The organism is Streptomyces sp. NRRL WC-3618 (genome assembly GCF_001280005.1).
GTDB lineage: Bacteria > Actinomycetota > Actinomycetes > Streptomycetales > Streptomycetaceae > Streptomyces.
The window spans coordinates 1-104,915 of sequence record NZ_LGDW01000478.1 but is presented as its reverse complement, the minus strand read 5'-3'; the positions used below and the strand labels follow the sequence as shown (position 1 = coordinate 104,915).

Annotated in this window: 92 protein-coding genes and 3 pseudogenes; 49 read left to right on the top strand and 46 right to left on the bottom strand. The window is 70.2% G+C overall.

The window, feature by feature from the left end; genetic code table 11:
• The first annotated feature begins 119 nt into the window (after positions 1–119).
• Positions 120–767 carry a PH domain-containing protein gene (locus ADL01_RS37340; RefSeq protein ID WP_053746504.1) on the top strand — a complete coding sequence of 216 codons (648 nt, stop codon included), beginning with the start codon at positions 120–122 and terminating at the stop codon, positions 765–767.
• A gap of 5 nt (positions 768–772) precedes the next feature.
• Positions 773–2,434, top strand: a complete 1,662-nt coding sequence (locus ADL01_RS37335; protein WP_053746503.1) for a hypothetical protein — start codon at positions 773–775, stop codon at positions 2,432–2,434.
• Positions 2,435–2,479: 45 nt separating this feature from the next.
• Here the strand turns inward: ADL01_RS37335 and ADL01_RS37330 are convergent, their stop codons facing one another.
• The 4 genes from ADL01_RS37330 to ADL01_RS37315 form a co-directional block, all read right to left on the bottom strand.
• Positions 2,480–3,670, bottom strand: a complete 1,191-nt coding sequence (locus ADL01_RS37330; protein ID WP_053746502.1) for a hypothetical protein — start codon at positions 3,668–3,670, stop codon at positions 2,480–2,482.
• Positions 3,671–3,866: 196 nt separating this feature from the next.
• Complete coding sequence (locus tag ADL01_RS37325) at positions 3,867–5,507, bottom strand: phospho-sugar mutase (RefSeq protein ID WP_053746501.1); 1,641 nt, start codon at positions 5,505–5,507, stop codon at positions 3,867–3,869.
• 259 nt (positions 5,508–5,766) lie between these two features.
• Positions 5,767–6,591 carry a purine-nucleoside phosphorylase gene (locus ADL01_RS37320; RefSeq protein WP_053746514.1) on the bottom strand — a complete coding sequence of 275 codons (825 nt, stop codon included), beginning with the start codon at positions 6,589–6,591 and terminating at the stop codon, positions 5,767–5,769.
• Between the two features lie 113 nt (positions 6,592–6,704).
• Positions 6,705–7,142: a gamma-glutamylcyclotransferase gene (locus ADL01_RS37315; protein ID WP_053746500.1), complete on the bottom strand. Its 438-nt coding sequence runs from the start codon at positions 7,140–7,142 to the stop codon at positions 6,705–6,707.
• 140 nt (positions 7,143–7,282) lie between these two features.
• Between ADL01_RS37315 and ADL01_RS37310 the strand changes: the two genes are divergently transcribed.
• Together ADL01_RS37310 and ADL01_RS37305 are read left to right on the top strand one after the other, a co-directional pair.
• Complete coding sequence (locus ADL01_RS37310) at positions 7,283–8,731, top strand: NAD(P)H-quinone dehydrogenase (protein WP_053746499.1); 1,449 nt, start codon at positions 7,283–7,285, stop codon at positions 8,729–8,731.
• Positions 8,732–8,900: 169 nt separating this feature from the next.
• Positions 8,901–9,905: a DeoR/GlpR family DNA-binding transcription regulator gene (locus ADL01_RS37305; protein ID WP_078960993.1), complete on the top strand. Its 1,005-nt coding sequence runs from the start codon at positions 8,901–8,903 to the stop codon at positions 9,903–9,905.
• A gap of 32 nt (positions 9,906–9,937) precedes the next feature.
• On the opposite strand, the gene ADL01_RS37300 is transcribed toward ADL01_RS37305, so the two are convergent.
• Complete coding sequence (locus ADL01_RS37300; protein ID WP_053746513.1) at positions 9,938–10,513, bottom strand: TetR/AcrR family transcriptional regulator; 576 nt, start codon at positions 10,511–10,513, stop codon at positions 9,938–9,940.
• 613 nt (positions 10,514–11,126) lie between these two features.
• A complete protein-coding gene (locus tag ADL01_RS37295; protein ID WP_053746497.1) occupies positions 11,127–12,899 on the bottom strand; it encodes an acetyl/propionyl/methylcrotonyl-CoA carboxylase subunit alpha in 1,773 nt (590 codons plus the stop codon).
• 386 nt (positions 12,900–13,285) lie between these two features.
• Here ADL01_RS37295 and ADL01_RS37290 point away from each other — a divergent pair, with 386 nt between their 5' ends.
• Entirely contained in the window at positions 13,286–13,699 is a 414-nt protein-coding gene (locus ADL01_RS37290) for a hypothetical protein (protein ID WP_234354929.1), read from the top strand.
• 3 nt (positions 13,700–13,702) lie between these two features.
• Here ADL01_RS37290 and ADL01_RS37285 read toward each other — a convergent pair whose 3' ends face one another.
• The 4 genes from ADL01_RS37285 to ADL01_RS37275 form a co-directional block, all read right to left on the bottom strand.
• Complete coding sequence (locus ADL01_RS37285; RefSeq protein ID WP_053746496.1) at positions 13,703–14,341, bottom strand: Maf family protein; 639 nt, start codon at positions 14,339–14,341, stop codon at positions 13,703–13,705.
• A 41-nt stretch (positions 14,342–14,382) separates the two neighbouring features.
• Entirely contained in the window at positions 14,383–14,511 is a 129-nt protein-coding gene (gene mmpB, locus ADL01_RS47345; protein WP_267889959.1) for a morphogenic membrane protein MmpB, read from the bottom strand.
• An 83-nt stretch (positions 14,512–14,594) separates the two neighbouring features.
• On the bottom strand, positions 14,595–14,804 hold the full coding sequence (locus ADL01_RS37280; protein ID WP_053746495.1) for an acyl-CoA carboxylase epsilon subunit: 210 nt from the start codon (positions 14,802–14,804) through the stop codon (positions 14,595–14,597).
• Positions 14,805–14,816: 12 nt separating this feature from the next.
• Positions 14,817–16,421 carry an acyl-CoA carboxylase subunit beta gene (locus ADL01_RS37275; protein ID WP_053746494.1) on the bottom strand — a complete coding sequence of 535 codons (1,605 nt, stop codon included), beginning with the start codon at positions 16,419–16,421 and terminating at the stop codon, positions 14,817–14,819.
• Positions 16,422–16,541: 120 nt separating this feature from the next.
• Between ADL01_RS37275 and ADL01_RS37270 the strand changes: the two genes are divergently transcribed.
• Positions 16,542–17,426 (top strand): biotin--[acetyl-CoA-carboxylase] ligase, encoded by an 885-nt coding sequence (locus tag ADL01_RS37270; protein ID WP_053746493.1) that lies wholly within the window; start codon positions 16,542–16,544, stop codon positions 17,424–17,426.
• 245 nt (positions 17,427–17,671) lie between these two features.
• A complete protein-coding gene (locus ADL01_RS37265; RefSeq protein ID WP_053746492.1) occupies positions 17,672–18,796 on the top strand; it encodes an adenylate/guanylate cyclase domain-containing protein in 1,125 nt (374 codons plus the stop codon).
• A 17-nt stretch (positions 18,797–18,813) separates the two neighbouring features.
• Here the strand turns inward: ADL01_RS37265 and ADL01_RS37260 are convergent, their stop codons facing one another.
• Positions 18,814–19,617 carry a hypothetical protein gene (locus ADL01_RS37260; RefSeq protein ID WP_234354928.1) on the bottom strand — a complete coding sequence of 268 codons (804 nt, stop codon included), beginning with the start codon at positions 19,615–19,617 and terminating at the stop codon, positions 18,814–18,816.
• A gap of 197 nt (positions 19,618–19,814) precedes the next feature.
• On the opposite strand from ADL01_RS37260, the gene ADL01_RS37255 reads away from it, so the two are divergent.
• The 3 genes from ADL01_RS37255 to hutH all read left to right on the top strand — a co-directional run bounded on the left by ADL01_RS37255 (position 19,815) and on the right by hutH (position 23,616).
• Positions 19,815–20,621: an enoyl-CoA hydratase/isomerase family protein gene (locus ADL01_RS37255; protein ID WP_053746490.1), complete on the top strand. Its 807-nt coding sequence runs from the start codon at positions 19,815–19,817 to the stop codon at positions 20,619–20,621.
• Between the two features lie 105 nt (positions 20,622–20,726).
• Positions 20,727–21,884 carry a diguanylate cyclase domain-containing protein gene (locus tag ADL01_RS37250; RefSeq protein WP_053746489.1) on the top strand — a complete coding sequence of 386 codons (1,158 nt, stop codon included), beginning with the start codon at positions 20,727–20,729 and terminating at the stop codon, positions 21,882–21,884.
• Positions 21,885–22,077: 193 nt separating this feature from the next.
• Complete coding sequence (gene hutH / locus ADL01_RS37245) at positions 22,078–23,616, top strand: histidine ammonia-lyase (protein ID WP_053746488.1); 1,539 nt, start codon at positions 22,078–22,080, stop codon at positions 23,614–23,616.
• A 48-nt stretch (positions 23,617–23,664) separates the two neighbouring features.
• On the opposite strand, the gene ADL01_RS37240 is transcribed toward hutH, so the two are convergent.
• A complete protein-coding gene (locus ADL01_RS37240) occupies positions 23,665–24,063 on the bottom strand; it encodes a hypothetical protein (protein WP_053746487.1) in 399 nt (132 codons plus the stop codon).
• A 131-nt stretch (positions 24,064–24,194) separates the two neighbouring features.
• Here ADL01_RS37240 and ADL01_RS37235 point away from each other — a divergent pair, with 131 nt between their 5' ends.
• From ADL01_RS37235 to ADL01_RS37225, 4 genes and pseudogenes are all read left to right on the top strand, one after another.
• On the top strand, positions 24,195–24,548 hold the full coding sequence (locus tag ADL01_RS37235; protein WP_053746486.1) for a hypothetical protein: 354 nt from the start codon (positions 24,195–24,197) through the stop codon (positions 24,546–24,548).
• Between the two features lie 252 nt (positions 24,549–24,800).
• A complete protein-coding gene (locus ADL01_RS37230) occupies positions 24,801–26,072 on the top strand; it encodes a L,D-transpeptidase (RefSeq protein ID WP_053746485.1) in 1,272 nt (423 codons plus the stop codon).
• Between the two features lie 94 nt (positions 26,073–26,166).
• Positions 26,167–26,253, top strand: a pseudogene (locus ADL01_RS47970) (ABC transporter ATP-binding protein); the annotation flags it as partial.
• 235 nt (positions 26,254–26,488) lie between these two features.
• Positions 26,489–29,809 carry a S8 family peptidase gene (locus ADL01_RS37225; protein WP_053746484.1) on the top strand — a complete coding sequence of 1,107 codons (3,321 nt, stop codon included), beginning with the start codon at positions 26,489–26,491 and terminating at the stop codon, positions 29,807–29,809.
• Positions 29,810–29,966: 157 nt separating this feature from the next.
• On the opposite strand, the gene ADL01_RS37220 is transcribed toward ADL01_RS37225, so the two are convergent.
• Positions 29,967–30,899: a helix-turn-helix transcriptional regulator gene (locus tag ADL01_RS37220; RefSeq protein ID WP_053746483.1), complete on the bottom strand. Its 933-nt coding sequence runs from the start codon at positions 30,897–30,899 to the stop codon at positions 29,967–29,969.
• Between the two features lie 170 nt (positions 30,900–31,069).
• On the opposite strand from ADL01_RS37220, the gene ADL01_RS37215 reads away from it, so the two are divergent.
• The gene (locus ADL01_RS37215; protein WP_053746482.1) at positions 31,070–32,113 is read left to right on the top strand and encodes an NAD(P)-dependent alcohol dehydrogenase; all 1,044 of its coding nucleotides are present in this window, start codon (positions 31,070–31,072) and stop codon (positions 32,111–32,113) included.
• Positions 32,114–32,191: 78 nt separating this feature from the next.
• Here the strand turns inward: ADL01_RS37215 and ADL01_RS37210 are convergent, their stop codons facing one another.
• From ADL01_RS37210 to ADL01_RS37200, 3 genes are all read right to left on the bottom strand, one after another.
• Positions 32,192–33,124 carry a DUF5829 family protein gene (locus tag ADL01_RS37210; RefSeq protein ID WP_053746481.1) on the bottom strand — a complete coding sequence of 311 codons (933 nt, stop codon included), beginning with the start codon at positions 33,122–33,124 and terminating at the stop codon, positions 32,192–32,194.
• A gap of 120 nt (positions 33,125–33,244) precedes the next feature.
• A complete protein-coding gene (locus ADL01_RS37205) occupies positions 33,245–33,934 on the bottom strand; it encodes a maltokinase N-terminal cap-like domain-containing protein (protein ID WP_053746480.1) in 690 nt (229 codons plus the stop codon).
• 40 nt (positions 33,935–33,974) lie between these two features.
• A complete protein-coding gene (locus ADL01_RS37200) occupies positions 33,975–34,694 on the bottom strand; it encodes a class I SAM-dependent methyltransferase (protein ID WP_199835053.1) in 720 nt (239 codons plus the stop codon).
• A gap of 225 nt (positions 34,695–34,919) precedes the next feature.
• Here ADL01_RS37200 and ADL01_RS37195 point away from each other — a divergent pair, with 225 nt between their 5' ends.
• Complete coding sequence (locus ADL01_RS37195) at positions 34,920–36,983, top strand: restriction endonuclease (protein WP_199835051.1); 2,064 nt, start codon at positions 34,920–34,922, stop codon at positions 36,981–36,983.
• 283 nt (positions 36,984–37,266) lie between these two features.
• Positions 37,267–37,818, top strand: coding sequence for a DUF3455 domain-containing protein (locus ADL01_RS37190; protein WP_053746477.1), 552 nt, complete (start codon positions 37,267–37,269; stop codon positions 37,816–37,818).
• 140 nt (positions 37,819–37,958) lie between these two features.
• Here ADL01_RS37190 and ADL01_RS46990 read toward each other — a convergent pair whose 3' ends face one another.
• Both ADL01_RS46990 and ADL01_RS46985 read right to left on the bottom strand, forming a co-directional pair.
• Positions 37,959–38,057: a helix-turn-helix domain-containing protein gene (locus tag ADL01_RS46990; protein ID WP_234354927.1), complete on the bottom strand. Its 99-nt coding sequence runs from the start codon at positions 38,055–38,057 to the stop codon at positions 37,959–37,961.
• Positions 38,058–38,202: 145 nt separating this feature from the next.
• Positions 38,203–38,619 carry a hypothetical protein gene (locus ADL01_RS46985; protein ID WP_053746476.1) on the bottom strand — a complete coding sequence of 139 codons (417 nt, stop codon included), beginning with the start codon at positions 38,617–38,619 and terminating at the stop codon, positions 38,203–38,205.
• A gap of 247 nt (positions 38,620–38,866) precedes the next feature.
• On the opposite strand from ADL01_RS46985, the gene ADL01_RS37180 reads away from it, so the two are divergent.
• The 4 genes from ADL01_RS37180 (at position 38,867) to msrA (ending at position 41,658) form a co-directional block, all read left to right on the top strand.
• Positions 38,867–39,403: a hypothetical protein gene (locus ADL01_RS37180; RefSeq protein ID WP_053746475.1), complete on the top strand. Its 537-nt coding sequence runs from the start codon at positions 38,867–38,869 to the stop codon at positions 39,401–39,403.
• A gap of 205 nt (positions 39,404–39,608) precedes the next feature.
• A complete protein-coding gene (locus ADL01_RS46980) occupies positions 39,609–40,238 on the top strand; it encodes a hypothetical protein (protein WP_234354926.1) in 630 nt (209 codons plus the stop codon).
• Positions 40,142–40,996 carry a hypothetical protein gene (locus ADL01_RS46975; protein ID WP_234354925.1) on the top strand — a complete coding sequence of 285 codons (855 nt, stop codon included), beginning with the start codon at positions 40,142–40,144 and terminating at the stop codon, positions 40,994–40,996. The genes ADL01_RS46980 and ADL01_RS46975 overlap by 97 nt, the downstream gene beginning before the upstream one ends.
• 149 nt (positions 40,997–41,145) lie before the next feature.
• Positions 41,146–41,658 (top strand): peptide-methionine (S)-S-oxide reductase MsrA, encoded by a 513-nt coding sequence (gene msrA, locus ADL01_RS37170; RefSeq protein ID WP_053746474.1) that lies wholly within the window; start codon positions 41,146–41,148, stop codon positions 41,656–41,658.
• A 111-nt stretch (positions 41,659–41,769) separates the two neighbouring features.
• On the opposite strand, the pseudogene ADL01_RS37165 reads toward msrA, so the two are convergent.
• The 3 genes and pseudogenes from ADL01_RS37165 to ADL01_RS37155 form a co-directional block, all read right to left on the bottom strand.
• A pseudogene (locus tag ADL01_RS37165) lies at positions 41,770–42,189 on the bottom strand (hypothetical protein); the annotation flags it as partial.
• A 34-nt stretch (positions 42,190–42,223) separates the two neighbouring features.
• Positions 42,224–43,885 carry a M48 family metallopeptidase gene (locus ADL01_RS37160; protein ID WP_053746472.1) on the bottom strand — a complete coding sequence of 554 codons (1,662 nt, stop codon included), beginning with the start codon at positions 43,883–43,885 and terminating at the stop codon, positions 42,224–42,226.
• A gap of 272 nt (positions 43,886–44,157) precedes the next feature.
• Entirely contained in the window at positions 44,158–45,276 is a 1,119-nt protein-coding gene (locus ADL01_RS37155) for a hypothetical protein (protein WP_053746471.1), read from the bottom strand.
• Positions 45,277–45,430: 154 nt separating this feature from the next.
• On the opposite strand from ADL01_RS37155, the gene ADL01_RS37150 reads away from it, so the two are divergent.
• On the top strand, positions 45,431–46,585 hold the full coding sequence (locus ADL01_RS37150; RefSeq protein ID WP_053746470.1) for a cystathionine gamma-synthase: 1,155 nt from the start codon (positions 45,431–45,433) through the stop codon (positions 46,583–46,585).
• 60 nt (positions 46,586–46,645) lie between these two features.
• On the opposite strand, the gene ADL01_RS37145 is transcribed toward ADL01_RS37150, so the two are convergent.
• From ADL01_RS37145 to ADL01_RS37135, 3 genes are all read right to left on the bottom strand, one after another.
• Positions 46,646–46,894 (bottom strand): hypothetical protein, encoded by a 249-nt coding sequence (locus ADL01_RS37145; RefSeq protein WP_053746469.1) that lies wholly within the window; start codon positions 46,892–46,894, stop codon positions 46,646–46,648.
• Complete coding sequence (locus ADL01_RS37140) at positions 46,891–47,391, bottom strand: sigma factor-like helix-turn-helix DNA-binding protein (protein WP_053746468.1); 501 nt, start codon at positions 47,389–47,391, stop codon at positions 46,891–46,893. Before ADL01_RS37140 ends, ADL01_RS37145 begins: the two co-directional genes overlap by 4 nt.
• A 163-nt stretch (positions 47,392–47,554) precedes the next feature.
• Positions 47,555–48,058, bottom strand: coding sequence for a MarR family winged helix-turn-helix transcriptional regulator (locus ADL01_RS37135; RefSeq protein ID WP_053746467.1), 504 nt, complete (start codon positions 48,056–48,058; stop codon positions 47,555–47,557).
• 164 nt (positions 48,059–48,222) lie between these two features.
• Between ADL01_RS37135 and ilvA the strand changes: the two genes are divergently transcribed.
• From ilvA to ADL01_RS37120, 3 genes are all read left to right on the top strand, one after another.
• Positions 48,223–49,461, top strand: coding sequence for a threonine ammonia-lyase (gene ilvA, locus ADL01_RS37130; protein ID WP_053746466.1), 1,239 nt, complete (start codon positions 48,223–48,225; stop codon positions 49,459–49,461).
• 280 nt (positions 49,462–49,741) lie between these two features.
• Positions 49,742–50,773, top strand: coding sequence for an ATP-binding cassette domain-containing protein (locus ADL01_RS37125; RefSeq protein WP_053746465.1), 1,032 nt, complete (start codon positions 49,742–49,744; stop codon positions 50,771–50,773).
• A gap of 17 nt (positions 50,774–50,790) precedes the next feature.
• Entirely contained in the window at positions 50,791–51,570 is a 780-nt protein-coding gene (locus tag ADL01_RS37120) for an ABC transporter permease (protein WP_234354931.1), read from the top strand.
• Between the two features lie 69 nt (positions 51,571–51,639).
• Here the strand turns inward: ADL01_RS37120 and greA are convergent, their stop codons facing one another.
• Together greA and ADL01_RS37110 are read right to left on the bottom strand one after the other, a co-directional pair.
• The gene (gene greA / locus ADL01_RS37115; RefSeq protein WP_053746463.1) at positions 51,640–52,137 is read right to left on the bottom strand and encodes a transcription elongation factor GreA; all 498 of its coding nucleotides are present in this window, start codon (positions 52,135–52,137) and stop codon (positions 51,640–51,642) included.
• 210 nt (positions 52,138–52,347) lie between these two features.
• Positions 52,348–52,746, bottom strand: a complete 399-nt coding sequence (locus tag ADL01_RS37110; protein WP_053746462.1) for a DUF4307 domain-containing protein — start codon at positions 52,744–52,746, stop codon at positions 52,348–52,350.
• Positions 52,747–52,870: 124 nt separating this feature from the next.
• Here ADL01_RS37110 and mca point away from each other — a divergent pair, with 124 nt between their 5' ends.
• Together mca and ADL01_RS37100 are read left to right on the top strand one after the other, a co-directional pair.
• Positions 52,871–53,752 (top strand): mycothiol conjugate amidase Mca, encoded by an 882-nt coding sequence (gene mca / locus ADL01_RS37105; RefSeq protein ID WP_078960990.1) that lies wholly within the window; start codon positions 52,871–52,873, stop codon positions 53,750–53,752.
• The gene (locus ADL01_RS37100; RefSeq protein ID WP_078960989.1) at positions 53,745–54,002 is read left to right on the top strand and encodes a hypothetical protein; all 258 of its coding nucleotides are present in this window, start codon (positions 53,745–53,747) and stop codon (positions 54,000–54,002) included. The genes mca and ADL01_RS37100 overlap by 8 nt, the downstream gene beginning before the upstream one ends.
• Positions 54,003–54,078: 76 nt before the next feature.
• Here the strand turns inward: ADL01_RS37100 and ADL01_RS37095 are convergent, their stop codons facing one another.
• Positions 54,079–57,285 carry a tetratricopeptide repeat protein gene (locus tag ADL01_RS37095; RefSeq protein WP_053746459.1) on the bottom strand — a complete coding sequence of 1,069 codons (3,207 nt, stop codon included), beginning with the start codon at positions 57,283–57,285 and terminating at the stop codon, positions 54,079–54,081.
• A gap of 218 nt (positions 57,286–57,503) precedes the next feature.
• Between ADL01_RS37095 and ADL01_RS37090 the strand changes: the two genes are divergently transcribed.
• From ADL01_RS37090 to ADL01_RS37065, 6 genes are all read left to right on the top strand, one after another.
• The gene (locus tag ADL01_RS37090; RefSeq protein WP_159049737.1) at positions 57,504–58,184 is read left to right on the top strand and encodes a hypothetical protein; all 681 of its coding nucleotides are present in this window, start codon (positions 57,504–57,506) and stop codon (positions 58,182–58,184) included.
• A 30-nt stretch (positions 58,185–58,214) separates the two neighbouring features.
• A complete protein-coding gene (locus tag ADL01_RS37085; protein WP_053746457.1) occupies positions 58,215–60,272 on the top strand; it encodes a thioredoxin domain-containing protein in 2,058 nt (685 codons plus the stop codon).
• 234 nt (positions 60,273–60,506) lie between these two features.
• Positions 60,507–61,772 carry a glycosyltransferase gene (locus ADL01_RS37080; protein ID WP_053746512.1) on the top strand — a complete coding sequence of 422 codons (1,266 nt, stop codon included), beginning with the start codon at positions 60,507–60,509 and terminating at the stop codon, positions 61,770–61,772.
• Positions 61,769–63,430 (top strand): ArnT family glycosyltransferase, encoded by a 1,662-nt coding sequence (locus ADL01_RS37075; protein ID WP_053746456.1) that lies wholly within the window; start codon positions 61,769–61,771, stop codon positions 63,428–63,430. Before ADL01_RS37080 ends, ADL01_RS37075 begins: the two co-directional genes overlap by 4 nt.
• Complete coding sequence (locus ADL01_RS37070; RefSeq protein ID WP_053746455.1) at positions 63,427–64,635, top strand: glycosyltransferase; 1,209 nt, start codon at positions 63,427–63,429, stop codon at positions 64,633–64,635. The genes ADL01_RS37075 and ADL01_RS37070 overlap by 4 nt, the downstream gene beginning before the upstream one ends.
• 197 nt (positions 64,636–64,832) lie before the next feature.
• Positions 64,833–67,142, top strand: a complete 2,310-nt coding sequence (locus ADL01_RS37065) for a galactose oxidase early set domain-containing protein (protein ID WP_234354930.1) — start codon at positions 64,833–64,835, stop codon at positions 67,140–67,142.
• Between the two features lie 83 nt (positions 67,143–67,225).
• On the opposite strand, the gene ADL01_RS37060 is transcribed toward ADL01_RS37065, so the two are convergent.
• Positions 67,226–67,858 (bottom strand): TetR/AcrR family transcriptional regulator, encoded by a 633-nt coding sequence (locus tag ADL01_RS37060; protein WP_053746454.1) that lies wholly within the window; start codon positions 67,856–67,858, stop codon positions 67,226–67,228.
• A gap of 80 nt (positions 67,859–67,938) precedes the next feature.
• Complete coding sequence (trhA, locus tag ADL01_RS37055; protein WP_053746510.1) at positions 67,939–68,658, bottom strand: PAQR family membrane homeostasis protein TrhA; 720 nt, start codon at positions 68,656–68,658, stop codon at positions 67,939–67,941.
• Positions 68,659–68,986: 328 nt separating this feature from the next.
• Here trhA and ADL01_RS37050 point away from each other — a divergent pair, with 328 nt between their 5' ends.
• A complete protein-coding gene (locus ADL01_RS37050) occupies positions 68,987–70,834 on the top strand; it encodes a phosphoenolpyruvate carboxykinase (GTP) (protein ID WP_053746453.1) in 1,848 nt (615 codons plus the stop codon).
• Between the two features lie 120 nt (positions 70,835–70,954).
• On the opposite strand, the gene ADL01_RS37045 is transcribed toward ADL01_RS37050, so the two are convergent.
• The 6 genes from ADL01_RS37045 to ADL01_RS37020 all read right to left on the bottom strand — a co-directional run bounded on the left by ADL01_RS37045 (position 70,955) and on the right by ADL01_RS37020 (position 77,657).
• Positions 70,955–71,608, bottom strand: a complete 654-nt coding sequence (locus ADL01_RS37045) for a hypothetical protein (protein WP_234354924.1) — start codon at positions 71,606–71,608, stop codon at positions 70,955–70,957.
• The gene (locus ADL01_RS37040; protein WP_053746452.1) at positions 71,595–73,145 is read right to left on the bottom strand and encodes a substrate-binding and vWA domain-containing protein; all 1,551 of its coding nucleotides are present in this window, start codon (positions 73,143–73,145) and stop codon (positions 71,595–71,597) included. Before ADL01_RS37040 ends, ADL01_RS37045 begins: the two co-directional genes overlap by 14 nt.
• Positions 73,142–74,359 carry a toxic anion resistance protein gene (locus tag ADL01_RS37035; protein ID WP_053746451.1) on the bottom strand — a complete coding sequence of 406 codons (1,218 nt, stop codon included), beginning with the start codon at positions 74,357–74,359 and terminating at the stop codon, positions 73,142–73,144. The genes ADL01_RS37040 and ADL01_RS37035 overlap by 4 nt, the downstream gene beginning before the upstream one ends.
• Positions 74,360–74,375: 16 nt before the next feature.
• The gene (locus ADL01_RS37030; RefSeq protein WP_053746450.1) at positions 74,376–75,461 is read right to left on the bottom strand and encodes a hypothetical protein; all 1,086 of its coding nucleotides are present in this window, start codon (positions 75,459–75,461) and stop codon (positions 74,376–74,378) included.
• A 452-nt stretch (positions 75,462–75,913) separates the two neighbouring features.
• Positions 75,914–76,351, bottom strand: a complete 438-nt coding sequence (locus ADL01_RS37025; RefSeq protein ID WP_053746449.1) for a hypothetical protein — start codon at positions 76,349–76,351, stop codon at positions 75,914–75,916.
• 94 nt (positions 76,352–76,445) lie between these two features.
• On the bottom strand, positions 76,446–77,657 hold the full coding sequence (locus ADL01_RS37020; protein WP_053746448.1) for a pyridoxal phosphate-dependent aminotransferase: 1,212 nt from the start codon (positions 77,655–77,657) through the stop codon (positions 76,446–76,448).
• Positions 77,658–77,825: 168 nt separating this feature from the next.
• Here ADL01_RS37020 and ADL01_RS37015 point away from each other — a divergent pair, with 168 nt between their 5' ends.
• Together ADL01_RS37015 and ADL01_RS37010 are read left to right on the top strand one after the other, a co-directional pair.
• Positions 77,826–78,404, top strand: coding sequence for a YdeI/OmpD-associated family protein (locus ADL01_RS37015; RefSeq protein ID WP_053746447.1), 579 nt, complete (start codon positions 77,826–77,828; stop codon positions 78,402–78,404).
• Between the two features lie 215 nt (positions 78,405–78,619).
• Positions 78,620–79,390, top strand: a complete 771-nt coding sequence (locus ADL01_RS37010; protein ID WP_053746446.1) for a hypothetical protein — start codon at positions 78,620–78,622, stop codon at positions 79,388–79,390.
• Positions 79,391–79,521: 131 nt separating this feature from the next.
• Here the strand turns inward: ADL01_RS37010 and ADL01_RS37005 are convergent, their stop codons facing one another.
• On the bottom strand, positions 79,522–79,989 hold the full coding sequence (locus ADL01_RS37005) for a hypothetical protein (protein WP_053746445.1): 468 nt from the start codon (positions 79,987–79,989) through the stop codon (positions 79,522–79,524).
• Positions 79,990–80,091: 102 nt separating this feature from the next.
• Positions 80,092–80,832 (bottom strand): hypothetical protein, encoded by a 741-nt coding sequence (locus tag ADL01_RS37000; RefSeq protein ID WP_234354923.1) that lies wholly within the window; start codon positions 80,830–80,832, stop codon positions 80,092–80,094.
• Between the two features lie 502 nt (positions 80,833–81,334).
• Between ADL01_RS37000 and ADL01_RS36995 the strand changes: the two genes are divergently transcribed.
• Positions 81,335–82,108: a glycosyltransferase family 2 protein gene (locus ADL01_RS36995; protein ID WP_053746443.1), complete on the top strand. Its 774-nt coding sequence runs from the start codon at positions 81,335–81,337 to the stop codon at positions 82,106–82,108.
• A gap of 85 nt (positions 82,109–82,193) precedes the next feature.
• Here the strand turns inward: ADL01_RS36995 and ADL01_RS36990 are convergent, their stop codons facing one another.
• Together ADL01_RS36990 and ADL01_RS36985 are read right to left on the bottom strand one after the other, a co-directional pair.
• Positions 82,194–82,868 (bottom strand): helix-turn-helix transcriptional regulator, encoded by a 675-nt coding sequence (locus tag ADL01_RS36990; protein WP_053746442.1) that lies wholly within the window; start codon positions 82,866–82,868, stop codon positions 82,194–82,196.
• Positions 82,856–84,076, bottom strand: a complete 1,221-nt coding sequence (locus ADL01_RS36985) for a sensor histidine kinase (protein WP_159049736.1) — start codon at positions 84,074–84,076, stop codon at positions 82,856–82,858. Before ADL01_RS36985 ends, ADL01_RS36990 begins: the two co-directional genes overlap by 13 nt.
• 272 nt (positions 84,077–84,348) lie before the next feature.
• Here ADL01_RS36985 and ADL01_RS36980 point away from each other — a divergent pair, with 272 nt between their 5' ends.
• From ADL01_RS36980 to ADL01_RS36970, 3 genes are all read left to right on the top strand, one after another.
• On the top strand, positions 84,349–84,561 hold the full coding sequence (locus ADL01_RS36980) for a hypothetical protein (RefSeq protein ID WP_053746440.1): 213 nt from the start codon (positions 84,349–84,351) through the stop codon (positions 84,559–84,561).
• A 202-nt stretch (positions 84,562–84,763) separates the two neighbouring features.
• Positions 84,764–85,651, top strand: a complete 888-nt coding sequence (locus tag ADL01_RS36975) for a S1 family peptidase (RefSeq protein WP_053746439.1) — start codon at positions 84,764–84,766, stop codon at positions 85,649–85,651.
• Complete coding sequence (locus ADL01_RS36970; RefSeq protein WP_053746438.1) at positions 85,630–85,890, top strand: hypothetical protein; 261 nt, start codon at positions 85,630–85,632, stop codon at positions 85,888–85,890. Before ADL01_RS36975 ends, ADL01_RS36970 begins: the two co-directional genes overlap by 22 nt.
• Before the next feature lie 16 nt (positions 85,891–85,906).
• On the opposite strand, the gene ADL01_RS36965 is transcribed toward ADL01_RS36970, so the two are convergent.
• Positions 85,907–87,418, bottom strand: coding sequence for an MFS transporter (locus ADL01_RS36965; RefSeq protein WP_078960986.1), 1,512 nt, complete (start codon positions 87,416–87,418; stop codon positions 85,907–85,909).
• Between the two features lie 171 nt (positions 87,419–87,589).
• On the opposite strand from ADL01_RS36965, the gene ADL01_RS36960 reads away from it, so the two are divergent.
• Complete coding sequence (locus ADL01_RS36960) at positions 87,590–88,645, top strand: Lrp/AsnC family transcriptional regulator (RefSeq protein ID WP_053746507.1); 1,056 nt, start codon at positions 87,590–87,592, stop codon at positions 88,643–88,645.
• A gap of 28 nt (positions 88,646–88,673) precedes the next feature.
• Here the strand turns inward: ADL01_RS36960 and ADL01_RS36955 are convergent, their stop codons facing one another.
• Both ADL01_RS36955 and ADL01_RS36950 read right to left on the bottom strand, forming a co-directional pair.
• Complete coding sequence (locus ADL01_RS36955; protein ID WP_053746437.1) at positions 88,674–90,299, bottom strand: N-acyl-D-amino-acid deacylase family protein; 1,626 nt, start codon at positions 90,297–90,299, stop codon at positions 88,674–88,676.
• Positions 90,300–90,309: 10 nt separating this feature from the next.
• Entirely contained in the window at positions 90,310–91,626 is a 1,317-nt protein-coding gene (locus ADL01_RS36950; RefSeq protein ID WP_053746436.1) for an amino acid deaminase, read from the bottom strand.
• 140 nt (positions 91,627–91,766) lie between these two features.
• On the opposite strand from ADL01_RS36950, the gene ADL01_RS36945 reads away from it, so the two are divergent.
• The 5 genes from ADL01_RS36945 (at position 91,767) to ADL01_RS36925 (ending at position 96,248) form a co-directional block, all read left to right on the top strand.
• Positions 91,767–92,831, top strand: coding sequence for a sugar kinase (locus ADL01_RS36945; RefSeq protein ID WP_053746435.1), 1,065 nt, complete (start codon positions 91,767–91,769; stop codon positions 92,829–92,831).
• Complete coding sequence (locus tag ADL01_RS36940) at positions 92,828–93,598, top strand: IclR family transcriptional regulator (RefSeq protein WP_053746434.1); 771 nt, start codon at positions 92,828–92,830, stop codon at positions 93,596–93,598. The genes ADL01_RS36945 and ADL01_RS36940 overlap by 4 nt, the downstream gene beginning before the upstream one ends.
• Positions 93,595–94,008: a RidA family protein gene (locus ADL01_RS36935; RefSeq protein ID WP_053746433.1), complete on the top strand. Its 414-nt coding sequence runs from the start codon at positions 93,595–93,597 to the stop codon at positions 94,006–94,008. The genes ADL01_RS36940 and ADL01_RS36935 overlap by 4 nt, the downstream gene beginning before the upstream one ends.
• A 126-nt stretch (positions 94,009–94,134) precedes the next feature.
• A complete protein-coding gene (locus ADL01_RS36930) occupies positions 94,135–95,631 on the top strand; it encodes a GntP family permease (protein ID WP_053746432.1) in 1,497 nt (498 codons plus the stop codon).
• Between the two features lie 89 nt (positions 95,632–95,720).
• Complete coding sequence (locus tag ADL01_RS36925; RefSeq protein ID WP_053746506.1) at positions 95,721–96,248, top strand: hypothetical protein; 528 nt, start codon at positions 95,721–95,723, stop codon at positions 96,246–96,248.
• A gap of 62 nt (positions 96,249–96,310) precedes the next feature.
• On the opposite strand, the gene ADL01_RS36920 is transcribed toward ADL01_RS36925, so the two are convergent.
• A complete protein-coding gene (locus ADL01_RS36920) occupies positions 96,311–97,669 on the bottom strand; it encodes a M14 family metallopeptidase (protein WP_053746431.1) in 1,359 nt (452 codons plus the stop codon).
• A gap of 296 nt (positions 97,670–97,965) precedes the next feature.
• On the opposite strand from ADL01_RS36920, the gene ADL01_RS36915 reads away from it, so the two are divergent.
• The 3 genes from ADL01_RS36915 to ADL01_RS36905 all read left to right on the top strand — a co-directional run bounded on the left by ADL01_RS36915 (position 97,966) and on the right by ADL01_RS36905 (position 102,585).
• Positions 97,966–100,461: an ATP-binding protein gene (locus ADL01_RS36915; RefSeq protein WP_078960984.1), complete on the top strand. Its 2,496-nt coding sequence runs from the start codon at positions 97,966–97,968 to the stop codon at positions 100,459–100,461.
• A gap of 238 nt (positions 100,462–100,699) precedes the next feature.
• Entirely contained in the window at positions 100,700–101,119 is a 420-nt protein-coding gene (locus ADL01_RS36910) for an ATP-binding protein (RefSeq protein ID WP_053746430.1), read from the top strand.
• Between the two features lie 143 nt (positions 101,120–101,262).
• Complete coding sequence (locus tag ADL01_RS36905; protein ID WP_053746429.1) at positions 101,263–102,585, top strand: Nramp family divalent metal transporter; 1,323 nt, start codon at positions 101,263–101,265, stop codon at positions 102,583–102,585.
• 31 nt (positions 102,586–102,616) lie between these two features.
• Here the strand turns inward: ADL01_RS36905 and ADL01_RS36900 are convergent, their stop codons facing one another.
• The 3 genes and pseudogenes from ADL01_RS36900 to ADL01_RS36890 form a co-directional block, all read right to left on the bottom strand.
• Positions 102,617–103,912, bottom strand: coding sequence for a hypothetical protein (locus tag ADL01_RS36900; protein ID WP_053746428.1), 1,296 nt, complete (start codon positions 103,910–103,912; stop codon positions 102,617–102,619).
• Between the two features lie 109 nt (positions 103,913–104,021).
• Positions 104,022–104,534: a SigE family RNA polymerase sigma factor gene (locus ADL01_RS36895; RefSeq protein WP_053746427.1), complete on the bottom strand. Its 513-nt coding sequence runs from the start codon at positions 104,532–104,534 to the stop codon at positions 104,022–104,024.
• A 185-nt stretch (positions 104,535–104,719) separates the two neighbouring features.
• A pseudogene (locus ADL01_RS36890) lies at positions 104,720–104,915 on the bottom strand (hypothetical protein); the annotation flags it as partial.

Sequence of the window (104,915 nt, the reverse complement as noted above, 5' to 3'; positions counted from 1 at the left end):
GTATCGGGGGGGGAGGGGGGAGGTATGGCCGGAAGAGCCGAGGGGTATCGGTGGGCGGGCTCAGGGGTATGGGGGGGGGGGCCGAGAGGCATCCGTGGGCGTCGGGCAGAATCGGGGGTATGACGACCCCGGACCATCCGTCGCCCGCGCAGGGGCCTACGCCGCCCGAGTCTCCCGACCGGGTCTACCGGTCACCCTCGTCCCTGGTGGCCGGAGTGCTGCTGCTCGGGCTCGCGGGCTGGCTCGGTGGTGACGCGCTGATCGTCGGGCACGGGCGGGCGCCCTGGCTGGCACTCGCCGCGCTCCTGTTCGTCGTACCCCTGGTCATCGCCTTCACCCTGCGCCCCGCCGTGTACGCGAACGAGCACCGGCTGCGCGTGCGCAATCCGTTCCGGGTCGTCGTGGCGCCCTGGGGAGCCGTCGACGGATTCCGGTCGGGTTTCTCGAACGAGGTCGTCGTCGAGTCCGGCGCCAAGTACCAGCTGTGGGCCGTCCCCGTCTCGCTGCGCGCCCGCAAGCGCGCGAACCGCGCCCAGCTGCGCGAGGTCCGCGAGGCCGGGCGGGGCGGCGGACGAGCCCCCCTGATCCCGCCGGGCCCGACCCGCGCCCAGAACGACCAGATCATGGACGACCTGAGCCTGCTGTGGGAGTCCCGGGAGAAGGCGGACACCTCTCAGGGCGAGGTGACCGTGAAATGGTCGTACGAGATCATGGCGCCCGCCGCCGCCGGTGCGGTGCTGCTGGCCATCCTGCTCGCGGTCGGCTGACCCGCGTGACCTTCCCCGACGAGTCGCTGCGCCTGCCCTCCGCCGCCATACCCGACGGCTGCCGCGACTGGACCACCGCCCGCGCGGCGGACTGGTCGGCCGCGCTGCCGCCGCGCTGGACCTTCCTGCGGGTGCGCCGGGCGGTCGCGGCCGGCCTCGCCACCCTCGTGCTGTGCGTGGGCGCCCTGGTGGCGATGGCCGGCGGCCTGTGGCCGTTCGTCGCGGCCGGATTCGCGGTCTACGTCCTGTGGGTGCTCGCCCGGCCCGAGCTCGTGTGGGTCGGCGCGCCCCTGCTGCTGTTCGCCCTCGCCGCGGAGGCCTCCTCGAAGTCGTGGGCGCTGACCGCCCTCGGAGTCGTGGTCGTGCTGGGCTCCTGGGCTCTCGTCGCCGTACGGCTGCGGGCGCGCGGGGAACAGGTGCGGCGGGCTCTGGAGGCCGCCGGGGGCGTCGCCGCCCCGGTGCCGGGCGCCGAGGCTCCCGTACGGCGAGGGCAGCTGCTGTTCGTCCTGGGGTTCGTCGCGCTCGGACTCGGCGTGCTGACCGGGAGCACCGCGGGCCTGTGGGGCGCGGCCGAGGACCAGGAGGGCGCCTGGTCCGCCACCGTCTTCCTGGCCGGCCTGGGGGCGACCGCGCTGGCCTCGGCATGGCTCGGCCGGCAGCGCACGGTCGCGCTGCGCGGAGCTGCGGCGCCGGTACTGCGGGTGCTCGTACGGGACGACGCACAGGGCAGTACGGAGGTGTACGCCGCCGACGATCTCGCCGCCGAGCGGCCCCTGTTCACCGTCGAGCTCACCTCCTTCGACGAGGACGACGAGGAGGATGAAGGTGATGGGGACGAGGGGGAGGCGGTCGATGACGACGAGCTTCGGCGGGTGCTTCTCGGCCTCGACGACGACACCCTCGGACCCGTCCGGGAAGCCGTTCTCTACGGTGCTCCCTTTGACGGCGCCGAGGTTCTCGTCGTCAGCGCCGACGAGGATCCCGAGCAGCCGCCGCTGATGGAGTGGTCGGCGGGGCCGGTCCGGCCGCTGTTGCCGGACGCGGGGCGCCGACGGGTCGCCAAGCACCGCGAACAGGCTGCGGACAGCCTGCGACTGGAGTTGCAGGGGCGGGAGTTGGCCGAGCAGCAGGCGGCCGTCAGCCAGGTGCGGCGGTGGCGGGCGGGGTGGCTGGACTGGCTGGCCGCCGCGTTTCTCGTGTCGTGGGGCCTGTGGCTGGTCTGGGGCTGGTTCGACGAGCCCGGCTTCTCGTCGTGGACGGTGGTGTTCATCCCCCTGCTCGGCCTGTACGGGGCGGTCCGCGTCCCCATGAAGCTCGCCTGGCGCGTCACCGCCGACCGCTCCGGCGTCTGGGTCACCGGGTTGCGCGGCCCCCACCACGTGCCCTGGGACGACCTCCGTTTCGTACGGCGCCGGTCCCTGGAGCTGAAGATCGACTGGCAGGACGGCGGCTGGGCGGTCTCCGCACCCCGCTGGGCCTGGCTCCAGCGCCGCCGGGGACTCACCCACCCGTACGACGCCCTGGCCGCCGAACTGACCGCCATGCGCCTGGACGCCACGCTGCGCCCGACCGGCGAGAGCGGCGCGGCGGACCGGGGGCGGCCGGTGTGGCCGGTGGCTGCGGTGCTGGCGGTGGTGTGGGTGGTTGCGTTGGTGGCGGCGCGGTGAGTCGGTGAGGGGTGGCGGGGCGTGCGCCCTTCGAGCGGATATGTCCTAGGGTGCGCTCGGCCAGACCAGGGCCATGTACGCGCCGCAGTACGCCGACAGTGCCACCGCCGTCGTGAGCGCGATCACGCGGAAGCGGCGGGACGCGCGGGTGAGGTGGACCGCCAGGGGCAGGAGTAGTGGGAATGCCGGGACCAGGAAGCGGGCGCGTGGGTAGTAGACGCCGCCGCTGCCCAGGACGATCGTCAGCAGGACGCCCGTGAAGATCAGGAGCGGGAGGGGCTGGCGGTCCCAGGCCGACAGGACGAAGAGGACGGCCGCCCCCAGCAGGACCGCCGTCACCAGCACCAGGAACAGCTCGGGCGTCGAGTCGTGCATCAGCAGTTCCCGCATCCTGCGCAGGGTCAGCGCGCCCCCGTCCATGTCCTGCCGCCACAGGCGCTGTACGGCGAGGTAGCCGTCCCAGCGGCCCAGGCGCAGGCCCACCCACCCGACGTACCCGAGCCACCCGAGCGGGGCCACGACGACGGCCGTGAGGACGCGGGGGGAGCGGTCGGCGCGGAGGAACGTGAGGAGTGCCGTGAGTGACACCGCCGCTGCCACGGCGACACCGGTGGGGCGGGTCAGTCCGGCGAGGACCGCCAGCGAGGCCGCCCACAGCCAGCGGCCCGTGAGCACGGCGTACAGCGACCAGGCCGCCAGCGCCGTGAACAGGGACTCCGTGTACCCCATCCACTGGACCGCGCCCACCGGGAACGCGGCCCACAGCGCGGCCAGGACGACGCCCGTCCGGCGGTCGTACAGGCGCTCCCCGACCGCGAAGACCCCCCACGCGGCGACGAGCGACGCGGCGACGGCCAGACCGAGCCCCGTACTGGCCCGGGTGCCCGGGGTGAGCACGGCCAGCGCTTTGACGAGGGTCGGGTAGAGGGGGAAGAAGGCCAGGCTGCCCGAGTCGGAGACGGAGCCCAGGGCGTGCGGGTAGCCGTGGTCGGCGATGCCGAGGTACCACTCGGCGTCCCACCGGGTGGCCAGGATCGGCCACACGCCGTGGTGCTTGCGGTGCGCCCAGACGGAGAGGACGAGCAGGCCGGTGGCGCGGACCGCCGTGTAGGCGAGGAGGGCGGGGGCCGCGCGGCGGAGGGAGCGGACGGTCCGGGGGACGGGGAAGGCACGCCGGGCGGGCGCGGTGGTCGGGGCGGCCGGGGTGGGGTTCGGCCGGGTGACCGTCGTGGACACGGGGCGGCTCCAGGTACGGGGTGACGGGGCGTTACCCGGTCACCGTTCCCCGGGGCGGGGGTCGTGGTGGAGCGCACGACAGCCGGTCGGCGCAAATCACTCGATGGGGTGCCCCCGGTCGGGGGCACCCCATCGAGGGGGAGGGATTTTCGCGCCGCTCGGCTGGAGCTGGGGCTGGCTGGGGCTCTGCTGTGGGTCAGATGCCCGCTGCCGTGGACAGGTCCCGCTTGATCGTCTCCAGCAGGTCCGTCGCCTTCGCCCGAGCGGCCGTGAGATCCGCGTGCGTGGGCACCGGGACGACGACCTCCAGGTAGCACTTCAGCTTCGGCTCCGTACCGCTGGGGCGGACGATGACCCGGGCCCCGTCGAGGGTGTAGCGCAGGCCGTCCGTGGGCGGGAGCGTCTCCGTGCCCTTGGTGAGGTCCTCGGCCTTGGTGATCGCCAGGCCCGCGAGGTGCGTCGGGGGCTGCTCGCGCAGGCGGCTCATGGCGTTCGCGATGACCGAGAGGTCCTCGACCCGCACCGAGAGCTGGTCCGTGGCGTGCAGACCGTGCTCCACCGCGAGGTCGTCGAGCAGGTCGAGGAGCGTACGGCCCTCGGCCTTCAGCTCGGAGGCGAGTTCCGTGACGAGAAGGGCCGCCGTGATGCCGTCCTTGTCGCGGACGCCCTCCGGGTCCACGCAGTAGCCGAGGGCCTCCTCGTAGCCGTAGCGCAGGCCCTCGACACGGGCGATCCACTTGAAGCCGGTGAGGGTCTCCTCGTAGGGGAGGTTCGCCTTCTCTGCGATACGGCCCAGGAGGGAGGACGAGACGATCGACTCGGCGAATGTGCCGCGCGCTCCGCGTCGGACCAGGTGGGTGGCGAGGAGGGCTCCTACCTCGTCGCCTCGCAGCATGCGCCAGCCATCGGCTCCCGGCACGGGTACGGCTACCGCGCAGCGGTCCGCGTCCGGGTCGTTCGCGATGATCAGGTCCGGGTTCGTCTCGCGGGCCTTCGCGAAGGCGAGGTCCATCGCGCCGGGCTCTTCCGGGTTGGGGAAGGCGACGGTCGGGAACTCCGGGTCGGGGTCGGCCTGTTCGGCGACCAGCTCGGGGGTGGGGAAGCCGGCCCGAGCGAAGGCCGCGAGGAGGGTGTCCCGGCCTACGCCGTGCATAGGGGTGTAGACCGTGCGGGCGGTACGGGGGGAGTCGGGGGCGAGAACGGCGTCCGTACGGGCGAGATAGGCGTTCAGGACGGTGTCGTCGAGGGTTTCCCAGCCGGCGGTGGGGCGGGGGACGTCGGCGAGGGCCCGGACCGCGTCGATCTCGGCGGCGATCTCGGCGTCGGCGGGCGGGACGATCTGTGAACCGTCGCCCAGGTACACCTTGTAGCCGTTGTCGCGGGGCGGGTTGTGGCTGGCCGTGACCTCCACGCCCGCGACCGCGCCGAGGTGCCTTATGGCGAACGCCAGTACGGGGGTGGGGAGGGGGCGGGGGAGGACGGCCGCGCGCAGGCCCGCGCCGGTCATCACGGCGGCGGTGTCCTCGGCGAAGTCCGCCGACTTGTGGCGGGCGTCGTAGCCGATGACGACGAGGCCGTCCGTGTGGCCCTTGGCCTTGAGGTACGCGGCGAGGCCGGCGGCGGCGCGGATGACGACGGCGCGGTTCATGCGCATGGGGCCGGCGCCGAGTTCGCCGCGTAGACCCGCGGTGCCGAACTGGAGGGTGCCGGCGAAGCGGGTGGTGAGTTCGGGGAGGGCCCGGGTGTCGATGAGCTTGGCGAGTTCCTCACGGGTGTCGGCGTCGGGGTCCTCGGCCAGCCACGCCTTGGCCCGGGCGATGAGTTCGTCGTCGTGCACGTCGGGTGCCTCTCGGTATGTGGGGTGCGGTGGGTGGTCGGGTGCGGGGCCATTGTTCTCGCCCCCGCCGCCCCTACCCGTCCCGTCCTTCTGGGGCTCCGCCCCAGACCCCGCTCCTCAAACGCCGGAGGGGCTGAGATACCCAGCCTGTCCGGCGTTTGAGGACGAGGCCCCTTCAGGGCCGAAGCGGGGGTCTGGGGGCGGCAGCCCCCAGGGACGGGACGGGTAGGGGCGGCGGGGGCGAAACCGAGGGGGTGGGTTACAGGCGGTCCAGGACCTGGGCCAGGAGGGAGCCCATGCGGGTTGCGCTGTCCCGGCCCGCCTGGAGGACCTCCTCGTGGTTCAGGGGCTCCCCCGTCATCCCCGCCGCGAGGTTCGTCACCAGCGAGATGCCCAGGATCTCCGCGCCGGCCTCACGCGCCGCGATCGCCTCGAGGACCGTCGACATGCCGACGAGGTCCGCGCCGATGGTCCGGGCCATGCGGATCTCGGCCGGCGTCTCGTAGTGGGGGCCCGTGAACTGGGCGTACACGCCCTCCTCGAGGCTGGGGTCGATCTCCTTGCACAGGGCGCGCAGGCGCGGCGAGTACAGGTCCGTCAGGTCGACGAAGTTCGCGCCGACGATCGGGGACGTCGCCGTGAGGTTGATGTGGTCGCTGATCAGGACCGGCTGACCGGGGCGCATGTCGGCGCGCAGGCCGCCGCAGCCGTTGGTCAGGACGATGGTCTTGCAGCCGGCGGCCACGGCGGTACGGACACCGTGCGCGACGGACGCGACGCCCCGGCCCTCGTAGTAGTGCGTGCGGCCGAGGAAGACCAGCGCGCGCTTGTCCCCGATCCGGTACGAGCGGATCTTGCCGCCGTGACCTTCGACCGCCGGCGGCGGGAAGCCCGGAAGCTCGGTGACCTGGAGCTCGGCCTCGGGGTCGCCCAGGGCGTCCACGGCCGGTGCCCAGCCGGAGCCCATCACGAGGGCGACGTCGTGGGTCTCGGCGCCCGTGAGCTCCCGCAGGCGCGTGGCGGCGTCGGCGGCGGCGGAGTACGGGTCGCCCTGGATGTCGTCCGGAAGAAGAGATGCGTTCACGCGCATGAGCGTATCCGGTCGGAGCCTACGCGCGTAGATGACAGAGGCAACGGGATGGCGATCGTTGTCTTGTCGTTTCCGACCGAAGGGCGCGGCGCCCCGGCCCACCCGGACTAACAGGGGCGTTTTCTCAGTTCCATCACATAGTCGTGCGGGGCCCCCGCCGACTCCGCCGCGTCGGCGATCTCGCCCAGGTTCCGGGCGGAGGGAAAGCCGCCCTCGTACCCGTTGAGCACGTACACCCACGCCGGTTCCTCGCCCTCCAGCGTGTGGACGCGCAGCCGCATCCGGCGGTAGATGTCGAGGCCCACGCCCTCCCAGCGGTCCAGCGAGTCCTCGTCGAGCGGGGCGATGTCGTACAGGGCGACGAAGACCTGGGAGCGCGGTGCCTCGACGATCGTCGGGAGGGCGCCCTCCCACCCCATGTGCTCGCCGCCGAACGTCAGCCGCCAGCCGGTCAGCCAGCCGGTGGCGCGCAGCGGCGAGTGAGGTGCGCGACGCGTCATGAGCCGCGCGTCGAGATTGCCGGCGTACGCGGCGTAGAGCGACATGGCTCGAGAGTACGGCAGCGGGCACGGCCGCCACTCCGACAGCACACGCCCCTTTCGTACCCGCACAGACGTCCGCCCGAGCCCGCCCCCGTCCCGCGCGGTGGCCCCCGAGGCATCGGCACCTCGGCGCGTACGGGACAATGGGGTATGTGACTCGGATCGTGATCATTGGTGGCGGACCCGGCGGCTACGAAGCGGCGCTGGTGGCAGCGCAGCTCGGCGCGGAGGTGACCGTCGTCGACTGCGACGGTCTGGGCGGGGCGTCGGTGCTCACCGACTGCGTACCGTCGAAGACCCTTATCGCCACGGCCGAGGTGATGACCACCTTCGACTCGTCGTACGAGGAACTGGGCATCATCGTCGCCGACGACACCCCACCCGACAAGCAGGCCGCCCGCGTCGTCGGGGTCGACCTCGGCAAGGTCAACCGACGGGTGAAGCGGCTCGCCCTCGCCCAGTCCCACGACATCACCGCCTCCGTCACCCGGGCCGGCGCACGCGTCCTGCGTGGTCGTGGGCGCCTCGACGGACTGCAGGGCATCGACGGGTCCCGGAAGGTCGTCGTGCGGGCCGTGGACGGCAGCGAGGAGACCCTCGTCGCCGACGCCGTGCTGATCGCCACCGGCGGTCACCCGCGCGAGCTGGCCGACGCGCAGCCCGACGGTGAGCGCATCCTCAACTGGACCCAGGTCTACGACCTCACCGAGCTGCCCGAGGAGCTCATCGTGGTCGGGTCCGGTGTCACCGGCGCCGAGTTCGCGGGCGCCTACCAGGCCCTCGGCTCCAAGGTGACCCTCGTGTCGTCGCGTGACCGCGTGCTGCCGGGTGAGGACCCGGACGCCGCCGCCGTCCTCGAGGACGTCTTCCGGCGCCGTGGCATGAACGTCATGGCCCGCTCCCGCGCCGAGTCCGCCAAGCGTGTCGGCGACCGGGTCGAGGTCACCCTCTCCGACGGGCGGGTCATCACCGGCTCGCACTGTCTGATGGCCGTCGGCGCCATTCCCAACAGCGCCGGCATGGGGCTGGAGGAGGCCGGGGTCAGGCTCCGCGACTCCGGGCACATCTGGACCGACAAGGTGTCGCGCACGAGCGCCCCGGGCGTGTACGCCGCCGGTGACGTGACCGGCGTCTTCGCCCTCGCGTCCGTCGCCGCCATGCAGGGCCGTATCGCCATGTACCACTTCCTCGGCGACGCGGTGGCCCCCCTCAACCTGAAGACCGTCTCCTCCAACGTCTTCACCGACCCCGAGATCGCCACCGTCGGTTACACCCAGGCCGATGTCGACGGCGGCAAGATCGACGCCGTGGTGGTCAAACTGCCGTTGCTGCGCAATCCGCGCGCGAAGATGCAGGGCATCCGGGACGGCTTCGTGAAGCTGCTGTGCCGGCCGGGCACCGGCATTGTCGTGGGCGGCTGCGTCGTGGCGCCGCGCGCCTCCGAACTCATCCATCCCATCTCGATCGCCGTCGACAACAATCTGACGGTCGAGCAGATCGCGAACGCGTTCACGGTCTATCCGTCCCTTTCGGGATCGATCGCCGAGGTCGCCCGGCAGCTCCACACGCGCAAGGCGGCGGGCGAGGCCTGACCGCCTCAGGGGCGACTTCCCGCTGGTCACGGGGAGTTGTGGCCCATTCGTACGGCATAGGACACGGAGATAGGCGCCTATACCACTTCCTGTACCTCCATGCGAACAACTTCTGTTATTCGGCGCATACTGCTGAAAGCAGACGGTCGTTGGGGTTACTGTCAGTTTCGTGTTCGCTGCAGAACGTCGTCAATTGATCCTCGAAATGGTGCGTGCCAATGGAGCCGTGTCGCTCCGTGAGCTCGCCCGCGTCGTCCAGACCTCCGAAGTGACCGTACGGCGGGACGTGCGCGCTCTGGAGGCAGAAGGACTCCTCGACCGCCGGCATGGCGGTGCGGTATTGCCGGGCGGGTTCACGCGGGAGTCCGGCTTTCCGCAGAAATCTCATCTCGCGACCGCCGAGAAGACGGCCATCGCCGACCTCGCCGCGAGCTTCGTCGAAGAGGGCGAGGCCATCGTGGTCGGGGCGGGGACCACCACGCAGGAGCTGGCACGCCGGCTCGCGCGGGTTCCCGGGCTGACCGTCGTCACTAACTCCCTGTTGGTGGCTCAGGCGCTGGCCCACGCGAACAGAGTGGAGGTCGTGATGACCGGCGGCACTCTGCGCGGTTCCAACTACGCCCTGGTCGGAAGCGGCGCCGAGCAGTCCCTGCACGGGCTGCGGGTGTCCAAGGCCTTCCTGTCCGGAAGCGGGCTCACCGCCGAACGCGGGCTGTCCACCTCCAACATGCTGTCGGCGTCCGTCGACCGCGCGCTGGTGCAGGCCGCCGCCGAGGTCGTCGTGCTCGCCGATCACACCAAGCTCGGTTCGGACACCATGTTCCAGACCGTGCCCACGGACGTGATCACCCGCCTCGTCACCGACGAACCGCCCGTCCACGACGACCGCGCCGGTACGGAGCTCCAGGCCCTGGCCGACCAGGGCGTGCAGATCGCCGTGGCCGGATCGCCGAACTCGGGAAACAGTTCTCCGGGGAACGGGTCGCAGGGCGGTGATCAGGCGCCGGCTCGCGGGCAGCGCCGGGACATGCCGCTTCCGAACCCGCGCCGGGGACAGCTGCCCGGCGGCGCGGCGGGCCATCCGCTGCGCGGCACGATGCTGGGTGAGCAGCCCGGCGGGCCGGGGGAACGCGAGCGGGAACGGGCCCGGGTGGCGGACCTCCGCCGCCGCTGACCGCCGTACGAACCGGGCGGGTTGCCGGTTGCTTACCGGGGTACGGCCTTCAGGCCCCGCAGGGTGAGGGTCAGGAGGCGGTCGGCCAGGTCCGGGTCGTCCGGGGTCTCCTCGGCCGCCAGCGCGATGGCGTGGGTGAGCTGGAGCAGGTCGCCGATGGCGACGTCGGCGCGCAGGGTGCCGGCCTGCTGGGCGCGGGTGAGCAGGGCCGCGCCCGCCTCCCGCATCGGGTTGCTGCACCTGGCCAGGGCCGAGTCGGCGTCGTGGGACGCGGACATGAGTGCCCGTGCCAGGCCGCGGTACTCGCCGGCGTGCGTGACGATCTCGCGCAGCCAGGTGACCAGTGCGGTGCATGGCTCCGGGGCGGTCAGTAGTTCGCGGGAGCGGGCCAGCAGGTCGCTGACCGCGTCCTCGAAGACGGCGCTGAGCAGGGCGTGGCGGTTGGGGAAGTGGCGGTAGAGCGTGCCGATGCCGACGCCGGCGCGGCGTGCCACGTCCTCAAGGGAGGCGTTCGCGCCGTGCTCTGCGAAGGCGGAGCGTGCTTCGGCTAGCAGGCGTTCGTAGTTGCGGCGGGCGTCGGCGCGGAGGCCTGCCGGCGGCTGGGCCATGGTTCGCTTGCCCTTCGTGTGCTTGTTCCGTGGGTTCAGCATGCCATCGGGTGGGGTGCGTTGCGGTTGTCGGGCGGGTGCGGCTGCGGTGGGGGCTTGTCAGCAGTTCCCCGCGCCCCTAAAGGACTGCGCGGTTCCCGGTGCCTGGAAGGCGGCGTGGTTTGCCCGTGTCCTAAAGACCGCGCAGTTCCCCGCGCCCCTAAAAGACTGCGCGGTTCCCGGTGCCTGGAAGGCGGCGTGGTTTGCCCGTGTCCTAAAGACCGCGCAGTTCCCCGCGCCCCTGGAGGCTGCGTGGTTCCCGGCGTCCGGAAGGCGGCGTGGTTCCTCGTGCCCTAAAGACTGCGCAGTTCCCCGCGCCCCTGGAGGCTGCGTGGTTCCCGGCGTCCGGAAGGCGGCGTGGTTCCTCGTGCCCTGAAGACTGCGCAGTTCCCCGCGCCCCTGAAGACTGCGCGGTTCCCGGTGCCTGGAAGGTGGCGTGGTTGCCCGTGCCCTGAAGGCCGCGTAGTTCCCCGTGCCCCTGGAGGCAGGGGGTTGTACGCACCCTGCGTCAGGAAATGAAGCGCCCGGCGGTCTGATTGCTCAGGCCGCCGGGCGCTTCTTGAATGTTGTGTCGTCAGTCCTTGATTTCGCAGATGGGGGCGCCCGAGGTGAGGGAGGCGCCTACTTCTGCTGCCAGGGCCTTGATGGTGCCGGCCTTGTGGGCGTTGAGGGGCTGTTCCATTTTCATCGCTTCGAGGACGACGATCAGGTCGCCCTCCTTGACTTCCTGGCCCTCCTCGACGGCCACCTTGACGATGGTGCCCTGCATCGGGGAGGCGAGGGTGTCGCCGGAGGCCGCCGGGCCCGACTTCTTGGCCGCGCGGCGCTTGGGCTTGGCGCCCGCCGCGAGACCGGTGCGGGCGAGGGACATGCCCAGCGAGACCGGCAGGGAGACCTCGAGGCGCTTGCCGCCGACCTCGACGACCACGGTCTCGCGGCCCGCCTCCTCGTCCGCCTCGACATCGGCGGGTGCGGCGAAGGCCGGGATGTCGTTGACGAACTCGGTCTCGATCCACCGGGTGTGGACCGTGAACGGGGCGTCGGAGCCGGTGAGTTCGGGCGCGAAGGCCGGGTCGGCGACCACCTTGCGGTGGAAGGGGATGGCGGTGGCCATGCCCTCGACCTGGAACTCGGCCAGAGCCCGGGCGGCCCGCTGCAGGGCCTGTTCGCGGGTGGCGCCGGTGACGATCAGCTTGGCGAGGAGCGAGTCCCAGGCCGGGCCGATGACGCTGCCGGACTCCACGCCCGCGTCCAGGCGGACGCCCGGGCCCGACGGCGGGGCGAAGGTGGTGACGGTGCCGGGGGCGGGCAGGAAGCCGCGGCCCGGGTCCTCGCCGTTGATGCGGAACTCGAAGGAATGGCCGCGCAGTTCGGGGTCGCCGTAGCCGAGTTCCTCGCCGTCGGCGATCCGGAACATCTCGCGTACGAGGTCGAGGCCGGCGACCTCCTCGGTGACCGGGTGCTCCACCTGGAGACGGGTGTTGACCTCCAGGAAGGAGATCGTGCCGTCCGTGCCGACGAGGAACTCGACGGTCCCGGCGCCGACGTAGCCGGCTTCCTTCAGGATCGCCTTGGAGGAGGAGTACAGCTCCGCCACCTGGGCCTCGGTCAGGAACGGCGCCGGAGCCTCCTCGACCAGCTTCTGGTGGCGGCGCTGGAGCGAGCAGTCACGGGTCGACACGACGACCACGTTGCCGTGGGAGTCGGCCAGGCACTGCGTCTCCACGTGCCTGGGCTTGTCGAGGTAGCGCTCGACGAAGCACTCGCCGCGTCCGAACGCCGCCACGGCCTCACGGACCGCGGAGTCGTACAGCTCCGGGACCTCTTCGAGGGTGCGGGCGACCTTCAGACCGCGTCCGCCACCGCCGAAGGCGGCCTTGATCGCGATGGGCAGGCCGTGTTCCCTGGCGAACGCGACGACCTCGTCCGAGCCCGAGACCGGGTCGGGCGTGCCCGCCACGAGCGGGGCACCGGCGCGCTGGGCGATGTGCCGGGCGGCGACCTTGTCGCCGAGGTCACGGATGGCCTGCGGGGGCGGGCCGATCCAGGTCAGATCGGCGTCGATGACGGCCTGGGCGAAGTCGGCGTTCTCGGAGAGGAAGCCGTATCCGGGGTGGATCGCGTCCGCTCCGGAGTCCTTGGCGGCTTGCAGCACCTTGGCGATGTCGAGATAGCTGGTCGCCGGGGTGTCACCGCCCAGGGCGAACGCCTCATCCGCGGCGCGGACATGCAGAGCGTCCCGGTCCGGGTCGGCGTACACGGCCACGCTCGCGATCCCGGCATCCCGGCAGGCCCGGGCAACGCGGACAGCGATTTCGCCACGGTTGGCGATGAGCACCTTGCGCACGATTGAGGCTCCCTCCTTGAAACAAGCCGAGTTTAGGGACAGCCGACACGGCGTATCGACCCGTCCTCACTGGTGAGCTTGCCCACACGGAGCGTGATGCGAGGCTTGCTCGACCCACGAAATCCCTTGTCGCACCTATGTACGCAGGACTCCATCCGGAAACCCTAGTCCCCTGATGTGGTCAAGGTCTCTGTGAGAGCGTGCTGCGGCCCACTTGGTTTCTTTGTGGGGACCCTACGAATGGCCCAGTGATTCTTTGCCCGCCGATGAACCTGTGCCCAACCCTTGTCCGCGCGTTTACCCGTGAGTAGCGTTCAGGATGTACCGAACGTACTAGTGGCAACAGCAGGCTTGCTCGCACGGCAGTCGAAAGTGGGTGGGGGCCGGTGGTCCGCAGACCGGTGGCATGGATCGTCGCGGTCGTCCTCTTCGTGGAGGCGTTCGGCATCGCCGCGCTGAACTGGTTCCTCGGGATCGTCGTCGACCACCAGCAGATGTCCCTCGCCGGTCTCGACCCGGACATGATGTCCCTGTCCTCGAAGATCGGCGGCGTGGTCTTCGGCGCCTACCTCGCGCTGTGCGGCGTGGTGGCCCTGCTCGTCGCCCTGCGCGACCGCTCCCCGGCCGGCCTCGGCCGCGTCCTGCTGATCAGCGTCGCCGTCGTACAAGCGCTGCTGGGCGCGTTCGCGTGGGGCCTGGTGGGTGTGCCGGCGTTCCTGACCATGGTCGTGGTGCTCGCGCTGGTGGTGCTCCTGCTCATGACGTACGACAGGTACGAGGCGACCCCCAGCACCCCCTGACCGCTACTTCTCGCTAGGTGTCCACAACTCCGTGATGCTGACGCCCAGTTCGGCGAGCAGGGTACGGACGAGCGGCAGGCTGATGCCGATGACGTTGCCGTGGCTGCCGTCGATGCCGTCGATGAACGGTGCCGAGCGGCCGTCGAGGGTGAACGCGCCGGCGACGTGGAGGGGCTCGCCCGAGGCGACGTACGCGGCGATCTCGTCGTCCGTCGGCTCGCCGAAGCGGACCACGGTGGACGCGATGGCCGAGACATGCCGTCCCGTCGCCGTGTCGTGGACGCAGTGCCCGGTCTGGAGGATGCCCTCCCGGCCGCGCATCGACTTCCAGCGGGCGGTGGCCTCCTCCGCGTCGGCGGGCTTGCCGTACGCCTCGCCGTCCAGCTCGAGGACGGAGTCGCAGCCGATCACCAGGGCGCCCCGCACTTCGGCCTGTGCGGCCACCACGGCGGCCTTGGCCTCGGCGAGGACGAGGGCGAGCTCCGCCGGGGTCGGCGCGGTCACGGCGTCCTCGTCGAACCCGCTGACGATCACCTCGGGGTCGAGTCCGGCCTGCCTGAGCAGGTTGAGCCGGGCGGGTGACTGGGAGGCGAGCACGAGACGGCGGCGCGGCTGCGGTTGAGACTGAGGCTGATCGGTCATGCGGCCAGGGTATCGGCGGGTCGGCGGGCCCCGAACGGCTGCTACCGCACGCCGAGGACGATCATCGCGAGCACCATGGCCAGCGCCATGAGCAACCCCAGCCGCCGAAGCATCTGCTGCGCGTCGCGCAGTTCCTTCGGCGGCTCGTTCTCGGGATCGGACCACAGCATTCCACTAGCGTGCCGCCTGGCGGGGTGGGGCGCCTGAGTACGCGTACTCAACTTGCCCGCCCAGCTGGTTCGAACGGTTCCGGTCAGGCCGGCCAGTAGGTGCGGCTCCACGATGTCGGACCCGGCTGGGGCAGGTGGTGGGCGGCGATGCGGGACGGGTCCGCCCACGCGTCCCGCGTGCCGGGCGCGCCGGGCGGGGTGGAGGACGCCGCCGCGGCGCGGGCTCGGACCACCGCCAGGGCGGCGGCGAGCTCCTCGGGGGTCGGGTTGCCCCGTACGACCTTGATCGTCATGACGCCGGCTCCTTACAGCGGGATGTTGCCGTGCTTCTTCGGGGGCAGGGACTCGCGCTTCGTACGGAGCTGGCGCAGCCCCCGTACGACGTGGCGGCGGGTGTCGGACGGCAGGATCACCGCGTCGACGTAGCCTCGTTCGGCCGCGATGTAGGGGTTGAGGAGGTGGTCCTCGTACTCCCGGATCAGTCGGGCGCGGACCTCATCGAGGTCCTCCCCGTTCGCCTCGGCCTCGGCGAGCGTGCGGCGGTGCAGGATGTTGACCGCGCCCTGGGCGCCCATCACGGCGATCTGGGCGGTCGGCCAGGCGAGGTTGAGGTCGGCGCCCAGGTGCTTGGAGCCCATGACGTCGTAGGCGCCGCCGAAGGCCTTGCGGGTGATGACCGTGATCAGGGGGACGGTCGCCTCCGCGTAGGCGTAGATCAGCTTGGCGCCCCGGCGGATGATGCCGTCGTGCTCCTGGTCGACGCCCGGGAGGAAGCCGGGGACGTCCACGAAGGTGATCACCGGGACGTTGAAGGCGTCACACGTACGGACGAAGCGGGCCGCCTTCTCCGACGCGTCGATGTCGAGGCAGCCCGCGAACTGCATCGGCTGGTTGGCGACGATCCCGACCGGGCGCCCCTCCACCCGGCCGAACCCGGTGAGGATGTTGGGCGCGAAGAGCGCCTGCGTCTCGAAGAACTCGGCGTCGTCCAGGATGTGCTCGACGACCGTGTGCATGTCGTACGGCTGGTTCGCGCTGTCCGGGATCAGGACGTCGAGCTCGCGGTCCTCGTCCGTGACGGCGAGGTCCGCCTCCTCCGGGAACAGCGGGGGTTCGCTGAGGTTGTTGGACGGCAGGTACGACAGCAGCTGCTTGACGTACTCGATGGCGTCCTTCTCGTCGCCGGCCATGTGATGGGCCACGCCGGAGGCGGAGTTGTGGGTCCTGGCCCCGCCCAGCTCCTCGAAGCCGACGTCCTCGCCGGTGACCGTCTTGATGACGTCCGGGCCGGTGATGAACATGTGCGAGGTCTGGTCGACCATGACCGTGAAGTCGGTGATCGCCGGGGAGTAGACGGCGCCGCCGGCGCACGGCCCCACGACGAGGCTGATCTGCGGGATGACCCCGGACGCGTGGGTGTTGCGGCGGAAGATCTCGCCGTACGCGCCCAGGGACGCCACGCCCTCCTGGATCCGGGCGCCGCCCGAGTCGTTGATGCCGATGACCGGGCAGCCGGTCTTCAGCGCGAAGTCCATGACCTTGACGATCTTCTGGCCGTAGACCTCGCCCAGCGCACCGCCGAACACGGTGAAATCCTGCGAGAACACGGCGACCGGGCGGCCGTCGACGGTGCCGTAACCGGTCACCACGCCGTCTCCGTACGGGCGGTTGAGCTCCAGCCCGAAGTTGGTCGAGCGGTGCGTGGCGAACTCGTCCAGCTCGACGAACGAGCCCTCGTCCAGGAGCAGTTCGACGCGCTCACGGGCCGTCAACTTGCCCTTCGCGTGCTGCTTCTCGACAGCCCGCGCCGATCCGGCGTGCGTCGCCGCCTCCACGCGGCACTGCAGATCCGCGAGCTTGCCAGCGGTGGTGTGGATGTCGGTCTGCTGCGGCTGTACCGGCTCGGCCATCGGGATGCGGCTCCCTGCAAAGAGTGACGTGCTCAGAAGGGGGTTTGGCTACTCATGCGTAGCGTAGTGGGGCGCCTACCCATCGGCAGTGCGGCGTTTACCACATCTAGTGTGGCTTGCATGACGCCGCGAGATGACGCAGACAACACCGACGAAGCAGCGGGAAACGACGGGCGCTGGTCCGACCTCGACCGGCCGCCCCTGAACGCCGGTGCGCTGCGCCGGGCGCTCGTCCGGGAGGGTGGGCTCTGGTCGGGGGTGGAGGTCGTGCGCAGTACGGGGTCCACGAACGCCGACCTCGTCGCCCTCGCGAACGCCGGTAAGGCGGAGGAGGGGCTGATCCTGCTCGCTGAGGAGCAGACCGCGGGCCGCGGGCGGCTGGACCGGCAGTGGACGGCACCGGCTCGCTCCGGGCTGTTCTTCTCCGTGCTGCTCAAGCCGACCGAGGTGCCGGTGGCCCGCTGGGGGTGGCTGCCGCTGCTCACCGGGGTCGCGGTGGCGACGGGGCTGTCACGTGCAGCGGGCGTCGATACGTCACTCAAATGGCCCAACGACCTGCTGGTGAGCGTGGGCGGCGCGGAACGCAAGGCCGGCGGGATCCTCGCGGAGCGGGCCGGCGCGGACGGGGTGGTGATCGGCATCGGCATCAACGTCACCCTGCGCGAGGACGAGTTGCCGGTGCCGACCGCCGGGTCGCTGGTGCTGGCGGGGGCCGTGACGACGGACCGGGATCCGCTGCTGCGGGCGGTGCTGCGGTCGCTGGAGCAGTGGTTCACGCGGTGGCGGGCGGCGGAGGGGGATCCGGTGCTGTCGGGGCTGCAGGAGACGTATGCGGCGGGGTGCGCGACGTTGGGGCGGATGGTGCGGGCGGAGTTGCCGGGGGAGCGGAGTGTGGTGGGGGAGGCGGTTGCCGTGGACGGGGACGGGAGGCTCGTGCTGGCCACGGGGGAGGGGGTTCAGGAGCCCGTGGGCGCGGGGGATGTGGTGCATTTGCGGCCGGCTTGAGGTGAGGTGAGGTGAGGTGGGGTGGGTCTGCGTGCGGGTGCGGGGGCTTTGTTCTCGCCCCCGCCGCCCCTACCCGTCCCGTCCTTCTGGGGCTCCGCCCCAGACCCCGCTCCTCAAACGCCGGAGGGGTTGAAATAGCCAGCCCCCAGGGACGGGATGCTCGTCTCTGGTGGACCTGATGGAGTGAGGCCGTATCGTTGAGGGCGGTCGATATCTGACCGTGACAGATCGGAAGGGCAGCAGGCGTGACCGTCGACGACATGGACTCCGACGCGGCGGGCAGCCGGGTGGACTCGCAGGACGTCGACCCCGCTGACAACCCGCTCGCCCTGCGTCTCGAACAGCTCATCCTCGGCGCCGAGCGGCGCTACACCCCCTTTCAGGCCGCCCGCAGCGCCGGTGTCTCCATGGAACTGGCCTCCCGTTTCTGGCGGGCGATGGGCTTCGCCGACATCGGGCAGGCGAGGGCGTTGACCGAGGCGGACGTCCTCGCGCTGCGCCGGCTCGCCGGTCTGGTCGAGGCGGGGCTGCTGAGCGAGGCGATGGCCGTACAGGTGGCCCGCTCCACGGGCCAGACCACCGCCCGTCTGGCCGAGTGGCAGATCGATTCCTTCCTGGAAGGGCTGACCGAGCCGCCCGAACCGGGAATGACACGCACCGAGGTGACGTACCCGCTGATCGAGCTGCTCCTGCCCGAGCTGGAGGAGTTCATCGTGTACGTCTGGCGGCGCCAGCTCGCCGCCGCGACCGGGCGGGTCGTGCAGGCCGCCGACGACGAGGAGATGGTCGACCGGCGGCTCGCCGTCTGCTTCGCCGACCTCGTCGGGTTCACGCGGCTGACCCGTCGTATGGAGGAGGAGGAGCTCGGCGAACTCGTCGAGGCCTTCGAGACCACGGCCGCCGACCTGGTGGCGGCGAACGGCGGCCGGCTCGTCAAGACGCTCGGCGACGAGGTGCTCTACGCGGCGGACGACGCGGGTGTGGCCGCCGAGATCGCGCTGCGGCTGATCGAGACAATGGCGAACGACGAGACGATGCCGGAACTGCGGGTCGGGATGGCCTTCGGCACGGTGACCACCCGTATGGGTGATGTGTTCGGGTCGACGGTGAATCTGGCCTCGCGATTGACGTCGATAGCGCCCCGGGACGCGGTGCTCGTCGACGCGGCGTTCGCGGAGGAGCTGATCCGTACCGGGGACGCGCCCGCCTCCGAGGCGGAGGCGGCCGAGGCCGCGGCCACCGCGGAGAAGGAGGGCGAGGAGGCGCCGGTGTACCGGTTCGCGTTGCAGCCGATGTGGCAGCGGCCGGTGCGTGGGCTGGGTGTGATCGAGCCGTGGCTGCTGACCCGGCGGGCCGGTCCTGTCGGGTAGGGCTGGTTGCCGGTCGCTCAGTGGTGGTGGTTCAGCGGGTCCACGCACAGGCCGATGAGCGGTACGCACACTCCGGCGGGCGTCGAGGCCTGTGGGGCCGGTGTTGAGGGCTCCGGCGTCGGTGTGGGGGTCGCTGTCGGCTGGGGCTGCTGTGCCGCCGGGGCCGGAGGCGGAGTCGTCTGCCGTAGCCGGCCGGGGGTCGTGGCCGGCGCCGAGGTGCTGGGCTGCTGCGGGATCGTGGTGGCGTCGGCGGCGGGGGCCGGAGACGTCGGGAGCGGGAGCGCGTCGAGGGGCAGGCGCCGCAGGAGGCCGGTCGTGCTGGGGAGAGACGTGGGGAGCGCGGCCGAGGGCGTCGTCGGAGCGGGGGTCGCGCCGCCCATGGGCGCGCTCGCCGACGGAGTCGCCCGGGGGATGTCGCCGACGGAGGCCGCCGTATCGCCGGTGTGGTCGGCCGCGGTGTCGTCGGTCGTGTCCCCGTACGTCGTCCCCCTGCTCGTGTCCGCGTCCAGGTCGGACAGGGCCTGCGCCCTGCCGGCGCCGCCCACTTCGCCGTCCGGTGTCACCCGTACGAGGCTCAGGACCCCGGCGGCCAGCGCGAAGCCGCCCGCCGCGAGGAGCACCTTGCGGGGACGGGGTTTGCGGTGCCGGCCCCGGGGGCGGTTGACGAGGGGTGTGGTGGGCGTGGTCTCCGGCGTGGGGGGCGGCGTCCAGGCCCTGGCGGGGGGCGGCGACTGGTGTGGGAGCCGGGGCGGGACCCGAGGCGGCGCCTGGGTGTACCTCGGTGTGCCTGTCTCGGCCGGCCTTGTCGCTGTGTCCGTCATCACGATCCATCCCCGTTGCTCTGGCGCCCCGGGTGCGCCGTGGCCGAGCGCACGATATGCGCTCCCGGGAAGGGGTTTTCGGGAGATCGGCGCCATGTCACCCGAACGAGGAGGAAGGGTCACTCCTTCCCGTGGGCCGGGGTGGCCTGCGATGATCGGGGCGGCCGTAGTTAACCTGCGTTAACCAGGAGGGTGTCATGGGTGAGGAACGGGCCGAGGAGCGGTTCGGGGAGTTCGTCGTCGTGCGGCGGCACGGTTACGTCGCCGAGCTCGTCCTCGATCGGCCGAAGGCCATGAACGCGGTCTCCTCCGCCATGGCCCGGTCCATCGGCGGCGCGTGTGCGGCGCTGGCCGCCGACGGTGACGTACGCGCGGTGGTGCTGACCTCCACCCATGAGCGGGCGTTCTGCGTCGGGGCCGACCTCAAGGAGCGGAACTCGATGTCCGACGCCGAACTGGTCCGGCAGCGGCCGGTGGCGCGGGGGGCGTACACGGGTGTGCTGGAGCTGCCGATGCCGACGATCGCCGCTGTGCACGGGTTCGCGCTGGGGGGCGGGTTCGAGCTGGCGCTGTCCTGCGATCTGGTCGTGGCGGACTCCACGGCGGTGGTGGGGCTGCCGGAGGTCTCCGTGGGGGTGATTCCGGGGGGCGGCGGTACGCAGCTGCTGCCCCGGCGGGTGGGGGCTGCGCGGGCCGCCGAGCTGATCTTCACCGCACGGCGGGTGGAGGCGGACGAGGCGCGGGAGCTGGGGCTCGTGGACGTGCTCGTGGAGGAGGGCTGCGACCGGGAGGAGGCGCTGACGCTGGCCTCCCGGATCGCGGCGAACTCCCCGGTGGGGCTACGGGCGGCCAAGCGGGCGTTGCGGACGGGGTTCGGGCTGGACCTGCGGGCGGGCCTCGAGGTGGAGGACGCCGCGTGGCGTGCCGTCGCCTTCTCGGGCGACCGGGCGGAGGGGGTGGCGGCGTTCGCCGAGAAGCGGAAGCCGGTCTGGCCCGGGGAGTAGAGGGGTGGGAGGCCCCTGTCGAGGGGGGTCTCTCCGCGGTCCCGCGCGGCCCCCTTTCGCGCTCCCGATGTCTCAGTTCCTCCCAAACCTTCCTAATCTGGATCAATGGGTGAGGAAAGCCGACTCCGCGCCGTCGTGACACTCGCGCAGGGCATGGCCGCCGCGCAGAGCCCCCGCGAGTCCTGGCGTGCCGCCGCGCTCGGCGCCTGCCACGCGCTGGCCGGCAACTTCGCCGCGCTGTCGGTCTGGGAACGGGAGCTGGGGCGGCTGCGGGTTCTCGTGAACGTGGGGGAGCGCGCCGCCGACGAGGAGGAGTTCCCGGAAGGGGAGGCCTACCCCGTGCACCAGTTCCCGGAGATCACCGAGTTCCTGCATGAGCGATGGGCGGGCGGCGGTGAGCCCAACGCCTGGGTCGAGACCGCCGAGGGGCCCGCGTGCGGGCCGTCGGCGGGGCGCGCCGGGTACTGCCATCAACGCGTCGCCGCCCTGCGGCGCCGGGGGCGCGGCTGTTGTGTCGTCGCCCCCGTCGTGCTGCACGGCAGGGCGTGGGGTGAGCTGTACGTCGCCAGGCCCGCCGGTGCGCCCGTCTTCGGCCGTGCCGACGCCGACTTCGCCACCGTCCTGGCCTCCGTCGTGGCCGCCGGGATCGCCCAGACCGAGCGGCTGGAGGAGGCCCGGCGGCTCGCCTTCACCGACGCGCTCACGGGGCTCGCCAACCGCCGCGCGGTGGACGCCCATCTCGACGAGGCGATCGAACGGCACCGGCGGGACGGCGCGGTGGTCTGTCTGGTCGTCTGCGATCTGAACGGGCTCAAGCGGGTCAACGACACCCTGGGGCACGCGGTCGGGGACCGGCTCCTCGAACGGTTCGGGTCGGTGCTGTCGCTGTGCGGGGCCATGCTGCCCGGCGCCCTCGCCGCCCGTCTCGGCGGTGACGAGTTCTGCCTGCTCGTGGTCGGTGCGCCGGTCGACGACGTGGTGCGGGCGGCGGCCGAACTGTGCCGTCGCGCTGCCGAGTTGGAGCTGGGGGAGGGGGTCGCTTGTGGGATCGCGTCGACCGCCGACGCGGTGGGGCCCGTGCGGACGGGGCGGCGGTTGTTCCGGCTTGCCGATGCGGCGCAGTATCGGGCGAAGGCGGTGCATGCGGATCGGCCCGTTGTCGCGGGGCGCGAGGGTTTGGACGACCCGGTCGTCCGGCTTGCCGAGGCGCCGTCCCGGGAGGGGGAGGTGGAACGGCGGCGGTTCCGGGGGCGTCGGTTGTGAGGTGGGCGGTGTTGAGGGGGGCCTGGGGACTGTGCCCCCAGGCCCCCCTCCAGCCCTGAACGGGCCTTGTCCTCAATCGCCGGACGGGCTGGATGGTGCCGGCCGGTGCTGAGATGTGAACGGATGTAAGGGGTGTACCGGGTACCCGGTAGTGACATCTTGGAATTCACTGCGTACGCTCCTGAATATGGATATGCACACTGTGGTGGTGGGGACGTCCGGGACGACCGCGGTCGACGTGATCGCCGTGGCGCGTGGTGGGGCCCGGGTCGAGCTGTCCGGCGAGGCTGTCGCCGCCCTCGCGAAGGCCCGCGGGATCATCGACGCGCTGGCCGCCGAGCCCACACCCGTCTACGGCGTGAGCACCGGGTTCGGGGCCCTGGCGAGCCGGCACATCAGTCCCGAGCTGCGCGCCCAGCTCCAGCGCAACATCGTCCGCTCGCACGCGGCCGGCATGGGTCCGCGGGTCGAGCGGGAGGTCGTACGGGCGCTGATGTTCCTGCGGCTCAAGACCGTCTGCTCGGGACACACGGGCGTGCGGCCCGAGGTCGCGCAGACCATGGCCGACGTGCTCAACGCCGGGATCACCCCGGTCGTGCACGAGTACGGCTCCCTCGGCTGCTCCGGTGACCTCGCGCCCCTCTCCCACTGCGCCCTCACGCTCATGGGCGAGGGCGACGCGGAGGGGCCGGACGGGGTCGTACGGCCGGCTGGTGAACTCCTCGCCGCGCACGGCATCGCGCCCGTCGAGCTGCGCGAGAAGGAGGGCCTCGCCCTTCTCAACGGCACCGACGGCATGCTCGGCATGCTGGTCATGGCCCTCGCCGACCTCGACACCCTCTACAAGTCCGCCGACGTCACCGCGGCGCTCTCCCTGGAGGCGCTCCTCGGGACCGACAAGGTGCTCGCGCCCGAACTGCACGCCATCCGGCCGCATCCGGGACAGGGGGCCAGCGCGGCCAACATGCTCGCCGTGCTGAAGGGTTCGGAGCTGACCGGGCATCACCAGGACGGCGCGCCGCGCGTCCAGGACGCCTACTCCGTGCGCTGCGCTCCGCAGGTCGCCGGTGCCGGGCGGGACACCATGGCGCACGCGCGCCTCGTCGCCGAACGGGAGCTGGCCTCGTCCGTCGACAACCCCGTCGTCCTGCCCGACGGGCGGGTCGAGTCCAACGGGAACTTCCACGGGGCTCCCGTGGCGTACGTCCTCGACTTCCTCGCCATCGCCGTCGCCGACCTGGGGTCGATCGCCGAGCGGCGCACGGACCGGCTCCTCGACAAGAACCGCTCGCACGGGCTGCCGCCGTTCCTCGCGGACGACGCCGGTGTGGACAGCGGGCTCATGATCGCCCAGTACACGCAGGCCGCCCTGGTCAGCGAGTTGAAGCGGCTCGCGGTGCCTGCTTCCGCGGACTCGATTCCCTCCTCCGCGATGCAGGAGGACCACGTCTCGATGGGGTGGTCGGCGGCGCGCAAGCTCCGTACGGCCGTCGACAACCTCGCCCGGATCATCGCCGTCGAGCTGTACGCGGCCACGCGCGCCATCGAGCTGCGGGAGGGGCTGACGCCCGCGCCCGCGTCCCGGGCCGTCATCGACGCCGTACGGGCGGCCGGCGTCGAGGGGCCGGGCCCTGACCGGTTCCTGGCGCCCGATCTCGCCGCGGCGGACGCGTTCGTGCGGGGCGGGCACCTGGTCTCGGCGGTGGAGCCGGTGACCGGGCCCTTGCAGTGATCGTCGGGAGGTCAAGTTTCGTCAAAAACTTGGCCTCCCTCGTCCCGTTCAGAAGCCGAGGCGCTCCCGCCGCAGCGAATACACCACGAACCCGGCACCCAGGCTCAGGCAGAACGTGCCGCCGACCATGTACGGGGTGGTGTCGAAACTGCCGGTGTCGGCGAGGCGGGTGCCGTCGTCGGCGGCCGAGTCCGAGGTCGTCGTGGACGCGGACGTGAGGGCGGTCGAGGCGCTCCCGCTCGTGCTCGTACTCGCGCCCGAACTCGTGCTCGTGCTGGGGCTCTTGTGCGTGTTCGTCACGGATATCTGCCGAGTGAAGTCCGACATCGTGGACATGGACGTGTCCACTCTGTGCTGCCGCTCCACCGACTTCCCGGTCGTCGCGTCGGCGGACGGGACGAACCACAGGGCACCCAGGAGGACGCCCGCGGCGGTGGCGGTCAACAACGATCGATGTGCGGCTGACACGGAATATCGATCCCCTTGTGGCGCTGGCGAATTGGCCGTGGCCCCGATGCTAATGAAAGGCGCGGGTCGTGGGAAAGTTGCGGGAGCCGTGAGCCGTACGCTCTCCGACCATGAGCACATCAGAGACATCACGTTTTGTACGGCTTCGGGTGGAACTGGTCGTCGAGGTCGACGACGTGGACGCCCTGGCCAAGGCCGCGTTGCAGCGGATCGCCGGTGACGCCGAGATGCCGGCCGACGAGCGGGTGCACGCCGAGGACGCTGTGACGGAAGACACGGCGGAGGCTCTCGCGTACCTCGTGGACCCGTTCGACCTGATCGGAGAGGTGCCGGGCACCGAACTGGCGCAGGCCTCGTGGAGCAGCGAGGAGATCGACTACGACCCGGATTCGCCGGATTGGGATCTGGACGAGGATGATGACGTGGAAGCCGACGAGGAGGTCGGGGGACGGGTCGACGGCTGACGCGGCTGGGGAGAATTCGTGACCCCGGACGGCAACCGCCGACCGGGGTCTCGTCGTCTCAGCAGAAGCGGTGACCGGCATGGGCACCACGCGACCCGGTGGAGCGCAGGAGAGGCGGACAGCCCCCTGTGACCCGGGCGACGTGGCGTCCCCCACACATCAGGCGAATGTGGAACTGGGTGAACCGGTCGTAGCGTTGAAGTTTGTTATGGGGACTTCGCGGGTCCCCGACGGTTCGGGGGTTCGGCAACGATGGAGAAGCGTGTGATGACGGACAGTAGGCGGCGCAAGGGTCTGATGGCCGCGTCCGCCCTGCTCGGTGGCGTTCTGGTGCTCTCTGCGTGCAGCGGAGGCGACAGCAACGGCGCCTCCAAGGGCGGCGGCGGCACCGACACCTCGCAGGCCAAGGCCGACGAGGCGGCGGCCGAGAAGACCTCCGAGGCCCAGATCAAGATCACGCCGGGGGACGGTTCCAACAACGCCTCCATCAACAACGCGGCCCAGGTGGTGGTGACCAAGGGCACGCTCACGTCCGTGCAGATGACGACGGCGGACGGTGCCGCTGTCGCCGGTGAGATATCGGCCGACAAGACCAGCTGGAAGCCGAGCGCCCAGCTCGAGCGCGCCACCACCTACAAGGTGACGGCGGAGGCGACGGACGCCAAGGGCCGCGCCGCGCACGAGAACGGCTCGTTCACCACGGTCTCCGCCGCGAACAGCTTCGTCGGTTACTTCACTCCCGAGGACGGCTCGACCGTCGGTGTGGGCATGCCCGTGTCGATCAACTTCGACAAGGCGATCACCAACAAGGCGGCCGTGCAGAAGGCCGTCACGGTCTCCTCGACCAGCGGGCAGGAAGTCGTCTGCCACTGGTTCACCGACACCCGCATGGACTGCCGCCCCGACAACTACTGGCAGGAGAACTCCACCGTCACGCTGAAGCTGGCGCTCGACGGGGTGCAGGGCGCGAACGGCCTCTACGGCGTGCAGCAGAAGACGGTCACCTTCAAGATCGGCCGCGACCAGGTGTCCATCGTCGACGCCAAGACGAAGACGATGAAGGTCACCCAGGACGGCAAGGTCGTCAAGACCATCCCGATCTCCGCCGGTTCGCCCGAGAACAAGACGTACCAGGGTCGGATGGTCATCTCCGAGAAGTTCAAGGAGACCCGGATGAACGGTGCCACGGTCGGCTTCACGGACGACGACGGCAAGGGCGAGTACGACATCAAGGACGTGCCGGACGCCATGCGTCTGACCACCTCCGGCACCTTCGTGCACGGCAACTACTGGGCTGACGACTCCATCTTCGGCAACGTCAACACCAGCCACGGCTGCGTCGGGCTCAACGACAGCAAGGGTGCCAAGGACCGGACCACCGAGGGTGCCTGGTTCTTCGACAACTCGATCGTCGGTGACGTCGTCGACGTCCGGAACACCGGTGACAAGACCGTCGACCCGGCCAACGGCCTCAACGGCTGGAACCTGAGCTGGGCGGAGTGGAAGGCCGGTTCGAAGGCCTGAGCCTGACGACCGACCACCTGGTTCGCCGATGCCGCCGTCCGCCCCTCGGGGCCGGACGGCGGCATCGGCGTTTCACGGCGGCATTCTCGAGGGCGTAACCGAAATCCGCAGTGACAACATCGGCTTCGTCTTTCAGAACTTCCGTCTCATTCCGACACTCTCGGCCCAGGAAAAGCACGAGAACACGGCGCGCAAGAAGAAAACCGGCGCGCGAAGAGAAGTGCGGCGCGCGGGATTTCGTCACTGCCTCCTCACAGCCGAGTCGTCGTCGTCCTGTCTATTGAGCGCCTGATCACCCCTCGGCATAATTCGCGGTCGGGGGTGTGCGCGCACGCGTACGGGACTCCCCCGGCCGGGTGGACGGGGAACTGCCCGGCACTACAGCCAGCGCTCCAGGGGGAGACTTGCGCGAGAAAGTGCAAAGAGTGTGCGCGGCAACCGTAGCCACGGCAGCCGCAGTTGCCCTCGCGGCGGGCATGACCGGCCCGGCGTCCGCGAAGGCCGACGCGAAGGCGCAGCCGCAGCGCACGACCAGCGCCGCTCAGACGCTCAAGCCGACGCACCGCATCACACTGATCACCGGTGACCGAGTCGCCGTCGACGCCAAGGGCCGTGTCGTCGGCCTGGATCGGGCGGCGGGCCGCGACACGATACCTGTGCAGATCCGCAAGACCGACGGGCACACGCTCGTCGTCCCGGCCGACGCGGCCCGTCTGGTAGCGGGCGGCAAGCTCGACCAACGCCTCTTCGACATCACGGAGTTGAACAAGGCGACGACCCGTAGGTCCCAGCAGAAGGGACTGAAGGTCATCGTCGGCTACCAGGGGGCGGCGACCGCCACCAAGGCCGACGTCCGCGACGCGGGCACCCTGCGCCGGACGCTGAAGTCCCTGAACGCGGACGCCGTACAGGCGCCGCAGAAGGACACCGCCGAACTCTGGGACGCGGTGACCAACGGCGACAGGACCGCCGCCGGGATCGCGCACATCTGGCTCGACGGCACCCGTAGGGCGAGCCTCGACAAGTCCGTGCCGCAGATCGGCGCGCCGAAGGCGTGGGCGGCCGGCTACGACGGCAAGGGCGTCAAGATCGCCGTCCTGGACACGGGTGTCGACGCCACCCACCCGGACCTCAGGAACCAGGTGATCGCGGCCAAGAACTTCTCGACGGCCACGACAGTCGCCGACAAGGTCGGCCACGGCACGCACGTCGCGTCCATCGCGGCGGGCACCGGAGCCAAGTCCGGCGGCAAGTACAAGGGCGTCGCACCCGGCGCCAAGATCATCAGCGGCAAGGTCCTGGACGACACCGGTGAAGGTGACGACTCGAGCATCCTCGCCGGCATGGAGTGGGCGGCCGAGCAGGGCGCCCAGGTCGTCAACCTGAGCCTCGGCGGCCGGGACACCCCCGAGGTGGACCCGCTGGAGGCGACGGTCAACAAGCTGTCCGCCGAGAAGGGCATCCTCTTCGCGATCGCGGCAGGCAACGACGGTCCGGAGACGGTCGGTTCGCCGGGCAGCGCCGACGCGGCGCTCACCGTCGGCGCCGTCGACGACCGGGATCTGCTGGCCGACTTCTCCAGCACCGGCCCGCGCGTCGGCGACGGCGCCATCAAGCCGGACGTGACCGCACCCGGCGTGAACATCACGGCCGCCTCCGCCAAGGGCAGCCTCATCGAGCAGGAGGAGGGCGAGAAGCCGGCCGGGTACCTCACCCTGTCGGGTACGTCGATGGCGACGCCGCATGTGGCGGGCGCGGCGGCGATCCTCAAGCAGGAGCACCCGACCTGGACGTACGCCGAGATCAAGGGCGCGCTCACCGGGTCCGCGAAGGGCGGCAAGTACACGCCGTTCCAGCAGGGTTCGGGCCGGATCCAGGTCGACAAGGCCATCAAGCAGACCGTGATCGCCGACCCCGCGTCGGTGAGCTTCGGCACGCAGGCGTGGCCGCACACCGACGACACCCCGCTCACCAGGCAGCTGACGTACCGCAACCTCGGCACGACCGACGTCACGCTGAAGCTGGCGGCGACCGCGACCGACCCGAAGGGCCGGGCCGCCCCGGCCGGCTTCTTCAAGCTGTCCGCGACGACCCTGAAGGTCCCGGCGGGCGGCAAGGCCTCGGTCGGCTACACCGTCAACACCAAGCTGGGCGGCACCCTCGACGGCGCGTACACCTCGTACGTGACGGCGACGGCGGGCGCGCAGAGCGTCCGTACGGGGGCGGCGGTCAACCGGGAGATCGAGTCGTACGACGTCACGGTCAAGCACATCAACAAGGCCGGGCAGCCGACGGGCGACTACTACACGATCTTCGCGGGCTACACCGGTCTCGCCACCGACCGCGGTTACCAGGTCCCGCCGACCGCCACCGGCGTCACGACCATGCGTCTGCCCAAGGGCACGTACCTCATGGACGCGTGGATCGCGAAGGACTTCACCCGGCCCGACCTGGGCGGTGAGGGCCTCGACTGGCTGGTCCAGCCGAAGCTGACGATCACCCGGAACACCTCGGTGACGATCGACGCGCGCACCACCAAGGCCGCGGACATCACGGTGCCGGACGCCGCCGCCAAACCGCAGAGGGTGACGGTCGGCTACACGTACGCCGTCCCGGGCATCAGTATCGCCGTGGACCTCGACTCCTTCGCCAACGTGCGGATGGCGCACATGGGCCCCGAGCTCACCGGCCTCTCGCAGACCTGGTTCGGCCAGTTCAGCAAGGGCCCGCGCGCGGAGTACGACGTGATCACCACCGCGAAGGTCAGGAAGATCCAGGGCGACAAGGTCCGCCACTTCAAGGCGAGCGACCTCGCCACGGTGTCGAACCGTCTCGGTGCCGGATCACCCCGCAAGACGGGCGCGCTCGGCGTGGTCGCCTTCCTGCCCGAGGACCTCGGCTTCGGCAAGCCCGTCGAGCAGGCGCTGCCGACCACCCGTACGACCTACGTGTCCACGGGTGACAACGTCCAGTGGCTCTTCGACCTCACCCAGTTCAAGGGCAGGGACGCGGAAGGCCACCCGGTCCCCGACGCCTACTACTCGACCGACGGCGTGCGGAAGCTGAACCCGGGCGGCACGTACACGCAGACCTTCAACACCGCGGTCTTCGGCCCGCGGCTGCCGGCCGGGTACGGCCTCTTCCGGGTAGGCAACAACATCTACGGTCAGCTGCCGCTGTTCGCCGACGCGGCGGGCCACCCCGGCTCGTCCGAGCTCACGGCGGTGACGACGACGCTCTACCGCAACGGCAGGAAGGTCGGCACGACCGACGACCCGGTGGACGCCGAGAAGCCGTTCGTGGTTCCGGCGGGCGACGCCGCGTACAAGCTGACGACGTCGGTCAAGCGCAGCGTCAAGGTCGCCCAGGCGTCCACCCGGGTCGACGCGAGCTGGACGTTCCGGTCGAAGAAGCCGGGAGAGGACGGGGCCCAGCTCGCGGCCTCCACGATCCGCTTCAACGCGCCCGTCGGCCTCGACAACAAGGTCGCGGCGGACAGGAGGGTCACGTTCCCGGTCGTCGTCGAGGGCTCGGCGCGAGGCCGCAACCTGCGGACGCTGTCGGTGTACGCGTCGTACGACTACGGCAGGACCTGGAAGAAGCTCACCGTGCGCAACGGGAAGATCACTGTCGTGAACCCGAAGAAGGGGGAGGCGATCTCCTTCCACGCGAAGATCAGCGACAGGGGCGGCAACAAGTCGACGATCTCGATTTATAACGCGTATTACGGCAAGTAGGGCGCCGCTACGGCAAGTTGGGCGCGAGGCGTGCGGGGGCGGACGGCCCGTCGGGGGGAACCCCTCGGGGGCCCCGCCCCCGGACCCCCGCTCCTCAAACGCCGGAGGGGCTGATTTAGCCGCCGGAGGGGCTGATTGGGACGCCAATGGGGCTGTTTTAGACGCCGGAAGGGCTGATCTTCGTCGCGTCCCGGCCCCAGCTCGCCAGTAGGCGCATGGCCTGGGCCGACGGGGAGCCCGGTTCCGCGTTGTACACGATCAGCGACTGGTCGCTGTCGTCCGGGAGTCTGAACGACTCGTAGTTCAGGGTCAGTTCACCCACCAGGGGATGATGGATCCGCTTCACCCCGTAGCTCTTCTCCTTGACGTCGTGGGTCGCCCACAGCCGCCGGAACTCCTCGCTCTTCACCGACAGCTCACCCACCAGCGCGGACAGCCTCGGGTCCTCCGGATAGCAGCCGGCGTCCATGCGCAGATGGCAGACGATGTCGATCGCCTTCTGCTCCCAGTCCGTGAACAAGTCGTGGTACTCGGGCCGCAGGAACACCAGCCGCGCCCAGTTCCGGTCCTGCGGCGGCAGTTCGTCCCAGTCCCCGAAGAGGGACGCGGCCATCGCGTTCCACGCCAGGATGTCCGTACGCCGCCCCGCGATGTACGCCGGGACACCGTCCAGCGTGTCGAGCAACTGCCGCAGCGTCCCGCGTACGACCTGTGCCCGCGCCGACGGCTTCTTCTTGTGCTGCTTCGGCTTGGCGAGGTGGGTGAGGTGGGCGTGCTCGGCGCCCGTCAGCCGCAGGGCGCGGGCGATGGCGTCGAGGACCTCCGCGGAGACGTTCTGCCCGTTGCCCTGTTCGAGCCGCGTGTAGTAGGCGACGGACACCCCGGCCAGCTGGGCCAGCTCCTCGCGGCGCAGGCCGGGCACCCGGCGGTGCCGCCCGAAGTCCGGCAGCCCCACGTCCTCCGGCTTGAGCCGGGCCCGCCGGGTGCGCAGGAACTCACTGAGCTCGGCACGCCGGTCCAAGGCACCCCCAGGGCTCCGCCCGGTTGCGGAGGCGTCCGCCGGATACGCTGATTCGGGGTGTTCGTCCATACGGTCCATTATTCCCGGTCGTACGAACACCAGCCTGACCCCGCCAGTGGTAGGACCGGCGAACGTACGCTGAAGCGTGGGCTGGGTGAGGCCGAACATGTTCGGCAGACTGAACTTCGCACCCGGTCAGAAGGCGGCCGGGCGCGAATCCCCCTAGGAGACATCCCGGCATGACCACCACTGTCGCTGCATACGCCGTCCCCTCCGCCAAGGCTCCGCTTGAGCGCACCACCATCGAACGTCGCGAGGTCGGTGAGTTCGACGTCCTGATCGACATCAAGTTCGCCGGAATCTGCCACTCCGACATCCACCAGGCCACCGAGGGCTGGGGCGAGGCCATGTTCCCGATGGTTCCCGGCCACGAGATCGCCGGTGTCGTCGAGGCGGTCGGCCCCGGGGTCACCAAGTTCGCGGTCGGCGACCGCGTGGGCGTCGGCTGCCTCGTCGACTCGTGCCGCGAGTGCGAGAACTGCAAGGACGGCCAGGAGCAGTACTGCACCGGCGGCAGCGTCGGCACGTACAACGACGTCGACAAGAACGGTGAGCGGACGTACGGCGGCTACTCCCAGAAGATCGTCGTGGCCGAGAGCTTCACCGTCCGCATCCCCGACGGCCTCTCCCTCGACGTGGCCGCGCCGCTGCTCTGCGCCGGCATCACCACGTACTCCCCGCTGAAGCACTGGAACGCCGGCCCCGGCAAGAAGGTCGCCGTCCTCGGCATGGGTGGCCTCGGCCACATGGGCGTCAAGATCGCGCACGCCCTCGGCGCCGAGGTCACGGTCCTCTCGCAGTCCCTGCGCAAGCAGGAGGACGGCCTGAAGCTGGGCGCCGACCACTACTACGCCACCAGCGACCCGAAGACCTTCGAGGAGCTGGCCGGCACCTTCGACATCATCCTGTCGACGGTCTCCGCCCCGCTGAACTTCGGCGCGTACCTCGCGCTGCTGAAGACCGACGGCGCGCTGATCAATGTGGGCGCCCCCGAGGAGCCCATCGCCCTCAACCTCTTCTCCCTCATCGGCGGCCGCAAGACCCTCGCCGGCTCCATGATCGGCGGCATCGCCGAGACCCAGGAGATGCTCGACTTCTGCGCCGAGCACGGCCTGGGCTCCGAGATCGAGCTGATCAGTGCCTCGGAGATCAACAAGGCGTACGAGCGGGTCCTCGCGAGCGACGTCCGCTACCGCTTCGTGATCGACACGGCGACGATCTGATCCTGTCCGACCCTGAGGGTGTACGACCGTGGAAGCGCATCCGGCGCTTCCACGGTCTTCGTGCTGTCGTTCACGCAGTCATCCGGCGCCGCTGGTGTCGTCGAACGTCCACACCGCGCGGGTGCCCGGGCCGACGACGAGAGTCGAGTGGCCGAGCTGCTCCACGTGCCGGTATTTCACGGGGTGGTTGAGGGACATCTCGACGCGCCGCATCCCCGCGTGTTCGCGCCCGACGACGTCGTAGCGGATCGTGGTGCCGCCGCCCCGTGCGACGACGCCACCGTTCGCCACCGACCGGACGGCGAAACCGCCGGCCCGCAGCAGCGGCACCGTGTCGGCGAGGTCGCCCGCGGTGACCGCGAAGCGGACCGAGGTGACGTCGCGCATCAGGCGGTCGCGGTAGAGGTCGGACAGGTAGCGTTCCCGGCCGACGTCACCGGGGAAGGCGGCGGGCTCGGTGTTGCCGCGCGGGTCGGCGAAGTACTCCGGCCGGTACTCCATCGCCCAGGCGTCGTAGGCGTCGTACTCGAGGGTGGTGAGGACCGCGTCGAACCACGGCACCGGGACGCCGTCGCCGAAGTCCCGCGTCTGGAGGAACAGGACCGGGTCGGTGACCCCTTCCGCCTTCAACCGCTCGATCACCGTGGCCTGGTCACCGGCCCGTTCGGTCGACAGTCCCGTGCCGGCGGAGCCGAGGAGGCCGTCCTGGCCGGGTACGTCGCCGACGCCGAACAGCTCGAAGTAGGTCTCGCGGCCCATCAGATACCGTCCGGTCCAGGTCTCACCGCCGGAGCCGGTGGTCGTGCGGACCTGGAAGTTGGCGAACTCCCGCAGATAGGCGGAGTGCTCGATGGCGTCGGCGGTCTCCCGGTCGAACACCCCGTAGGCGTGGTTGTAGTAGAGCAACTGCCGTTCATGCGACGGTGGTTGGTCCGCCGGGCCGGCGGTCGCCGCGTTCGCGGCACCTCCCTGCACCGCCGCTGCGAGGGCCACCGCGATGACCACGATCATCCGTAACGTTCTTCGAAGCAGCATGTGAGCGATCGTAGGACGGAGGATTTGCGTCCGCTGTCGAATTTCGCCCGCTGCCCGCTGCCCGCCTGCCTGCTTCCGGCAGAAGTTCGCTCTGTTTCAGTGCGGGGCGTCGCCGACGAGTGCGAAGGGGGCGCGGCCCTCGCCACCGTCCGGCAGGCGCCAGCCCGCGGTCACGTGCCCCCGGGGACCGGTCGGGTCGCTACCCGCCGCCCCTGCTTCCGGCGGCGGCAGGACCCGCGTCACCTGAAGGGTCAGGGTGCTCGCCGGTTCACTTCCCGCCACGGTCTCCACCACGACCGCGGTGCCGTGCTGACCATCGGTGACGGCAACGGACGCGACCTCGGTGGAGAAGCCGGCGCCCGTGAAGTGACCGGCGACCGAGGGATCGGGCGCGTCGCTCACGCTCTGGGCCTGTGCGGCGGCGCGGCCCTGGAGGAGCGCGAGCAGCTGAGCCACGAGCACCGGGTCATGGGCCCCGTCGTAGATCCATCGCTTGCCCAGCACCCCGTGCTCGGACGTCCCGACGAGTGTGTGGTCGGCGCCGTCGAGCGGCGCGCCCCGGTAGCTGAGCGGCACGTGGTAGGAGACCGGCTTCTCACCGGACGTATCCGTGACCACCATGAACTCGAGGCCCACCTCCCCATCAGGGTCGTCGAGCCGAAAACCCCCGGCCTTGGACAACTCCGGCCCACGACCCGATGCGACGTACCAGGGGCGCGTGGGCAGCCAGGCCGCGAGCAGCTCCAGCTTGCCGGGGGACATGGTCGTGTGGTGGATGACAGCCATGCCTCGTGAACTTGCTTCGGCGGCGAATGATTCCCCCCCTTCACGCACGCTTGGTGCCCTTGACTGCCAGAACGATAGGGGTCGGTGCGCCGCCTTCGGCGAACCCGGCGAGTGTCAGACCGGCGTCGAGGAAGGTGTGCAACAGCTCGGGAAGCGGGCGGTGCACGGCGCCCACCTTGTCGCGCACTCCCTTGTTGGTCCAGGACTCCTTCGTCCAGTAGCCGCTGCTGAGGTAGCCGGGACGGATCACCGCCGCTTCCGGATCGCTGAAGTCGGCGAATCCGCCGCAGAAACAGGGGTGGACGCCGACATGCACGAACGTGCCGCCCGGCTGGAGGACGCGCGCGGCTTCACGTACCACCGCCGGATATCCAGGCATGTCAGTGTGGACCATCATCGCGATCACGGCGCGGACGGACTCGTCCCGCAGGGGCAGCCGCTCGGCATCGGCCTGGGCTACCGGCAACCGTCCACGGGCGTGGCGCAGCATCCCCTCGGAGAGGTCGATGCCCACCGGTGTCCAGCCCAGTTCGCGAACCAGAGCCGCGTGGACGCCCGTGCCGCAGCCGATCTCCAGGCAGGTGCCATCGCCTTCACCGAGCAGGTCGCGCAGGAGGCCGCCCAGGCTCAGCGGGTGGCCGTCTCCCGGTGTTCTGGCGAGGAACTCCGTCTCGTACCAGTCCGCTATCTCGTCGTATGCCGCCATCGGTGCCATGGATTCCTCCGGCAATGTCGTGGTCGACTCCCAGGTGGTCGTCATTCGTCCGGAGACTGCCCGCACCAGCCGCCGCTGCCCGGGATTCCGCCCGGGGCGGAAATGGTTACTCTCCAGTCAGGTTGACCTGCGGGTATGGGTGGGCGGGTGGCTGTTGGCGACTGGATATGCGAGCCGGCGATTGCTGGATAGAGTCATCTCGTCACAGTTGGTTGTGGGGACAACCATGTGTCTCCCGGCTGCCAACGTCCTGGGGAGGGCCTGCAGCACATGAGCCGTCGTTCTACGGGAGCTCTCGGCATCTGGGCCGAGATGCAACGGCAGCAGCAGCGCGAGCTGGAAGCCGCAGCCCGCCGGCAGAGGCGGGAAGAACAACAGGCGCGGGCCTATCAGAGGCGAGCAGCCCAGAGCCACCGCGAGTACCGCCAGGCGGAGGCGCAGCGTCGCACGGAGGAGCTGGACGCACAGGTCGCGTCCTTGCAGGGTCTTCTCGCCGCTGGGTGTCAGTCACCGGCCTTCAGCGCCGCCGTACTCATGAAGGCCGAGGAGGTCCAGCCCTTCTCTTCCGGCTCGTTGGCCTACTCCGTGCCGATGCCGAGCCCGGATCAGTACCAGGCGCAGGGCGGCTGGACAGCGAGCCGCCGCGCGCAGGCCCAGGCCGAAGCACGGGCCCGCTTCGAACGGGACTGGCAGGCCGCGCAGGCCGCGGAAGCGCAACGTCTGCGGCAATTGGCCGCGTCCCAGCGGGAGTACGAGGCGTGGGCCAGCGCTCAGCTGGCGGAGGTTCGTCGACACAACGCGGGCATTCGCCAGGTGACCGAAGGCGTCCGGCGCGGCGACCCCGATTCGGTGGTCGAGTACTTCTCCGCCGCCCTCTACGCGTCGGGCACCTGGCCCGACGACTTTCCCCGCCAGACATCGGCGGCCTACGACGCGGCAGCCCGGCATCTGGTTCTCGACTGGGAGCTGCCCGGATACGCCGTGATCCCGGAAGCCAAGTCCGTGCGATACGTGTCGTCCCTCGACCAGGACAAGGAGGCGCCCCGCCCGGCGGGCCAACGCCGCGCCCTGTACCGAGAGGTTCTCGCGCAGTGCGTGCTGCTTGTCCTGCACGAGTTGTTCGCCGCCGATGAGCTGGACGCGCTCGAATCGGTCACCTTGAACGGGTTCGTGGACGAACACGACCCGACCACGGGCCGGCGCGGCCACATCTTCCTCGCGACAGCGATGGTTTCCGCGTCGTCGTTCCGCGAACTGCACCTGGCGCAGGTGGACGCGGTCAGCTGCCTGGCCGACGGACTGCGAGGGCAGCTTTCGGTGCGGCCCGACCAGCTCACTCCCGTACGGCCGAGTCGACGGCCGCAAGATGTCGGGAACCGCGTTGTCGCTCATGGCAGCGATGAGGAACCGGACCTGTTCGCCATGGATCCGATCGCGTTCGAGGATCTGGTTGCCGAGCTCTTCCGGGCCATGGGGATGCAGGCAGTGACCACACAGCGTTCGAACGACGGTGGTGTGGATGTCGACGCGCACGATCCGACGCCCATTCGTGGTGGCAAGATCGTCGTCCAGGTGAAGCGCTACCGCGACACGGTGCCACCCACGGCGGTGCGTGACCTGTACGGCACCGTGCAGGACGCCGGCGCCAACAAGGGCGTCCTCGTGACGACGTCGGGGTTCGGCCCGGGCTCACACACCTTCGCCAACGGCAAACCCCTGGAGCTGGTCTCAGGAGCCGAGCTCGTCGACCTGCTGCACCGTCATGGGCTGCGCGGACGACTGGGTGAGGGCGGTGGCCGCTCCGCCCCGGTGACACCGCCGTCCGCAGGGCCCGGCCCGCAGTTGCCCGCCGACTACAACATCCTGGGCATGTCATGGACCGGAAGCGTCGCCCTGGACGTGTGCGCCCTCGTCTGCCATGGCAACCGCGTGCTCAGCGATGACCACTTCGTCTTCTTCAACAACCACCAGACACCCGACGGCGCAGTGCGAGCTCTTCCCGCCGCCGTACCTGACAAGGCCGCGATCTGCGTGGCCTTCGAGGGACTTCCGGAGTCCGCGGACCGGTTCGTACTCGTCGCCGCCATCGACCCGGAGGTGAACCCGGACGCCGACCTGTCCGGCTTCACGGACGCGTGTATCCGGCTCCTCGATCCGGGCATGAGCGAACTCGGACGCCTTGAGGTGTCCGACGGCCGCCCCGGTGAGACCGCCCTGGTACTGGGTTCCTTCCGCCGAAGGTCCAACGGGGACTGGGACTTCGTCCTCGGCGGCAAGGGCTACAGGGGCGGCTTGGAGGAGCTCGTGCAGGACTTCGGCATCGTGGTGGAGTAGGGCCACCGGAGGTCCGCGCCCCGCTGTGCACCGCCGCGCCGGTTGCCCTGACGGTACGGCGCACGCCTCCGAGCGTGCGGCGGCGTGCCCGTCGGCGTGCCCCGTAGGACCTCGTTGAGCTGCTGTCCGTACGGCGATACTCCCTACCCGTGGGGCGTGATGATCTCCGCCGGCAGTCAGTCAGGTCGGCGGCGCTTCGTCACGTTCGTGCCGTACCTGCGACCTGGTTCAAGGCTCAGAGTTCAGAGCTCAGAGTTCAGAAAACGTTCTGGAGACAAGCCCGATGAAACTCGCCAAGCGACTCATCCTCACCACCACTGCTCTCACCGCCGTAACCGCCGGTACGCTCCTCAGCGCGACGGTCGGCCAGGCCGCCGTCCCGCAGCCCGTCCGGCACGGCGTCGATGTTCCCGCCGCGCTGAAGGTGCCCGACGGCAACAGGCTGGCCGGCGTTTTCTCCGCTGCGGGCGTCCAGACCTACACCTGCGCCGACGGTGCCTGGAAGCTGTTGGAGCCCGCCGCGACCCTCTGGGCCAGGAACGACCACTCGCGCCGCGCCGTCGCCCTTCACTCCCGTGGTCCGGTCTGGGTGTCGACGGTGGACGGCAGCGCGGTCAACGCCGCCGCCGTCGCCAACTCCGCCAAGGCGGACACGATCCCGGAACTCCTCCTGAAGTCCACCGCCACACGCGGCACCGGCGTCTTCGCCGACGTCTCCTACATCCAGCGCCTCAACACCCGCGGCGGAGTCGCCCCGGCCGCCGCCTGCACCGGCACCGACCAGGTGAGCGTTCCGTACTCCGCGACGTACGCGTTCTACAAGCCCGCCAAGTAGTCGCCGAGTCGTCGGAGCGCGACAGTACCGGCGACTGTTGGTGCCGGGACTGTCGCCTGTCCCGGCGAGGTCGCCCGCCAACTCCGGTGGCATGAACTCGCCTGCCGAGCGCATCGGCACCACCGGAGTCTCGAGCGCGATCAGAAGAGGGATGCGCCGGCCTCACTCGCTGGCTGACGTTGTGTCATGCCGCGCCGTTTGCGCACTTCCCGGAGCCGCTTGCCGATGTTGGCGCTCATGATTCGAGGGCACGGCGGCGCCCAGCGGCCGGGCGGGCTTTGCGCGCCCGGCACTCCGTGGGGATGTTTCACCGTGCCCCGAGGCACAAGCCGATGGCCGAGTGGGCTTCGTCCAGGATCCGCCCGATCACAGAGGAGGAAGACGTCAGCCAACAGCCATGCCAGGGATGAAGGCCACGATCCCGGAGAGGAAACTACCGATCGCGGCCAGCGTGACGAGAGCGGCTTTCCCGTCCGAGAAGAGGCCGGAGCAGAACTCGCGTACCCTGCGTCGGAGGATCAGCATCTTCAGCTTCTGCCAGCGGTGTTGGCGGATGTGGCAACCCATGAGAAGACCGGTCGCGTTGTTCCTGCAGCCGTCGCTCCGCCCCCTGACCGGGGCCGCGCAGGTCACGGGGGCCTGGAAGAAGCACCAGACCAGCACAAGTGCCGACAGACTCGCGACGACCACAGGTCCTGCGGCCTTGTTGATCCAGGCGGCGATCAGAAGAGCAGCGGCGACGACGCCCCACCACTGCCCCAGCCCACCGAGTTGACTGCTCCTTGCCCCCGAAGTCGCCATAACCGTAATCGTGGCGCGGGCCTCGGTAAATCATGCCGCTGAGCAGCGGATTGACTGAAAATGATCAGCAGGCCGAAGTGATGTGAGCTGCCCCCGCCCGGCCGAGTTCGGCCGGAACGGATCGGCGTGAAGGCGCATCACGCCGGGATCATTCCGCCAGAACGCGCGACACCAGAGCGACGGCGAAACGATCGCCCCAGCTACGCTTTCACGGCGCAGCCGACGTTGGGCAAGACCGGGGGAGATCGTGAATCGACCGCTGCTGTTCCTCGACGTGGACGGGCCGCTCAACCCCTATGCGGCCAAGCCGGAGAAGCGCCCCGACGGCTACACCACACTCAGAGTGCCCCTCCGCAGCGGAAGCTCAGACGAACCCAGAGGACTGTCGCGGCGGTGGCGACCCCTGCGAGTCTGGCTCAATCCGGAGCACGGGCGATCTCTGCTTCAACTCGACTACGAACTGTGCTGGGCCACCACATGGATGGACGACGCCAACCGGTGGATAGCCCCGGTGCTCGGCCTTCCCGAACTCCCCTTCGTCGACTTCGGCGACGCGTTGTTCCAGGATCGTCCCGACGGGGTCCACTGGAAGACCGGCCCCCTCGTGGACTACGCCAACGGCCGTCCCTTCGCCTGGGTGGACGACGAACAGTGCGATCTGGACCAGGCATACGTGACCGCCCACCACCGCGGGCCCGGGCTTCTGCACCACGTCGATCCGCGAATCGGTCTGCGCGAAAACGACTTCCGCACCCTCGCCGACTTCGCCCGTTCCCAGCGGTAGCCGGCTGGATGAACCAGCACGTCAGCCCCACGCGGGGGAGATGTCGCCTCCAGCGGTCGGCGGGCGCGCAGACGCTGTCGCCGAGCACCCTTGGGCCTCCTCGGAAATGCGGCGGAGCATGATCCCCGACATTGACCTCGTACACCCGAGACACGCACAATCTGCGTGCTCGCCACGGTCGTTGGCGGACTGAGGGGGGAGGACCATGAGCGACCACCGCGGTCATCGCCGGACCATCAACGCGATCGCGCGCAATCCCGGCGCGCCGGTCGACGTGCTGACCAGGCTGCTGCACAAGGAAGCCATCGCCGCCTGGGACACGATCTCCTTGCGCGCCCTGCCGGACCAGGTGGTCGATGCCGTCGTCGCGCATCCCGACCACCGGCTGCGGTCACTGTTCGCCGAAAACGCACTGGTGACGGCGGAACAACGCGCCCGGCTGGTGGACGATCCCGACCTCCGGGTCCGTCGGTCTCTGGCCGCCGGGCCCAGCTGGTTCCGCATCCCCGTGCCCCCCTTCCTCTGTCCACCCAGCAGCGTCTGCTCGCCGATCCGGAGGCGACTGTCCGTCGTGGCGCGGCCTTCTGCCGTCACACGGATCCGAGCCTGGTCGCCGGCCTGGCCGACCACCGGGACGCGGACCTTCGGCAGGCAGCCTGCCGTCAGTGGAGCCTGCTTTCCGAAGGCGCCCGAAGCCGTCTGCTTCACGACGCAGATGACGCAGTACGTCAGGCGGCCATGCTCAAGGCCTGCCACCATGACGCGGACTGCACGGACATCCTTCTCGACGCGGGCAGCTACCACAGGCACGACGCGATCCGGTACGGCGCCATGAGTACGGCGACCGCCGAACGGCTCGCGACAAGCACCGAGGAGATGGACCGGCGGGAGCTGGCGGCGAACCTCAGTGTTCCCATCGACCTCGTCAGGACGTTGGCGGCCGACAGCGCGCACAGCGTCCGGCTGGCGGTGTCGGTACGACCCGAGCTGACGGAGGCCGAATGTACCGCCATCGACGTCACCATCACCCCGTCCGACCGGTCCCACCCCGTCGACTGGGTCGTCCGGTGCACCGACCCCGACGTCCTGCGCCAATGCGCCAGCTCGGCCAACATCCTGCTACGGCGCAGCGCCGCCTACAGCGCCCACCTGCCCGCCGACGCCGTCGACCTGCTCTCCAAGGACGACGACTACCCCGTACGGCTCCTGCTGTGCGAGAACCAGCCGGCCGTGGACGGCGAGGTGGTGCTGCGGACGTATCTGGACTGCCGGGTGATCACCAAGGGCTTCCTGCTGGACCACCCGAACTTCCCGAGCGCGGGCATCGGACGACGTTTCGCCGACGACCCGGATCCGGCAAAACGATGGCTGGTGGGGCTCGACCCCGAAGCACCCGTCGACGCCGTGGTCCGGCTGCTCGCCGACCCCGACGAACGGGTACGCGCCATGGCGGCCGAGCACCCGGCGCTGCCGGTCGATCTCATCCTCCAGAGCTGCGCGAATCCGGAGACCGCCGTTCACGCCCTCAGGAATCCGAGCCTGCCCGTCGAGGTCATGCACCGGTACCTCGACGACGAGGGCATCCCTCGCTGACGGCCTGAGGCTGGCGGCCACCGGGCCGGAGGGAAGGTCACGGAATCGCCGGGAACCCTCGCGCGTTGTGGAGAGTGGGCCCCGGATGTCGGTGGTGGGTGAGCCGAGCGGCCCGGAAGACCGAGCTGACGGATATTGGAGGGGCCTCGATGACTGCGCAGACGCAGAGGGCGGTGCTGGCGGGTGGATGCTTCTGGGGGATGGAGGACCTGATCCGCCGGCTTCCGGGCGTGACCGCGACCCGGGTCGGATACACGGGCGGGGACGTGCCGAACGCGACGTACCGCAACCACGGCACGCACGCGGAGGCCATCGAGATCCTTTTCGACCCCGCGGGGACCGACTTCCGCGCGCTTCTGGAGTTCTTCTTCCAGATCCACGACCCGAGCACCAAGAACCGCCAGGGCAACGACATCGGCCTCAGCTACCGTTCGGCGATCTACTACGTGGATGACGAGCAGAAGCGGATCGCCGAGGACACGATCGCGGATGTGGACGCCTCCGGGCTGTGGCCGGGCAAGGTCGTCACCGAGGTGGAGCCGGTCGGCCCCTTCTGGGAGGCCGAGCCCGAGCACCAGGATTACCTGCTGCGTTACCCGGACGGCTACACCTGCCACTTCCCGCGCCCGGGATGGCGGCTGCCCGCCCGCACGGAGGGCTGACGGCGGAGCGGATTCCGCTCCGGCTGGCAACCGCCGTGGTCACAGCCCACCCCGGCTTCCGCCCCGGCGCCGGCCGACACGACCGCCTGCGCCGACAAATTCCGGATGCGGCAGTAGCACCGCCAGCAGGTGGCGTAGTTCCGGCAGGCGCGGGTGGGTCGGGTCGGCCCCGGCCCCGGCGGCGTCGGCGGCCAAGGCGGCGTTCACGTGGGCGATCAGCGGGAGGGCGGTCACCAGGCTGCCCAGCGGGGCCGATGTCGCCGCGCGCTCGGCCAACTCCGTCGCGAGCTGCCGCGAGCCGCGCCACCACGCGCACCAGTACGGCAGCGCCGAGAAGTGGGCCTCGTAGCGGTGCGGGTCGTGGGCGGTGAGCCGGGACCGCAGCTCGTCCATCTCGGAGTGCGGGTAGCCGAGGCCGAGCGCGGTCCAGATCTCCGTGATGTACGGGGTCGGGTCGTCTGGTCCGGCCGGCCCCTCGGCCTCCCAGGCGGGCAGCCAGGCGTCGTCCTCGGCCGCGATGTCCGTCAGGAGACGGCCAGGATGCCCAGGATCCACAGCGGTACGGTCATCGGGGGGCGTCCGTTCCGCGGGGGGAGTGGGGCGCCGGGGGCAGCAGGGCGCGCAGCGGGGCGGTGTCCGGGTGGTCGGCGAGCGCCCTGTCCACGGCGGCGCCGATCGCCGCGTCGAGCCCCGGGGCACCGTCGTCCGGTGCGCTGCCCGGCGCCGGGAGCAGGCGGGCCTTCGCCGGCTGCTCCCAGGAGAACGCCCAGCGCATCCGCGACCGCGCGCTGAACTCCGCCATCACCATGCTGTGCAGCGAGTTGTGCAGGGTCGGGCGTACGAACTCACGAAACGCCCGTCCCGTCGCCGCGACCGCCTCGTCCGACAAAGGTAACCGGCGTGCCAGCTCCCACAGTTGGCCGTCGTCGATGAGGGCGAGGAGCGCCGGCAGGGTGGGACGCCTCTTCGTGTACAGGGCCAGGGCCCGGTGCAGGGGGGTGTCGAGCGCGGCGAGGTTGGCTGCCATCGCGCCGTTGAGGAGTTCCTGCCAGTCGGCGGCACGCGGCAACTGCCGTACCTCGTACGTCAGTACCGCGTCCTCCAGTGCCCTGAAGATGCCCTCCTCGTCGGTCAGGAGGGCGATGGCCGCGCCGGGGGCCTCGTCCGTGCGGTCGTCGGCGGGGAGCAGCTCTACACGGCGCACGCGGTCGGCCATGGGCGGGTGGGAGTCGTACGGCGAGGTCGGTTCCGTTGGTAACTCGCTGCGCAGGCAAGCCAGTTCGAGCTGGCGGGCGGTCAGCATCCGGCTGAAGCCGCCGAACACCTCACCGCGCGGCGGCAGGAGCGCGGCGTCGTTGCCGAGGGTGGCGTAGCTGCGCACGTAGAACCCGAACACGCCCTCCAGCACCGGGATTTCGCGCAGTGCCGACGCGGTGGAGTCGCGGCCGGCGATCCGGGCGGCCGAGGCGTCGGCGGCGTACTCCTGGCGGCGGGAGTCGGCGAGTGTGGCGCGGAGGTACAGCTCGGCGTACGCGGTGTAGATCCGGGCCGGCGTGCGGTACGTGACGCCCACGCCTTCCGTGTCGATCTCCCGCCCTTCCTTGCCCCTGGCCTCGGCCTTGGCCTTCCGTCGCTCCTGGCGGGCCCGCTCCCGGACTTCCACATTGCCCGTGCGTTCCTCGAAGTTCCGTATGGTGCGCTGGAGTTGGACGCGTCCGCGCCGGGTGACGGCGGCCAGCCGGGTGTCGGAGTGGGCGTAGTGGCCGAGTTCGTGGGCGAGGACCGCGCGCAGCTGCGCCTCGGTCAGGCCCTGCATGAGGGGTACGCCCAGGTGGAGCCGGCGCGGGCCGGGGAGGAGGCCCAGCAGGCGGGCGTCCTCGCGCACGGCGGCGTTGACGTCGCCGGTGAGGAGGATGCGGGACGGGGCTCGGGTGCCGACCTGGTCGGCCAACTCTCGTACGGTACGCCAGAGTTCCGGCTCGTCCACCTCGGTCACGGGCAGACCCGGTGGCTCCTCTGCCCTCGGCGTACGCAGCATGAACAGGCCGCGGACCAACGGAATCGCCAGCACTGTCGCGACGGCGGCCAGCATTGTGGCGCTGCCGAGCGGCGCGTATGCGAAGAGCAGGCAGCCGGTGCCGGCGAGCGCCGCCAGCAGGAGCACGCCGAGCAGATAGAAGCCGGCGAGCAGTACGAGAGCGCGCAGAGCGCGCAGGGTCGAGCCCATCGGGCCGGGATCCCTCCACGGGAACGGGGACAGTAGGAAGGGCGCGCGGCCGTGGGGTGGGGTCAGGACCGGCGGGTGGGGGAAAGCGGAGTATCGCGTACGTGACCGAGGCCAGGCAAGGCATGATCATGCCACCCGGCGCTCATGTATCCAGGGCCCGCGCGCAGCCGCCCTGCGGCCTCTGTCCCCCCGGCCCTGTCCCGTCCCTCGCCCGGCCCCTTCCCCTGCTTTCTTCCCGTCCCGCGATACCGAGATGATCCAAACGACAGGGCCTAGCGCAGGAGCGACGCCGGGCTGCCGCCGTTCGCCTCGTACCCCGCCACCGCCAGCGCCCGGTACACCGCGAACTCCGCCGCCGGATCGGCGGTGAGCGTCCACGGGAGGGCGCCCACATGGCCGTCGACGTGCACCAGTTGGTTCATCGCCTCCGCCCAGCGCTCCGAGCGCACCAGGAAGAAGACCAGCAGGTGGCGTACGTGAGCGAGCATCGGGTCGCCCGGCCGGGCCGCGTGGACCGCGTACAGCGCGCCGTGGATCGACTTCGTGACCACCTCGCTCTGGTAGAAGCCGCTGACCAGGTTCACCTCGGGGAGATGCTCGAAGACCGCGAACAGGGGCATCGCCGCCAGCAGCGAGCCCTCCGGCGCTCTTGCCGCCGCCGCTTCCGCGAACGACATCGCCAGCGCCCGGGAACCGTGCCACTTCTCGCACCAGTAGTGCAGGGCCGCGAGATGCGCCCCCATGTGCTCCGGGGCACGGTCGAGGATCTTCAGCCAGAGCTGCTCGAACTCCGGACGGGAGTACGCCAGCCCGCGCGCCACCGACAGCTCGACTATGTACGGGACCGGGTCACCGGGGGCCAGGAGCGCCGCGTCGCCGCACGCCGCCTTCGCCTCCTCCATGATGATCCGGAACTCGTCCGTCCCGGGCGTCGACGTCCGCCACGCCTGCTGCACCAGGAACTCCGCGTGCACCGCCGCGCCGCCCGCGTCCTTGGGCGCCTCCGCCCGCCACACCCGCAGCCACTGCCCGCCCGGCGACTCACTCACCCCGCCGGGACGCTGCTGCAGCTCCAGCGACGCGGCGCCCGCGAAGGCCTGCACGCGTTGCCAGCGCCGCTCGCCGTCCCTCTCCGTGCCGGCGAGCAACTGCGCCGCCGCTCTGTAGTCCTGGGTGCGCTGCACGACGTCCAGGACGTCCAGCAGGTCCTGGTCGGGGCCGGGCATCCGGATGTCCAGCGCCTCCTGCCGGACGAAGCCGTAGTTCGCCGGGTCCGCGGCGTCCGGGTCACCGGGGGCGACCTGCTGAATACCGGCACTCCTGCGCCGCATGAGCGGCAACACCACGAAGCCGAGCATGACCAGTGCCATCAGTACCCAGAGAATCTCCATGCCTCAAGCGAACCAGACGGGTCTGACAATTGGCGAACCAGGGCCGTTCCGCCCACGTTCCGGCCCGTGCCGTTCGCCCGTGCCGCCCGCCCCGTACCGGTCCCCGCAGGCTATGGCCGTCAGGAATCGCGCAAGCGCACTACCCTCGGTCCACATGAGCGACAGGCACATCAGTCAGCACTTCGAGACACTCGCGATCCACGCGGGCAACACCGCGGATCCCCTCACCGGCGCGGTCGTCCCGCCGATCTACCAGGTCTCGACCTACAAGCAGGACGGCGTCGGCGGGCTGCGCGGCGGTTACGAGTACAGCCGCAGCGCCAATCCCACCCGTACCGCCCTCGAAGAGAATCTCGCGGCCCTCGAGGGCGGTCGCCGCGGTCTCGCGTTCGCGTCCGGACTGGCGGCCGAGGACTGCCTGTTGCGTACGCTGCTCAGCCCCGGTGACCACGTGGTCATCCCCAACGACGCCTACGGCGGCACGTTCCGCCTCTTCGCGAAGGTCGTCGCCCGATGGGGCGTGGAGTGGTCGGTCGCCGACACCAGCGACCCCGCCGCCGTACGCGCCGCCCTCACCCCGAAGACCAAGGTCGTCTGGGTGGAGACCCCCTCCAACCCCCTCCTCGGTATCACCGACATCGCCGCCGTCGCCCAGATCGCCCGCGAGGCCGGCGCCCGGCTCGTCGTCGACAACACCTTCGCCACGCCCTACCTCCAGCAGCCGCTGGCCCTCGGCGCGGACGTCGTCGTGCACTCCCTGACCAAGTACATGGGCGGTCACTCGGACGTCGTCGGCGGTGCGCTGGTCACCGCTGACCAGGAACTCGGCGAGGAACTGGCGTACCACCAGAACGCGATGGGCGCGGTCGCCGGGCCCTTCGACTCCTGGCTGGTGCTGCGCGGCGCCAAGACGCTCTCCGTACGGATGGACCGGCACAGCGAGAACGCCACCAGGATCGCCGACATGCTCACCCGGCACGCGCGCGTGACGCGTGTTCTCTACCCGGGCCTCCCGGAGCACCCCGGTCACGAGGTCGCCGCAAAGCAGATGCGGGCGTTCGGCGGCATGATCTCGTTCCAGGTCCAGGGCGGCGAGGAGGCGGCCGTCGAGGTCTGCAACCGCGCCAAGGTGTTTACGCTCGGCGAGTCCCTCGGCGGTGTGGAGTCCCTGATCGAGCACCCCGGACGCATGACCCACGCGTCCGTCGCCGGGTCGGCCCTGGAGGTGCCGGGCGACCTCGTACGCCTCTCCGTGGGCATCGAGAACGTCGACGACCTCCTTCAGGACCTCCAGCAGGCCCTCGGCTAGACCCTGCCGTTCGGATCAAGCTCGGCCGTGACCCGGTCGGTCGTCGTGACCGACCGGGTCTCACCAGCCCGTCAGCGGTGGAGTCGTCTGCGACGGCGGCACCACCCAGGGCTGGACCGTCGCCGCCCACACGGCGAAGACGACCACCGCGACGAACAGCAGCACCCACATCAGCCGCCGGGCCGCCCGTCTGCGCCGCAGTACGCGGCTGCCACGCCGTACGACCTCCGCGTAGAGGTCCGGCGGCACCGGAGGCGGCGTACCCTCCATCGCCTGCCGCGCGGCGGCCTCCCGGTCGCGCCGGCTCATGACGGCACCACCTTCGGGCCCGCCACGGTCGGCGCCGGGCCGCGCGGCGGGTGCAGAAGCATGGCCGTCGCCCGGTCGCAGATCGCGTGCACACGTTCCGTGGGCAGCCCGAGCAGCGCCGCCGTCTGTTCCTCGCCGACCCCCTCGTACAGCCGCAGGACCAGGATCAGCCGCTGCTGGGGGGTGAGCAGTGCCAGCGGGCTGCCGGGGTGCGGGCGGGCCCGGCCGAGACCGCCGTACTGGTGCCAGGCCCCGCGCGCGAAGCGGACGGCGAGGTACTGGCGGGCCCGGTCGTACGGGTCCTCGCCGCGCATCCGGTCCCAGCACGCGTACGTGTGCGCGAAGGCGTGCGTGAGCAGAACCCGCGCGCGCGGGTTGTCGTTCGGCGCCTCCGCGGTGAGCAGCGTGGCCGTGTGCAGGAGCCGGCCCGCCGCGCCCGCGACGAACGCCTCGAAGTCCCGGGCCGGTCCACCTCGGGACGGCTGCCGTTCTCGCACCGTGCCTCCCGCCGTACGACAAGGACCTGGTCCCTGAGGACCCGGTCCCGAAGGGCCCGATCTCATCTGAGGCCAGATGCCGCCCGCCGGTCAAGAGCCAGGGAGCAGCAGTCCACCGGGCAGCGGACACACGCGCGCGTGCGCGACGGTTTCGCCACCGGAGTCAGGAGGCGGACTCCGGGTCCCCCACCGGGAGGCTGTGGGTCGCCATGCGGGAGGAGAGCGCGGTGTTGAAGCGTGTGAGGAGCGTGCAGAACACCTCGCGCTCCTCCGGCGCCCACTCCTGCGTCAGCTCGGCCATCAACTGACGCCTCGACGACCGGACTTCCTCCAGCCGCGACAGTCCGCGCGGGGACAGCTGGAGGACCACCGCGCGGCCGTCCTCGGGGTGCGAGGTGCGCTTGACGAGGCCCGTGTCGACGAGCGGAGCCACCTGCCGGGTGACCGTCGACGAGTCGATGCCCATGCTCGCGGCGAGCGCCTTGACGCCCATCGGGCCTTCGTTGTCCAGGCGGTTGAGCAGCAGATACGCGGCGCGGTCCATCGAGTTGCGCACCTGCCCGACTCCCCCGAGCCGGGTCTGTTCGGCACGGCGCGCGAACACCGCGACCTCGTGCTGCAACGTGTCGAGGAGACCGGTGTCGACGGTCGTCATGTCCATCGACATGTCGGGTGTTGTGGGCATGGCCGGGGGCTCGCTTCATGAAAGGGGGTGCTGGGTTGGGGGACAGGGTACGCGGCCGGACGGCGGGCCGTACCGGCGCTGCGAAAACCGGTCTCGGAGCTTGGTCACACTGCGAGGACGCGTCTGTGAACTGCGAGACTTGTGACATGAGCTACAGCACGGCTGACTCGTTGCGCTCCCTGCGGCCCGTCACTCTCGACGACGTACGCGGTGCCCGGAAGATGCTCCTGGGAGTGGCGCGGGTGACGGCCATGGAGGGCAGCCGGCATCTGTCCCAGCTGGTGGGGGCGCCGGTGCACCTCAAATGCGAGAACCTCCAGCGGACGGGGTCCTTCAAACTGCGGGGCGCGTACGTCCGTATCGCCGGACTGCTGCCCGAGGAGCGGGCCGCCGGGGTCGTCGCGGCCAGTGCCGGCAACCACGCGCAGGGGGTCGCGCTGGCGTCGGCGCTGCTCGGGGTGCGGGCCACGGTGTTCATGCCGCAGGGCGCGCCGCTGCCGAAGATCAGCGCCACCCGCGAGTACGGCGCCGAGGTGAGGCTGCATGGTCAGGTCGTCGACGAGACGCTGGCCGCCGCCCAGGAACACGCGGAGCGGACGGGGGCCGTGTTCATCCACCCCTTCGACCACGCCGACATCATCGCCGGGCAGGGCACGGTGGGCCTGGAGATCCTGGAGCAGTGCCCCGAGGTGCGCACGATCCTCGTCGGGATCGGCGGCGGCGGCCTGGCCGCCGGGATCGCGGTCGCCGTGAAGTCGGTGCGGCCCGACGTACGGATCGTGGGTGTGCAGGCGGCGGGCGCGGCCGCGTATCCGCCATCGCTGGCGGCCGGGCGGCCGGTGGCCGTCGCGAACCCGGTCACGATGGCCGACGGGATCAAGGTCGGGCGGCCCGGCGACGTGCCGTTCGGGATCATCGGCGAGCTGGTGGACGAGGTCCGCACGGTCAGCGAGGACGAGCTGTCGGCCGCGCTGCTGCTCTGCCTGGAGCGCGCCAAACTCGTCGTGGAACCGGCGGGGGCGAGCCCGGTCGCCGCGCTGCTGAGCGAGCCGGGGGCTTTCGAGGGGCCGGTCGTCGCGGTGCTGTCAGGTGGCAACGTCGACCCCGTGCTGCTGGAGCGCATCCTGCGCCACGGCATGGCCGCCCAGGGCCGCTACCTGGCCGTTCGGCTGCGTCTGACGGACCGGCCGGGCGCCCTCGCGACACTTCTCGGGGTGTTGTCAGTGGTCGACGTCAATGTCCTGGACGTGAGTCATGTCCGGACCGATCCGCGGCTCGGGCTCACGGAGGCGGAGGTCGAGCTGCACCTCGAGACGAAGGGGCCGACGCACTGCGCCGAGGTCGGCCAGGCCCTGCGCGAGGCCGGTTACACCGTCATCGACTGAGGGGCCGGGGGGGGACGGTCCTCGCTCCGGTCGCACCCGATGCCGGGTGCCGGATGTCACCCGATCCCGAATCCCGGATGCCACCCGAACCCGCCCGATCTCACTCGGACGGGTGGCTCCGGAAAATTGCATTGAGAGACGCGATACATCGCGTTATGGTGTGTAGCACGCCTGCAGCCGCCCTCTGGGTGCTCGGCCATCCTCCTCCTGCGCCCCGGGGCGGGGCGAAGGGGAAAATCCAGGCTGCTCGCGCTAGTCCCCAACGACGTGGAGAACTGATATGCCAGGAGCCATCTACGCCGAAGGTCTGGTGAAGACCTTCGGCGACGTAAAAGCTCTGGACGGGGTCGATCTTGACGTCCCGGAGGGCACGGTCCTCGGCCTGCTCGGGCCGAACGGAGCGGGCAAGACGACCACCGTCCGCTGTCTGACGACCCTGCTGCGGCCCGACCGCGGCTCGGCGGTCGTCGCGGGCATAGACGTCCTGAAGCACCCCGACGCCGTCCGCCGCTCCATCGGCCTCTCCGGCCAGTTCGCCGCGGTCGACGAGTATCTGACCGGCCGTGAGAACCTCCAGATGGTCGGCCAGCTGTACCAGATGAAGGCGAAGGCGGCGAAGGTCCGCGCGGCCGAACTGCTGGCGCAGTTCCACCTCGAGGACGCCGCCGACCGCCCCGCGAAGACCTATTCCGGAGGCATGCGCCGCCGGCTCGACCTCGCGGCGGCCCTGGTCGTCTCGCCGCCGGTGATGTTCATGGACGAACCGACGACCGGCCTCGACCCGCGCAACCGCCAGCAACTGTGGGAGGTCATCAAGCAGTTGGTCTCCGGGGGGACGACGCTGCTGCTGACCACGCAGTATCTGGAGGAGGCCGACCATCTCGCGCACGACATCGCGGTGGTCGACCAGGGCCGTGTCATCGCCCGCGGCACCTCCGACCAGCTCAAGGCCCGCACGGGCGGCGAGCGGGTCGAGGTCGTCGTGCACGAGCGCGCGCACATAGCGACCGCCTCCGAGGTGCTCAGCGTCTTCGGCAAGGGTCAGGGCGAAGTCACCGTCCAGGAGCACATGCGCAAGCTCACCGTGCCCGTCACCGGCGGTGCGAAGCTCCTCGCCGAGGTCATCCGCGAACTGGACGCCCGTGGCATCGAGATCGACGACATCGGCCTGCGCCGCCCCACTCTCGACGACGTCTTCCTCTCCCTGACCGGCCACGTGGCCGAGGTGAAGGACGAGGAGAACGGCAAGGAGAGCGGCAAAGAGGGCAGCAAAGGAAACGGCGAGAAGAGCGAGAAGGAGACCGCCAAGTGAGCGCCGTGAGCGATTCGATGATCATCGCCCGCCGGAACCTGATCCGGATGGTCCGCATTCCCGAGATGATCATCTTCGGGCTGTTCCAGCCGATCATGTTCGTGGTGCTGTTCACCTATGTGTTCGGCGGCTCGATCCAGGTGGGCTCGTCCATCTCCACTCAGGACTACCGCGAGTTCCTGATGGCCGGCATCTTCGCGCAGACCGTCACCTTCGCCACCGCGGGTGCCGGCGCGGGCATCGCCGACGACATGCACAAGGGGCTCATCGACAGATTCCGGTCGCTGCCCATGGCCCGGGGCGCGGTACTGACGGGCCGCACGGTCGCCGACCTGGTGCAGACGGCGCTCACTCTCGTCGTCCTGGCGATCGTCGCCCTGATCATCGGCTGGCGTACGCACGAGAACATCGGCAAGGTGCTCGCCGGATTCGGGCTGCTTCTGCTGCTCGGGTACGCGTTCTCGTGGATCGGCGCGCTCATCGGCCTGTCCGTGCGCACTCCCGAAGCGGCCACCTCGGGTGGGCTGATCTGGCTGTTTCCGCTGACCTTCATATCGAACGCGTTCGTGGACGCGAACAACATGCCGGGCTTCCTGCAGCACGTCGCGGAGTGGAACCCCTTCAGCGCCACCGTGCAGGCCGCGCGGGAGCTGTTCGGCAACCTCCCCCCGGGCTTCGAGGCGTCCAGCGCCTGGCCCATGCAGCATCCGGTGTGGGCGTCGCTGATCTGGTCGATCGTGATCATCGTCGTCTTCCGGACGCTCGCGGTCCGCAAGTACCGCCGGGTGGAAAGCTGACATGACGAAGCCCCCGGCGCCAGGAGGGCGCAGGGGGCATCGCATGGGCAATGAGGGCGGATCCAGAGGTCAGGCCTGGTAGGGCACGGCCTTCAGGATCTTCACAGTGGCAAGCTTGCCGTTGGGCAGCTCGTACTGCGCGTCCGCGCCGACCTTCTTGCCGCTCACTCCGCGGCCCAGCGGGGACTGCGGCGAGTAGGTCTCGATATCGGCGCTGGCGTATTCGCGCGAGGCGAGCAGGAAGGTCAGCGTGTCGTCCTCGTCGCCGTCGAAGGCGATGGTCACGACCATGCCGGGCGCGACCGCGCCGTTCGCCGCCGGAGCCTCGCCGACCTTGGCGTTCTCCAGGAGCTGGGTCAGCTGGCGCACACGGAGCTCCTGCTTGCCCTGCTCCTCCTTGGCGGCGTGGTACCCGCCGTTCTCGCGCAGGTCGCCCTCCTCACGCGCGGCGGCGATCTTGGCGGCGATCTCCGTGCGCGCAGGACCAGTAAGGTGCTCAAGCTCGTCCTTGAGCTTGTTGTACGCCTCCTGGGTCAGCCAGGTGACGTTCTCGCTGGTCTGGGTCACAGGTGCTCCTCGTAGGTACTGGGATACAAAGCATCGCCCTACCAAGAAGAATGTTCCTCCACGGATGGGCGAAACCACGAGCCTAACAATTCAGCGGCGGCAGGGGGAGGACATAAGCCATCAGAAATACGTCAACGCAGGTCAGCGCTTGTGTGATGAGAGTGACCCCGTCGATTGCTCCCGGCGGCGGCCCCGGACCCGCCCGCGGCCCTAGTCGGAGTGACAGCCGAGCAGCTCGGCCGTGGTGCCCTGGGACGTCGTACGCAGGGTGACGACCCTGTCGATACGGGTGGCGGCGCCGTCGAAGCGGAAGTCGGCGCGGCCGACTTCGGCGCCGTTCTCGGCCTGCGAGCGGACCGTGCAGTAGCCGTTCGTGCCGGAGTCCTTGCGGACCTCCAGATGCACCCTGACCGAGTCGTCGTACGTCTTGAAGGTGATGATCTCGGCGCTGATCTTGTTGCCGACGACGTAGTGGTAGCCGAACCAGCCGAGTACGACGAGCACCACCGCGCCGAGAACAGTGGCGGCGATCTTGAGCTTGCGGTCGGCGCGCTCGTCCGTGGAGCGGCCGTACCGTCCCTCGGGCGGTCGCGTGGTCGCCGTACTCATGATCGTCCCCTTCGCGAGGCCCTGGAAAGGCGGGCCTCGGAATTATTGGCCGCTCGGTTCGGTCACTATAGAAGCCGCTCATCGCACCCGCTCACACCGGATGCCGACTTACGAGGATTGAGTCTTGACTGACCAGCTGCGACTGATGGCCGTGCACGCGCATCCCGACGACGAGTCGAGCAAGGGTGCGGCCACCATGGCGAAGTACGTGTCCGAGGGGGTGGACGTGCACGTCGTGACCTGCACGGGCGGGGAGCGCGGGTCCATCCTCAACCCGAAGCTGCAGGGCGACAAGTACATCGAGGAGCACATCCACGAGGTACGCAAGAAGGAGATGGACGAGGCCCGCGAAATCCTCGGCATCAAGCAGGAGTGGCTCGGCTTCGTCGACTCCGGCCTGCCCGAGGGCGACCCGCTGCCGCCGCTGCCCGAGGGCTGCTTCGCCCTGGAGGACGTGGACAAGGCGGCCGGGGAGCTGGTGAAGCAGATCCGCGCGTTCCGTCCGCAGGTGATCACGACCTACGACGAGAACGGCGGCTACCCGCACCCCGACCACATCATGACCCACAAGATCTCGATGGTGGCCTTCGACGGCGCGGCGGACACCGAGACCTACCCGGAGTCGGAGTTCGGCCCGGCGTTCCAGCCGCAGAAGCTGTACTACAACCAGGGCTTCAACCGGCCGCGCACCGAGGCGCTGCACAACGCGCTGCTGGAGCGCGGCATGGAGTCGCCGTACGGGGACTGGCTGAAGCGCTGGTCGGAGTTCGAGCGCACCGAGCGCACGCTGACCACGCATGTTCCGTGCGGTGAGTTCTTCGAGATCCGCGACAAGGCGCTGCTCGCGCACGCCACGCAGATCGACCCCGACGGGGGCTGGTTCCGGGTGCCGCTGGACCTTCAGCGGGAGGTCTGGCCGACGGAGGAGTACGAGCTGGCGAAGTCGCTCGTGGACACTTCCCTCCCCGAGGACGACCTCTTTGCGGGCATCCGCGACAATGCCTGACATGAGCGCAAGCGCAAGCCTGGCAATGACGCACCTCGTCTCCTTCGCGGCGGAGGTCGACGAGGACAAGGTGACCCCCGGTGTCCTCGGCTTCATCGTGTTCGCGGTGATGGCTCTCGCGGTATGGGGGCTGATGAAGTCGATGAACAAGCAGATGGGCAGGATCAAGTTCAAGGAGGCGTCGGACTCGGACCTCGAGGAGGCTTCCGCCGCCGCCAAGGGCTCCGGTAAGGGATCCGCGCAGGAGTGAGGCGGCACCGGGTGCCCGGCACCCGGTGACCGCGCGTCGCGTCCTACCGCCGATCCACCGCCGATCCACCGCCGGCCTACCGTCGGCCGGCCGCCGTCACCGGCACCCCCATGACCTCCCGGGCGTGCCGGTTCGGGACCATGCCAAGGCGCCACGCCTGCCAGCCCGACTCCAGGGCCACCCCGCGCTCCAGAAGGAGCCGGTAGGCGTCGACGTACTCGTCGAGCTTCTCGTCACGGGACGGGTGGCGGCCACGGGAGAGCTGGGCCAGCTCCTCCTGGGCCACCGCCGTGCCGATGTCGACGCCACCGGGGGCCGCGTACGGCAGGAGGGTGCAGCGAAGGAAGCGCGCCCAGTCCTCGCCGCGCCGGTCGCCGTACGAGGTGAACAGGCCGATCGCCTCGTCGCACAGGGCCAGCGCCTGCTGGGCGCGGGAGTTGCCCGCGTCGACGACCGCCAGCTCCAGGCACGTCCAGGCCTCGCCGTGGGCCACCCCGATGCGCTGGAAGTCGGCGCGGGCGTCCACCAGGAGCTGGCGGGCGAAGCCCGAGTTGCGCAGCGAGCCCGTCTGGACGGCCCGCTGGTCGCGGGTGACACGGGCCGAGTGATGGCGGGCGCAGGCCAGGCCGTAGACGTCCCGGATGCGGGAGAACATCGTGCGGGAACGTTCCAGCTCGCGAACCGCGAGATCCAGGTTGCCCGTCTCCTCCAGCGACTGGCCCAGGTAGTAGACCGACCACGCCTCGCCGCGCGCGTCCTCGTTGTCCCGGTGCACCGACGCCGCCCGGCGCAGCCCGTCCACCGCCGCCGACGCGTCTCCGGCGACCAGCCGGGCCCGGGCCAGCTGGGTCAGGGCCCAGGCCTCGCCACGGGCGTCGCGTGTACGGCCGTACAGCTCGAGGGCTGTGCGCAGTTCGGACTCGGCGCGCGGGACGTCGCCCATGCGCAGGCCCAGCTGGCCGAGCTGGAAGTGGGCCCACGCCTCGCCGTGGATCGACTCGCCCTCCTTGTGCAGGACCAGGGAACGGGTCAGCAGGTCCCAGGACTCGGCGAGACGGGAGCGGTCGCGTTCCACGGCGGCGAGGGCGTGCATCGTCCAGGCGCGGTCGGTCGCCAGTTCGGGGGCCTGCTGGAGCTCCAGGGCCTCCTGGAGCTTCGCCGCCGCCTCGATCAGGTTGCCCTGATGGTGCAGCGTGATACCGAGCGAGCACAGCGCCCGGGCGGCGCCGGCGTCGTGATGGGCCTCCATGTACAGCTCGACGACCGAGGTGAGCGTCGTACGCGCCTTGTCCAGCTCGCCCAGCTGACGGGCCGCGATCCCCGTACGCCACTGCACCGAGCGGACCAGCAGACCCTGGTCCACCGACTCCGCGAGCTCACTGATCTCGCCGAGCCGGTAGAGGTCGCCGCGCAGCAGGCAGTAGTCGCACAGGGCGCCCAACAGGCTCAGTACGGCTGCCTGGTTGACGCCCTCCGCGTGCCGCAGCGTCGCCGTGATGAAGCTCGACTCGTCGTCCAGCCAGCGCAGCGCCTCGTCGAGGGAGGTGAAACCGTGCGGACTGAAGCGGTCGGAGCGGGTCGACATGTTGCCGTCGACCAGGCGCAGCACCGAGTCGGCGAGCTCGCCGTAGCTCACGATCAGACGTTCCTGCGCGGCCGTGCGCTCCGCCGGTTCCTCCTCGTCGAGGAGGCGGGCCTGCGCGAAGGCGCGGACCAGGTCGTGCAGGCGGTAGCGGCTGCCCCGGACGTGGTCGATGAGGCCGGCGCGGGCGAGCGCGTCCAGCTGACGGGTCGCCTCCGTCCGGTCCGTGGCCAGCAGGGCCGCGGCGGCCGCCGCGCCGAGCGAGGCCCGCCCGGCCAGCGCCAGCCTGCGCAGCAGCCTCCGGGCCGGTTCCGACTGGTCGGTGTAGCGCAGCCACAGCACTCGCTCCACCGGCTCCACCGGGCCGTACGCGCCCAGGTCCGTGGCCAGTCCGCGCTGGCTGCGCGGGCCGAGCGAGGAGCCCGCGATACGCAGCGCCAGCGGCAGACCCCCGCACAACTCCCGTATCCGGTCGGCGGATTCGGCGTCGTAGGGGCCGGGCTGCGCCTGCGCGCACGCGCCCAGCAGTTCCTCCGAGCCCGCCGCGTCCAAGGCCTCGACGGGCAGCTGATGGACCCAGAACGGCAGGTCGTCCGGGAGAGCGAGGGGCTCCCGGGAGGTGACGATGACGAGACTGTCGGAGCGCTCCGGGACGAGCGTACGGACCTGCTCGGCGTCCTGGGCGTCGTCCAGGACGATGGTCACCGGGACGCTGGTGAGGTGCTGGTTGTACAGCTCGCTCAGCCTTCTGACCTGCTGGTCCGGTGATGAACGCTCACGGAAGAGCAACTGCTCGCGGGAAGCGCCGAGCCGGTTCAGCAGATGCAGCAGGGCGTCGCGGGTGGGCAGCGGCGGTTCCTGAGGGCTGTCGCCGCGCAGATCCACCACGCACGCGCCCCGGAACTGGTCCCGCAGATCGTGTGCCGCGTGGATCGCGAGCGCGCTGCGGCCACTGCCGGGCACGCCGTGCAGGACGACCACGGTCGGCCGGGTCTCCGTGCTCGCCCGGGCCGCGTGCACCCACTGCCGGATACGGGCCAGTTCCTGCCGCCGACCCGCGAACGGCTCGTACGGATCAGGGAGTTGGGCGAACGACTGCTCCAGCAGGCTGCGGCTGCGGGCCGCCGCGCTCTTGTCGCTGCCGCGCAGCCTCGGGCCCGACTTCTTCGGCCCGGTGGACGCGCTGAGCACCCGCTGCTGGTCGAGGAACGGACGGATGCCGCGTACCTCCAGCGCCGTCAGCCACGTCAGCCGCAGCTGTTCGGGACCGCCGGGCTGGCTCACCGCGCCGGCGCGATGATGGGCGGCCGGCACATGGGCGGCGGTCACCTTCAGGACGGTCGCGGCGGCGCCCACCACGCCCGCGGCCAGCGCCGCGCCCACGGCGGGGGCCGCGCCGGTGCCGAGCGCCAGGTCGGCGACGCCCGCGGCGAGGGCGGCAACGGCAGCCACCAGCAAGGGAGTTCCGGCGCCCTCCCGGGCGTACCGCTGCCCGAAGGTGAGCTGCCCGGCCTTCGCCTCGTCGAGCGCCCGCGTGTACGCCGTGTACTCCTCGGCGGACGACTGCGCGATGTCGTCCAGCGCCGCGCGCGCCCGCGTGAGCAGCGCGCTCCCGTCGGTACGCCCCCCGGACCGCCGTACCTCTTCCTCCACGGCCCGGCCCAACAGCCGCTCGGCTTCCGCCCGGTGGCTGTCCCGCATGGTGTGTCCCCCTCTGGCAGCAACGGCTTGTTTCCGGTGGCTCCTTGGTCAAGTGTCCTGCGTACGGCGCATGGGGGCGAGGGGGCGTGAGGCCCTGATCGCGGTGCCGGGCCTACCTGTTGACGTGGTCGACCTGGGTGACGCGGGAGGAGCCGTCGATGCGGGAGGGGCGCGGCGCGGCTATCGTGATCACAGGTATCGAACGGGGAGAACAAGACATGGCAAGCCAGAACCCGCCGCCGGCTGGTCCGGCGTACGCGCCGCCGCCGTACCCGCCGTCGCAGGGACCGCAGCAGCCGCGCTGGGCCTGGTGGGTCGTGGGCATCGTCATCCCTGTTGTGGGACTGCTCGTCACGGTGCTGGTGAGCCGGCCGGGCTCGTCGGACGACAAGGGCGCGGAGTCGGCACCGACGTCGGCGCCGGCGCGCTCGTCCGCTCCGGCGGAGAAGACCGGCCAGGAGCAGCAGCCCGAGTCGCCCACCAAGACCTCCGGCGCCGCCACGGCCGTGCACCCGCGGTTCGGCCCGAAGGTCGTCGACGCCGACACGACCAACAGCGGGTCGTACATCGAACTGGACTCGGCCCAGCCGATCGTGTCGGGCAGCTCCCTCAAAGGCGCGGACATCATCTTCGGCGCGTCTCTCGGCGACCCGAATCTGTTCGTGCCGGGCTCCGGGTCCATGCTGGCTCCGCTGCCCGCCTCCGGGACCGCCCCCACGGCCGACGAGTGCGCCGACAGCGTGGAACGCAATGGCACCTACACGGCGGACGTGAAGCGGGGCGACCGCTTCTGCCTGATGACCGACGAGGGCCGCGTCGCCTACCTGAAGGTCGTCACCGCCCCGAGCACCGGCACCGGAAAACTGAACGTCACCGTCTGGGACACGCCTGGCGCCTGACAGATCGGGTCCTGCGGCAGGATGGACCCCATGCCGAACCGACTGGCCCATGAGACGTCCCCCTACCTCCTCCAGCACGCCGACAACCCGGTCGACTGGTGGCCCTGGTCGGAGGAGGCGTTCGAGGAGGCGCGGCGCAGCGGCAAACCGGTCCTGCTGAGCGTGGGGTACAGCAGCTGCCACTGGTGTCACGTCATGGCCCACGAGTCCTTCGAGGACCAGGTCACCGCCGACTACCTCAACGAGCACTTCGTCAATGTCAAGGTCGACCGTGAGGAGCGTCCCGACGTCGACGCCGTCTACATGGAGGCCGTCCAGGCGGCGACCGGCCAGGGCGGCTGGCCCATGACGGTGTTTCTGACCCCGGACGCCGAGCCCTTCTACTTCGGCACCTACTTCCCGCCCGCGCCGCGCAGTGGCATGCCCTCCTTCCGTGAGGTGCTGGAGGGGGTCCGCGCCGCCTGGGCCGATCGGCGCGACGAGGTTGCCGAGGTCGCTCAGAAGATCGTGCGTGACCTCGCCGGACGCGAGATCGAGTACGGCGCGGCCGAGGCGCCCGGCGAGGAGGAGCAGGCGCGGGCGTTGCTCGGGCTGACCCGGGAGTACGACGCCCAGCGCGGCGGATTCGGCGGGGCGCCGAAGTTCCCGCCGTCCATGGTCCTGGAGTTCCTGCTGAGGCACAGCGCTCGTACGGGGGCCGAGGGGGCGCTGCAGATGGCCCAGGACACCTGCGAGCGCATGGCCCGGGGCGGGATCTACGACCAGCTCGGCGGCGGGTTCGCCCGGTACTCCGTGGACCGGGAGTGGGTGGTGCCCCACTTCGAGAAGATGCTGTACGACAATGCTCTGCTCTGTCGGGTTTATGCCCACCTGTGGCGTGCCACCGCCCGCGACGGAGTCGCTGATGAACTCAGCGAGCTCGCGCGGCGCGTCGCCCTGGAGACCGCCGACTTCATGGTGCGTGAACTCCGCACCGTTGAAGGCGGCTTCGCGTCCGCGCTCGACGCCGACAGCGACGACGGGACCGGCAAGCACGTCGAGGGCGCCTACTACGTCTGGACGCCGGCCCAGCTCGCCGAGGTGCTCGGTGCCGAGGACGCGGGGCTTGCCGCGCACTACTTCGGGGTCACGGTGGAGGGGACGTTCGAGGAGGGCGCCTCTGTTCTCCAACTTCCGCAGCAAGAGGGCGTGTTCGACGCCGAGAAGGTCGATTCCATCAAGGCGCGGTTGCTTGCCGCCCGTGGTGGGCGGCCCGCTCCGGGGCGGGACGACAAGGTGGTCGCCGCCTGGAACGGGCTCGCGATCGCCGCGCTCGCGGAGACCGGCGCCTACTTCGAGAGGCCCGATCTCGTGGACGCCGCGCTGGCCGCCGCCGATCTCCTCGTACGGGTTCACCTGGACGACCGGGCCCACCTCGCCCGTACCAGCAAGGACGGGCAAGTCGGGGCGAACGCCGGGGTGTTGGAGGACTACGCCGATGTCGCCGAGGGGTTCCTCGCGCTGGCTTCCGTGACGGGGGAAGGGGTGTGGCTGGAGTTCGCCGGGCTCCTGCTCGACCATGTGCTCACGCGGTTCGTCGACGCGGAGTCGGGTGCGCTGTATGACACGGCCAGCGACGCCGAGCAGCTCATCCGGCGGCCGCAGGACCCGACCGACAACGCGGTGCCCTCCGGGTGGAGCGCGGCGGCTGGGGCGTTGCTCGGTTATGCCGCGCACACCGGGTCGGAGCCCCATCGGGCCGCCGCCGAGCGGGCATTGGGTGTCGTGAAGGCGCTCGGGCCGCGTGTGCCGCGGTTCATCGGGTGGGGGCTCGCTGTCGCCGAGGCGTTGCTCGACGGGCCGCGGGAGGTCGCGGTGGTCGGTCCTTCGCTCGGTGATCCGGCCACAGCTGTTCTGCACCGTACGGCACTTCTGGGTACCGCTCCGGGGGCCGTGGTCGCCGCGGGGGTAGCGGACAGTGACGAGTTGCCGTTGCTCGCCGGGCGGATCCTCGTCGGCGGTGAACCGACCGCGTACGTCTGCCGTAACTTCACCTGTGACGCTCCGACGACCGATCCGGAGCGTCTGCGCGTCGCGTTGGGCGGCTGAGGGCGGCTCCCACCAGGGCATTACCGGAGGTAACGCGACATCTCGAGGTGCCTTCGGCGCGCGAGATTTACGGACGTGTTCGGACACATCCCGCTAGAGGGGTCCACTGTTCCGAAACATGTTATTTATCGGAAGAGTTCGTGCCATTCACACTTCCCCCCTAAGTTCTCCACCGGGACGCGGCAGAGGTAACTCACTGTCGCGACAGGGGGTTTGGGGATCTGGGGGGATCTGTTGCTTACGTATGTCTTCATCGCGGCCATATCGCTGGCTCTGTTCTGGATGGCCGCCTTCACCTTGTGGTGGCAGATGCACGCCTGGCGTACGCCGGAAGTGCTCGCCTCCACCCGATTCAGCAGACCGGACGGCGGTGGGGGGCTGTCGTTCTCGCTCCTGCTGCCCGCCCGGCACGAGCAGGCCGTACTGGACCACACCATCCAGCGCCTCCTCGAATCCAGTCATACCGACTTCGAGATCATCGTCATCGTGGGGCACGACGACCCCGAGACGGCGGCGGTGGCCGAGCGGGCCGCCGAACGTGATCCGCGCGTCCGGGTCGTCGTGGACACCCACGAGAAGAAGAACAAGCCAAAGGCCATGAACACGGCGTTGCCGCACTGCCGCGGCGACATCGTCGGGGTCTTCGACGCCGAGGACCAGGTCCACCCGGAGCTGCTCGCGCACGTCGACCACGCGTTCAGGACCACTGGCGCGGACGTCGTCCAGGGCGGCGTCCAGCTCATCAACTTCCACTCCAGCTGGTACAGCCTGCGCAACTGCCTGGAGTACTTCTTCTGGTTCCGGTCGCGGCTCCATCTGCACGCGCAGAAGGGGTTCATCCCGCTCGGCGGCAACACCGTCTTCGTACGGACCGAGGTGCTGCGGGACGCGGACGGCTGGGACCCCGACTGCCTTGCCGAGGACTGCGACCTGGGCGTACGGCTGTCCAGCGTCGGCAAGAAGGTCGTCGTCGCCTACGACTCCGACATGGTGACCAAGGAGGAGACCCCGGGCTCGCTGATGTCGCTGCTCAAGCAGCGCACCCGCTGGAACCAGGGCTTCCTTCAGGTGTACCGGAAACGGGACTGGAAGCAACTCCCGGGATTCGGGCAGCGGTTGCTCGCCCGCTACACCCTGATGACGCCCTATCTCCAGGCGATCTCCGGAGTGGTGATCCCGCTCAACGTGGCCGTCGCGCTCTTCCTCGACGTGCCCGTCTCCGTCGCCTTCATCACCTTCCTGCCGGCCGTCACGGCGCTCGTCACCTTCGTCTTCGAGCTCGTCGGACTGCACGACTTCGGCAAGCAGTACGGCCTGAGGGTCCGCCCCGTCCACTATCTCAAGCTCATCGTGGGCGGCCCCTTCTACCAGGTGCTCCTCGCCGGGGCGGCCGTGCGCGCCGTCTGGCGCGAGCAACGCGGGCGCAACGACTGGGAGTTGACCAGTCACGTCGGCGCACACCTCAACACCGGTGAGTTCCGAGAGGACGTTCTCGCGTGACCTCCATCCTTCCTGCGGTGACCACGGTTCCCAAGGTCCCCGCACAGCGGCAGCCTGCGCCCGAAACGGGTTCTGCCCCCCGGCCGACTCCGCCGCCGACCCGCGCCGGCCGCCTCCGAGCCGCCCGGCCCGACCTTCTGACCTGCGGACTCCTGCTCGTGGCCATCATGGTCGTGCAGGGCTGGAACATCGCCGACTATCCGACCCTCAGCGACGACGAGGGCACCTACCTCGCCCAGGCGTGGTCCGTGCAGCAGGGCAGGGGCCTCGCCCACTACACCTACTGGTACGACCATCCGCCCCTAGGCTGGATACAGATAGCCGCCCTGACCTGGATACCGTCGCTGCTCAGCCCCGACTCGATGACCGTCGGCTCGATGCGCGTCGCGATGCTGCTGGTCAGCGCGGTCAGCGCGGTCCTCGTCTACGTCCTGGGGCGCCGTCTGTCGCTGCCCCGCTGGGCCGCGGGGCTGGCCATGGCACTGTTCGGGCTGTCGCCGCTGTCGGTCGTGCTTCAGCGGGAGATCTTCCTCGACAACATCGCGGTGATGTGGGTGCTGGTCGCCTTCACCCTCGCGGCCTCCCCGAGCCGCCACCTGTGGCACCACTTCGCCGCCGGTCTGGCGGCCGCGGCGGCGGTGCTCACCAAGGAGACGATGCTCGTCATCCTGCCCGCCCTGCTGGTCACCATGTGGCGGCACGGCCACCGCGACACCCGTAAGTTCGCGCTCACCGGCGCCATCACCGCCTGCGCCCTGATCGGCCTCTCGTACCCCTTGTTCGCCCTGCTCAAGGGCGAGTTGTTCCCGGGCGGCGGCCATGTCTCGCTGTTCGACGGGCTCAAGTACCAGATGACCAGGCCCGGTTCGGGTTTCATCCTCGACACGGGCTCCGGCTCGTACGGAGTCCTGCGGTCCTGGCTCTACTACGACCGTGTCCTGCCCCTCGGCGGCCTCGCCGGCGCCCTGCTCCTCATCGCCTCCTGGCGCTGGTCGGTCACCGCCCGCGCCCTGGCCGGACCGGCCCTCACCGTCGGCATCCTCGCCCTGGTCGCGATGCGCCCCAGCGGCTATCTGCCCGCGATGTACGTCATCCAGGCGCTGCCCTTCCTCGCCCTGGTCCTCGCCGGAGGCGTCGCGAGCGTCACCCACGCGGTACTGCGCCGGCGGCGCACCGAGGGGGAGCGGCGGCAACTCACCTGGGCGCGGTACGCGGTTGCCACGCTCTTCGTCACCGCCTTGGCCGCGTTCGTCGTACCGCGCTGGTACGACGGTGACCGTACCGCCCTCACCGCCGACGCCAACGCCCCCTACCGGGCCGCCTCCCACTGGCTCGCGACCGAGGTCGCCGACCCGGCGCACACCCGGGTGCTCGTCGACGACGCGCTGTGGCTCGACCTCGTGCACGCCGGGTACCAGCCCGGGCGCGGCGTCATCTGGTTCTACAAGGCCGACCTCGACCCGGCGGTGACGAAGACGATGCCCAGGGGCTGGAAGGACCTGGACTATGTCGTCGCCTCTCCGACAGTACGGCGCGACGCGGTCCAGTTGCCCAACGTCAGGGCCGCGATGGAACATTCGCGCCCGGTGGCCACCTTCGGCGCCGGCGACGACCGGATCGAGATCCGCAGCATCGACGCCACCGGAGGCACCCGATGAGCAGCTTCGAGTTCACAGTCCCCGGCGAACTGGGCGATCCGGCCGTACGCGCGGCCGAAGTCGCCGAGCCCGGTGCCGTCACCATCGTCGTACCGACCTTCAACGAGTCCGCGAACATCGGGGAGTTGCTGCGCCGGATCACCGAGTCGGTGCCGACGCGGCTGCCCTGCGAGGTCATCTTCGTCGACGACTCCACCGACGACACCCCCGAGGTGATCACCGAGGCCGCGCAGGACTGCCCGTTCCCCGTCACCGTCATCCACCGCGAGGAGGCGGTCGGCGGGCTCGGTGGCGCGGTCGTCGAGGGCCTGAAGGCGGCGACCTCCGACTGGATCGTCGTCATGGACGGCGACTGCCAGCATCCGCCGTCCCTGGTACCGGAGTTGGTGGCCACCGGCGAGCGGGCCAACGCCGGGCTCGTGGTCGCCTCCCGGTACATCAAGGGCGGCAGCCGGGCCGGCCTCGCGGGCAGCTACCGGGTGGCGGTGTCCCGCCTGGCGACCTGGCTGACCAAGTCCCTGTTCCCGCGCAGGCTGCACGGCATCAGCGACCCGATGAGCGGGTTCTTCGCGATCCGCCGCAGCGCGGTCACCGCCGACATCCTCCAGCCGCTCGGCTACAAGATCCTCCTCGAACTGGCCGTCCGCAGCCGCCCCCGCCAGGTCGCCGAGGTCCCCTTCGTCTTCCAGGACCGCTTCGCCGGTGAGTCCAAGTCCACCGCGCAGGAAGGCCTGCGCTTCCTGCGCCACCTCGTCGGCCTGCGCTCCGCCTCGCCCGCCGCCCGCATGATCGGCTTCGGTCTGATCGGCGCCACCGGCTTCCTGCCGAACCTGCTCGGGCTGTACGCGCTCACCGCGGCCGGCCTGCACTACGTACCGGCCGAGATCCTCGCCAACCAGCTGGGCGTCGCCTGGAACTTCCTGCTCATCGAGCATCTGCTGTTCCGCGACCGCCGCCGGCACCGGCGCTGGTGGGACCGCGCCGGCCGGTTCGCGGTGCTCGCCAACCTCGACCTCGTCCTGCGACTGCCGCTGATCGCGCTGTTCGTGGACCGCTTCGGGATGGGCGTGCTGCCCGCCACCACGCTCGCGCTGGTGACGACCTTCGTCCTGCGCTTCGCCGGAACCGAAGGGCTGGTCTATCTGCCGCGCCGGGGTCGCCAGGGGGCCCTGCGCGAAAGCGAAACAGCTAGGAGAGCCGCGTGAGACCGTTCAGCACATTGCGCACATTGCGCGAACCGCGCACATCAGGCAGACCAAGGGTGAGGGCAACTGCCCGACGAAGAACGGCACTTGTCGGGGTCGGGGCCCTGACCGTCGGTCTCGTCCTCGTCTCGCCCCAGCCCGCGTCCGCCGCCAACCTCGTCCTCAATCCCGGCTTCGAGACGGCGGGCAGCGGCGACATGCCGTACTGCTGGGAGAAGTCCGGGTGGGGCGACAGCGACTTCACCTTCTCCACCGTCGCCGGCCACTCGGGTACGAAGGCCATGAAGGTCGACGTGACCCGGCGGGTGAGCGGCGACCGCAAGGCGCTGATCACCGAGGACACGACCTGCGCGCCCGTGGTGTCGGTGGGCAAGCAGTACGATCTCGGGCTCTGGTACAAGACGACCACGCCGGACGCGTCCATCACCCTGTTCCGGCACGACGCGACGCTCGGCTGGCAGTACTGGACCGACCTCAAAACCCTCGACATGCAGGGAAACTGGACCCAGGCCACGGTCCGCACCCCGGCGGTCCCGGCCGGCACCGACCGCATCACATGGGGCGTCTCGGTGTACGGCACGGGCTCCGCGACGACCGACGACTACACGATGGAGCAGGTCTCCGACCCGGTCCCGCCCGCCTCCTGCACCGGCACCGCCAACGAGTGCGCCAACGGCAAGTGGACGGTCCTGCCCACGCAGAACCCGGTCCGCTCCATGCACTCCGTCGTCCTCAACAACGGCAAGGTGCTGCTGATCGCGGGCTCCGGCAACAGCGAGGAGCAGTTCAACGCGGGCACGTTCACCAGCGCGGTGTACAACCCGGCCAACGGCAGCTACAAGGTCATTCCCACGCCGAAGGACATGTTCTGCTCCGGGCACGTCCAGCTCCAGGACGGGCGCGTGCTGGTGATGAGCGGCAACAAGGCGTACCCGGTCGTGGGCGGGCACGGCTACGAGGGCTACAAGGACTCGTACGTCTTCGACCCGGTGACCGAGACGTACAGCAAGACGAACGACCTGGTCGACGGTCACTGGTACCCGTCGGCGACCGTCCTCGGCAACGGTGACGTGATCTCCTTCGGCGGGCTGCGCGAGGACTCCACCGGGTCGGTGACGGCCGAGCTGTTCTCGGAGGCCGAGCAGCAGTGGCTGCCGCTGTGGAAGGTCAACCAGACCTGGTCGTACTGGGGTCTGTATCCGTCGATGATCCTGATGCAGGACGGGCGCCTCTTCTACTCGGGCAGCCATGTCTTCGGCAACGGCACGCCCGGCACCGGGTCGGCGGTCTACGACTACGCGGCCAACACGACGACCGCGATCTCCGGGCTCCAGAACAAGGACCAGCGCGACCAGTCGGCGAGCGTGCTGCTGCCGCCGGCCCAGGACCAGCGGGTGCTGACGCTGGGCGGCGGCAACATCGACTCCAATCCGGAGGCGGGCCGGCTGACCGACGTCATCGACCTCAAGGCGGCCAACCCGGCGTACGTGGCGGGTCCGAAGCTGCCGCAGGGCACGGTCGACCTCGGCAACGGTCCGGTCGCCGAGACCGGCAACCAGGGCAAGATGTACGTCTCCGCCGTACTGCTGCCCGACGGCAAGGTGCTGGAGACCGGCGGCGCGCTGCACAACCGGGCCAACCCGGTCTTCGAGTCGTCGATCTACGACCCGGCGGCGAACACCTTCGACCCGGTCGCCGCCGACCCGCAGGCCCGCGGCTACCATTCGTCGTCGTTCCTGCTGCCCGACGGCCGGGTCATGTCGACCGGTGACAACCCGGGCAACGGCACCTGGAACCACAACGTGTCGATCTACACCCCGCCGTACCTCCTCAAGGGCGCCCGTCCGACGATCACGTCGGTGATCGACGGCGAGTGGTCGTACGGCGACACGCAGCGCATCACGGTCGACCGCCCCATCGTCAAGGCGGAGTTGATCCGCCCGGCCGCGGTCACACACTCCTCGGACCCGAACCAGCGATTCGTGGACCTGCCCCTGTCGGTCAACGGCAACAACATCGACCTCAACGTGACGAGCAACCCCAACCTGGCCCCGCCCGGCTGGTACATGCTCTTCGCGGTCGACGCCAACGGTGTCCCCTCGGTGGCGAAATGGGTCCACCTCACGGGGCCCGCGGCACTGACGTCGGCGGCGTCGTCCATGTCGATGCCCGTGAAATCGTCCGGTGCCACCCTTGACGCGCACATCCACTCCTTCGCGCAGGGGCTGAAGGGCAAGGTCAGCGGCCCCGGCGTGAAGCGCGCCTCGCAGCCGGTCAGCCCGACCCTCTCGGGCTGCGACCGCCACTACGGGTCGATCAACGTCTGCGTCCCGACGGTGTTCCCGGCGGAGGTCAGGAAGACGACGGCCGCCCGCTGCGCCTGGCTCCGGGCCAACGACTACGGCCGCCTGAAGATCAACGGCCAGGACGACCCCCTCGGCCTCGACCCGAGCCGCAACGGGGTGGTCTGCGAGAAACAGGACCTGAGGAAGAGCGCGAGGCAGTGAGATAGCGGTACGGGGGCCATCGGCCCCCAGCTTCCGGAGGGCGTGCCCGTGTCGGTGGGCGCGCCCTCCGCGGCGTCCGCGGGTCAGGAAGAGGCCAGCGCGGGCAGGCCGTGTTCGAAGACGTGCAGCGTGCGGTCCACCAGGTCGGTCAGGTCGTCCTTGAAGTCGTTCTGGGCCCAGTAGACGGTGACCTCCGACAGGCCGCCGATCAGGGACATGGCGTAGACACGCACCTCCAGGTCGGCGGCGTCGCGGCCGGTGCGTTCGGCGATGACACGGCTGAGGAGACGGCCCGTCTCGGACAGGCTCTCGATCATGCGGGAGCGGACCGCCGGTACCTCCAGCATCAGCCTGCCGCGCAGCCGTGTCACCTCGGGCTCCTCGGCCGAGCTGAGGCCGATGGCGTTCCTCAGGACGTACCGCAGGGAGACGAGCCACGGTTCGTCCGCCGGGCGCGCCCGCAGTTGCTCCTCCAGCACGGAGTCGTACTCGTCGGTGAGCACGATGTCCTCCTTGGTGGGGAAGTAGCGCATGACCGTGGACGGCGACACCTCGGCGCGCTCGGCGATCTGTTCGATCGTCGTGGCGTCGTACCCCTGGCTCCCGATCAGCTCGTACGTCGCGGCGCGGATCGCCCTCCGGGTCTTGATCTTCTTCCGCTCACGCAGGCCCAGCTGGGGCCGGTCGGCGAGGGGAGAGGTACGGGCGGCCGTCATACGGTCATTCTCCGCCACGCCGGGGCACACGAAGACGGCCGCGACTCGAAAGCCGCGGCCGCCTCAGGGAAGGTCAGGGGTTACCCGTGCTGGTACGCCACCATCGAGATGCCGATGTAGTGCGCGATGAACGCCGCCAGGGTGAGGGAGTGGAACACCTCGTGGAAGCCGAACCAGCGCGGTGACGGGTTGGGGCGCTTGAGCCCGTAGATCACGCCGCCCGCGCTGTAGAGGAGGCCGCCGACGATGACCAGCACCAGGACGGCGACGCCACCGGCGCGCATGAAGTCCGGCAGGAAGAAGACGGCGGCCCAGCCCATCGCGATGTAGCAGGGGGTGTAGAGCCAACGCGGGGCGCCGACCCAGAACACGCGGAAGGCGATACCGGCCAGCGCCGCGCCCCAGATGCCCCACAGGAGCCACTGCCCCTTGCTCGCCGGGAGCAGCAGCATCGTCAGCGGGGTGTAGGTGCCCGCGATGATCAGGAAGATGTTCGCGTGGTCGAGTCTGCGCAGGACACCGTCCATGCGTGGACTCCAGGTGCCGCGGTGGTAGAGCGCGCTCACACCGAACAGCAGGCAGGCGGTGAGGGTGAAGATCCCGCAGGCGATGCGCGCGCGGCTCGAACTGGCGAGCGCGGTGAGCACCAGGCCGGAGATGAGTACGGCCGGAAACATGCCGAGATGCAACCAGCCGCGCAGCTTGGGCTTGATCTCATCGGAATGTGGCAGCGAGAGCGCCAGGGGACCGCGGCCGACGGTCGGCGAGTCCAGGGGCGCGTCGGGGGCGGACGCAGTCATGACGGCCATCGTACCTACGTAACCGTAAGTTACGCGTCAGTTCGATGTCGGCGGCGCACGGAATTGTCCAGCCTCTCGTCTGGGTCGGATCCCGGCCGTACCAGGTGAATGCGTGGTGGCCCGCAGGAAACGCCCGGGCGGGCGTCGGGTGAGTGGCGATGGTCACGTCGCTCAGTTGTGACGTCCTATGGACAGATGGGCGCTCCAGTCGGATGATCAAATGAGTGCGGTCGGCACCGGATGAGCGCCAATGATCCATACCGTGAAGCATCCGGGTCGCGGCCCCCAAGGGGCAGTCAACAAAAAACCCTCATTTCAAGGAGCAATCGTGGCGCGCGACATCGCGGCTCCCGTTCCCCCTGTCACCCCCCTCTCCAGCACCGTCCCGACCAACCACAAGCAACTGGTCTCGTGGGTGAACGAGATCGCCGAACTGACCCAGCCGGACAGCGTGGTCTGGTGTGACGGATCCGAGACCGAGTACGAGCGACTGTGCGAAGAGCTCGTCGAAAAGGGCACCTTCAGGAAACTGGACCCGGTCAAACGCCCCAACTCCTACTACGCGGCCTCCGACCCGACCGACGTCGCGCGTGTCGAGGACCGCACCTTCATCTGCTCCGAGAAGGAGGAGGACGCGGGCCCGACCAACCACTGGAAGGACCCCGCGGAGATGCGGGACATCTTCGTGGGGGACAAGGGCGTCTTCCGCGGCTCGATGAAGGGCCGGACAATGTACGTCGTCCCGTTCTGCATGGGCCCGCTGGGCTCGGACCTCTCCGCGATCGGCGTCGAGATCACCGACTCGGCATACGTCGCCGTCTCCATGCGCACGATGACGCGCATGGGGCAGCCGGTCCTCGACGAACTCGGAACCGACGGTTTCTTCGTGCGTGCTGTGCACACGCTCGGGGCGCCGCTGGCCGAGGGCGAGGCCGACGTTTCGTGGCCGTGCAACTCCACGAAGTACATCTCGCACTTCCCGGAGAGCCGCGAGATCTGGTCCTACGGCTCCGGATACGGCGGCAACGCGCTGCTCGGCAAGAAGTGCTACGCGCTGCGTATAGCGTCCGTCATGGCGCGTGACGAGGGCTGGCTCGCCGAGCACATGCTGATCCTCAAGCTGACCCCGCCGCAGGGTGAGCCGAAGTACGTCGCCGCCGCCTTCCCGTCGGCCTGCGGCAAGACGAACCTCGCGATGCTGGAGCCGACGATCGGCGGCTGGACTGTCGAGACGATCGGCGACGACATCGCCTGGATGCGCTTCGGGGAGGACGGCCAGCTGTACGCCATCAACCCCGAGGCCGGTTTCTTCGGCGTCGCACCCGGCACCGGTGAGCACACCAACGCCAACGCGATGAAGACGCTGTGGGGCAACTCGGTCTTCACCAACGTGGCGCTGACCGACGACGGCGACGTCTGGTGGGAGGGCATGACGGAGGAGACTCCGGCCCACCTGACCGACTGGAAGGGCAACGACTGGACGCCCGCGTCGGGAGTCCCGGCCGCGCACCCCAACGCCCGCTTCACCACCCCCGCCGCGCAGTGCCCGATCATCGCGCCCGAGTGGGAGGACCCGAGGGGCGTGCCGATCTCGGCGATCCTGTTCGGCGGGCGGCGCGCCACCGCCGTACCCCTCGTCACGGAGTCGTTCGACTGGAACCACGGTGTCTTCCTGGGCGCGAACGTGGCCTCCGAGAAGACGGCCGCCGCCGAGGGCAAGGTCGGCGAGCTGCGCCGCGACCCCTTCGCCATGCTGCCGTTCTGCGGCTACAACATGGGCGACTACATGGCGCACTGGATCGACGTGGCGAAGGACAAGGACCAGTCCAAGCTGCCGAAGATCTACTACGTCAACTGGTTCCGCAAGAACGACGAGGGCTCGTTCGTGTGGCCCGGCTTCGGTGAGAACAGCCGGGTCCTGAAGTGGATCGTGGACCGGCTGGACGGCAGGGCCGAGGGCGTCGAGACGCCGATCGGCGTTCTGCCGGCCAAGGGCGCGCTCGACACGGACGGTCTCGACCTCTCCGAGTCCGACCTCGACTTCCTGCTCACCGTCGACAAGGACGTGTGGCGCGAGGAGGCGGCGCTGGTTCCCGACCACCTCAACACGTTCGGCGAGCACACCCCGAAGGAGCTGTGGGACGAGTACCGGGCGCTGGTGCAGCGCCTGGGCTGAGGACACCTCTCCCCTGTAACTCCGCGGCCGGTCGGACTTGCCCTGACCTGCGATGCCGTCACGGCCGGCCGCGGCCCGCCTTTCCCGGATCCGTGAGCGGCTTGATCACACCGCTGTACGTCAGTCGCCGAGCCCGCCGCTCTGCGGCCCCCGGCCCTCCAGGTAGCGGGTGTGCGACTCCTGGCGGCGGGCCTCGATCTCCCTGAGGCCCGCCGCCAGCCCCTCCGCCTCCTGCCGGAGCAGCCCGAGCTGCCGCTCCAGATGCCGCTCCGGCGGCTCCTGCCCCGGCGCCAGCCGCGTCCACCACCGCGCCCGTACGAAACTGTCGACGGCCTCGGGCAGGTCCTGCCGCACGATCCGCGACACCACGTGGACTCCTTCCGGGTCCTGGGCCAGCACCTCCGTCACCCACCCGGGCTCCAGCAACGCGCTGACGAGCCCGGTCAGCTCGGTCACCTGCCCGGCCGCCGCAGGCGGCAGTTCGACCTGCCCCAGATACTCGTCCAGCCGCTCGAAGTCGCCCCGCAGCTCGTCGAGTTGGGCGGAGAGCTGGGCCGACGAGTCCGGGAAGTCCGGCAGCGGCCGGCGCTCCGGCGGGGCGATCAGCGCGCCCGCGCCGTACAGCCCGGCGACGACGACAGGCCAGTACGGGCCCGCCAGACCGGTGAAAGTCAGCACCAGGCCCACCAGTCCGCACGCGCTCCCGGCGATGTTCTTGCGGGACTCCAGGAACCCCAGGAATCCGCCGTGCCCCGCGGGTCTACTGGTAGCCACGGATCTCCTTGAACGCGCCGTCGAGCGAACCCTTCTGGGCGTTGAAGAGACGACCGCCGGTCAGCTCGGCGATGTGCCCCAGCTCGGTGCGGTCGGAGTCGCCGAAGAGAATGGGGAACACGGGTATCTCCCGCTGCTGGGCGGTGAGTCGCCGGTAGAAGCCGTCGAACTCCGGCGCCTTCGCGCCCGCCGTGTTCTCGCCGTCCGTCATCAGCACGATCGACGTGAACGTGTCGCGGTCGGCGCGGAGTTGCTCGTACGCCTTCTCCAGCGACGTGTAGATCGCGGTGCCGCCGTCCGCCGTCAGCGCGTCCGTGTCCCGGCGGATCGCGTCGAGTCCGCTGTGCGGATCGGTGGGGCTCACGGTATGGGTCCGTACGCTCTTCACATCCGATCCGAAGGACATCAGCGTGACCTCCTCGCGGTGCCGGAAGTCGCCGGTGAGGCCGCGCAGCGCCGCCTTGAGGCCGGACAGGCGGTCGCCCTTCATCGAGCCCGAGGTGTCGAGGACGTACACGGTCCGGGAGGGGCGGCGCAGCTTGTTCTCGTACGCGTCGAGCAGCCCGTCGGCGACGGACCGGCTGCCGGGGAAGGGGAGTTCCCGGCGGCGCGAGGCGTCGAGGCCGGCCGCGGGCGGTACGGAGGCGACGACCGGGCGGCGGTGCGTGACGTCGGTGATCCGGCGCTGCGTCGCCGGGGTGCGCAGGGCCTCCGTCAGCCGGCGGACGTTCTCGCGGGTCGCGGCGTCGGTCGACACGAGCGAGGTGATCGGGTAGTCGGCGGTGACGACGCCGTCGCGGGGGCGGATCACCGTGAGGCCGGGGATGCCCTTGAGGACGGACTCGTAGTTCAGCAGGGCGTCGACGGTGCCGCGCCGGTCGTAGGCAGCCGCCAGCCAGCCCGACGAACTGGACGTCAGCTTCTGCCCCTTGAAGAACTCCTTCAGCCGCGGCGACGCCTTCTTCACGTCCGCGTCGGTCAGCGCGGACTGCGCTCCGGAGAGCCCCGAGGCGACCGAGATCAGCGTGGAGAAGCCGGAGTTGGAGCGGTCGGGGTCCGTCATGCCGTACGTCAGTTTCCCGTCCCGTACCGCCACCTCCACCTGGGACCAGGTGACCTGGTCGGGCTTCCAGCCCAACTCCCGTACGGTGGCGGCCTTGACGCCGATGGCGACCGGGCTCGACATGATGGGCGTCTCGGACACGACCTTCTTCGCCGCGTCGGGACGCAGCCGCAGATAGTCGTTGGAGGACAGCCACAGGGCGTCGAAGTGCCCGTCCGTCTTCCCCGTCGCCAGCATGTCGATCGCGTCGAGCGTGCCCATGTAGGTGGGCCGGACCTTGATGCCGGTGTCCTTCTCGACCTCCGCGAGCACCGGCGTCATGTCGGAGAGCTCGCTGGAGGCGAGGACACGGAGGGTGCCGGGCTCGGGGGAGCCGTTGTCGAAGAGCGGTTTGGGGTCGGGCTGTGCCGTGCAGGCGGTCAGGAGCGCGAGCGCCAGAGCGGCTGTGGCGGTGAGCCGGTGTCTCCTGCTCATATCTGGCCTCCGTCCAGCCCGCTCCGCGACTGGCTGCGCGCCAAGTAGGCGCTGGCGTGCTGGAGTTCGGAGGTCAGCGACTCCACGGTCGCCGCCATCGTCTCTGTCGCCTGGACCTTGTAGGTGTCGATGGTGTCGAGGGTGCGGTAGATCTGCTGGAAGGCGTTCTTCAGTGTCTCCGCGCCGACGGCGGGGTCGGCGGCGATGCGCTGGATCTCCCCGCTCTGCGTGGCGAGCATCTCGGCGTTGCCCCGGATGAGGTCCTCGGTCGTCCCGCGCAGCGAGTTGACCTGCTCGATGACCTTCTTCTGGTTCTCCAGGGCGGAGGCCAGCATCACGGAGATACGCAGCGCGGACACGGTCGTGGTGGCCGCGCGGTCGACGCCCTTGATCAGCTCGTCGTTGTTGCGGCGTACGACGTCCATGGCGAGGTAGCCCTGTGCGCACACCGCGAGCTGGGTCAGCAGGTCCTGGTGCTTCTGCCGGACCGGGAAGAGCACGTCCGCGCGCAGATTGTCGGCGCTCCCCGGGTCGGCCGCCTCGACCCCGCCGATGTGCCGCTCGACGGCGGCGTCCAGGGCTTCCGTGAGGACGACGTACTCCTGGAGCTTGCCCATGGTCTCCCACAGGCGCACCCGTTCGGTCTGCAACGCCGCGCTGTCTCTGCGCAGTTCGTCCTGTCCGCCGCGCAGCGAGCCCACGATCTTGTTCAAGGTCGCCTGCGAGGAGGCGTACTTGGCGACGTGGTCGCGCAGTTTGTTGCCGCCTGGCAGCCTGGAAAGCAGCTTGCGCCCCTTGCCGGTAGGCAGGTCACGCGGGTCCAGGTCCTCGACGACGCGCCGGAGTTCGACGAGCGAGCCCGCCACCTGCGACTGGGCGTCACCGCCCTTGCTCGGCAGGCTGCGCACGGCCCGTTCCAGCATGCGGTTGGACTGCGCGGCGGCGGTGCGCATCTCACCGGCGCCCAGCCCGGTGATCTCCCCGACGCGGCCCGCGAACTCGGGCGAGCGGGCGTCGAGGGCGGCGAGCTGTCCGACGTACTCGGCGGCCTTGCGGGCCATGTCGGTTCGGACGCTGTCGTCGACGGGGACGAGCCCTCCGGCCTTCTCACGCGGGACAGCCGCGACGGGCTCGGGCGGGGTGAGCGTGAAGATGTCGTCGCCGCTCCGACTGCTGTGCTGGCTGGTGTTCTCGTCCGGCTTCTGGAAGTTCATGTGTGATCCCCCCTGGTTACGACTGTCCTCGGGCCCGGCGCGCCATCTCGTGCAGCACCTTGGAGGTGGGCACGGGCGCCTGCCGGACACCGGTCAGTCTCTGGTTGAGGTACGCGGCATGGGCCGCGGTGGCCGCGATGAACTCCGCGGTGTCGCCCTGCGGCCGGAACCCGTGCCGGACGGCGAGCTTGCGCAACGCCGGGTCGTCGCTGAGGAGTTCACCGAGGGCGCGGCCCTCTTCGGTCAGCGGTACGACGGTGTGGTCACTGTTGGCGGTGGTGTCGGGGTAGAGGACGCTGAGGTCATCGGTGCCTTGCGCGTCCCCGAGGAGCGAGGCGACCTGCGACTCGTACACCAGCACCAGCGGGTTCCCGGCGCCGCTCACGAAGTCCCGGAACGCCGCGTCAGAGCTGGGTTGTTGAGCACCCTGGACGCTGACCAGCTTGCGCATCAGGGGCGCCGTACGGGCGATGTCGGCGTCGCTCGCCACGACCCGGCCGCCGTTCTCGACGTAGCTCGTGGCCGCGAGGTAGAGGGCGCCTGAGTTGGAACTCTCCGGGTCCGTCGTGGCGATGTAGAGGGTGCCGGTCAACTCCCCGTAGGCGGCAGCGCCCTTGAGCTGCTGCCAGGTGCGGTCCGCGTCGGCCGCGTGGAGATAGGCGGCCATCTTGAGGGTGCCGCGGTGCCGGCCCTTCTCGAGCGTCGCGAGACCGTTGGCCGCCAGCACCTCGGCGGCGTTGCGGTGGGCCACGACGACGAGCGGCGAGTAGAAGGGCCGCGGCAGGGGCTGCCGTGCCTTGTACTTGACGGCCAGTTCGTCGGCGGGCGCCTGGCTGGACGGGAAGGCGAAGTCGTAGCCCTTGAGGTCGAGGTCCTCCATGGCCCACGACCCGGAGGTCTCCGTCCGCACGGTGTAGCCCTTGGCGGCAAGGGCCTTCACCACGTCGGGATCGGCGAAGAACTCGGCCTTCTCCGATCCGATGACTCCACGCACGGTCTTCGTTGCCGTGCCCTGGTCCCCGTGTTCCCGGCCCGCCACCACGGCTACCACCACGCCGCCGATCAGCAGGACCGCGAGGACAATCCCTGCGATTCGTCTCACGCCGGGAGCGTGCTCCCGGAATCCAACGTTCCCCGGCAACAAGGATGAACGAAAGGTGAACCGGTGGTCCCGGTACGCAACGGGACCAGACCACTGAAAAAAGAACGTCCAGGGCAACTCCCCTCAGGACACCCCTTCCAGGGGCGCGGGGAACGGCGCGACCAGCCACAACGCACCGGCGGCCACCCACGGCGGAAGCCACCCTCAGGGCGCGGGGAACGGCGCGACCAGCCACAACGCAGCCGCGGCCACCCACGGCGGAAGCCACCCTCAGGGGCGCGGGGAACGGCGCGACAAACCACAACGCACCCGCACTCGCCGAACAACATGAACCCCTACGACGAAAAGGCGCCCCGGTCCAAGCGAACGCAGTGCTGTGGCACCCGGCCCGCACGTCGCTGCGGGAGCGCGCGGACCGGGGCCGTCGAGGGAGCCCCAGGAAGGAAGGGGGCTCAGTGGGAGGACGCGAGCCTACGAGGCCCGCCGGCCTCGGCGTGCGCGTCCATACGTTCGGCGGCGAGAATCGCGGCGGCCGTATCAGCGCGCGAGGCCGCGACGACCAGCGCGCGTCCGGCGAGCGCATGGGCCCGCTGGTGCAGGGCCGCGAGGTCGCCGGCACCGGTCGCGGCGACCGAGGCGCGGACCGGCGTACGCCCCCGGCGCAGCCTGCTCACCTGCCCGGCGAGGCGCTCGGCGGCGATGTCCAGCTCGGTGGAGGGCGCGACGGCGCGCAGATCGTCGGTGGCGGTGAGGAGTGCGGCGAGGTGGCCGGCCAACTGGATGTCCAGCTCCTCCTCACGTGACCTGTGGGGGAAGTCCGAGGCGGTGTCGGCCAGCGCGGTGCGGGTGCGGGTGCTGTGGACCGAGGGGGTGCGGATCGGTTCGTACATGGGGAGCTGGCCTCCTGTGCGCTGACAGGAAGCCATCTTAGCTTGGATTCAGTCTAAAGTTGAGCCCGATCGTAAAAAGTGGTTCCAGATCGGTTTAAGGCTGGCTGTAGCCCGCCAGGAAGCTGCCGATGCGGGTCACCGCGTCGCGCAGGTCGCTGACCGAGGGCAGCGTGACGACGCGGAAGTGGTCCTGCTCGGGCCAGTTGAAGCCCGTACCGTGCACGACCATGATCTTCTCGCGGCGCAGCAGGTCCAGGACCATGCGCCGGTCGTCCTTGATCTTGAAGACGTTCGGGTCGAGGCGCGGGAAGAGATAGAGCGCGCCCTTCGGCTTCACACAGCTGACGCCGGGGATCTGCGTGAGCAGCTCGTACGCGACGTCCATCTGTTCCTTGAGCCGCCCGCCCGGCAGCACCAGGTCGTTGATGGTCTGGCGCCCGCTGAGCGCGGCGACGACACCGTGCTGACCCGGCATGTTGGCGCACAGCCGCATGTTCGCCAGGATCGTCAGGCCCTCGATGTACGAGTCCGCGTGGGCGCGGGGTCCGGAGATCGCCATCCAACCGACCCGGTAACCGGCCACGCGGTACGCCTTCGACATGCCGTTGAAGGTGAGCGTGAGGAGGTCGGGGGCGATCTTCGCGGTCGAGGTGTGCGTGGTGCCGTCGTACAGGATCTTGTCGTAGATCTCGTCCGAGCAGACGAGGAGGTTGTGGCGGCGGGCGATGTCCGTCAGCCCGCGGAGCATGGCGTCGTCGTACACCGCGCCCGTCGGGTTGTTCGGGTTGATGATGACGATCGCCTTGGTGCGGTCGGTGACCTTGCGCTCGATGTCCGCGAGGTCCGGCATCCAGTCGGCCTGCTCGTCGCAGCGGTAGTGGACCGCCGTACCGCCGGACAGGGAGACCGCCGCCGTCCACAGAGGGTAGTCGGGGGCGGGTACGAGCACCTCGTCGCCGTCGTCGAGCAGGGCCTGCATCGCCATCACGATCAGCTCGGACACGCCGTTGCCGACGAACACGTGCTCGACGTCCGTCTCGATGCCGAGGGTCTGGTTGTGCATGACGACCGCCCGGCGCGCTGCCAGCAGCCCCTTCGCGTCGCCGTACCCGTGGGCCGACGACACGTTGCGGAGGATGTCCTCCAGGATCTCGGGGGGAGCCTCGAAGCCGAAGGCCGCCGGGTTGCCGGTGTTCAGCTTGAGGATCCGGTGCCCCGCCGCCTCGAGCCGCATCGCCTCTTCGAGAACCGGGCCCCGGATCTCGTAACAGACGTTGGCTAGCTTGGTCGACTGGATCAGCTGCATGGCGTGAGTTTACGGCGGGGTAACGCATCGGGCGCGGTGTTATCCGCCACGTGGGATCGGAGCGGGGCGCGGAAGCGAACGTGTTTTCGGTACGGGTGCTGGGTGGATGCCGGTCGGATGCCAGACGGGTGCCGGTCGAATGTCAGTGGGGTGTGATTCGCTCCCGGGGTGACTGAGGAACTGGACACCGTCGCCTTCGCGTCCGCCGAGGCCTTTGAGGCATGGCTCGCCGAGAACCACGCCACCACACCGGCCGGCATCTGGCTCAAGCTGCGCAAGAAGGGCCCCGGAATCGAGGCCCTGACCTACGCCCAGGCGCTCGAGGTGGCGCTCTGCTACGGCTGGATCGACGGCCAGAAGGCCGGGCTCGACGACCAGTGGTGGCTCCAGCGGTTCACGCCGCGCAGGCCGAGGAGCAGATGGTCCAAGGTCAACCGGGACAAGGTGGCCGCGTTGATCGAGCAGGGTCGGATGCGTCCGCCGGGCCTTGCGGAGATCGACCGTGCCAAGGCGGACGGCCGCTGGGACGCGGCGTACGACAGCCCGAGGACCGCCACGGTCCCGGACGACCTCGCGGCGGCCCTGGCGGCGACCCCGGCAGCGGCGGCGTTCTTCGAGACGTTGGACCGGCAGAACCGCTACTCGATCCTGCACCGCGTCCAGGAGGCGAAGAGGGCCGAGACGCGGGCCCGCCGGATCGAGAAGTACGTGGCGATGCTGGCCGAGGGGGAGAAGTCGTATCCGTAGGCGGGGTGGGGGTCAGGGTCGGGGTCGGCGGCGGTGCGGCCGTGCGCTCCAGAAGAAAGGGCAATCCTGAAGGGAAAGAAGGGCAATCACGAAAGGAAATAGGGCAGACCCATGTCAACGCTTCGTAACACATGATGAGTTGAAGAGAGTTATGCGATGATGCCTTCTCCGCATGTCGCTGCGGAAATGTCGACACGTCGCAAACGGAGTTTTCCATGCAGAAGGTCATCGACTACATCGAAGAACGTCGGGAAACGTACGAGAACCATGCATTCTTTACGCGCCTGCTCGCCGACGAGTCGCTCCCCGGAGAAAAGCGTCTGGCGTGGGGGCCCAGCGTGGTTCCCTTTATCATGGGCTACTCCGACCTGAACAAGTATGTATTCCGCAAAGACGAAGAAAATTCCCGGCCCGATCAGTTGCAGGCACTTCTGAATGCGCACACGTACGAAGAGGACTTCCACTGGCAGTGGATGCTGACCGACCTGGAGAAGCTGGGGGCCGACAGCAGCATGCCTCTGTCGGACGCCACGCGGGTTCTGTGGAGCGCGGATTTCAGCCACTCTCGGCGTCTCTGCCTGGAACTGGCCGCGCTCGCCGCGGGCGCCCCCACGTACGCCATTTTCGCGATGGTCGAGTCCATCGAGGCTGTCTCCATCACGATCTTCACCCACTGCCGGGGAATCGCCCTGCGGGACGGTCGCGAATGTGAGTTTTTCGGCACCAAGCACTATATGGCGGAGGCGTCGCACAGCATAAAGTCGCCCGAGATAGAAGAGAAAAGCCTGCCGTCCCTCGCCGACGCGCAGCGCGAGGAAGCCAAGCGGATTGTGGACCGCACGTTCTCGCTCTTCGACAACTGGTCCGACTCGCTCCTGCGGTTCGCTCTCGAAAGCGGGGACCACGAGCGCACCTACAAGAGGGTGATCCAGGAGAGCAAGGACCTGCTGCCGGAAGCCGAGGCGGTGGCCGCTGCCGCCTTCTAGCCTCCCACTCGTTTCCCAGGGGAGAGCCACGTCCCCCCGGTTGAACAGGTGACGCGGTGTCAGCCGTGGGTGCCAGGCACGGTCGCGGCCGCCGTCACCGCGGCAGGATCCTACGGCTGCTACCCGGACCTTCAGCTGATGAAGGAGCCCGGGGCGCAGGCGCTCGCGGCCACCCAGGCGTGCGACTCGATGCTTTGGTACATTCGCGCCCCATTGGTGTAGTGGTTCCGGGCGAGGCTGTCCACGTACTTCTCGCCCGGCTTGAGGCAGCCGTACGCCCTGTCGTTGTAGTGGCCGAAGTAGTAGAAGGCCACGACGTCTTTGCCGCCGACGAAGCCGCTGTTCATGACGGACACGGCGCGGTTCACGTCGGGGCCCTGGAAGGGGCCGTAGCTGTCGCCCCACTCGGGGTCGTCGCCTGGGGTGACGCCGAGGAGCTCTCCGCCGCAGTCGAAGTAGTCCCAGGCGCGGACGTTGCCGTCGCGGCCGTGCGAGTTCCATTCGGCGTTGCAGCCGGGCCCTGCGTGGGCGGTGGCGGGCAGAGCGAGTCCGAGGGCGGTGAGGCCCAGGGTGGCGAGGGAGACGGTCAGTCTGCGCATGAGGGATTCCTGTTCTGCTCCCGCCTCATAGGAGGCGTTGGACGGGGGCCTGTCATGTGACGATCGTCAAGCGTGGCCGCGGGACGCACGGTGTGGTCCGGATCAAGTGCGGGCGGGGACTATGCGCTCGGCGCGGGTGAGGGCATGACGCTGCATCCGCCGGTGGGCGTCGAGGGCAGGGCCGTACTTTCCGGCCAGTTCGCCGACGTAGTGTGCCTCGCGCCGCTCGCCGATCGAGCGCAGGGAGGCCAAGCGTGCGCAGGTGGCGTCGGCGACCGCGATCCGGGTCTCGTGCGCGAAGGTCCTGGCTTCCTCGGCCCGGGTCTGCTCCGCGCTGTGCTCGCGTGTGGATTGGCGGGCTGCGTCGGGGTCGGGGAAGGGGTGGCCCGCCTTGCTCATACAGTGTGACCAGGCGTTCACGGCGCTCGTGAACTCCTTGTCGTGCAGCAGCTTGCTCACGTACAGGGGGCGCAGGTTGCTGACGGTTGTGTCGGAGCGGAACCATGCCGCCGGATCTCCGTACAGCGTCTTTTCGGCCTGGCCGACGCAGCCGCCGGACTGTTTGGTGATCGTGCCGCCGGACGGCGTTCGCGACGTCAGCACCACGGCGTCCCGGCCGCCGTCCATCGCGAGGTCGTAGGCCCTCTGGCGCGAGCGGGAAAGGGACATGCGGTAGGCGATGTTGGGGTTACTCAGGCGGGCGCTGTCCTCCTTCGCCATGATCCGGCTGCCGTAGCCGTGACTGCGCGCCCAGTCGACGTCGTCCTGGACGTAGCCGACCGGCCGGCTCTCCTCCAGGCTCAGCCGCTTTTCCGCCCAGAAGCGGAAACTCTTCTTGCGCATACAGCCTGTGATCAAGCGCTGCTCGGCATCAGAGATCCGCAGGTCCTGAGCGTAGTTGAGCTTCTTTTCGGCCCCAACAGCCTCAGCTCTCGCGGCCGGTGAGGCGCGGTGGGCAACGTCGGTGTCCGCTGTGCAACCGGTAAGAACAAGCGAGACCAGCGCGGCGACCGCGCCCAGCGCGGCGACCGCGCCCAGCGCGGTGCTCGCGCGTCGCGCGCCGCGTCTGCTCGGTAACACCCTCCGACCTGGAACGTCTGTGCGTTGCATTGGCATGCCTCCGAGGCGTGTGCGCTTTGGTGTGCACGGCTGATCATGCCGCGAAGGACTCCGGATCACGACACCTGTGCATGGTTGAGGTGCGGAGGGAGCGAAGCAATGGTTTCGATTCTCATCGAACTGACTCCAGCGGGCGTTGACCGGCGACGGCTGTCCGCACGGCGGCTCCTACTCGAATGCGGTGCTTGAATGGACCGTCGTTCCTGGTCTGGCAAGGAGAAGCGCTGTGCCCCTGGTGTCCGTCGTGATGCCCGTGTACAACTCGGCAGCCACCCTCGGCGCAGCCGTCCGATCGGTGCTCACGCAGACCCACAGCGACCTGGAGCTGCTGGTCACCGACGACCGGTCCTCCGACGGCTCCATGGACCTGCTCCGCGAGTTCGCCGAGCAGGACGAGCGCGTCCGGCCGGAGTCGGCACCCGAACAGGGCGGTGCGGGCCGGGCCCGCAACCTCGCGATCGAGCGGGCCCGCGGGGACTACATCGCCTTTCTCGACAGCGACGACATGTGGCTTCCGGAGAAGACCGAGAAGCAGCTCGCCTTCGCTGCGGAGGACACTGCGCCATTGACGTTCACCTCGTACTTCAAGATGGACGCCGACCACGACGGCGAGAGCACCCACTGGGTCCCGAACGGGCGGGTGATCCGCGCGCGGGAGCATGTGGACTACCGCGCGATGCTGGTCCAGGACCACATCGGTGCTCTCACCGCCATGTACGACCGCACTGTCCTGGGCACGAGGCTGATGCCGGAGATGCGCAAGCGCCAGGACTACGCCCTCTGGCTGTCGATCATGCGGGACGGCGCTGACGCCCGGGGGCTGGCTGAGCCGCTCGCGGTGTACAGGGCCCACCAGGCGGGCTCGCTGTCCTCCAACAAGCTGTCGCTCGTGCAGTACAACTGGGCCCTGTACCGCGAGCACGAGCATCTGTCGGTCCCGCGCGCGACGCGGGCGCTGTCCGGCGCGGTGTGGCAGTCGCTGCGCAACTCGCGTATCTAGATCCGTCCGCGGGTACGGGGAGGGGGCGTGCGGCGCAGGGAGGCCGGCACGACGGTCTGGGCTCACTTGGCCATCAACCGTTGGTTCAGGACTCAGGGCCGGTGTCCTTCGTCGGATCGTGCCGGTCGCGGTCCAATCGCTGCTGCTTTGCCCAGTCGCGGTAGTCGGCTGCCCCGGAGTAGGGGAGTCCTGAGTCGCTGTACTTCCTGCGGATATTCGTCAGATGGCTCGCCACCGTGCTGCGCGAGCTACCCAAGCGGCGTCCGACGGCTTCCTGCTTGATCCCGTCGCCGATCAGCCGCAGCACTTTGCTCTCGGTGTCCGTCAGGCGGGGTTTGTCGGGCCGGTCGTCCTGCGCCAGCCAGAAGGCGTGCTCGGCGGTCGTCGGCACTTCCCCGCGGTCGAGGGCCTGGACGACGTCAACGAGTTTGTCGAGGCTGTTGGCGCGACTGGTGAGGTAGGCGGAAGCGCCCGCCTCGGTCGTTTCGATGATCCACTTCTTGTCGGGGACCACGGTCACGATGATGACCTTGTGTCCTGCCTCGATCAGGGCCCGGACGTTGTCGGCCGGCAGGGTGCCGTCACCGAGGTTCAGATCGAGGGTGACGATCCTCGGTGACGGCCGCGCCGCCAGGAATTCGGCAACCGACACGGCTGTGACGGGCACACGCACGTTGCTCTTGACCTCGAACCACAGCGCCCTTCCCTCCGCGTCCATCACGTTGTCGTCGATGGATCCGATGTTGATCAGCTGTTCCATGTCATCTCCACGGTGGTTCCTTCTCCCGGCGCGCTGACGATGACGGCCTCGCCGCCGAGAGCCGCGATGCGTTTGATCGAGTGGGTGGTTCCGAGTCCGGGGGGCTGGGCTTCGGTGTCGAATCCGATGCCCTGGTCGATGACGGCGACTCGCACGCCGCCGTCCGCCGTGGTCGCCGCAGTAACGCAGACCTCATCCGTCTGCGCGTACTTGACGACGTTGTTCAGCGCTTCACGTGCTCCTTTGGTCAGCGCTTCCACCACCTCCGGAGGGAGACCCGAGGGCAGGACGCCGATCCTGGGCTCCACACCGCGGCCTAACAGTTCCTGGGCAGGATGGTCCCGGATCATCCGTGCCAGCGAGGTGGCGAGCTCGGCAGGGGCACCGTCCTTGCGGCTCGTGGTCAGCACGCGAAGGAAGTCGGCCTCTCTCTGGGCCAACCACTGGTTCTTCTGCGCGGAGTGTCGGCCGGTGGCGATCATGTCAAGGGTCAACTGGACGGAATCGTGGAATTCCAGGGCTTGTTCCGTACGTTCCTCGGCGCGGGCGGCCTGGTGCTCGGCCTTCACCGCACGGTCTGTCGCACTGTCCGTGGCTCGCGCCCCTTGCAGCAGAAGCCTGCCCGCGAATCCGGCAACGCCCGCGAAGACGGTCATCATCGTGGCGTTGGAGACCAGCTCCTGGCCGTTGGGCGTGCCCAGGGCCGGCCACGCACCGGCCAGCCAGGCGGCGACGACGACACCTACCGCGACCGCGCGGTGACGGCCACCGTAGATGGCCGCTGTGACGGTGACACCACACAGGGGAGGGATCACCCAGTTGGTGATCGAGGCGGCCTCGGCTGGTGGGTAGCTCCGGCTCACCACCACCGCGTACGCGACAGCCAACGCGACGTCGGCTGCGATCCAGCGCGGCGACAGAGTACGTCGGCGGAGGCCCACGGTGAACATCACCACCGCGAAGAGTGCGGCCACGGTGTAGCCGCCCACGATGATTCCGGTATGGCGGTCCGGAAGTGCTCGGAGAGGAAGCACCGCCAGCCAGAGCAGGAACTGGGAGCCCCTCAACGCCCCCAGGGATCGAATGAGCATTCGATTGGTCCGATCGTGTGCGCTCTCGCGCGGAGCGGCTTGCGGATTCATGACCCCACCGTGGCAGGCCGGACCGGCCTGCGATATCCACTCTTTGTCCATCCCCTCGGCGGCCATCCCCTAGGTGGCCATGGCCTGTTGGCCATCGGCGCTTGGGCGATGCCGTCGGCCTTGGCGGATCCGTAGCGTTGACGCAGCAGTGGTGGGTGCGCCGGCCGCACGAAGGTGAGCGGATGGCCCTGGCGCTGCGGATCCCTGCTGCTTCACCGGTACGGGGAGAGGAGGGGCGGTGATCGGGAAGTGTCTGTCCTTGGGATCCGCCTCCACTCGCCAGTCAGCCAGTCCCCGTCCGAGGGCGAATCTGTGACGAGAAGGATGGAGTACCGCTCATGACTACGCCGCCCCCAGGCCCGAGCCGGACCGTCAAGGTCATGGCGCTCGTCATCTCGATCCTGTGCGGCCTTGTCGCCGCCCTGATCGCCTTCACGCTCAGTCGTCATCTTGAGGCGACCGCTCTCCAGGCTCTCACCTACTCCGCAGGGTCCTTCCTGGCTGTTGCGGCCTTTGCCAGGTCGGTCCAGGGGAGCCTCGGCCTTCTCTGACGGCTGCGCGGGGAAGGAGTGGTGCCCCCCCCGCAGGGGTCCAGGGTCCCCCTCTGTAGCGGCGCCGAGTGTGCACAATCCCGCCACCCGCGGCCGAAAGTCGTTCCTTGCCCCAGGAGCCCCTCCCGCATCACAATGCGCATGACAAAAAGTGAGCGGCCGGAAAACCTCCGGTCGCTCCTTCGTACGAGGGGACCCCCACATGAACAAGCCTCTCCTTGCCGCGCTCGCAGCCCTGGTGATCACCGGGGCGGGAGCCGCACCCGCGGTCGCCGGGCAGGCCGACTCGGCCGCGCCCGTCGCGAAGAGCGCTGTCACCAAGGCGGCACCGGCCGTCAAGGCTGCGCCGGCCGTCAAGGCCGTCAACTTCGCCGGCACCGTCTCGCTCTCCAACTGTTCCGGCTCGCTCGTCCGCTTCCCGAACTCCGAGGCCAACGACCCGGCGCTGGTCATGTCCAACGGGCACTGCCTCGAGACGGGCTTCCCGGCCGCCGGTGAGGTCGTCGTCGACCAGCGGTCCACCCGTACCTTCGGGCTGCTCAACGCCTCGGCCACCCGCGTCGCCACCCTGCGCGCCAGCAAGATCGCGTACGCGACGATGACCGACACCGACGTGTCGATCTACCAGCTGACGACCACGTACGCGGCGATCAAGAGCTCGTACAACATCAGCCCGCTCACCCTCAACGACACCCACCCGGTCGTCGGCACCCCGATCACCGTCGTCTCCGGCTACTGGAAGCGGACGTACGCCTGCAACGTCGACGGCTTCTCCTACCGCCTCAAGGAAGGCGAGTGGACCTGGAAGGACTCGGTCCGCTACACCTCCGCCTGCAAGACCATCGGCGGCACCTCGGGCTCGCCGGTCGTCGACAACGCCACCGGCAACGTCGTCGCCGTCAACAACACCGGCAACGAGGACGGCGCGCGCTGCACCGACAACAATCCCTGCGAGGTCGACGCCAACGGCACGGTGACCGTCCGCGAGGGCATCAACTACGCCCAGGAGACCTACCAGATCCCCGCCTGCTTCGGCGTCGGCAACAAGCTCGACCTCAGCCGCAGCGGGTGCACCCTGCCGAAGCCGTAGCTGTACTGACCTGGGAGGGCGGGGGGCGGCTGAGACGCGGATTCCGCGTCGCGGCGTGGCTGGTCGCGCAGTTCCCCGCGCCCCTGGACGGGATCGTCGCCCGGGCCAGTGAGTTCCCGGTGGCCGGGTCGGCCAAGCCGCACCAGGCGGTACGGGTCTCCACCCACCTCTTCCACCAGCGGGAGGATGTGGGACGGGTCGTCGACGCGCTGTGGCAGCTGTCGGGCGTGATGAGCTGACGACGGTCTCACCCCCTCAGGTGTGTGTCGGCGGTGTCGCGGGCTCGGCCGCTGCCGGGGTCGTGGGGGTGGACGTACGGCGGTAGGTCATCGTGGCGGCGGCGATCGCGGTCGCCGCCAGGATCGCCCCGGCGGTGGCCAGGGCCGCCTGCGCGGCGTCGTGCGGTGCGTCCGCGTCGGCCAGGTAGATGCCGCCGGCGACCGCGATGCCGAGCGTGCCGCCGAGTTGCTGGACGGCGTTGAGGAGTCCGGCGGCGGAGCCGGTCTCCTGCGGTCCGACGCCGTCCAGCGCGGTGGTGAAGAACGGCGGCGTGAACAGGCCGGTGCCCAGGCCCGCGACGGCCAGCGCGAACGGCAGGGCCACGGGGTACGCGTCGGGGGCGCTCGCCCGGTAGGCGAGGACGGCCCCGGCCAGGCCGGTGGCGAGGATGGCGAGGCCGGCGTGCATGATGCGGGTTCCGTGGCGCGGGACCAGGTAGGCGCCCGCGGCCCATGACCCGGCGGCCAGTCCGGTCGACCACGGCAGCAGCGTCAGGCCGGCGGTGAGCGGGCCACGGCCGAGGCCCAGCTCCAGGTGCAGCACCACGGTGATCATGACGGCGTTCATGACGGCGAAGAACAGCGTCGAGGTGGTCAGCGCCGCCGGGAACGCACGGCCGCGCAGCAGCGCCGGTTCGATCAACGGGGCCCGGCCCAGGCGGGCGGTACGACGCTGATGGGCGACGAACAGCGCGAGGACGCCGACGCCTGCCACGGCGGTCGCCCACGCCACCGGGCCCGGGGCGCCGGTGGTCAGCGGGCACACCACCAGGGCGGTGCCCGTCATCGCCAGTACGGTCCCGGCCGGATCCAGGCGCGGGCGCGACGGGGCGCGGTCCTCGCGCAGCCGTGGCGCGATCGCCAGTACGGCGGCGGCGAGGGGAAGGTTGACGAGGAAGACCGCGCGCCACGACGACGCGAACACGTCGGCGTGCGTCAGGACTCCGCCGAGCACCGGCCCCAGCACTGCGGACAGACCCATGACCGGGCCGATGGCGCCGAGTGCCTTGGGCAGTTCGTCGCCGTCGAACATCGCCCTGATCAGCCCGAACGTCTGCGGGATGATCAGCGCGGCGGCGGCGCCCTGTAGCGCGCGCAGCCCGATCAGGGCCTCGGCGGTCGGGGTGAGCGCGCACGCCAGCGAGGTGGCGGCGAACGCGACGACGCCGATACGGAACACGCGGCGGCGGCCCGCGATGTCACCCAGCCGGGCGCCGGTCAGCAGCCCGAGCGCGAACGCGAGCGTATAGGCGGCGCTGAACCACGGGATGGCTGCGCTCGCGCCGCCGAGGTCGGTGTGGATGACGGGGCCGGCGACCTGGACGATCGTCGCGTCGAGGAGGTTCATGGCCTCGGCGACCAGCACGGCGGCCAGGGCGAGCCACCGCCACCGGTACGCGGGCGCCGACACCACCGTCCCAGGCACGGACTCGGGCGCCGGTGCTTGGCGCGGGTCGGCGGTTGTACTGCGGTGCGTGGTGCGGGACATGCTCTTTCCCCACATGCTCTCTCCCCCCGTGGTGTCCCGGGACGGCGGTCCGCCCGGTGCGGCGGCTGGTGAGGCGGCCGGTGCCCACCGTGCCGCCGCATCAGCACCAACTTCCATCTTTGAGGCAGGAATCGGCGATTACTTCCACCAACAGCGGCTAGCGTGGTGGATATGCTCGTACTGGATGACCTGGACCGCGCTCTGATCCACGCCCTGCAAGTGGACGCGAGGGCACCGTTCACCCTCGTCGCCGACGTCCTCGGCTCCTCCACGCAGACCGTGGTGCGCCGCTACCGCCGCCTGTACGCGCAGGCGGGCCTGCGCGTCGTCGCGCTGCCCGCGCCGCGCAGCTCCGGTACCCACCAGTGGTTCGTGCGGCTGACCGCCGCGACGCGCACGGCGCACGACATCGCGGTCGCCCTCGCGCGCCGCCCGGACACGTCGTGGGTGCGGCTGACCTCCGGCGGCACCGAGATCGTGGCGATCATCCACACCACGCCCGTCGGCCCCGACGCCCACGCGCTGCTGCTGCGCGACATCCCGCGCACCGCCGGGATCACCGCGGTCTCCGCGCACTATCTGCTGCACACCTACTTCGGCGGGCCCACCGCGTGGCGCGGCCGTGCCGACGCCCTCGACGCGGCACAGGAGGCGCGGCTGCGCGCCGAGAGCGGCGCGGGCCCCGGACCGGACACCGCCCGCGCGCACACCGCCGAGGTTGCCCACGGTCAGCCGGGGGCGGCAGGCGCAGGACCGGAACCTGGGGCGGAGGCGCCCGTGTACCTGCTCACCGACGCCGACCGTTTGCTACTGGACGTGCTGCGCGCCGACGCCCGTATCAGCTACGCCGACCTTGCCGCCGCGACCGGCTCGACCGCGTCCACGGTGGCCCGCAGGCTCGCCGAACTGCGTGCGCGCGGCGCGCTGTTCTTCGACGTGGACGTCGATCCGGCACTGCTGGGCGTCACCGTGTCGGCGCTGCTGTGGATGCAGGTGGCGCCCGCGCACCTGGACGAAGTCGCCACCGCGCTGGCCACGCACGAGGAACTGGCGGTGGTCGCGGCGACGACCGGTCCGACGAACCTGGTCGCGCACGCGCTGTGCCGGGACGCCGAGGACCTGCACCGCTACCTGACCCGGAAGATCGCGTTGGAGGCGATCGCGCGGATCGAGACCGCGCCGGTGCTGCGCACCTACAAGGCCGCCGCGACGCTGTGGGCCGGCTGAGCGGAGCCGGGGAGGACCGGGCGTCCCGTCACACCGGACCGCGCCGGATCGCCCTGCCCGCCAGTACGTCCGTCCTGCGGCCGTCCTCCATCACGAACCGGCCGTCGATCAGCACGTACGGGATGCCCGTCGGCAGAGTGCGCGGCGCTTCGAACGTCGACCCCGCCGCCACCGTCGCCGCGTCGAACAGGACCAGGTCGGCCCGGTAGCCCTCGCGGACCAGGCCCCGGTCTGGCAGTCGCAGCCTCGCCGCCGGGCGGGACGTCAGATGGGCCACGCACTCCTCGAGGGTGAGGACCTCCAACTCCCGCACGTACCGCCCGAGATACCGGGGGAACGTGCCGTACGCGCGCGGGTGGGGCTTCGCGCCCTGGAGGATGCCGTCCGAGCCGCCCGTGTGGACGCGGTGGCGCATGATCGCGCGGACGTTCGCCTCGTGACCGACGTGCTGGAGGATCGTCGTGCCCAGCCGGTCGGCCAGGAGAAGGTGGCGGGCGACCGTCCACGGGGTCTCGCCGCGCAGGTCCGCCGACTCCTGAACCGTACGGCCCACGAAATCGCCCAGCGCCGGGTCGCTCACGCCCGAGATCTCGATCGTGTCCCACTCGACGGGCACGCCGTGGCAACCGTCCGCGCCGACGACCTCCAGATGGTGCCGGACACGTTCGGCGGTGTCGGGGTCCGTCAGGCGCCGCAGGATCGCCTCCGGGCCGCCCTCGCTCGCCCAACTCGGCATCAGGGCAACGAGGGTTGTGGAGCCGGGGGTGTAGGGATACGTGTCCAGGGTCAGGTCCGCCCCCGCCGCCAGCGCCTCGTCCAGCAGGGCCAGGAGCTGCGGCGCGCGGCCCTCGTTCACCCCGAAGTTCATGGTGGCGTGGGCCAGATGGAGCGGGCAGCCCGCCTCCCGGGTCAGCTCCACCATCTCCGCGTACGCCTCCAACGCCCCCGCCCCGTACGAGCGATGGTGGGGGCAGTAGTAGCCGCCGTACCGCGCCACCACCCGGCACAGCTCGGTCAGTTCGGCGTCCTTGGCGTACATGCCGGGCGTGTAGGTCAGGCCCGACGACATGCCGACCGCGCCCTGTTCCATGCCCTCGGCGACCAACTGCCGCATACGGTCGAGCTCTTGGGGCGTCGCCTCGCGGTCCTCCCAGCCGACGGCGAGCATACGGACCGTGCCCTGAGGGATGAGGTAGGCCGCGTTCACGGCGATGCCCTCGCCGTCGAAGCCGTGGTCGAGACGGTCCAGGTACTCGCCCACGGAACGCCAGTCGAAGTCGATGTCGTCGCCGTGGCCGTTCCAGCCGGTGATCGCGTCGCGCACCTCGGCGAGGGTGCGGTCGTCGACCGGGGCGTACGACAGGCCGTCCTGGCCCAGGACTTCGAGGGTCACCCCCTGCGCGGCCTTCGCACTGTGGTCGGGGTCGCGCAGCAGGGCGAGGTCGCTGTGGGCGTGCATGTCGATGAAGCCGGGGGCGAGGGTCAGGCCCTCCGCGTCCAACTCCCGGCGCGCCTCGGGGCGTTGGCAGCCGGCGGCGGCCGCCTCCTGGACGATCGCCACGATCCGCCCGCCGTCCACGACCACATCGGCGCGGTACGAGGGGCCGCCGGAGCCGTCCACGACGTCCGCGTCCCGAATGACGAGCTCATCCACGCCGGGCCTCCTAGAAGAACGTACGGATGTAGTCGACGACCGTGCCGTCCGCCTCGGTGAGCGGGATCAGCTGCCACTTGTCGAACGACGTGCACGGGTGGGAGAGGCCCAGGCCCAGCCAGTCACCGACCTCCAGATCCGCGCCGGGAGCGGTACGCAGCCAGGCGTGCTGGTCGGAGAGGCCGGTGACCGAGATACCGGTGGCGGGCCGTTCCGGGGCCCCCTCCCTGCGGACCGCCTGGGCGAAGGGCAGATCGATGTCGTACGCCGCGTCCCGCTTGCCCGCGTTCACGAAGGCCTGCTCGGCGGAGGGGCGGGAGACGACCTGCGTCCAGAGGCGGAAGGCGGGCTCCAGGGCCCCCTCCCCGGGAACCCGGTTGAACGGGGTGATCTTCCGATAGTGACCGTCGTCATGCGAGACGTACGCCCCCGAGCGCAGCAACTTCAGCACAGGGAGCGACAGTTCGGGGATCTCGAGGAACACGTCGGCGACCGCGTCGAACCAGGCGCTTCCCCCTGCGCTCACGATGACCTGGTCCGCCCCGTCGAACCGCCCCGCCTTGTCGAAGTCGGCCGCCAGCGCCACCAGCCGCCGCAGCCACGCCCGCACCCGCTCCGGATCGGCCTCGGGCACCTCGCCCTCGTACCCCGCGACCCCGACCAGCCGCAGGGTCGCTGCGGCGGCCACGGCGTCCGCGACCGCCGCGCACTCCGCCTCCGTGCGCACGCCGGTCCGGGCGCCCTCACCGGCGCCGAGTTCGACGACCACGTCCAGCGGACGGGCCCCCGCCCCCGCCAGGGCCGCGTCCATCAGTTCCACCCCGCGCACGGAGTCGACGTAACAGACGAAGGCGAAGTCCGGGTCAGCGGCCAGCTCCGCCGCGATCCAGCGCAGGGCCGCCGGGTCCACCAACTCGTTGGCCAGGAAGACGCGTTGGATGCCGAAGGCGCGGGCGACGCGCACCTGGTGGGGGACCGCGAGGGTGATGCCCCAGGCTCCGTGCTCGATCTGGCGGTGGAAGAGCTGGGGGGCCATGGACGTCTTGCCGTGCGGGGCGAAGGAGAGGCCGTGGCGGGCCGCGTACGTCTCCATCAGTTCCAGGTTGTGGGTGAGGCGCTCGGCGGAGAGGGCCAGTACGGGGGTGGTGAAGCCGCCGGTGAAGAGGTTGCGGCGCTGGGCGGCGAGCTCGCCGACGGTCAGGCCGTCGGCGTCCGGCGGGAGGCCCTTGAAGCGGACGTCCACACGTTCGGCGGCCAGCCCGGCGAGCGGCCCGGCGCCCCCGACACCCCGGTTGCCCTTGATGTCCTCGATGTCTTCGGTGCCCATGGGACCTCCCTCGTCCTCGTCCCGTCGTTGCACTACTTGCAACGACCATTGCGTATATCGCTCACCGCTGTCTAACATCTCGCCCATGCGGGGTCAACGGAGCCGCCGTCTGCCCGCACCACCTAGGAGCTACGACGATCGTGACCCCCACCGGACCCCGCAACGCCCCTGACGATCTGGATGTCGTGGACGTCGTTGCGCTCGGCGAGTCCATGGTCACCTTCCTGCCCACCCGTCCGGGCCGCCTCGCCGACGTGCCGTCCTTCGACCGGGCCATCGGTGGAGCCGAGTCCAACGTGGCCTGCGCCCTCGCCGCCGCCGGCCACTCCGTCCGCTGGATCAGCCGTGTCGGCGACGACGCCTTCGGCGACCACCTGATCGAGGCGATCGGGGCGTACGGGGTCGACGTGGCGTCCGTACGGCGTGATCCGGCACGTCCGACCGGCGTGTACTTCCGTACGGCGGGGGACCGGGCGACCGACGCGCACGAGGTGGCGTACTACCGGGCCGGATCGGCGGCCTCGGTGATGTCCGTGGGGAACCTGGACCTGGCGGCGGTTCGCGCGGGGCGGGTGCTGCATCTGTCCGGGATCACGGCAGCCCTGTCCGGCGACTGTCTCGACCTTCTGTGGGAGCTGACCGAGCCCCGGCCGGGCCGGCCGCTCGTCTCGTTCGACGTCAACTTCCGTCCGGCGCTGTGGTCCGACGCCGCCGGCCCACGGGTCCTGCTCGACCTCGCCCGCCGCGCCGACCTCGTCTTCGTCGGCGCCGACGAGGCCGAGGCAGTCTGGGGGCTGCACGGCGCGGACGACATCGCGGGGGCACTGCCCGAACCGGGGCTGGTGGTCGTCAAGCAGGGCCCGGACGGGGCCGTCGCCCTCGACAGGGGCACCCGTGCCGATACGGCTCGCGTCCACGTCCCGGCGCCCCAGGTCGAGGTCGTCGCGGCGGTGGGCGCCGGTGACGCCTTCGCCGCCGGGTTCCTCGCCGCCACCCTGCGCGGCCTCCCCGTACGGGACCGTCTCCGGCACGGCCACCTCATGGCCGCCGCCGTCCTCACCGCCCCCGGCGACCTCGCCACGCCGCCCGCCCGCGGCCACGCCGACCGACTGGCCGCTCTCGACGACCACACGTGGGAGACACTTCGACTCGGCCCCGGCTGGACGCAAGCCGGACAGGCCCCGGAGGAGGCACGCACCCCATGAGCCAGACCGTCGACCGCGCCCTGAGCATCCTGCCGTTGCTCGCGGAGGGCCCCGCCGACCTCGGCCGGGTCGCCGACCGGCTCGGCGTCCACAAGTCGACCGCCCTGCGGCTGCTGCGCACCCTGCACGAACACGGGCTCGTCTACCGCCAGTCCGACCAGCGCTACCGGCTCGGCGCCCGCCTCTTCGCGCTCGCCCAGGAAGCCGTCGAGAACCTCGACATCCGGGAGATCGCCCACCCCCACCTCGTACGCCTCAACGAGAGTTGCGGCCACACCGTCCACCTCGCCGTGTACGAGGAGGGCGAGGTGCTGTACATCGACAAGGTCGAGAGCCGCTACCCGGTGCGCATGTACTCACGGATCGGCAGGCCCGTCGCCATCACCGTCGCGGCCGTCGCCAAGCTGCTGCTCGCCGACCTGCCCGAGGCCGAGCGGCGCACCCTCGCCGACACCTTCGACTACCCCATGTACACCTCCCGCTCCACCCCCAACGCCCCAGCTTTCCTGCGGGAGTTGGCGAAGGTGCGCGACCAGGGCTGGGCCACCGACCTCGGCGGTCACGAGGAGTCCATCAACTGCGTCGCGGCCCCCATCGTCGGTACCGACGGACGCGTGGTCGCCGCCATGTCCGTCTCCGCCCCCAACGTCGTCGTCACCGCCGACGAACTCCTCACCCTGCTTCCGCTGGTGCGCCGTACGGCGGACGAGATCAGCGGCGAGTACTCCGGCAGGGCCCCCACGCCCGCGAAGGACAACGGTTCATGACAGACAAGATCGCCCTCACCCCCAGCACCCACACCACCCCGCCCGCCAGGTTCTCCCACGGTGTACGCAAGGGGAACATCCTCCAGGTCGCCGGCCAGGTCGGCTTCCTGCCCGCTGTCGAGGGCCAGCCCCCCACGCCCGCCGGCCCGACCCTGACCGAACAGACCCTCCAGACGCTCGCCAACGTCAAGTCGATCCTGGAGGAGGGCGGCGCGACCTGGGACGACGTGATGATGATCCGCGTCTATCTGACGGACGTGGAGCACTTCGCCGAGATGAACGCGATCTACAACGAGTACTTCGGGAAGCAGGGCCTCACCGCACCCCCGGCCGCCCGCACCACGGTGTACGTGGGCCTCCCGGCAGGCCTGCTGATCGAGATCGACGCACTGGCGGTTCTGGACAACTGAGGTCCACCCCCGCGCCCCTTCAGGGGCGCGGGGAACTGCGCGAGCAACCACAACCAACCCGCACCCACCCAACAAAGCGATCCCCCCTGCCCACATTCCCCCCAAAACTAAACAGAGGACCCCCACATGTCCGAAACCCACCCCCACACCGGCGGACTACTCCTCCTCATCAACGGCACCGCAGGTCTCCTCACGGTCGCCGCCCTCGGCATAGCCCTGCTCCTCGTCCTCATCATCAAACTGCGCCTCCAGCCCTTCATAGCCCTGCTGACCGTCTCGATAGCCGTCGGCCTGGGGGCCGGCCTCTCCGTCACCGAACTCTTCGGCACCGTCCAGCGCTCCGACGCCGTCTCCGTCATCGAGTCCGGCATGGGCGGCATCCTCGGCCATGTCGCGATCATCATCGGCCTCGGTACGATGCTCGGCGCGATCCTCGAAGTCAGCGGCGGCGCCGAGGTGTTGGCATCCCGGCTGCTGAACCTGTTCGGCGAGAGGAGGGCGCCCCTCGCGATGGGGCTGACGGGCCTGATCTTCGGCATCCCCGTCTTCTTCGACGTCGGCATCTTCGTCCTCGCGCCGATCGTGTACGCCGCCGCCAAGCGGTCCGGCAAGTCGATCCTCCTGTACTGCCTGCCCCTCCTCGCCGGCCTCTCCGTCACCCACGCCTTCCTGCCGCCACACCCCGGCCCGGTCGCCGCCGCCGGCCTCCTGCATGTCGACCTCGGCTGGGTCATCCTCATGGGCGTCGTCTGCGGACTGCCCGCCGTGGCCGCCGCCTGGGTGTGGTCGGCGTGGATCGGCAAACGGATCTTCGTCCCCGTACCGCAGGACATGCTGGAGGCGGCCGAGGAGGCCAGGCGAGCGGTCATCGACGAACAGCGCACGGTGGGAGTGACCTCCCAGGAGACGCCCCTTCCGGAGACGACCCCAGGGGAGACGGCCCCCCAGGAGACCCCCGTACCGCTCGGCACGGTCCTCGCCATCATCGGTACGCCGCTGGTGCTGATCCTGGCCGCCACGTTCTCCTCGATCGCCCTCGACCCCTCCACCTTCCGCTCGGTTCTCACCTTCCTCGGCAGCCCGTTCGTCGCCCTCACCCTCGCCCTGTTCATGGCGTACTACCTGCTGGGGCTGCGCCGCGGCTGGTCCCGCAAGTCCCTGGAGACGGTGTCGACTTCGTCCCTCAAGCCCGTCGGCAACATCCTGCTCGTCGTCGGGGCCGGCGGGATCTTCGGCGCGGTCCTCAAGGCCAGCGGGGTCGCGCAGGCGCTCTCCGACACGTTCAACGACGTCGGGCTGCCGGTGATCGTCCTCGCCTATCTGATCTCCGTGGTGCTGCGTGTCGCCCAGGGCTCGGCGACGGTCGCCATCGTGACGACGGCGGGCATCGTGGCGCCGCTGCTCAGCGAGGGCGACCACTCGCAGGCGTTCACCGCCCTCGTCATCATGGCCATCTCGGCGGGCTCGATCTTCGCGTCGCACGTCAACGACGGGGGCTTCTGGATGGTCGCCAAGTACTTCGGGATCAGCGAACGGGACACCCTCAGGACGTGGACCGTGCTGGAGACGGTGCTGTCGGTGGCGGGGTTCGCGGTGGCGGCCGTACTGAGCCTGTTCGTGTAGGCGTTCACTTCGGCCGATTCCGGAACTCTTCGCGATCTCACCGGCCCCTGCTGTCCCATGACACAGCAATGTCCGCCATACTTCCGCCTGTGGAGCAGCGCATAGGTTCGAGCAGCAAGCCCCTGGAAACCGCCGCGGTAGACCCGGCGGCCATCCCCGGGCTCATGTCACCCGTGCCGGCCGAGCCGGAGGACAGGGTCCCGGAGCCGTCGGAGGAGTCCGCACCGGAGGAGTCCGCACCAAAGGACGCGACGTCGGCGGCCGAAGCGGAATCGGAGCCGGAGACGGAGCCCGAGACGGAGCCCGCAACCGAGGCGGAGGCCCCGGAGGGCGGCCCCGTCTTCGAGGCGTCCGACCGCCGGGCGAAGATCATCGCCGACCACAGCGGCGTACGGCTCTCCCTGGACGACCAGGAGTGCGAGTTCCGCTGGGACGAGATCGGGGCCGTGGAGACGGAGACCTCGCGCTTCGGCAAGCGGTTCACGGTGACGGTCCACACCCCGGACCGCCGCTGGTACCCGGTCGAGATCGAGGCGAAGGCGAAGTCCCAGCACCAGGAGTGGGAAGCGGAGCTGGACAAGGTCCTGGACACCTACTTCGAGGAAAGCGCCCCGTAGGGCGCGGGGAACTGCGCGACCAGCCACGGCCGGCCCGCAGTTCCCCCTACCTCGGACACCCGTCAGGAGCAGTACTGCGCCTGCTTGCCGATGGACCGGTACATACAGTCCGAGTTCTCCAGCAACTGCAGAACCGCGTCGCGGTTGCGCGCCGTCTCCCGGTCGATCACCTCGTCGGGCGGGTAGAAGCCGCCGCTCGAACTGGACGACGGATACATCTCGAACGTGAAGGCGAAGATCTTCTGACTGCCCCAGAGGTAGTCGTCGATCGAGCCGTCCGTGATGTACAGGTCGCTGGACTGCTCCGGCGTGTAGCCGTTGCTGGCGGCCATCTTCCCGCCGACCGTGGCGAAGGCGTCCCGGTCGTCCTGGGTCATACCCGTCGTCGTGTTGTCGTTCGTGAACCCGAAGGGCCACAGCACCAGTTCGCTGTACGTGTGGAAGTCGATGCCCGTCTTGATCTGCTGGACGCCGCCGACGACCCGGCTGCGTACGAAGTCGGCGACCACCTTGACCTCGGGAGCGGACTCGGCGGACCGACCCCGGTAGGTCTCCGACGAGGTCGAGCCGGAGGAACCGCCGCAGCAGCCCCAGCGGTAGTTCCAGTTTCGGTTGAGGTCCGTACCGACGTTCGACGAACCGGTGTTGGGTTGGCGGTTCTTGCGCCATGAGCGGTACGAGCCGGTCGCGATGTCGTACTCGCCGCCGTCCGGGTTGAGGTCCGGGATGATCCAGATCTCACGGGAGTCGATCATGGCCTTGACCCGGGGGTCGGTGGCGTAGGTCGAGGTCAGGTTGCGCAGCAGGTAGAGCGCCATCTCGACGGTGAGGTGCTCGCGGGCGTGCTGGTGGTGGGTGAACAGCACCTCGGGCTCGGCCTCGTCGGTGCCGACGTTGTCGCTGAGCTTGATGGCGACGATGTTCCGGCCCGAGTACGAGGTCCCGATGACCCGCTGGCTGGCGATGGAGGGGTTGGCCGCGACGATGGAGTTGATCTCCGACGTCATCTCCGCGTAGTTGTGATAGCGGGAGTCGGCTGTGGGGAAGTCGCGCAGCCGTACGTCGTCGGGGGCGGCGGCCCGGTTCGGGGCCGAGCCCAACAGGGTGATCACGTAGCCGCGTTGGGCCAGTTTCCGGGCCTGGTCGGCGCGGCCGGAGACCACGACGGTCTCCTCGTCGGCCTCGTCCACGGTCACGCCCGACGCCATGATGTCGGTGCGGACGTCGGACGTGGAGTTCGCGAAGTTGATCTCGTACTGGTGGATGTCGTCCGCCGAGGCCGCCGGGCGCCTGGCGCTGTTCGCGGTGGCGTCGGGGGTCGCGGAGGTGACGCCGACGGCGAGGGCGAGGGACAGCAGGCCGACGGCTGCGGCGGACCGTCTGCCGCCGCGGACACCTGAGCCTCGTATGCGAAGTCGCATGAAGTCTCCTGTTTTCTCCGGGAGTTCCGGGATCTCCGGACGCTGGGGAGTGGAGCCGGGGGGTGGTTCTTCGGTGCGACGGACTGATGCGGGTGTGCGGCTCATGGTGCGGCTGTGACATGGGCAGGTCAAGAGCGCATAAAGGGCGATGGCGTGAACCGGCTGGCCACGCGGGCCGGAAAAGAGCGCGCGAAGGCTACGCGTCCCCGCGTCTCCCGTCGCGGGCTCCTCGCCAAGTGCACCCGCGCGTGTGACCCGAGGGTGTGATCCACGGGCGCTGTTGGAAGGTGCTGAGCATGGGCGGATCAGCGTCACGAACAGATCCCCGAGCACCGGAGACGGTCTGCCGATCGCAGGCGACGGTCTGCCGATCACCGGCGACGCCGTGCCGGACAACGGAAACGCCGTGTCGGACACCGGCGACGACGTGCCTGACATCGGCCGAACCGCCGGTCGAGACCACCAGCTTCGTCGACCGCCGCGCCGAACAGGCCGACATCCGCGCCCTCCTGACCAGGGCCCGCCTCGTCACCCTGACCGGTCCGGCCGGCGTCGGCAAGTCGCGCCTGGCCGCCCGTATCGCCGCCCGTCTGACCCGCGCCTTCCCGGACGGCGTCCGTTTCGTGCAGCTGGCCGGGCTCGATGCCCACGACGACCGCGACGACCCGGACCTCGTACCGCGCGCCGTCGCGGAGGCGCTGGGCCCGCCCGACCCGGTCACGCACCCCACGCACGGCCGCCCGGAAGACGTGGCCGCCCTGGACGTCCTCGCCGACCGGCTGAGAGCCCGACGCCTTCTCCTGGTCCTCGACAACTGCGAACACCTGCACAGGGAGTGCGCCGAACTCGCCGGCGCACTCCTGCACGGCACCACCGGCGTACGGATCCTCGTCACCAGTCGGCACCGTCTGGGACTGACGGAGGAACACCTGCTGGACGTACGGCCGTTGCCGGTCCCGGACCCGAACGGCGACCTCTCCGCGCCCCACCGCCACCCGGCCCTCGCCCTCTTCGCCGACCGAGCCGCGGCAGCGGCCCCCGGCTTCACGCTCACCCCCGCCAACCGCACCACCGTGGCCCACCTGTGCCGCCGCCTCGACGGCCTGCCCCTGGCGATCGAGCTGGCCGCGGCCCGCCTGACCGAACCGGGCGACCTGAACGCGAACACCGACGAACTGCTCACCACCGTCTACGACGGTCACGGCCACCGCACCCTGCGGGCGGCGATCGACCGGAGTCACCAACTGTGCACGCCGGCGGAGCGGTCGGTGTGGGCGCGGGCCTCGGTGCTGGCCGCCGACTTCGACCTGGAGACGGCGGAGGCCGTGTGCGGCGACGGCATCGACGACGTGGTCGCAGTCGTGGCCGCCCTGGTCGGCAAGTCCGTACTGAGCCGGGAACCGGGCCCGGACGGCGGCGTACGGTACCGGCTGCTCGGCACCCTCCGGCAGTACGGCCTCGACCGGCTGAAGCAGCGCACCGGGGAGGAACGGGCAGCCCGGCGCCGGCACCGCGACTGGACGCAGGCCCGGGCGTCGGCGTACGAGCAGACCTGGTTCGGCCCCGGCCAACAGCACCTGGCCGCCCGCCTCCACGCCGATGGGGCCAACCTGCGCGCCGCCCTGGACTTCAGCCTCGGGGCGAACGGAGGCGCCCCCGACGACGCGCTCGCCGGACTCCGTCTCGCTGGCACCCTCTGGTTCCACTGGGTGGCGTGCGGCGCACCGGGCGAGGGCGCGCACTGGCTCGACCGCGCCCTCGAAGCGAACCCCGAGCCCAGCCGTGAGCGGGCCCGGGCGCTGTGGGTCGCCGGACTGCTCGGGCTGCTCACCGGTACGTCGGAGGACCGCGCCCGGGGCAGGCGGCGAGCCGAGGAGGCGCACGCCCTCGCCCGGCGTCTCGGGGACGCCGCCGAGGAGGCGCACGCCGGGTACGTCATCGGGGTCGGCCATCTGCTCGGCGGTGAACCGGCCGCCGCCCTGCGGCACTTCGAGGACACCGTGGCGCGGGATCCCGTACCCGGGGGCCATGCCGGTCTCGCCGGACTCGAACGTGTCCAACTCGCCTGTGCGCGCGCCTCGTCGGGGGAGGCAGACCGGGCGGTCGCCGTCTGTGAGGACGCCCTGCGGGTGTGCGAGGAGTACGGCGAGGAGTGGGTGCGTTCGTATGCCCTGCGGGCGCTCGCCCTCGCCCACACCGTCCGCGAGGACTGGCATCGGGCCGAACCGCCCGCCCGAGCGGCCCTGCGCATCGCACACGCCCTCAACGACGTCCTCGGCATCGCTCCCGCCCTCGACCTCCTCGCCCTGATCGCGACTTCCCATGACCACGATCACGACCACGACCACGACCAGCACGAGGATGAGCGCGAGCACGGGCGCGACCACGGCCTTGATCGCGCCGCCGTCCTGCTCGGCGGCGCCGACAGCGTCCGGGCCGCTCCCTTCGACGCCGTACGCCAGAACGCCGAGACCCGGGCACGCGAGGGCCTCGGGCGGCGGGCGTACGAGCGGGCGTACCGTCGCGGGAAGGCATCCGGCCGCGCGGGGATCGTCACGTACGCGCTGGGGGAGCGCGAGTCGGCCGACCGGCGCTCCGGGTCGCCGTCCGGTCTCACCCGCCGCGAGACCGAGGTGGCCGCGCTCGTCGCCGAGGGCCTCGCCAACCAGCAGATCGCCGACCGTCTGGTGATCGCCCGCCGTACCGCCGAAGGTCACGTGGAACACATCCTCGGCAAACTCGGCTTCGCCAACCGCGCTCAGATCGCCGCCTGGGTGGCAACGCATCGCTGACACCACCCACACAACTCACACCACTGGCACCACCCACACCACTGGCATCGCCGACATCACCGATATCGCCGTCAGCACGTGGTGCCTACGGAAACAGGTATTTCTCCCCGCGCGCGGGCGCGTCCGTGGAGGCGATCCTGAAGGCATGCTGCAACTCTCCGGGGACACCGGGGGACACGGCCCGGATCCCGTCCCTCGGTATGGCTCATACCTCCAACCCCCGCTGGGGGCAGGCCATTTGAGCGTCGAGTACGACCCGTGCCCCACCGCCGCCCGTGAGGCCCGAGCGGAGATACGCAGGAAGTTGGAGGAGTGGGGCCTGGTCGGCGGGGAGAACCTGACCGACCACGCCGTCGACCTCCTCGATGTGGCGGAACTGCTCGTCAGCGAGCTGGTCACCAACGCGGTGCTGCACGCCGCGAGCCCGTTCCGGTTCACGCTCTGGGCGGCGCACGGCGTCCTGCGCTGCGAGGTCACCGACACCGGCCGTCGCACTCCACGGGTACGGTGCGCCGGCGTCGCGGAGAGCGGCCGGGGGATGTTCCTGGTGGACGCGCTCGCGAGGCGCTGGGGCTGTCACCAGGACGGGCCGGGCAAGACCGTGTGGTTCGAGCTCGGCACCTGCGGGTCCGACGGCTGTGGTCGGCGACAGCCGTAGCGGACCCGGTTCCGGACGCCGGATGCCCGGCTGTCCAACTCCGGCTCCGGAACGCCCCCTTGTGCGACCAACCCCTTTGCGCTTTCTTGACGTACATGGCGGACACCACAGGAAACTCCACGGAAGCAAACGAACCAGGGGCAATGAGGGCCGCGGGCGCGACGGAAGCCACCGGCGTCTCCGGCCTCTCTGGCACCAACTCAGCGCCTCGCAAGTCCAGTTGGAAGTACATCGGCCCGGGAATCGTGGTCGCGGCGACCGGAGTCGGCGCCGGCGACCTGGTGGCGACACTCATCGCGGGCAGCAACTTCGGCTACACCCTCCTGTGGGCCGCCGTACTCGGCTGCCTGGTGAAGATCTCCCTCGCCGAGGCGGCGGGCCGCTGGCACCTCTCCACCGGCCGCACCCTCTTCGACGGCTGGGCGAGCCTCGGCCGCTGGACGACGTACTTCTTCGTCGCGTACGTCGTGATCTGGGGCTTCGTCTACGGCGCGGCCGCGATGTCGTCGAGCGCGCTGCCGCTGCAGGCGCTGTTCCCGGACGTCATGGACCTCAAGTGGTGGGCGATCCTGTGCGGGTTGTCGGGCCTGGTCTTCGTCTGGTTCAACAAGTACGAGGTCTTCGAGAAGGTCATGACCGTGCTGGTGGGCGTGATGTTCGTCGTCACGGTCTACCTCGCGATCCGGGTCACCCCCAACCTCGCGGACGCCTTCGCCGGCCTGCTGCCCGTCCTCCCCGACGAGAAGGACTCCATTCTCAACACGCTGGGCCTGATCGGCGGTGTGGGCGGCACCATCACCCTTGCCGCGTACGGCTACTGGGTCAACGCGAAGGGCTGGACCAACACGGGCTGGATGAAGGTGATGCGCCTCGACAACCGGGTCGCGTACGCGACGACGGGCATCTTCGTGGTGGCGATGCTGTTCGTGGGCGCGGAGTTGCTGCATTCGGCGAACATTGCGATCGCGAGCGGCGACAAGGGCCTGATCCAGCTGAGCGACATCCTGGCGGACAAGTACGGCTCGGCGACCGCGAAGTTCTTCCTGATCGGCTTCTTCGCCACCTCCTACACGTCGTTGATCGGCGTCTGGCACGGCGTGAGCCTGATGTTCGCGGACTTCGTGGAACGCTTCCGCGGCACCCGGACAACGGGCGAGGAGGTCGCCTCGGGCACGCGCGAACGGTCGTGGCCGTTTCGCGCGTACCTGCTGTGGCTGACCTTCCCGCCCATCGTCCTGCTCTTCCAGGGCCAGCCCTTCCGCCTGATCATCCTGTACGGCGTCCTGGGCGCGGCCTTTCTCCCCTTCCTGGCCGGCACGCTGCTGGTCCTGCTCAACTCCGCACGCACGCCCGCCGAATGGCGCAACCGGCTGCTGAGCAACGCGATGCTGGTGATCGCGGGCCTGCTGTTCCTGGTGCTGTGCGTGAAGCAGGTCTGGGACCAGCCGTGGTCGGAGTTCTTCTAGGTCCTTGTCTCCGAAACCCTTCCGTGAAGGCTCAGTTGGGGACCGGCTGCAGCTGCTGCCACTTGGAGTCGGTGGCGATCGCCTTGAGCTGGTCGAGGGTCAGGGCGGGGTTCTTCCGGGTCGGGCCGGTGATCTGGCTGGCGGAGTTGAAGGCGCTGACGACCACGCGCAGACCGTCGGGCCAGAGGGCGTCGGCGGTCCACATGACGAGCCCCTTGCCCTTGTCGTCGCCCGGTCCCTGACGGACGACGACCTTGATGCCGTCGGGCCGGGTCACGGCGCCCGAGCCCTCGCCGAAGAGCTCCTTTTCGAGGTCCTGGCTGTTGGGCTGCACGTTGATCTGGACGAAGCTCTTGCCCTTGCCGTCGTCGACGACGACATACCCGAACCCGGTGTCCGGTTTGCTCTTCCCGACCACGCTGAGGCCCTTGGGGAGCAACCCGGTGAGTGCCGTCACGATGGAGTCGCTCTCGACCTCCTCGGGTGAGCTCGCGGTCGGCGGCGTCTCGACCTCGTCGGACACCGGGATGGCGTTGACGGCCCTGATCCATGCCGGATCGCCGACCAGGGTCTTCAACTGGGCGCTGTTCAGCGGAGGTTCGGGTCGGCTGACGGGCGCGTCCTTCTCGGCGGCGGCGTTCCACTCCATCACCGACACATACGCCCCCTCGGCGGTGACGAGGTCCGCCGTCCACAGCTTGGTGTCGACGCGGCGGTCCGGATACTCGTACCCCTTGACGATCCTGAGCAGCGCACCGCCGGGCAGCGGGCTCGTCACGCAGTCGTCGTACGGGACGAACGCCTTGTCCGGACACTCGGTCGCCTTACGGGCCTGCCCGCTTCCCGGCACGATCCGGTGGAGGCTGAGGGAGAGAGCCGCGGCGCCCTTCCCGTCGTCGAACACGGCATACGCGTACGGCCCCTTCTTCGAGGCGGTGCCACGCGACTTCTGCTCGCTGAGCTTGCCCGAGGGAAGCAACTCCTTGAGCGTGTTGAGCAGTTGGGCGCCGGAGACCGGGGACGGGCCGGTGGCGGTCGCGGTGGGGCTGGCGTCACCGGGTCCGACGGTCGTCCCGCCGGCCCCCACGGCGCGCTGCCCGGTGCCGTCCCCTCCCCAGGGCGCGACCAGCGCGCCGCCCACGCCCACCAGGGCGATCGCGGCGGCGCCGCTCACGACAGCGGTCCGGCGGCGCGTTCGCAGCCTGCGTCCACGGGTCTCGCCGCCGGCGACGAGGGCGGTGCGGTCGGCGTCGAAGGTGCCGCCCGCGGTGCGCAGGGCGGCGCCGAGCCGGTCCTCGAACTGGTCGTCTCGATGTTCAACGGGCATGGCGAACCACCACTTCTGCTGTGTACGGAAATTGTGTACCGGACGGGGCGGAGGAGCTCTCGGAGACCTGGCCCGGTGAGCTGGGGCCGGTGAGCTGGGGCGGTGGGCCTCAGCGGGCCGCGTACTCGCCGAGCTCCTCGCCGAGGAGGGTGCGCAGCCGGGCGAGAGCGCGGACGCAGCGGGTGCGTACGGCGGCCGAGCTGACGTTCATCGCGCCGGCCGTCTCCTCGATGGAACGGTCCTCCCAGTACCGCAGGACGACCACCGCCCGGTCCTTGGGCGCGAGTTGGGCCAGCGCCTCGACGAGGGTGAGCCGCATGGTCACGTCGGCTCCGGCGGAGGGGACGGCCACGTCGGGCAGTACGGCGGTGGCCCGCTCGGTACTGCTGCGGCGCCGCTGATGCGCGAGAAAGGTGCGGGTGAGCACGGTCTGCGCGTACCCCGCCGGGTTACTGGCCCGGGAGACGCGCCCCCAGTTCACGTACAACCGCCCGAGCGTCTCCTGCACCAGGTCCTCGGCGAGATACGTGTCCCCGGCGGTGAGCAGACACGCGGAGCGGTACAGATGCCCCGCGCGCGCCGCCGCGAACTCCGCGTACTCGTCCGCGCGGACCCTTCTCATACGTTCCCCCTGCTGCCTGCGGCGCGCTCAAGTCCTGAGCACGTGGACTGCCTTCACCTCATTGATGCGGTGGGCGGGGGGAAATGTTTCAGAGAAAACGGGACCGATTCCGGCGGCGGAAGGGGGGGCGGCGATGCGCCGCCCCCCCTCCCCGGCCTGTCGACGTCCATACGATGCGACGCGGCTCAGCGGTTGACGGCTTGGATCTCCTGTACGACAACGTCCTGCTGGGCGCCGAACTCGCCGTCGGGCAGGTTCACCGGGTTGTTGACCCCGGTCCCCGTCCAGTGGATCTTCCAGGTGATGGTGGCGCGGAGGGGATAGGTTCCGTTGCCGGAGGAGCGCAGGTACTTCACTCCGCAGGGGGGTGTCCGGTCGGCC

Coding starts and splice junctions, on each gene's coding strand:
- ADL01_RS37300 (WP_053746513.1), bottom strand. CDS start 10,513: ATGGCCCAGCCGCCGGCAGGCCTCCGCGCCGACGCCCGCCGCAACTAC.
- ADL01_RS37125 (WP_053746465.1), top strand. CDS start 49,742: ATGCCAGGAGCCATCTACGCCGAAGGTCTGGTGAAGACCTTCGGCGAC.
- ADL01_RS37110 (WP_053746462.1), bottom strand. CDS start 52,746: ATGAGTACGGCGACCACGCGACCGCCCGAGGGACGGTACGGCCGCTCC.
- ADL01_RS46990 (WP_234354927.1), bottom strand. CDS start 38,057: ATGAGCGCCAACATCGGCAAGCGGCTCCGGGAAGTGCGCAAACGGCGC.
- ilvA (WP_053746466.1), top strand. CDS start 48,223: ATGAGCTACAGCACGGCTGACTCGTTGCGCTCCCTGCGGCCCGTCACT.
- ADL01_RS37065 (WP_234354930.1), top strand. CDS start 64,833: ATGCCGTACTGCTGGGAGAAGTCCGGGTGGGGCGACAGCGACTTCACC.
- ADL01_RS36975 (WP_053746439.1), top strand. CDS start 84,764: ATGAACAAGCCTCTCCTTGCCGCGCTCGCAGCCCTGGTGATCACCGGG.
- ADL01_RS37155 (WP_053746471.1), bottom strand. CDS start 45,276: ATGGAGATTCTCTGGGTACTGATGGCACTGGTCATGCTCGGCTTCGTG.
- msrA (WP_053746474.1), top strand. CDS start 41,146: ATGACTGCGCAGACGCAGAGGGCGGTGCTGGCGGGTGGATGCTTCTGG.
- ADL01_RS37205 (WP_053746480.1), bottom strand. CDS start 33,934: ATGGCTGTCATCCACCACACGACCATGTCCCCCGGCAAGCTGGAGCTG.
- ADL01_RS37135 (WP_053746467.1), bottom strand. CDS start 48,058: ATGTCGATGGACATGACGACCGTCGACACCGGTCTCCTCGACACGTTG.
- ADL01_RS37220 (WP_053746483.1), bottom strand. CDS start 30,899: ATGGACGAACACCCCGAATCAGCGTATCCGGCGGACGCCTCCGCAACC.
- ADL01_RS37310 (WP_053746499.1), top strand. CDS start 7,283: ATGGGGTATGTGACTCGGATCGTGATCATTGGTGGCGGACCCGGCGGC.
- ADL01_RS37025 (WP_053746449.1), bottom strand. CDS start 76,351: ATGTACGAACCGATCCGCACCCCCTCGGTCCACAGCACCCGCACCCGC.
- ADL01_RS37035 (WP_053746451.1), bottom strand. CDS start 74,359: ATGAACTTCCAGAAGCCGGACGAGAACACCAGCCAGCACAGCAGTCGG.
- ADL01_RS37095 (WP_053746459.1), bottom strand. CDS start 57,285: ATGCGGGACAGCCACCGGGCGGAAGCCGAGCGGCTGTTGGGCCGGGCC.
- ADL01_RS37230 (WP_053746485.1), top strand. CDS start 24,801: ATGGAGAAGCGTGTGATGACGGACAGTAGGCGGCGCAAGGGTCTGATG.
- ADL01_RS37020 (WP_053746448.1), bottom strand. CDS start 77,657: ATGCAGCTGATCCAGTCGACCAAGCTAGCCAACGTCTGTTACGAGATC.
- ADL01_RS37090 (WP_159049737.1), top strand. CDS start 57,504: ATGGCAAGCCAGAACCCGCCGCCGGCTGGTCCGGCGTACGCGCCGCCG.
- ADL01_RS46985 (WP_053746476.1), bottom strand. CDS start 38,619: ATGGCGACTTCGGGGGCAAGGAGCAGTCAACTCGGTGGGCTGGGGCAG.
- ADL01_RS37145 (WP_053746469.1), bottom strand. CDS start 46,894: ATGAGCCGGCGCGACCGGGAGGCCGCCGCGCGGCAGGCGATGGAGGGT.
- ADL01_RS37260 (WP_234354928.1), bottom strand. CDS start 19,617: ATGACGGACACAGCGACAAGGCCGGCCGAGACAGGCACACCGAGGTAC.
- hutH (WP_053746488.1), top strand. CDS start 22,078: ATGCACACTGTGGTGGTGGGGACGTCCGGGACGACCGCGGTCGACGTG.
- ADL01_RS36935 (WP_053746433.1), top strand. CDS start 93,595: ATGACAGACAAGATCGCCCTCACCCCCAGCACCCACACCACCCCGCCC.
- ADL01_RS37005 (WP_053746445.1), bottom strand. CDS start 79,989: ATGCGCAGACTGACCGTCTCCCTCGCCACCCTGGGCCTCACCGCCCTC.
- ADL01_RS37190 (WP_053746477.1), top strand. CDS start 37,267: ATGAAACTCGCCAAGCGACTCATCCTCACCACCACTGCTCTCACCGCC.
- ADL01_RS37120 (WP_234354931.1), top strand. CDS start 50,791: ATGATCATCGCCCGCCGGAACCTGATCCGGATGGTCCGCATTCCCGAG.
- ADL01_RS37070 (WP_053746455.1), top strand. CDS start 63,427: ATGAGCAGCTTCGAGTTCACAGTCCCCGGCGAACTGGGCGATCCGGCC.
- ADL01_RS37315 (WP_053746500.1), bottom strand. CDS start 7,142: ATGTCGCTCTACGCCGCGTACGCCGGCAATCTCGACGCGCGGCTCATG.
- ADL01_RS36980 (WP_053746440.1), top strand. CDS start 84,349: ATGACTACGCCGCCCCCAGGCCCGAGCCGGACCGTCAAGGTCATGGCG.
- ADL01_RS36900 (WP_053746428.1), bottom strand. CDS start 103,912: ATGCCCGTTGAACATCGAGACGACCAGTTCGAGGACCGGCTCGGCGCC.
- mmpB (WP_267889959.1), bottom strand. CDS start 14,511: ATGCTGTGGTCCGATCCCGAGAACGAGCCGCCGAAGGAACTGCGCGAC.
- ADL01_RS36990 (WP_053746442.1), bottom strand. CDS start 82,868: ATGGAACAGCTGATCAACATCGGATCCATCGACGACAACGTGATGGAC.
- ADL01_RS36930 (WP_053746432.1), top strand. CDS start 94,135: ATGTCCGAAACCCACCCCCACACCGGCGGACTACTCCTCCTCATCAAC.
- ADL01_RS36920 (WP_053746431.1), bottom strand. CDS start 97,669: ATGCGACTTCGCATACGAGGCTCAGGTGTCCGCGGCGGCAGACGGTCC.
- ADL01_RS37200 (WP_199835053.1), bottom strand. CDS start 34,694: ATGACGACCACCTGGGAGTCGACCACGACATTGCCGGAGGAATCCATG.
- ADL01_RS36940 (WP_053746434.1), top strand. CDS start 92,828: ATGAGCCAGACCGTCGACCGCGCCCTGAGCATCCTGCCGTTGCTCGCG.
- ADL01_RS36905 (WP_053746429.1), top strand. CDS start 101,263: ATGAGGGCCGCGGGCGCGACGGAAGCCACCGGCGTCTCCGGCCTCTCT.
- ADL01_RS37285 (WP_053746496.1), bottom strand. CDS start 14,341: ATGACCGATCAGCCTCAGTCTCAACCGCAGCCGCGCCGCCGTCTCGTG.
- ADL01_RS37000 (WP_234354923.1), bottom strand. CDS start 80,832: ATGCGCAAGAAGAGTTTCCGCTTCTGGGCGGAAAAGCGGCTGAGCCTG.
- ADL01_RS37250 (WP_053746489.1), top strand. CDS start 20,727: ATGGGTGAGGAAAGCCGACTCCGCGCCGTCGTGACACTCGCGCAGGGC.
- ADL01_RS37210 (WP_053746481.1), bottom strand. CDS start 33,124: ATGATCGTGGTCATCGCGGTGGCCCTCGCAGCGGCGGTGCAGGGAGGT.
- ADL01_RS37060 (WP_053746454.1), bottom strand. CDS start 67,858: ATGACGGCCGCCCGTACCTCTCCCCTCGCCGACCGGCCCCAGCTGGGC.
- ADL01_RS37100 (WP_078960989.1), top strand. CDS start 53,745: ATGCCTGACATGAGCGCAAGCGCAAGCCTGGCAATGACGCACCTCGTC.
- ADL01_RS37010 (WP_053746446.1), top strand. CDS start 78,620: ATGCAGAAGGTCATCGACTACATCGAAGAACGTCGGGAAACGTACGAG.
- ADL01_RS37235 (WP_053746486.1), top strand. CDS start 24,195: ATGAGCACATCAGAGACATCACGTTTTGTACGGCTTCGGGTGGAACTG.
- ADL01_RS37280 (WP_053746495.1), bottom strand. CDS start 14,804: ATGACGATCAAGGTCGTACGGGGCAACCCGACCCCCGAGGAGCTCGCC.
- ADL01_RS37270 (WP_053746493.1), top strand. CDS start 16,542: ATGACGCCGCGAGATGACGCAGACAACACCGACGAAGCAGCGGGAAAC.
- trhA (WP_053746510.1), bottom strand. CDS start 68,658: ATGACTGCGTCCGCCCCCGACGCGCCCCTGGACTCGCCGACCGTCGGC.
- ADL01_RS36950 (WP_053746436.1), bottom strand. CDS start 91,626: ATGGGCACCGAAGACATCGAGGACATCAAGGGCAACCGGGGTGTCGGG.
- ADL01_RS46975 (WP_234354925.1), top strand. CDS start 40,142: ATGCTCAAGGCCTGCCACCATGACGCGGACTGCACGGACATCCTTCTC.
- ADL01_RS37040 (WP_053746452.1), bottom strand. CDS start 73,145: ATGAGCAGGAGACACCGGCTCACCGCCACAGCCGCTCTGGCGCTCGCG.
- ADL01_RS37255 (WP_053746490.1), top strand. CDS start 19,815: ATGGGTGAGGAACGGGCCGAGGAGCGGTTCGGGGAGTTCGTCGTCGTG.
- ADL01_RS37195 (WP_199835051.1), top strand. CDS start 34,920: ATGAGCCGTCGTTCTACGGGAGCTCTCGGCATCTGGGCCGAGATGCAA.
- ADL01_RS37085 (WP_053746457.1), top strand. CDS start 58,215: ATGCCGAACCGACTGGCCCATGAGACGTCCCCCTACCTCCTCCAGCAC.
- ADL01_RS37160 (WP_053746472.1), bottom strand. CDS start 43,885: ATGGGCTCGACCCTGCGCGCTCTGCGCGCTCTCGTACTGCTCGCCGGC.
- ADL01_RS36895 (WP_053746427.1), bottom strand. CDS start 104,534: ATGAGAAGGGTCCGCGCGGACGAGTACGCGGAGTTCGCGGCGGCGCGC.
- ADL01_RS36960 (WP_053746507.1), top strand. CDS start 87,590: ATGCTCGTACTGGATGACCTGGACCGCGCTCTGATCCACGCCCTGCAA.
- ADL01_RS37150 (WP_053746470.1), top strand. CDS start 45,431: ATGAGCGACAGGCACATCAGTCAGCACTTCGAGACACTCGCGATCCAC.
- ADL01_RS36985 (WP_159049736.1), bottom strand. CDS start 84,076: ATGGCCGCCGAGGGGATGGACAAAGAGTGGATATCGCAGGCCGGTCCG.
- ADL01_RS37215 (WP_053746482.1), top strand. CDS start 31,070: ATGACCACCACTGTCGCTGCATACGCCGTCCCCTCCGCCAAGGCTCCG.
- ADL01_RS36915 (WP_078960984.1), top strand. CDS start 97,966: ATGGGCGGATCAGCGTCACGAACAGATCCCCGAGCACCGGAGACGGTC.
- ADL01_RS46980 (WP_234354926.1), top strand. CDS start 39,609: ATGAGCGACCACCGCGGTCATCGCCGGACCATCAACGCGATCGCGCGC.
- ADL01_RS37340 (WP_053746504.1), top strand. CDS start 120: ATGACGACCCCGGACCATCCGTCGCCCGCGCAGGGGCCTACGCCGCCC.
- ADL01_RS37275 (WP_053746494.1), bottom strand. CDS start 16,421: ATGGCCGAGCCGGTACAGCCGCAGCAGACCGACATCCACACCACCGCT.
- ADL01_RS36965 (WP_078960986.1), bottom strand. CDS start 87,418: ATGTCCCGCACCACGCACCGCAGTACAACCGCCGACCCGCGCCAAGCA.